Below are 115,343 nucleotides of genomic sequence, written 5' to 3' on the forward strand. Positions count from 1 at the left end.
AATGCCTGGTGCGCTGCTTCCTGCTCGGCCAGCTTCTTGTTCGGGCCTTCTCCCCGACCCATTTCTTCACCTTCCAGCGTCACGATGGCGGTGAACACTAGATCGTGATCCGGACCGACTGAGGTGGCGGAATATTCAGCCATGGGGCGCTTGCGCTGAGCAAGTTCCTCCTGCAGCGTGGTCTTCCAGTCCTGGTGAATGCCCCTGGCCGATGCGTTATCGATCTTGTAGGCAAACAGGCGCAAAATTACGTCGCGGGCGGTTTCAAAACCGTGCTGGCGGAAAATCGCGCCGAACAACGCCTCTGTGGTGTCCGCAAGAATGGAATCCTTACTGCGACCTTCGGTGAGCAATTCGCCTTTGCCCAGCAAAATGTGGTTGCCAAGATCAATTTCGCGAGCGATATCTGCCAGGCCGTAACGGCTGACAATTGAAGCGCGCATCTTGGAGACATCAGATTCAGGGCTGCTGGGGTACTGCTCATAGAGCTTGTTGGCCACGGAGAGACCCAAGACGGCGTCGCCGAGGAACTCCAAGCGCTCATTATTGGGCAGCATGCCGTTTTCGTTGGCGAAAGAGCGGTGAGTCAACGCAAGCACCAACAGATCGCGCTGGATGTCCACACCAAGGTGGTCAAGCAGCGGCTGATGATCTACTGCATCGAATGCTTCATTGAGTGCGTCTACCCCGGTGAGGCGATTCTTTTTCCTGCTCACAGGAACTTCTCCAAACCAGCCCAGCGCGGATCGACCTTTTCCTCGTCTTCTACTTCTTCAGAGACACCGTCAGGAGCTGGCGTTTCATCATCCTGGCATGCGCCGTACCCAAGTTCTTCGCAGACAGGGTTAAACGGCAAGGTCAGACCAGCTTCATCAATGACAGACTGAAGCAGATCAATCTGGTCTTGGTTAACCATTGGCAGCTCATCTTCGTCATCTGCTGCATCTTCACCAGTAACAAAGTCTGGATCGGCAGCAAAAACCTCAGAGACGTGCAGCGTCTTGGTTGGGGTGAGTTCGCGGAGGCAGCGGGAGCACTGTCCCAGAAGCTGCGCTTCGATATCTGCTTCGACGGCCAGGCCTCCACCGAGTGGAATGATCTGGGCTTCTACGATAACTTTTCCGCCCTCGGGGATCGCGATCATTTCCGGACCAATGCGGGTCGGGCTTGGACCTGATTGGGTGAGGTGTTCCGGAAGGGCACTTCCACGAAGGAGTGCGGCGACATCAAAAATAAATGGAGATTTCATGACCAGGAAGATCCTACTCGTACCTCATCGTGACTACATACATCAGATGAGGATCGCTAGACGGAAAGGTGAAAAAGCCTAAATGGTTTCTTGGAAACTAGTAGTCTCGATCGTCGCGTTCGTAGCCTCGTTCATAATCACGCTCGTAGTCCCGCTCATATTCACCACGCGCTGCCGGTTGCTCATCGCGCAGCTCGCGGCCAGTAGCTCCAGCTCCTCGGCGTAGTGCGGAACGATCAGCAGTGACAGAACGCAACGTGGTGGACAGCGAGGTTTCAAACTCTGCCAACTTGGTATCCACGTAGTCATCGCATTCATTGCGCAGCTTGTTGGAGTCAGCGTGCGCTGCATCCACAATGCGGTGTGCTTCTTCCGTGGAGCGACGCACCACTTCTGCCTCGCTGACCAGGCGATCCTGCTCGGCCTGGCCTTCAGCAACCGCGCGGCGATACGCATCATTGCCGGAGTTGACCAGGCGCTCAGATTCAGCCTGGGCGCGCTCGGTGACGCTGTTTGCTTCTCGACGAGCGTCACTCACGATGCGATCCGCTGTGTCATTAGCCTTAGCAACGACAGAATGCGCATGCTTGGTGGCGTCTTCCACCATGGCATCTGACTCCTCAGTTGCGCGTGCAAGGAGGTTTCGGGCCTCGTTTTCTGCATCGTCGACCAAGGCAATGGCCTTTTCTTCAGCTTCACGGATCACACCATCACGGTGGTCCAGCACATCTTGTGCATCATCAAGTTCTACAGGAAGCGCATCACGTAAATCATCGAGAAGCGCAAGCACTTCCTGACGGGGAACCACGCAATTTCCGGTCATGGGAACGCCGTATGCGCGTTGAACGGCTTGAACTAAATCATCCAGTGCTTCGAAGACCTTGTACATGGGGTTAATCGTACTGAAATCCTGTGAACCATGCGTATGGCGCGCCTAGGTCTCGGTGCGTATTTTCCGCAAAGCTCCACGTAGACGGTATTCGAAAACTTTTCCGATCAGCCCCGGGGGAAGGCCGTGTCGCATGCTCGGGCTAGCCTTGGATCTCAAGAAGAATTCGACTGGTTTAAAGTCTGGGCTTTAAGTGCAGAAAGGTTGTGGATTGATGCGCTCCCTGCTTCGTGATATCCCTGCGGTGGGTTGGCTAATCACCGCGACGATTGTTGTGCGCACGCTCGTTGTTGCGCTGGTCATCGTTGGGATCGGCTTGCTTATCGACGTCCCCTCGCCCGCTCATTCAGCCATGTTGTGGTGGGTTCTGGCAGGTGCCACGGCAGCAGCTGCGCTGCTGTGCGCGGAAGCGGTGCTCCCCCAACGTATTCGTGCACGAGTTGAACGATCCTGGCGGCGGCAGTTGGCTGCTAAAAATCTGGAGCTGAATTCCAGTTCGTCAGATGATGCCCAGTTGATCACACTGGCAACTGAAGCCACCTCAAAAGCATCCACTTACACAGTGATGTTTCTGGGGCCTTACTTTGCAGTATTTTTGGCCCCACTGACAGTTATTGCCGTTGTCGGCGCGGCTATTTCCTGGCCGATTGCGGGGATACTGTGCCTCGGGTTGTGCGTGATACCTTTCGTTATTTCTTGGGCACAGCGCATGTTGAAAGGCGCTGGCGCGGGATACGGGCGAGCATCTGGGCAGTTGGCAGGCGTGTTTTTGGAATCGGTGCGCACACTAGGCACCACGATGATGCTGAATGCCGCTGGGCAGCGCAGGCAGATCATCACACAGCGCGCAGAGAATATGCGCTCCCAAGTGATGTCATTGCTGTACCGAAATCAGTTGATGATTCTGGTGACCGACGGCGTGTTTGGAGTTGCCACCACAATGGTTGCTGCGGTGTTTGCCATTGGAGGATTCTTTTCAGGCTCTCTTACTCTCGGCCAAGCTGTAGCACTCGTATTGCTGGCCAGGCTGCTTATTGATCCCATCAACCGCATGGGTCGCACGTTTTACACCGGCATGGCAGGCAAACCCTCGCTGATCGCCATTGAAAAAGCCCTCGCGACAACCTTTACTGATCAGCCAACTCAACAGGGACAGCGCCACGATGGGGATCTGGTGGTCAACAACTTGAAGATCGCCCGCGATCACAGGGACATTGTGCACGGTATCTCTTTCAGCATTCCCCGCGGTTCCCACATCGCGGTGGTAGGTCCCAGTGGCGCTGGTAAATCCTCTGTGGCTCTAGCGTTGTCCGGACTTTTAGAGTTTGATGGTGCGATTTCCCTCGGCGGCCACAACTGTGAGATGTTAGATCTTCGCGCCTCAGTCAGTTTCGTGCCCCAATCCCCCACGCTGTTTAGCGGAAGCATCAAAAGCAATATCGATCTGGCGCGCACGGGTGTTGATTCTGATCACATCCACGCAGCACTTTTAGGCGAAGAACTCCCCGCGGACCTCAAAGTCGGTGAAACCGGCAAAGGTGTCTCCGGCGGCCAAGCAGCACGCATTTCCATTGCCCGAGGTTTAGTAAAGAATGCTGCCGTGATTGTTCTCGACGAGGCGACCGCACAACTCGACTACACCAACGCCCGCCAGGTTCGACATCTTGCCAAATCCCTTGAGTGCACGTTGGTTGAGATCACCCACCGCCCATCAGAAGCCCTCGATGCAGACTTCATCATTGTTTTAGAGGATGGCCAATTGACCATGATGGATACACCCAGCAACGTTTCCCAGCACAATGCGTTTTTCCGCACCGCTGTGATGGAGGAAGAACAATGATTTCCCGACTTCTCCAATTGGCTAAGAAAGTATGGCCGGAACTTGGAGCCTCCACGCTCCTGCGACTGCTCAATCAGCTACTCACCGCAGCACTCATTGTGTTCCCCGCCTGGGTGCTAAGCCGCAAACCAGACATCTCCCTGCTCGCCGTCGCCATCATCATGGCGCTCATCGCGCTGACAGCAGCTGTCTGTCGCTGGGGTGAGCAGGTATGCGGCCACCGCGCTGCCTTTGGGCTGCTTGCCCACATGCGCGTTATGCTTTACGACGCCCTCGTCCACAAAGGTTCCCCCTCGCCGATCCACGGCAGCGGTTCGATCATGTCTGTTGCCACCCGTGACATTAACTCCATCGAAGTATTCTTCGCGCACACCATTGGGCCTACAGTCACCGCAGTGCTGCTCAGTGCGGGAGGCGTGATCACGCTGGCAACGCTCGATCCCGTTGCTGGTCTAATTGGTTTACTCGGTGTCCTCATCGCGTGGTTGATCCCCTTGATTGGAAAACAATCCTCAAGCAGTGAAGCCACATCACGTGGACACATCGCCCAGCACCTCACCGAAGATGCCGCCGGCAGGCTTGAAATCAACTCACATGGAGCGCAAGCCACACGGTTAAATGCGCTCGAGGTGAAAGAGCAACAACTGGAACAAGTTGTGACCCGACAGGGCTTGATCGTCGGTATCCGTCAGGGCGCAGCACTTTTATGGCCGTGGATATCAGCTGTGTTGTTGGTTGCTCTGGTTCCTCATGTGGGCATTGTTGCAGCCGCGATTATCCTGGGCATCTCCCCTGCGTTGGATGCAGTTGAGGGATTTGCTCGCACCATGCCTACCGCGTTAAACAGTGCGCAGCGGTATTTCCAGATCATCGATGCCCCTGTTGCTATCGCTGAACCTGACGAGCCGAAGCCTTTGCCCAAAGGCCCGCTTAAGCTGCGAATTTCTAGAGTTCCAGTCAGCGCAAAGGGCACCGTGTCTTTAGAGGTTGCAGCTGGTGAACACATCGGCATCATCGGATCCAGCGGTAGTGGAAAATCCACTTTGGCCAAACTCATCCTCAAGCTGGCGCAACTACGGTCTGGAACCATCACCATCGGTGGTGTTGATATCGCAGAGGTTTCATCGGCGGAGCTTCGCAAATCCGTCACGCTGGTTGAGCAGAAATCTGTGCTGTTTAGAGCAAGCGTGCTGGAGAATTTACGGATGGGCAATCCAGAGCTGTCTGAAGATGAAGCAAGGGAAGCCTTGAGGTTGGCGTCGATAAGCGAACTGCCTTTAGATGCTGACGCCCTGCGCCTATCTGGCGGACAGCAACAACGGCTCTGCCTGGCGCGTGCTTTGGCACGCACCCCTCAGGTACTGATTGTCGATGAAGCCACCAGCCACCAAGATGCGCTCAATCAAGCGGATCTTTCCCAGACTCTGGCCACGCTTAAAGACACCACGGTGATCATCATTGCGCACCGCACAGCTGCATTAACCCATGTGGATCGGATAATTGACCTGGAAGAAATCAAAAATCCCTGATCCTTAACGCGGATCAGGGGTTTAAGTAAAGCGCAGGGGTCTTAGATGACGCCCTGTGCCAGCATCGCGTCAGCTACCTTCTTGAAGCCAGCAATGTTAGCGCCGACAACGTAATCGTTCTCGTGTCCATACTCTGCTGCGGTCTCTGCACAGGTCTTGAAGATGTTCTTCATGATCACCTGGAGGCGCTCGTCGGTGTACTCGAAGCTCCAGGAATCGCGCGAAGCGTTCTGCTGCATCTCCAGAGCGGAGGTTGCAACGCCACCAGCGTTAGCTGCCTTGCCTGGTCCGAAGCGGATGTCGCGCTCACGGAAGACCTCAACAGCCTCAGGGGTGGAAGGCATGTTCGCGCCTTCAGCAACGAAACGGCAGCCGTTGTCTGCAAGAGTCTTAGCGTTCTCGCCGTTGAGCTCGTTCTGAGTTGCACAAGGAAGAGCGATATCGCACTTGAGATCCCAGATGGAACCGTCGGTGTGGTAGGTTGCGCCTTCAACTTCGTCGGCGTACACGGATACGCGTGCGCGACGAACTTCCTTGATTTCGCGGAGCTTAGCCACGTCAACGCCGTTAGGGGTATGAACCCAACCGCTGGAATCGGAGAAACCAATAACGGTTGCGCCGAGTTCCTGAGCCTTTTCAATCGCGTAGGTTGCTACGTTGCCGGAACCGGAAACGATGATCTTCTGGCCGCTGATGCTCTCGCCCTTAGCCTTGATCATTTCACTCACGAAGTAAACGCAGCCGTAGCCAGTTGCCTCGGTGCGGACCAGGGATCCACCCCAGGTCAGGCCCTTACCGGTCAAAACGCCGGACTCGTGCTGGTTAGCCATGCGACGGTAGTGGCCAAACAGGTAACCGATCTCGCGGCCACCAACTCCGATGTCACCTGCAGGAACGTCGCGGTACTCACCGATGTGGCGGTGTAGCTCGGTCATGAAGGACTGGCAGAAACGCATGATTTCCAGATCGGACTTGCCCTTAGGGTCGAAGTCGGATCCACCCTTGCCACCACCGATTGGCAGGCCGGTTAGGGAGTTTTTAAAGATCTGCTCAAAGCCCAGGAACTTCACAATGCCCAGGTTTACAGATGGGTGGAAGCGCAGGCCGCCCTTGTATGGTCCAAGTGCAGAGTTGAACTGCACGCGGAAACCACGGTTGACGTGGACCTGGCCCTGGTCATCAACCCAAGGCACACGGAAGATGAGCTGACGCTCAGGCTCGCACAGGCGCTGGATGAGACCGTAATCAGCGTAATGAGGGTCCTTTTCCAGGACGATCTTCAAAGATTCCAAAACCTCTGCCACTGCCTGGTGAAATTCAGGCTCGCCAGCATTGCGCTTCAGAAGCATGTCGTAATAGTTAGAGACCTGCTCATCAACTGTCATGATTTCCTCGTTCCCATCTCGGCTGCATGCGCGCACGATTTTAAAGTGTGTACCTGGGCCATTTAGTGATGTTGGTGGTTCCCATTGAGGGCACCATGTACATCCTAGGCGTTTGCTGGAGCAAAATGCCTGTGAAAAATCTGATCCTGAAACTTTTAAAAACTGCGTTCACATCAACCGGCTTGTCATACCTAACGGTTAATAGTTTTAAACTACGGATGCCCTAAAGAGCAACTTCTTGCTTTGAGACTTAACTCACTGCGGGCATTTAGGCTGGTAAATGCTCACGTTCAATTATGGCAGTGTCGCACAGATATGACCACAAAGAATTAAAATTGTTTGAAAATTTCTTTAGGTTTATCAATTTTGTATCGCCAAAACGCGCGGTAACTGCATGAAGTCTCTTCTTTAATTAAATTCATCCGACCAGCGAATGAGACCAGTTGACTGACTGGTTATATAACCTGGCCACAATTGAGCGCCCTCAAATGGAATTGGTACGACTTTTATAGGCGCTACATCGGAGAAATTTGACCCGTTTTTCACGATCTCCTAGAGCTCCCGAGGCTAGCTAGAACAACGCACATTCGGGCACTTTCCGACCTTTTCGATAGCCGTATATGCCATGGACCCACTCCTCAATTGGGCGACCGTTAGACTTGAAACACTAAGGCTAGAGATTTTAACTAAAGAGTCTCCTCATGGATTCCCATTTGGAGCCTTATTTACACAGGCCACCTGGCTTGTTTCCCACCGCGATGTGCCACAATAACGCCATAACAGAAAGGCATACTGACACAATGTCCAACTCCCCCACCGACGTTTCAACGAGCGCACCTCGAATTATGATCGCGCCAGATTCCTACAAAGGAACCGCTACCGCATCAGAAGCTGCGCAATACTTAGGCGAAGGCGTGTTGGAAATTTTGCCCAACGCCTCCATTACGTTGGCACCCATGGCCGACGGTGGCGAAGGAACATCCTCAGTTTTCGGCGGGCAGGTCATAACATTACCCACGACAAATGCCGCGGGACGCCTCACCGAAGCCAGCTACACCTTAGATTCCGAAACAAACACTGCCTACATTGACATCGCCGCAGCCTCCGGTTTGCCCGCCGTTGCAGACGATCTAGTCCCCACCACCGGCGATACCTACGGCACCGGCGTTTTGATCGCAGACGCGGTCACCCGTGGCGCAACTCGCATTGCTTTAGGCCTTGGCGGATCAGCCACAACTGACGCCGGCTCAGGAATTCTCATCGCCCTCGGCGCCGTCCCACGCAACAAAGAGGGCTACGCACTACGAACCGGTGGCGCCGACCTCATCAACCTCGATTACATCGATACCGCCGAACTCAACATCCCCGCAGCCGCCGTCGAATGGATCCTGCTCACCGATGTCGACGCCCCCGCCACCGGCCCGCAGGGCGCGGCCACCGTATTCGGGCCCCAAAAAGGTGCCACCGAAAAAGACATTTCGCTTCTCGACGCCGCCCTCCACCACGCCTGCGCCCAACTGGAAGTTGATGGCACAAAGCCAGGTATGGGCGCAGCCGGGGGCATTGCAATCGGACTGACGTGGCTGTCCACCCTCATGCACGGCAACGACCAACAGATCCATATCCTCCCCGGCGCGCCACTGATTGCCCGCTCCAACGGAATCGAGGATGCGCTGCCAGAAACTGACTTGTTGATCACCGGTGAAGGCCGACTAGATTCCCAATCGTTCACCGGAAAGGTTGTGGGCACCCTCCACGGTTTAGCTAAAGCCCACGATGTGGATCTCGCTGTTGCGGCCGGCATCGTGGAAGGCGGTATTCCCGATGATTTCCTAGCGGTAGAAATGATTAAATCCTCCGACGTTGCAGCACAATTACGTGATGCAGGCCGAAGGATCGCTCAAGAATACGTAGCTCAAAACTAGCGAAGGATCTCCACAGTCCATGGGTAGACTGCAGGAACTTCATAGGCAAGTTCCTGCTCCAGGAGGAAAGCGTCCTTTGGCAACTCTGCTGGCGGGGTGAGCAAACGGGCAAAAATCATGGTCACTTGGTTAACGGAGCCTTTAACTCCATCAACTTCAATGAGGTAACGGTTGACCGAGGATTCTTCCAAGTCTGCATCTTCATGCTCGTCGCGGTAAGTCTGGCGAAGCTGCTCTTCCACAGCTTCTGCGATTTTCGCTGCTGGATCATGGACAACAACGCCATGATCCATGAGGCCTTTTTCGATCAAAAGGTTGGCGACTACGGTAAAACGTCCCGCTAGTGCGATGGAATCTGTGTCGGGGACTAAAACATCAAACTGAATCTTCGGCATAACACCACAGTAGACAATAGCCTTGGTGTTATGACTAGCCCCCATTCTTTTTCTGTCACCCCCATTCGCACCATGGCTGACGGCACGATCAAACAGATTCACCCTTTCACAGGCACCGAAGTGTGGACGGTCCCTGGGCGTGGAAATCGACCTCTGTCACATCCCGCTTCTACGATCGTCGAACTATCTGCACACGATCACACCTCTTACTGTGCATTTTGTTCCGACAATATGCTCTCCACTCCGCCTGAGAAATCGCGCATCATCATTGATAGCTCCGGCGACTTTGACATCCTTCCCGGAGCATTGCCTGGTGAGCTTTCAGAAACCACTCCGGAATTTCGACGAGTCCCCAATCTGTTTGAGATTGTCTCTTTTGACTACTGGCACCAGAATTTTGGTTTCGATATGGATTCAGAAACCGCCATGCGCATGGCGCAATACTTGGCGATTCCAGAAGGTCGCGAACATGTTTTAGCCATTGTGCGCACCCGACTTTCTGCCGCTGGTGAAGATCCCGCGCACATGACCGATGGCGAGTTGTTAGAAAAAGCTCCCAGCTACTTTGCTGGTGGTCATGACGTCATCATCGGACGCCGACACTTTGTCGATGACGCAACCACCAGTGATCAATTGGCCTCATCTGGAACACTGACCGTTAAAGAGCATGAGGCGTTCATCCGCCTGACTGTCGATGGCATCAGGGATTTGTACCACCGCAACCGTTACGCACCGTATGTAGTGGCGTTTCAAAACTGGTTGAAACCCGCCGGCGCGTCTTTTGACCATCTTCATAAACAGCTCGTCGCCATTGATGAACGCGGCCGACTTATTGCCGATGAACTGCATCATCTACGTGGCAATCCCAATATGTACAACGAACTTGCTGTTGATTACGCCGGATACCACAACCTGATCATCGCGGAAAACGATCACGCCGTGGCCTTCGCAGGTTTCGGTCACCGCTACCCCACCATTGAGATTTACTCTAAGTCCGCTATTCCTGAACCCTGGCTTCAAAGCGACGAGGAAATCCAAGCGATGAGCAACCTCATCCATGCATGCCATGCTGCAACCGGCGCAGATGTACCCTGCAATGAGGAATGGGTACACAAACCAATCGATGTTGATATGCCAATGCCCTGGCATGTGATGATCAAATGGCGTGTTTCTACCCTGGCAGGTTTTGAAGGTGGCACCAAGGTGTATCTCAATACGCTGTCTCCACACAAGGTCCGAGACCGTGTGGTGAAAGAAATGTACCGACTACGCGATGAAGAACTCATCGCATCTGATCTGCGCATCGCCATGGAATGCTCCGTTGAACGCAACAGCCTTAAATACAATCCCCTCCTATAAGCCAAGAGTTTTAGTGTCGCTGCGCAGGTACTCTACTATCTAATCCATGAGCCGCATTTCAGAACTTCTAAACAATCATGGTGTTGATCTGTCGTGGCAAGAGGCCGCATATCAGGATTTCCACGAACATCCTGAGCTCTCCGGCTTCGAATCAGAGACCGCAGATCGCATTCAGAAATACCTCGAGCGTTTTGATTGTGAGGTGATTCCAAATGTTGGCGGTTACGGCATTCTGGCCGTGTTCCGAAATGGGTCGACAGATCCTGGTGCCCCTGTTGCGTTAATGCGCGCAGATTTCGATGGCCTTCCCGTCAAGGAAATCACCGGAGTTCCGTTTGCTTCCACTCGTATGCGTCCGCATGATGGGGCAAATGTCCATGTCATGCACGCATGCGGCCACGATGTCCACGTCACCGCGCTGCTTGGTGCGTGTGCCATTTTAGATGAGCGTCGCGATGCATGGGAAGGCACGTTCATCGCGTTGTTCCAGCCATCGGAGGAAAACTCCCAAGGCGCTAACAAGATGGTCGCCGGCGGTTTAGTTGATCTGATCCCACGCCCTGATGTGTGCTTTGGCCAGCATGTAGTCCCCGGTGCTGCAGGAACCGTGATGAGCATGCCTGGCGGTGCTCTCGCTGCCTGCGATTCCATTGAAATCCGCATTCAGGGTCGCAGCGCCCATGGTTCCATGCCTCATAATTCCATCGATCCCACTTATGTTGCAGCGATGATTGTCGTGCGACTCCAAGGAATCGTGGGCCGCGAGGTTTCTCCAGAGGATTTCGCCGTTATTTCTGTGGGCACCCTCCAGTCGGGCAACACCAACAACACCATTCCAGCAAGTGCTCGTTTGGTGTTGAACTGCCGTTTCTACAACGACAAAGTCAAGCACAAGGTCTACCGAGCCATCGAACGTGTTGTCCGTGGTGAATGCCTTGCTTCCGGTATTGAGGAAGAACCTGTCATTGAGTACTTCGCCCACGGTGATCTCACCAACAACACCCCTGTTGTCTTCGATACTGTGCGCCCTGTCTTCGACGATGTTTTCGGCGAGGATTCTATTGACGCTTACCGGTGGACTGCGTCGGAGGATTTCCCCTCCATTCCTAAGGCATTCAACAGCCCTTACCTGTACTGGACGATTGGTGTCACGCCGCGCGATCAGTGGACAGAAGCCGTAGAAAGAGACCGCGTGGCATCGGATGTGCCAGCCAATCACATGGGAGATTTCCTCCCTGATTATGCGCCGACGATGTCCGCTGCCACCCGCGCAGCCGCAGCCGCGCTGCTGACCTACTTGGGAACTAACTAATCATCTAGTTTTCTGCGACGACGGATTCGAAAAGAGACAACGGCAATGGTCAGCGCCACTCCAATGGCGATGAGGGCGAAATTAACTAGACCATAAAGCCACAGATCAAGGTCATTGAATTTCAGTGGAAGGCCCGATGGCGTCAGCCCGAAAGCCCCTTGATCTGTGGCCCCGCCGAAACCGCCGTCTCCTGCCATCCACGCCAGAAACACGGCTAGTGTCTGGAACGTGAAGAAGATTGATTCGATCGCGAGGAAGAGCACTACAGCGCTCAACCGAGACCGAACAAAATAACCGATGAGCGCTGCCAGAATAGGGATGAACAAGATATTCACGAGTTTCTCCTCAGCAACGGCTGGTTTTTAACGTCCTTTTACAGCGTGCTCCACAGACAAACTGCGAACATTCCAAACCATCCAAGCGCGCCGATGATGGCGTGAAGTGCGGGAATGGGTCGTGAAAAACTAAGCACGTCTTTTGCGACAGCCACGTAACTTCCCGCTTTGGACACGCGGTGTCATGCACGGTAACTGGAAAACATCAGCAGATCTCCAAATACCTGACCTACCGTGATGGTTGCGAACGTCAGCCACGCAATCCACGGTTGCATGAAAACCATAAAAACCACCCACATCACGATGCTGGTACTTTGCAGCACAATGTGAGTGGTGACTTTCTTTTCTGGAAAATCCTGTGATCGGTGTTGCCACCACTTGGCTAGCGATGCAATTCCAAGTCCTGCTGTTGCGCCAAGGAAGATGAGCACCACTCCCGCGAAGAACCCAATCGGGAACATAGCACTAATTCTACTTTTGCCCCTTGCCCTCTGTCACCATCTAAGTCAGACAGGTGCTTAAACGCCGAAAGGCCGAGACACACGTAGTGTCCCGGCCTTTTGGTAAAGCTAGTTTCGCCCTAGTTCTCCAAGTAGGTGATCAGGCGGGTTTCCGCTGGGCTGACCAGCATCCTGTTGTTTGGAACAACGCGGGCAGTGATGCCGTAGTTGCCTGGCAGGTCAGTGCTGACCTTTGCCGCGTAGGCGCCATCGCCGCGTGGGGTCAAAACGGTGATTTCTGGATCTTCGATGTCACCGTTGTGTCCGAGCGCACCAAAGAGTGCCTGAGCTTGGAACTCGTCGTCGTTAAGCGAACCGGAATCAACGCGAACGCTGACTTCAAGCTCCTGCGCCGTGATGGCGCTCTCGCTGATCTTCAGGTCTGAGACCTTGACGCCAGCCCACTCTGCTTTGATGTGCTCAAGCCATGCCGCGTAATCCGCTGCTTCTGCAGGCTGCGCAATGAGCTCTGCCTGGTGTTTGGTTGGGCGGTAGTACTGGGTGGTGTAGTCGCGCACCATGCGGGTGGAGGTGACCATTGGTGACAGGGTGGTCCAGGATTCGCGAACCAGGTCCAGCCAGTCCTGTGGGATGCCGTTCTTGTCGCGCTTGTAAAACAGCGGTGCAACTTCGTTTTCCAGCAGGTCGTACAGCGCCTGGGATTCCAGGTGGTCGCGGCATTCCAAGTCCTGGGACTCAACGGTTGGGATGGTCCAGCCGGTGGTCTCCTTAGGCATTTCATCCCACCAACCATCAGAGATGGACAGGGTCAGGCCACCATTCATGACGGCCTTCATACCGGAGGTTCCCGATGCTTCCTGAGGGCGCACTGGGTTGTTCAGCCACACGTCAGCACCAGAGATCAGGTAGCTGGCCAGGTTGATGTCGTAATCAGGCAGGAAGAGGAAACGGTCACGGACACCAGCTTGATCAGCGAAGTGGACGATTTCCTGCATGAGCTTCTTGCCACCCATGTCATGTGGGTGTGCCTTACCAGCAATAACGAACTGAACTGGGCGTTCCTCATTAAGCAAGATGGAACGCAGGCGTTCAGGGTTGCGCAGCATCAAGGTCAAGCGCTTGTAGGTGGATACGCGACGTGCGAAACCAATGGTCAGCACGTTTGGATCCAGAACGCGGGAGGTCCACGCAAGTTCTGCTTCGGTGTGTCCACGGTGAGACCAGGACTTTGCAGTTGCAGCGCGAGCAACCTCCACTAGGTCAGCACGGAACTTGTTGCGCACCTTCCAGATCTTCTCAGACTCGACAGCCTGTGGGTTTGACCAAGAATCAGCAACCGCAAGATCAGCGCCGCCAGTGACGCGATCGATGAGTTCCTTCATCTCTGGCTTGACCCACGTCGGCAGGTGAACACCGTTGGTGACGTGCCCGATGGGCACTTCACGAGGCTCATATCCGGGGTACAGGCCGGCGAACATGTCACGGCTTACTTCACCATGAAGCTTTGCGACGCCATTAGCATGTTGGCTCGCGCGAAGGCCCATATGAGCCATGTTGAAGCGGTGTGGATCGGACTCTTGACCAAGCTCAAGTGCCTTCTCAATTGGAACACCAACGCACAGCTGCTGATCTTCTGGCTGACCGCCACCGAGATAACGACGCACCATCTCCATGTCGAAGCGGTCGATGCCTGCTGGGACTGGGGTGTGGGTGGTGAAGATGTTGGACGCACGAACCTGCTCGAATGCTGCTGGGTACTCCATGCCCTCTGCGATGCGCTCGCGGATACGCTCCAGGGTCAGGAAACCTGCGTGGCCTTCGTTGAGGTGTGCAACAGATGAGCGCTTCAGACCACGAGCTTCGCAGAATGCGTTGACAGCGCGGACGCCACCAACACCGAGAACGAGTTCCTGCTTGATGCGGTGCTCATTGTCGCCACCGTACAGGCGGTCAGTAACGTTGCGGAGCTCTTCTGGGTTTGCCTCGATGTTGGTATCAAGCAGCAGCAATGGGATGCGGCCAACGTTTGCTACCCACAGTGCAATCTTTACTTCCTGCGCACCTGGGTAGGTGACAGAAACAGTGACCTGCTCGCCGTTCTTATCTTTAACTGCCTCAATCGGCAGTTCTGCTGGATCGTGGTACTTGTACTCTTCCTGCTGCCAACCGTCACCGGACAGTGACTGGGTGAAGTAGCCGTGGGTGTAGAGCAAACCAACACCGATCAGTGGCACACCCAAGTCAGATGCAGACTTCATGTTCTCGCCCGCAAGCACACCAAGTCCGCCAGAGTAGATTGGCAGGCTTGGGTGAATGCCAAACTCCATGGAGAAGTACGCAACGAGTGGATCTCCGACAGCATCGGTTGCATCTGCGGTGTCCTGGTACCACAGCTTGTCGCTGAGGTATTCGCTGAGGTTTTGCTCCTCGGCGTTGACTCGACCTAGGTACTCATCATCGCCTGCGAGGAACTGCAAACGAGTTGCTGGTGCCTGGAGAAGCATCTGCTTAGGATCTTCGTCGAGCTGTTCCCACAATTCTGGGTCGATGTCGCGGAAAAGCTGCTTTGCTTCCTCACGCCATGACCAGCGCAGATTATGCGCCAGCTTCACGAGTGGCTGGAGTTGAGTTGGGAGCTGATTCTTGAACTGTACTGTGCCTACTGGTTTCAAAGCCCTAAACTAAGCCTAAGATTGGGGTTCCTGCTACCAGAATGAGTTATCGGTTCAGAAGTTCATCTGTTGAGACACCCGGAAGTGAAACGGTGATGTGCGTTCCCCATGGATCACGGGTCACAACAGAGGTGCCGTTGTCAAAGAATTCCTCCCCCTTTAGGCGTGAGACCAGCATGTCCAGATCCTCACGGACTGGAACGATCACTGCTACATCAGCAAGACCCAAGGTTGCTGCGCGTGGACCTGCACCTGCTGAGTTCCAGGTGTTCATGGCCACATGGTGGTGATATCCACCTGCGGAGGCAAACAGTGCATTGGGGATTGATGTGGTGGCATCAAAACCAATCTTGTCCACATAGAATTGACGGGCTCGCTCGACGTTGCCTACCTGAAGGTGAACGTGTCCGATGCTCGCAGGGAGAATAGCGGTGTTGTTCAAAACGGTTTCGCTGAGATGACTCTGAAGGTACTGGTTTGGATCCAAGTAGATGGTGTCCATGCGGACATCGCCGTTGTCTGCATACTTCCATGCACTTCGAGGGCGGTCAACATAGAGCTCAATGCCGTTTCCCTCAGGATCGGTGAAGTAAAAAGCTTCAGAGACTAGGTGATCTGAAGAACCCACAAAACGTGAGCGTGATTCTTGCGCTGCGCGGTAAACGGTGGCAGCCAAGCTCTCTTGGGTATCGAAGAGGAAAGCGGTGTGATAAAGGCCAGCTTGACGAGGATCTACCGCAGGAAGACCTGGGGTAGAAATCAGGCGAAGCAGTGGGGTGCCATTGCGACCGAGTACACGGTGAACTTCTTTTCCGTGAACTTTTTCTTCCATTGGTTCAACGCTAAGGATTGAAGAGTAGTAACTAGTCATACCCTCTAGGTCGCCGACGCGAAGGCTAACTGCATCCATGAAGGTGTCGCTATTGATGCTCTGCTCAAGAAGTGCCATGGTGTTTCATCCTTTAAGTGTTGGTGGCTGTTTTGCTGTTGAACACCATTGTTCACCAATTTACTTTCCGTGTCAAGTAAATTCTTAAATGAGGCGGATTTCCCCTGCCCTAGCCACGAAAAATGCGCTGACACCACGTACAGTGTCAACGCATTTTTTGAAAGATTTAAGCGATTAGAGCTTTGCAATCCTTGTGTCGTCACCAAGAAGGTGGACGTGAATCATGTTGGTGTTACCGGTAACACCAGGAGGGGAACCTGCAACAACAACCATCATGTCACCCTTGTTGTACTCAGGCATTGCTAAAAGAGCACGGTCGACTTCGCGCATCATGTCATCGGTATCGCTGACAGGTGGACACAGGAAGGTGGTTGCACCCCAGGTCAGCGCCAGCTCAGAGCGAACTGCCTCATTTGGAGTGAACACGAGCAGTGGCAGGTGGCTGTGCAGACGAGCCACACGCTTTGCGGTATCACCAGAGGTGGTGAACGCAACCAATGCACGAGCGTTGAGGCGCTCGGCGATATCACGTGCAGAGTAGGAAATAACGCCACGCTTAGTGCGAGGGATGTGGGTCAGGTCTGGGACGCGACCGTCGGTTTCAGCGAAGCGAACAATGCGAGACATGGTGCGCACAACGTTGTGCGGATCTTTGCCCACTGAAGTTTCACCAGAAAGCATGACAGCATCTGCGCCATCGAGCACAGCGTTTGCCACGTCAGAAGCTTCCGCACGGGTTGGGCGGGAGTTCTCAATCATGGAATCCAGCATCTGGGTTGCCACGATAACTGGCTTTGCGTTCTCACGGGCAATCTGGATTGCGCGCTTCTGAACCAGTGGAACCTCCTCCAGAGGAACCTCAACGCCGAGGTCACCACGAGCAACCATGACGGCGTCGAATGCCAACACGATTGGCTCGAGGGAGGTGACAGCCTCTGGCTTTTCCAGCTTGGCGATCACAGGAACACGACGACCTTCTTCGTCCATGATCTTGTGAACGAGTTCAGCATCTGCTGGGGAACGTACGAAGGACAGTGCAATAAAGTCCACGCCGAGCTTCAGGGCGAAGCGCAGGTCACGGATATCCTTTTCGGACAGTGCAGGTACGGAAATATCCATACCTGGCAGGGAAACACCCTTGTTGTTGGAGACTGGTCCGCCCTCAACAACCTCACAGATGACGTCGTTACCTTCGACGGAAACGCAGACGAGGCCAACCTTGCCGTCATCAACGAGCAGGCGGTCGCCTGGCTTCGCGTCTTTTGCCAGATTCTTGTAGGTGGTGGACACACGATCGTGCGTTCCCTCTACATCGTCAACGGTGATCCGAATGGTCTCGCCGTTTTCCCACACGGTTGCGCCGTCAGTGAAACGGCCAAGACGGATCTTCGGTCCTTGGAGGTCTGCGAGAATACCGACTGCACGGCCAGTCTTCTCCGCCGCCTCGCGGACCCACTTGTAGTTTTGCTCATGATCTGGGTGGTCACCATGGGAGAAGTTGAGGCGAGCAACATCCATGCCGTCTTCTACCAAACGCAGAATTCCATCTGCACTAGCCACCGCTGGGCCTAGGGTACATACAATCTTAGTTCGTCTATCCACGCCCATAAGCCTAGTACGTCATTCCCCCTCAAGCCACAGGTACTACCATTAATTCTCGATGAATCTTGCGACCCAGAGTGTGAACAGACAATGTTCTACGCCTCTGACGTGCTTAAATCAGAAAAAACCGGGCACCCACAAAACAATTCGGGCACTCGGTTTTTCTACCAAAAACATCTCAGCCAGGTCAGGCCTATGGTTGAAACCTATCGCGTTGAGGGCGTTTCTCCATCAATGCCCTCCCCTGCTTTCGGCAAGGGTTTTCCATCCGGCGAAGCTACAGCATCTGCTGCAACAGACGCTGCGAAAGTCGGATCTACCTCTTCGGGAGTTTCCCTACCCTTCTTCAACAGGAAGAACACGATGATCGCGCCGGCAAACACTACTGCGGAGACGATGGTGTTGATTCGGATGCCGCCAATAAGCGTGGCTTCATCAACGCGCATTTGTTCAATCCAGAAACGGCCCAAGGTATAACCAGCTACGTAGAGTGCAAATACTCGGCCATGTCCCAGCTTGAATCGCTTGTCAGCCCACATCAACAAAGCGAAGATCAGTAGGTTCCACAACAGTTCATAGAGGAATGTTGGATGAACAGTAGCCATTACTTCACCGGTGGATGTTCCTGTCACCGGTGCGAATTTTCCATTTTCATCTACCCGATAGTAGATTTCCAAAGCCCATGGAACGGTAGTTTCTGCACCGTAGAGCTCCTGGTTAAACCAGTTGCCCAGACGACCAATTCCCTGCGCCAGGATAACTGCAGGTGCCACGGCATCTGCGAAAGGTGCAAGAGGAAGCTTTTTGTACCGGAAGAATACGGCCACTGCCAGGCCACCGAGGATCACTGCACCCCAGATGCCCAGACCACCGTTGGTGATTTTGAAGGCGTCGACGGGGTTACAGGTATCGCAGAAGTACTTTTGGTTGTCGGTAATGACGTGATAAATGCGTCCACCGATGATTCCGGCAGGAACTGCCACGATCGCTGCATCAAGGACGATTTCAGGGTTTCCACCGCGGGCGGCGTAGCGCTTTCTCGTCAGCCAAATGGCAACAATAATGCCAGCGATGATGCACATCGCATAGGCCCTAATCGGAATGGGACCCAAGTACCACACACCCTGCGGTGGTGAGGGAATCGTGGCCAAAGTCATGACATCCACAACAACGTAAACCTAACAGTCAGGCGACAAGTAATGCACTTCAATCTAGCAAGACTTGTCCGCCCACCGCCCGCTACCCCGGTCAGCTGACCACAGAGCACCTCTTCAACGCGATGGGCACGCTGGATGCATACCTGCTGTCACAAGAGATTTTGTGGTGGCGAGGTCTGCATGTGGAACAAAGATGGCGTCTGCAGAATGTCGTGCAAACCGCATGAGTTCTTTAGGGCTGCTGCAACCTCCGAGCACAATGCGGGCTACCTCTTTGGGCATGAATTGGGTGATACCCGAAAACGCTTCAGGCAAAGTGAGTGAGCCGGTATAACCAGTAATATCAATTGCTACCACTGTCGCTCCTGCGTCCACTGCACGATGCGCTTCTTCGTGGTTTCGCACAGACACGATGGCTGTCATGCCCAATGATTCGGTGCGGTCCACCAAAGATTCCAGTCGAGCTTGTTCCATCGCCCATACGGGGAATTGAAGAGCGTCGATGCCCATGACGCGGGCTTCGTGGATTTGATACGGATCGATGATGGGATCATGAAGCAGAATGGGAATGTCTACTTCAGATTTGATGTCCCTGATATCGCGTACTGCGGTATCAAACTGTCCCCTGCGCACCGTATATGCAAGCATTGATGCGCCAAAACCCGCAACCTGTGCAGCGTAGTCCACATGATCCGAATGATCAGACCAATTGGATGCAAAACGATCAAAGGCGACTACGACATTACATCCAGACGAAAAAAAGACTGAAGCAATATCGAAAGCCGCCGTGAGACCTGCTGATCGAGATTTAGTTTTGACTTCTTGAAAACCAAGCGTTGCTTCCCGAGCCGATATTTCCGCAGCGATTTCCATCAACATGCGGTTCTCTGTTGCAACCATGCCCCAACCTCCTTCCAACCAATGCTGTGTTTAAGGTTATCCCGAACACACATGGCGAAAGAAATCAGGGTGCCACACCCTAGCTTTGACCTGGGGTTTCTTTGGATTTCTGAGTCTTCTCGGTGAAGTCAATGTCTTCATCGAGTGCGTCCCACATCACACGACCGGAGTCTGGATCTTGGGCCAAATCGGTGTGGATTTTCTCAGCGCGAGCCTGTTTACGCTCATACTGATTGCTTTTCGCTGTGTCCTCGCCAGGGCGCATGGCAAGGACAACGCCACCGACTAGGGCTAGCGCGCAGCCAATCATGGCTACCACTGCCGCCAGTGGATGGGTGGTGGTATTGATGATCTCCGCCCAATCAGACAGCAGGGTTCCGGAATTAGCCTTCTGTGAGGCCACACCGGAGGTCAGCAGGGTTCGGGCCCGTTCTGCGTCTGGGTCTTGGGTGAGAAGCGCGAGTGGAGACAGGCTGGCACCCACCGCGATCAGCGCCGAAATACCACCAATGATGCGCCGACCCATGCGCTTGAGCACCAACGCGGCGGCGAAGGCAGCGAGCAAAGCAAGTGCAAGCGCCATGATTTCTGTAGACCAGGTTGCACCCACAATAGATTGGGTGACACTACCTGATTTATCGTCGAAAGCCTCGATGGTTACCCAGTTCATGCGTGAGCTGATCCAGACAACCAGGGCGCCAGCTCCAATGCCTAATGCTGACAGCACGCGTGGCTTCATAAGATTTCTTCCTTAATCGTTGTTGCTTTTACAGCAAAACGTCATTGTCGAAACATGTGTGGGCACCAGTGTGGCACGCACCGCCGGTTTGTTTCACGGTCAGAAGGACGGTGTCGCCGTCGCAGTCGAGGGCAAGTCCGGTGACTTCTTGGACGTTTCCAGAGGTCAGGCCCTTGATCCAGTACTCGTTGCGGGACCTAGAAAAATAGGTTCCACGGCGGGTCGCCAAAGTATAGGCTAGCGCGTGGGTATCCATCCAGGCCATCATGAGGACCTCGTTGGTCCCGTCGGCCTGGACGATTGCCGGCACCAGGCCGGCGTCGTTAAGCTTTAATCGCTTTTCGACGTCCCAATCCAGCTCATACTCTTGTGGATTGTCACTCATTTCCGCACCTCAAATCCTGCATCTTTAATGGCTCCCTTTACTTCGGCGATGGTTACTTCGCGGAAGTGGAAAATGGTCGCGGCAAGCACTGCGTTGGCGCCAGCTGCAACAGCTGGTGGGAAATGCTCCGCCTTGCCAGCGCCGCCGGAGGCGATTACAGGAATGGATACGGCTGCGCGAACTTTTTCCAGCAGCTCTAGGTCAAAGCCGTTTTTGGTGCCGTCGCCGTCCATGGAGTTGAGCAGAATTTCGCCAACGCCCAGCTCTTCGCCGCGCTTTGCCCACTCGATTGCATCAAGTTCTGCGGACTTGGAACCGCCGTGGGTGGTGACTTCAAAACCAGATGGCTGAGGAGTTCCACCTTCAGGAACGCGCCTGGCATCCACAGACAACACGATGCACTGAGCACCAAAACGCTTGGACAGCTCTGACAGCAGTTCTGGACGGGCAATCGCAGACGTGTTCACCGAAACCTTGTCGGCGCCAGCGCGCAGCAATTGATCAACATCTTCTTCGCTGCGCACGCCGCCACCGACAGTCAGAGGGATGAACACCTGATCAGCGGTGCGTCGAACAACATCCAGCATGGTGCCGCGACCATGCTTCGAGGCGGTGACATCCAGGAAGGTCAGCTCATCTGCCCCTTCCTCGTCATAGCGCTTTGCCAACTCCACAGGATCGCCAGCATCGCGGAGGTTTTCAAAGTTCACGCCTTTAACAACCCGGCCGTTGTCCACGTCCAGGCAAGGAATAACTCGAATTGCCACGCCCATTTTACTTGTACTCCTCATTTAACGACTGGTCATTACCTGCATCTGCATGCATCAACCGAACTTTTTCAATCTTACTTAACAGCACATCGTGAGCCCTTTTTGTTCCGGCCACGACTCCCCTACCTGGTGCCCACGGATGGCCTTCGGTGTCAGTAACTTGTGCACCAGCAGCGCGCATCAACATCACGCCTGCGGAATTGTCCCAAACATGAGGACTAAACGATACGCATGCTCCAAAAATGCCCTGCGCAGTGAACGCGAGATCAACACCCACCGAACCTGTAATGCGGGGACGAAGATACGATTCCGTGAGCTCGGTCAGAAGATCCCGACGCAACTCCACAGGAAACGCTGTATTGCGCGGGGAGGCCATGGAACTAAAACCAATGTGGGATACCAAACTGGATTGTTCTTGCAATGGTTCCTGAGGTTCACCGTTGATCATCAGCGGTGAACCTTCAAAAGCGGTGAGGCGTTTACCCAGCATGGGCATGGAGGTAATACCCAGGACGGGCTGGTCGTCGACAAGCAAAGACACCAGGATCGCGCTCATCGGGTTGGACGCCGCGAAGTTGGCGGTGCCGTCGATGGGATCAATCACCCAGCGCGTGCCGGAGGTCGCACCGCCACCTTCTTCACCGATGACAGCAATGCCTGTCATCATGTTCAGCATCGAACGCATATGGGATTCGATGGCCATATCCACTTCCGTGGCAAAATCCCCCGGGGATTTCATATGGGCAGGTGCAGCTCCGAAGCCCTGCATGAAGAGGGCTTCGGCATCATCTACAACGGCCTCCGCAATGGCCAACATCCCACGAGCATCCATGTATTAACCGAGCTTTTCTACTGCAGCCAAAGCCTCTTCGAGGGTGAACTTGTGCTCATAAAGTGCCTTGCCAATGATGACGGAATCAATGCCCTCATCCTGGTACTTGGCTAGTTCCAAAACATCTTCCAAAACAGAAATTCCACCAGATGCCACGATAGGTGCGTCTGTAGCTGCAGCAACCTCACGCAGCAGCTCAACATTTGGACCACTCAAGGTGCCGTCCTTGGACACATCGGTAACCACGAAACGTGCACAACCTTGGGAATCCAAACGCTCGAGAACTTCCCACAGATCGCCACCATCGGAGACCCAACCGTTTCCACGGGTGCGCCATTCACCATCTTCCAAACGCACAGCGATATCGACAGCAATCTTCTCGCCATAGCGTTGAATCGCAGAAGCAATCCACTCTGGCTTCTCCAGAGCAGCGGTACCAATGTTTACACGACGTGCACCGGTTGCCAGCGCGCGCTCCAGAGACTCATCATCACGGATACCGCCAGTGAGCTCCACATCAACATCGAGCTTGCCGACAATTTCCGCCATCATCTCATGGTTGGAACCACGGTTGAACGCTGCGTCCAGGTCCACAAAGTGCAACCACTTTGCACCCTGCTCCTGCCACTTCAGTGCGGATTCCAAAGGGGTGCCATAAGACTTTTCAGTGCCGGCCTCGCCCTGATCTAGGCGAACTGCTTGTCCGTTAACTACATCGACTGCAGGAAGAATAGTGAAGGTCATGAATATTGATCCTATCTGTTAGATGTAGTTGATCCAGTTTCGCAGTAGCTGTGCGCCTGCGTCACCTGATTTTTCTGGGTGGAATTGAGTAGCCCACAGCGTGCCGTTTTCCACAGCTGCCACAAAACGATCATTTTCGTGCTTCGCCCACACAACCTCTGGAGGCGTGGTCAGATCGTCGGTTTCCAACGTCCACTTGCGCACACCATAGGAGTGCACGAAGTAGAAACGCTCATCAGGTGAAATTCCCTCAAACATTGGTGAGTTGGTAGGCATTTCAAGTGTGTTCCACCCCATGTGAGGCAGGATCTCCGCTTGGAGGCGTTCCACTTTGCCAGGCCACTCGCCGCAACCAGCTGACTTAATGCCGTGCTCATCGCCTTCATCGAACAGGATCTGCATGCCCACACAAATACCCATCACTGGACGTCCACCAGCAAGACGCTGTCCGATAATGCGATGTCCGAAGACGTTTTTCAAACCCTTCATGCAGGCATCAAATGCGCCCACTCCAGGAACTAGGAGGCCATCAGCGTTGGTGCAAACTTCTGGATCGGAGCTCACGATAACTTCTGCACCGGCACGCTCTAGTGCGCGTTGAGCAGAACGAAGGTTTCCAGATCCGTAGTCGAGAAGGGCGACAGTTTTGGTCATGCCGATAGTTTATGTCACGTGCTTTCAGGATCAAGAACCGCAGTCGAGTTTCTTTCTCCCCAAAAGGGTTTTATATCCACCACACTGGCCTAGCTGCGATAAAAGGCGATAAGCATCTCTCAAGTGGGTTCCTTTAGATTTAAAACCCGCGGTACGCAAAACCCCAATGGCGTTACAAAGAAAACTAACCGCCTTCCCTTCCTGAGAATGACGGCTAGTCGTGATTCTAAAATTCTATCCCAGTAGAAACAAAGCCTCTAATCTAAGACAAGATATACGCCTTACAACGGTATTTTGGCGAGACTCCTGCGCTCGTCAAGTTTTTGAGACAGCTTGATTGATTTTTCTTCTTACGCTGCTGCTAATCCATACTGCTGCTGATATGCGGTCAAAGCACTAGCCGGTGAGAGCCCCTGGTTATTGCTATGCGGGCGGCGCCGGTTGTGACCTGCCCCTCGATGTACTCCATCACCGCGGTTCGGGCGCATCTAAACTTGGTTGCTCTTCATAGTCCAGCCCCTCTTTTAATACCTGAGACCTTAGTTAGCGATGAAGGTATAAATCCGTAGATAGGTTAGCAATTTTCATCTCACCAGACTGAGATCACTTCTTTATTGGTTTCAAGAAACGACTTAAGGCCGGGAAAGAGTCCAGATGGTTTCTCGATGGTCATTATTTCATTGCCTAGACAGATTTCTGGGCGCGAGGAAAACACACTCTCCAGATCTTTAGAAACAGACCAAGGACCTCATTTCACTCCGCAAATAGGGGTTTGCATTTCAAAATGCCAGATCACATTCCCCCACCTAACACATCTACACCTAACTCAATTCAGTATGGATTAAGGGAAGTAGACGGAATATTTCACCTTGGCGAACTACCGCCGGGATACCTTGGTGGACGCATTCCTAAAGTCCACATCAGCAATTTTCGCATTTCCGAGTTTAATGAGGCTCTGAGTTCAGTGTCGCCATAAGTTCATCAATTCGCGGGTTTATGCCAGCGGGTTGGTGGGCCAAGTAAGGGGTGGCGTCGAAAAGCGTTTTAGCGATCTTTGCGCCTGTTGCGCAGCCCTTGCACTGCACGCCGAGCGACTGGCACCTGGCGCAAACGCGCGCGGGTGTTGTTGTATTCAGTAATGCGGTGCCGCCCAATGATTCGATCGGCGGTGGTCAAAACGATTCCAAACAAAATCACCACGGCTCCGGAACCAAAAGCACCACTGTAAGCAAGCGATGCGGCAACTATGCCAAGGAGGAAGCTTCCGATTCCTGTTCCCGAATCAAAGGCGATATTCCAGATGGCGGAGGCTTCGGAGACTCTAGTGCGAGGAAGCCGGAAAAACATTGAAAGCAACGCTTCGTTTTGCACCATGCCAAAAGCACCACCAAACATCACTGCACCTATAATCAAAAGCCACACGGACCAGCCTTGGAAGATTGTGACGGTGATTAAAACGACACCTAAGAACCCAATGATCTGAGCAGGAATCATCGTGGTACCAGGCACACCGCGGCGGTCAGCGATAACGCCGGACAGGTAGCGGAACACCATTGAAGAACCACCGGTAATGGATAAAATAATACCCGCTAATGCAGCACCTAATCCTGGATCTAACTCAATGACTGCAGCTGGAAGGAATGAAGACACTGCGCCAAAAGTCATTGACAAACTGGTAACAGCCAAGGAGGGAACCAGCACCAACTTCCAGGTGGAAACAGAACGCTCCTGTTCGCTCACCTGTGGTTGCTGCTTTGCCGCTGCCTTAACCTGCGGAATACGCAGACACATCACCGCTGCAACTAGTGCGATAACGGCACCTAAAACATAGACCACGTTGTAGCCAAATTGGTCACCTAACGCCAACCCGGCAGGCAGGAAAAGCATTTGGGAAAGGCCAATAAATACGCCCAACATTCCAGAAGCTTTGCCCAAGAAGCGTACGGGAACGAGTTCAGCCACCAACGCAGATTCTGCGACGGTGAGCGCACCGAACCCAATTCCTCGAAGTGCGGACACTACCAGCACTGGAATTGGCTCGACGCTGAAGATGTACCCGATGGCTGGCACACCCAGCATGAATGCGGCGAAAGCCATCACTGGGGTGTAGCCAATTTTCCGCAGCGCAGCGGGAGTGAAAATCTGAGTGATCACTGTAGCTGCCATGAAGATGCCAGTGGTGGCACCGGCGACAGCGCTTGATCCGCCGTTGTTGAGGACCGCTAGCGGTACGACGGGAAGAAGGAGTGACCAACTGCCGAACGCTGCTGCAACCGCCACGAGGACAGCCACGAAACCTGGGCTTTTCCACATGCTGGGAAGTTGCTCAATGTCAGCGCGTGTTAAAGCCCGTGATTCCAAATTAAGTCATCTCTCCCAACAACCATAGAATTCCTCCAGCCACTGCCAGCACTGCGATGAGGCCGGCTGCAACCATGAGGATTTTGTTTTCTGATTTATATGCAGACCAGGCACCGCCAAAGAAAAGCCCGGCGATGAGGAACAAACCATAAATAAACCATCGGTCGCCCGCATCTGGTTCGTTCTGCACAGCCGCAGTGACCATATCAGAGATGGGAGAAGAGTTCATGTCTAGAGCGCTCCCTTAGTGGATGGGATTCCTGTTTGACGAGGATCCATCTCTACGGCACCGCGCAGCGCACGGGCAACAGCCTTGTACTCTGCTTCGGTGATGTGGTGAGGGTCGCGGCCGTAGTGGCAGATCACGTGGAGGGTGATTCGGGAGTTGAGCGCGAGGGTTTCAAAGAAGTGCTCGTTGATCACGGTTGCGTAGTGTCCACCGATCACGGAGGTGATCATGTGGTCTGGTTCGCCGGAGATCACGAAGTATGGGCGACCGGAGATATCCACCACGGACTCCACTAATGCCTCATCCATGGGCAGCTGGCAGGATGCGAAACGGCGGATGCCTTTCTTGTCGCCAATAGCGTCAAGGAGTGCTTGGCCGAGCACGATGGCGGTATCTTCCACGGTGTGGTGTGCGTCGATCTCGATGTCGCCCTTGGCATGGACTTTCAGATCAAAACTGCCGTGCACGCCGAATGCAGTGAGCATGTGGTCGAAAAATGGCAGGCCGGTATCGATATCTACTTTGCCGGTGCCGTCCAGGTTGATCTCGACGGTGATGTCGGATTCGCTGGTGGTGCGGGTTGCGGTACCAATTCTTGGTGCGACAGTCATGAAAAATTCTTCTCTCTTACAGGTTCAGCTTGATGATCTCTGCAGCTGCGTCCAAAAACGCATCATTTTCCTCAGGCACACCAATGGTAGTGCGCAAGTGCCCAGCGATTCCCACATCGCGGATGAGCACTCCCCTATCCAAAAATGCCTGCCATGCCGCGTGCTGATCGGAGAAATCTCCAAAGAACACAAAGTTGGACTCACTTGGAACCACAGCGTAGCCCAGTTCCTCCAAGCGTGCTGCCACGCGAACACGCTCTACAGAGAGCTTTTCGACGGTTCCCAGCGTGTCAGCGGAGTGACGCAGCGCTACGATTGCGGCTGCTTGGCTCAGCGCTGAAAGATGATACGGAAGGCGGACTAGCATCACGGCGTCGATAAACGCTGGGTTGGCCACGAAGTAGCCGAGGCGTCCACCTGCGAAATCAAAAGCCTTACTCATGGTGCGGGACACCACCAGCTTGGTTGGGTACTTCTCCAGAAGAGTGGTTGCTGAAGGTGATGGGGAGAATTCCGCATAAGCTTCATCCACGATCACGATGCCTGGGGCAACGTTGATGATGCGCTCAACATCGTCCAGCGAGGTCACATCACCGGTCGGGTTGTTCGGGGTGGTGACAAAAACAATGTCAGGCTGCTTTGCACGAATTTCTTCCAGCGCCACATCCATATCGATGCGGAAATCAGCACCTCGGGACACCGCAATGAATTCAGTGTGGGTGCCTTTAGCCAAAATTGGGTGCATGGAATAGCTGGGTTGGAATCCCAACGCGGTGCGTCCAGGTCCACCAAAAGCCTGCAGCAGCTGCTGCAGAATTTCATTGGAACCATTGGCAGCCCACAGGTTATCCCTGGTGACAGCCACGCCGGTTTGCTTGGTGATGTACGCAGCCAACTCATCACGCAGTTCCACAGCATCGCGCTCTGGGTAGCGGTTCAGCTCGGTGGCGATCTTATCCACGGTGGCAACCAAGTCAGCGACCAATGCCTCTGACGGTGGGTAAGGGTTTTCGTTGGTGTTGAGGCGAATATCAACGTTGAGCTGGGGTGCGCCGTAAGCGTGCTCACCGCGCAGTTCTTCACGCAATGGCAAATCGCTCAAAGTAATTTTGGTCATTTTTCTTAGGCCTCGTCGGTGGTGGGGAGGTTTTCAAAGCGTGCACGGATTGCTTCGCCGTGCGCTGGAAGATCTTCGGCGTTGGCAAAGTTGATGACAACCTGCGAGACGTCCTTCAGAGCAGCCTCATCGTATTCAATGAGGTTGACTGGGCGAAGGAACGTGTGCGTGGATAGACCTGCGGAGAAACGAGCGGATCCAGAGGTTGGCAGCACGTGGTTGGATCCTGCGGAGTAATCACCCAGTGGTACTGGTGAGAAATCGCCCACGAAGATCGCACCCGCGTTGGTGATCTGCTCTGCTACGGCGCGCGCGTTCTCAGTGTGGATTTCCAGGTGTTCCGCTGCGTATTGATCGGCTACTTGGATACCCACGGAAATGTCGTCGACAAGCACGATGCCACTCTGGGCCCCGCGCAAAGCTTCTGCGACGCGCTCGGCGTTGCGCGTGATTGAGTAACGCGCCTCGATTTCCCTGTTTACGTCCTTGGCAAGCTGCTCGGAGTCAGTGATGAGCACGGACGCAGCCATGACATCGTGTTCTGCTTGGCTGATCAGATCGTAGGCAACGTTGACGGCGTTGGCAGAGGCATCAGCAAGCACAGCGATTTCTGTAGGGCCAGCCTCAGAATCAGTACCTACCACTCCCCTGACCAGGCGCTTCGCAGCGGTGACAAAGATATTGCCAGGTCCAGTGATCATATCCACAGGCTCGAGACCTGCAGCGTCATCACCATAAGCCAGCAACGCCACGGCCTGACCGCCGCCGACAGCCCACACCTCATCAACACCCAAGATGGAACACGCCGCCAAAATGGTGGGGTGAGGCCAGCCACCGTGCTCAGCCTGAGGAGGCGACGCAACCACAAGGGAGTTCACACCAGCCTCTTGAGCTGGGACAGTATTCATAATCACGCTTGATGGGTACACCGCATTGCCGCCTGGAACGTACAGTCCCACGCGATCAATCGGCATGAAACGCTCAGTGACGGTGCCACCTGGTGAAAGTTCAGTGGTGTGCTCGGATGGCTTTTGCTCAGCGTGAACCTTGCGGACGCGACGAATCGACTCTTCAATCGATTCACGCACCAACGGATCTAAGGTGTTTTCTGCTGCAGCAATAACCTCAGCTGGCACCCGCACCGAGGCGGGGCGAATATGGTCGAACTTCTCGCCGTAATCCAAAGCAGCTTCAGCGCCGCGGTTTTGGACATCTTCTACAACAGGCTGCACTATGGGAAGCACAGACCACACGTCAGTGCCACCACGTGGCAAAGCACGTCGGATGTCGCTCTTGGATGGTGTTTGACCTCGCAGGTCAGTGACATTCAACATGGCGAAAAGTTCTCCCTTAAAAGGTTGAATCGAAATTCTTCGAGCTCGGTGCCCGAATCCAAGCGGCCTCAACACAAGTTCTTAAGCCCGCATGTTTACCTATTGTATTCCCCACGTAACAAGTTTCTGATTTGGGTACATCAGAGTTCATTTGAATTAGACTTAAAACTTAAAATGACCACCCCAGATTTACCTGAATTAAACCCGCTTTCACCTTTGAGATACTGGAAGGAATGGATTTCACCTCTGTGAATGATCGAAACGTCCCTGCACCCAACACCTCCATTCCTTTCCCAGTTGACCTGAATCGAGTGACGGAGGCTGTTGATTCCTTGGGCTACCACTATTTGAGCTCAGAAGATCGCATCATCGTGCCGTGGCAAGATCACCGCATTTCGATGTACTTCAGCCACGAATCAGGGCAAATGCTCACCATCCTTGGTCGCACGCGCCTTAATTTGGACATGTTTGCCATCAACGATGCGGCGCGAGCTGTCACCGAATGGAATGCCGAACGCATCGGGCCAACAGCCCTCGTCCATCTGGGCAACGACGGCGAAGTGGAATTGAAATTCCGCACGACCATCTGCATCGATGAAGGGTTAAGCACCCAACAGCTACGCCAATTCATCAACCTGTCCTTGGACACCACCGCCATGGCTGTGACCTATATTCTGGAGCGTTTTTCAGAACTTAACTTCAGCGACACCGGAAGCCCTGACGACACGAACAATGCCGATGAACTCAGCGACGAACAAGACCAAGCAGATCTCGTAGAGAAAATCCGGGGGCTGTACGTTCCCACTCCAGTTGAAGAGCTCATCGAATCCCTAGAAGACGCAGAGTGGGAAGAATCAGACATGGCAGACGAGGATGCAGAAGACGACTACCTAGACGATGACTCAGAAATCGAATGGGAAACAGACGATGACTACTTCGAACCTGAAGAAGTCGACATGGACGAACTCCTCAACGGTTTCCTCGAAGATTCTGACATCCCCCAGGAAGTCACCTTGGAACGCATTCGGGCACAACTGCATGCCATCGGCGTGGTAAAAACCAGCGGCGAAGACGATTTCATCATCGCGTGGATCAACGAAGTGTTTTTAGGCTTCTTCGTTGATAATGGCCCCACTTTCCTGGTGAAAGGTCACTGGGATCCCAGCATGGACCCCACACGCGACTTCATGAAACTGTTCATGATGTGCAATCAGTGGAACGAAAACTCTCTGACTACCAAAGCTTTTTGCCATACTGATGACAAGGGTCTCCAGGTCCGGGTAGAGTTCGCGGTCTCTGTCGCTGAAGGCCTCAACGACGATCAACTACAGCACAACATCGCACTGTCAATTCATCATATTTTGCAAGCGATTGATTCCATCAGCACAGAAGCCACTGGATCATCAACGGTGGAATGGCCGGAGAAAAACCGCTGATCATTAAGGTCTTCCAAGAATGGTCGCTTAGCTTTAGTGCCCACACACCTGATCATGAGGTGTGTGGGTACTTTTGTTTGCGCACATCTAGCCCCTAGCCACTAGCCCCAGTCATCTCAGACCCCGATGCTTTCGAAGTCCCCTGGCCTGCGTCGTCCTGGTCTATCTCTTCTTCAGGTGTCACAAATGCCGCGCACCAATACATGCACACACTCAAAAATGGAGCGACCCCAAACGCAACACCAGGGGTAATAGTGGGTGCTACCTGGAAAGACGCACCGATCGCTGAGGCGTAATCAGATGGTGAACCATGAAGCATCGTCGAGGCCACGTTTCCAAACACCAGGAATGCCACGGAACCTGCGATAGATACAATTCCCAGCCATAGGAGCATAACTGGGCCTCGATGTTGAGGGGTGCGCAGGAAAACGAATAATGCGATTGCTGCTGCAAGCACACCGGTGGCGATCGCAAACCAGGCATAGCCGGCAAAAGAAGTGTTGGTTTCCACCGCTATGGAGGCTGTTTCAGCGTCTTCAACATAAGCGGTATAAGTGGGTCGGAGCAGTCCCCATGCGGCTCCCCCAATGGCGTATAAAGCCAATGTTAGGGCAAACACACCAGCGTAAACTCCCACCGATTTGTTTATTTTCTTTCGGTTTGGGAGGTTGCGCTTGTTTCCGGCCCCGTCATCGCCTGTGTATCCATCATAAGGATTGTGGTCAGAGGTGATGCCGGGGTATGTCATGGCTCTAAAGAATACAGCCGTTGACTGTTAACTTTGCAACCTGAACTGACAACCGGAGTTTTAAGCTCTGTGGATTAGTCGCAGAACTTCCACTGGCCACCTTCGTTGAAGAAGCGCTGGGTTGCAGAGTCGGTGGTTCCACCGGCGGTTGCTACGACCCATGCGGATGCTTCCTGGCCGTTGACCACAACATCGGTGATGGAATCAACAGTTCCGGTGCCTTCGCCACCCAGTGGGATATCAGGGATGGTGTTGAGATCAAGCTGGGTAGCGTCAGCGCCGCTGGCTTCAAGAACGCGGGTGCAGGTGTTGTTGATGGTGTACGCAAGGGAGCTACGCAAGGTGTTGGTGTCAGTGTATCCGCGAACCAGAGCCTCGATGGCAGCTGTGTCTTCTGGGGAAGCGGTCTCGCCGTTTTCAACTGGCGCAGCTTCAGCGAAGGTAATTGGGTTCTCAGACAGCTCTTGAGACAGTACATCAAGCTGTGCTTGCTGCTCTTCGTTGATGGTTGTTGCTTCGGAAGATTCAGATTCGGACGAGGTGGTTTCTGCTGCTTCCGCCGAGGTCGCTGCGCTGGATGAGGAAGAATTTGTCGTCGTCGCTGCGCTGGATGAGGCTGCTTCAGTATCAGATGAATCACTGCCACATGCGGTCAAGAGAAGTGGGGTGACCATGAGTGCTGCGAAAGCAACCTTCTTTGAGGAAAGGCTAATAGACAAAGTTCTGCTCCTGATAAATCATCGACATGCTCCGGAAAACTTAAAAATTCCCGGACGGTTCACGCAGATTACCCTAGCAAAGCAATCTAGCTGACGACCCAATATAGTCCTGTCATTATGCTGGCAATTGTGCAGCTATCAAAAGAATCTATTATTGGCGCAGCCGTTTCGATCTTGAGCGAATTCGGTTTGTCGGATATGACCATGCGCCGCGTCGCAAAGCAGTTAAATGTCGCGCCGGGCGCGCTGTATTGGCATTTTAAAAATAAGCAGGAGCTTATCGACGCCACCTCGCGCTATCTCCTCGCGCCTGTCTTGGGGCGCAACGACGAGCAGCGAGCAAGCATTTCCGCGCAGGAAACCTGCGCGGAAATGCGTTCGCTGATGATGCAAACCAAAGATGGTGCGGAAGTCATCAGTGCCGCACTGAGTAATCAGCAATTGCGCCAAGAATTGGAATCACTCATTTCTGACTCTTTAAAGGAACCTAATGAGGTTGGCGCTTTTACGCTGCTACATTTTGTGGTGGGTGCAGTATTAACAGAACAAACTCAGCTGCAGATGCACGAGTTCACGGCTGGCGCGGGAGATGACACGCAAGAAAACCCTGCCGATGCAAACTTTGAGGAGAGATTCAATCAAGGAATAGAAATCATTCTGGTGGGTCTAGACGCGCTTGGGCATATAAGATGACGTTCCATGACATCAACGATTGAGCACTCGTACCAAGTTTGGCCTGGACATGCTTATCCTCTGGGTTCAACCTATGACGGTGCTGGAACGAACTTCGCACTCTTCTCCGACGTTGCAGAGCGTGTTGAGCTGTGTCTATTAGATGCAGATAACAACGAGACTCGAATTCCACTCGAAGAGCGCGATGCCCACATTTGGCATTGCTACCTTCCTGGCGTTCAACCTGGACAGCGCTACGGATTCCGAGTTCATGGCCCGTGGAACCCAGATGAGGGTAAGCGGTGCGACGCGAACAAACTTCTAGTTGATCCCTATGCTCGTGCTTTCGATGGAGATTTTGATGGACATCCGTCACTATTTTCTTACGACATCACCAATCCAAATGACCCCAACGGTCGCAATACCGAAGACAGCATTGATCACACAATGAAGTCTGTCGTGGTGAACCCATTCTTCGACTGGGGCAACGATCGTGCACCGCGTATTCCTTACAACGAAACAGTCATTTACGAAGCCCACGTCAAGGGCATGACGATGACCCACCCGGATGTTCCTGAAGAACTCCGTGGCACCTACGCGGGCCTTGCCCACCCAACCATCATTCAATACTTGAGTGATCTGGGAGTGACTGCCATTGAATTGATGCCGGTCCACCAGTTCCTGCAGGATGATCGTCTCCGCGACCTAGGAATGCGCAACTACTGGGGCTACAACTCTTTCGGCTTCTTTGCGCCCTACAACGATTACGCTGCCAACAAGAACCCCGGTGGCGCCGTGGCCGAGTTCAAAGGCTTGGTGCGCAGCTACCACGAAGCGGGCCTCGAAGTAATTTTGGATGTGGTCTACAACCACACCGCCGAGGGCAACCACATGGGCCCCACCATCGCGTTCCGAGGCATTGACAACGAGGCGTACTACCGACTGGTTGAGGGCGATCGCCGTCATTACATGGACTACACCGGTACTGGTAACTCCCTCAATGTCCGCGACCCGCACTCACTGCAGCTGATTATGGATTCGCTGCGCTACTGGGTCACCGAGATGCATGTCGACGGCTTCCGCTTCGACCTTGCCTCTACCCTTGCTCGTGAATTTGATGATGTTGACCGCCTGGCAACCTTCTTCGACCTGGTCCAACAAGACCCGGTGGTCTCCCAGGTCAAGCTCATTGCTGAGCCGTGGGATGTTGGCGAAGGCGGATACCAAGTGGGTAACTTCCCACCACTGTGGACTGAGTGGAACGGTAAATACCGCGACACTGTCCGTGATTTCTGGCGTGGTGAGCCAGCAACCTTGGGTGAATTCGCTTCCCGACTAACTGGTTCCTCTGATTTGTATGCAAACAACGGCCGTCGCCCCACTGCATCGATCAACTTTGTGACTGCTCACGACGGCTTCACCCTCAATGACTTGGTCAGTTACAACGAGAAGCACAACATGGCCAACGGTGAAGACGGTCGGGACGGTGAATCACACAACCGTTCCTGGAACTGTGGCGTCGAAGGACCAACTGACGATCCTGAGATTATGCAGCTGCGTGCTCAGCAACGACGCAACTTCCTCACCACCTTGTTGCTGTCCCAGGGCACCCCTATGTTGTCCCACGGTGATGAAATGGCCCGTACCCAAAACGGCAACAACAACGTCTACTGCCAAGACAATGAACTGGCGTGGGTGAATTGGGATCAGGCTGAAGAAAACGCTGACTTGGTGAGCTTCACCAGGCGTTTGCTGCGTATCCGAGCAAACCACCCAGTATTTAGGCGCAGGCAGTTCCTTGCCGGTGGCCCTTTGGGCGCCGATGTTCGTGACCGCGATATCGCATGGCTGGTACCAAATGGAACCTTGATGACTCAAGATGACTGGGACTTCGCTTTCGGTAAATCACTGCAGGTGTTCTTCAACGGCGATGCCATCGAAGAGCCTGATTATCGAGGACAGAAAATCCACGATGACTCCTTCATCTTGATGTTCAACGCTCACTTCGAACCTATCGATTTCAATCTCCCTCCTGAGCATTTCGGTATGAAGTGGAAGCTTTTGGTCGATACCACCGAAGCGGTGGGCCACCCGCTGGAGGATCTCACCATCGAAGCTGGCGGAACCATCACTGTTCCTGCCCGTTCCACGATGCTGCTGCGCCAGGTGGAGGCTCCGGACTACACCAAGCTTGAGGAAAAGATCGCTGCTGAAAAGCGTGAGCAAGAACTTGCGGCAGAGAAGGAAGCTGCTGAGAAGCGCGAATTGGAACTGGCGGCAGCAAAGGAAGCTGAAGATGCTGCTGAGGCTCTCCACCTTGCGGCAGAACGTGCTTCGACTCAGGAAGCTGAATTGGCCCATCAACACGGTGCTGATGCGATTGCCGATGAGGTAGCGGAAGAACCACAAGAGCTGCCACAAGATGAAGTAGCGGCAGAGGTCGAGACTGAGCCCGACACCGAGCCTGACACTGAATCTGACTCCGAGCAGGCTGAGGTAGCTTCAGAGGAGCCTGAAGCGGACGAAGAAGAGAAGTAGTACACCGAAAGTGGCGTCGCAGGGATGTTCCTGCGGCACCATTTTTGCTGAGGTGGAACTCACGGATTAAACACGGATTTTTCTAAGGTTAATCAAGTAAGGTTTACCTTATGACTACGAAACCTATCATCCCAGAATCAACCCACTCCGCAGAACGTGCTGGTGGACATTGGATCCTTGCCAGGCTTGGAAAGAAAGTGCTGCGCCCTGGAGGTCGTGAAACAACGCAGTTCCTGCTGGAGAACCTTTCTTTGACCGGTGCTACCGTGGTGGAATTTGCTCCAGGACTTGGCGTGACTGCACGTGACATCCTTGGCAAGGGTCCGGCTCGCTACATCGGAGTGGATAGCGACGCGGATGCATGCGCGAATGTACGTGCGATCTTACCTGCGGGTCCTCACGAGGTGCGCAATACAAATGCCACCGATACTGGCCTTGAAAGCGACTCGTTTGATGTTGTCATCGGCGAAGCGATGTTGACCATGCAGACCGATAAGCACAAGTTGGAGCTGATGCGCGAGGCAGCTCGAATTCTGAAACCAGGCGGGCTGTACGGCATTCACGAGCTGTCGCTGGTGCCTGACAATGTCTCCACTGCGGTGAAAGAGGATATTGCTAAGGCGCTGGCTCGTTCCATCAAAGTCAATGCCCGCCCCATCACGGTGCCGGAATGGGCTGCGTTGGCGCGTGAGGCAGGGTTCGATGTGATTAATATTCGCCAAGCCGACATGGCCCTTCTATCCCTCAAGCGGAACCTGAAGGATGAAGGGCTAAAAGGTGTCTTCACGATTGTGAGGAACGTGATTAGCCAACCGGATCTGCGCAAGCGAGTGCTCGGAATGCGAAAGACTTTCACCGAGCATAAAGATCACTTAGGTGCGGTTGGCATCATTTTGCAGAAGAGAGCCCAATAGGGATCTGAAATGGAGGGGTGCGTCGATAAGCAATTTAGACCGTGAACGCTGACTTCAACGCCTGCAGCGCGTCGCTGGAGTCGCCCGATGCCCACGCCTCCATGCCGATGACGCCGTCGTAGCCCATCGCGGCGAGAGCTTTCGCGACGCCCTGGTAGTTGATCTCGCCGGTGCCGGGTTCCATGCGGCCGGGGACATCGGCAACCTGGATTTCGCCGATGAATGGCTGCGCCTCACGGAGCAGCTCAATGAGGTTTCCTTCGCCAATCTGGGCGTGGTACAAATCCAGGTTGAGGCGCAGATTCGGGTGATTGACAGCCTTGACCAGCGCCAAAGTGTCAGTGGCCTTGGCAAAAGGAGTGCCGGGGTGATCGACTGCGAGGTTGAGGTTTTCCAGCACGAAAACCTTGCCTGCGCGCTCCCCCAGCTCAGCGATCTGGCGGAGCGTTTCAGCAGCGTAGAGCCACATTTCTGGGGTAACCACTTCAATGGGAGTAACAGGTAGTCCCTGCGGTCCAAGGCCAGTTCCATGCAGATTCAGCCGGGGGCAGTTGAGCTTTTCCGCCACCGCCAAGGACTCCGAAGCGGTTGCCAAGAGCTCCGCGCGGCCCTGTTCAGTAATCAGATCCCCGCGCAGGTAGCCCGTCATGGAGGAAAATTCCGCGCCTGTTGCCACGAGCGCATCGATGTCTTTTGTGGACCAGTCCCAAATTTCCACGAGGAATCCCTGATCAGAGATCGTCTTGACCCTCTCCTCGAAAGGCAGGTCCTGGTAGATCATCTCTGCGCATGCTGCGAGTTTAAAAGTCATGGTTAAACCTCGATGCTTTCAGCAAGGTTGATGGTTGCGCCGGTTTCTACGCTTCGGATGGCGCCGAGTGCGATGAGTAGTGCGGTGCGTGCAGCTTCGCCTGGAACCTTGGAAGGGGTGTTGGTACGGATGGAGTCGACGAAAGCTTGGAATTCAGCTCGGTAAGCATCGGAGAGCAGATCGGTATCCGCGCGTGAGGTGGCAGCCGCGATGCCCTCAGCGCCGTAGAAAGTCATGTTGGTTGCGCGCGCGTCGCCTGCGGTCATCATGCCCTTGGATCCGAAGACTTCACCGCGAACGTCATAACCATAGGCTGCGCTGAAGCTTGCTTCTGCAGTACCAATTGCTCCGTTATCAAAACGGACAGTCACCACTGCGGTGTCGAGGAAGCCAGTGCCAGCAGCTTCTGGAACGACGAGGCAATCAGCGTGAGCGGTTACTTCCACTGGGGTTGCGCCTGGGTTGAGGTAGCACAGCGCATCGAAATCGTGGATGAGGGTTTCCAGGAAGATGGTCCACTGAGGGATCTTGTTGGGGTCAGCGGTGAATGGTCCTGGATCGCGGGTCACGGAACGAAGCAGCTGTGGGGTGCCGATATCGCCTGCGTCAATGCGTGCGCGTGCTGCAGCGAAACCTGCCGCGAAACGACGATTGAAGCCCACCTGCAGGACAGTGTTTGCTTCGCGTGCTGCGTTGATGGCACGATCTGCGTCCTCGAGGGTGACGGCCATGGGCTTTTCCACAAACACGTGCTTGCCCGCTGCCGCTGCTTTGACCACGAGATCCGCGTGGGTTCGTGCTGGTGTAGCAATCAAAACCGCGTCAATGTCATCGCGGGTCAGGACGTCATCTGGGTTAGAGAACGCAACGGCGCCCAATTCATCAGCGAGGGTTTCTGCGTTGGGAGTTGGGTCAACGACGGCGACCAGTTCAGAGCCGATCACGTGGTTTGTGATCAGGCGTGCGTGATTTGATCCGATGCGTCCAGCACCGATGAGGGCAAGTTTGACTGACATTTTTCATCCTTCCAAGTTTTACTAGAACGTTCTACTATAACGTTCTAGTAGATACTAGATACCACCCATTGATGCCGTCAAGGGGTTTCCTGTAAAGATGTAAGAGATTAAGAAAAAGAGGTAGATATGGCGTCAAAGCGACCGACAATGGCTGATGTGGCAAAAGCTGCTGGAGTATCCACTGCGCTGGTCTCCATCGTGTTTCGCGATGCCCCCGGAGCAAGTGAATCCACCCGCAACCATGTGAAAGAAAAAGCCGCCGAACTCGGATACATTCCTGATCGACGAGCCCAAAAACTTCGCCAAAACCGCTCCGGACTCATCGGTGTGGCATTCGAAATGCACCAAGCATTCCACGGCGATATCGTCGAACACCTCTATCCCACCGCCCGAAAACATGGCTTCGACCTGTACCTTAGCGCGATCACACCGACTCGCACTGAAAAAGATGCCGTCAACGCCCTGATCAGGGAACGATGCGAAGCAGTAATTCTTCTAGGATCTCGCATGTCACCTAGTGATTTGGAAACAATCGCACAGCAACTTCCCGTCCAAGTAATTGCCCGCGGTTCCGGAACCCCCAAAGTCAGTTCCGTCCATGTCGACGACGCAGTTGGCGCCCAATTAGCCCTCAACCACCTCATCGAATTAGGCCACGAACACATCATCTACATCGATGGTGGCGACGCCCCTGGCACCCAGGAACGATCAGAAGTGTTCAAAGCGCACATTGATTCCTTCGCCGGCACCACCCGCATAGTCCCTGGTGGCAGCAGCGAAGCAGCAGGAGCCCAAGCAATCTCAGAGATTCTGGATTCCGGAACTGACGCCACCGCCATCCTCGCATTCAATGACCGAGTAGCCCTCGGCGTGCTCGACATCTTATGGCAGCGCGGCATCCACGTCCCCGAAGAAATCTCCGTGGTGGGATACGACAACTCAAGCCTTGCCAGCCTCGACCACATCGGCTTGACCACCATCGCGCAGGACTCCGAAGCAATCGCGGCGAAAGCCATTGATGTCACGATCAATCAGATCAACAATCACACCGAAACTTCTGCGGTGCTGACCCCAACATTGATCACACGGCGCACCACAGGCCCTCGGCCACAGAAGGCGATTTAAGAGGTCGAAAATACCGAAGGTGCACACCGTCTGGAGTTGCCAGTTCCAATCCTTTAGACGCGCATGGAGGCCTATGTATTTTTAGCGCAATTGGAGCTGGAATCGCTGAGTTTTCAGCTCGACCACACCAGGTGACCGAAAATCCTCCGGCGCATCGAATTCGGTCAAATAGTCTGGTCTGCCACAACAGGTCAGTGCGACCGCTGCGGAATCACCACGGGACGCCCATCAATAACCTCAACAATCACAGTGGCATCATAAATCTCCGAAATCCGCTGCGCGGTGAGCACTTCGGCTGCAGTGCCCTCGAAAACTTTGCGGCCACCATTCATCATGAGCACCCGATCGCCGTATTGCGCAGTCAGGGTGAGGTCATGCATCGCCGCGATCACGGTGAGGCCGAGTCGGTGCCGGATGGCGTCGATAAGCTCAAGCGTTTCCTGCGCATGGCCGATGTCAAGCGCGGAGGTCGGCTCGTCGAGAAGCACGATGCGCGGTTCTTGGGCGAGCGCGCGGGCAAGGCTGACGCGTTGACGCTCGCCGCCGGACAATTCGTCTAAGCCGCGGTCGCTGAAATGCTCCAATTTCAGATCAGCGAGGCACCGCTTCACGATCTCATCATCAGCACGCCCCGGCGCGTAACTGTGCGGATGACGCCCCAGCAGCACATAATCAAAAACGCTCAGACCTGCAGGAATAGTAGGATTCTGTGGCATGAGGGCCACGGTACGCGCGAAAAAGCGACGCTGCTTCGCAGCTTTAAGACCAAAAGCAAAATGCTTTTCGACGTCCCCCTCCCCCATTTTCAGCCTTCCCGATTCCAGTGACAGTACCTGAGCAAAAGCGTGCAGCAACGTACTCTTTCCGCAGCCGTTGGGACCTACGATATTAAGCCATTCCCCTTGTTCTACAAAGGTGCTCAACCCAGAAACCGCAGGTGTGGGCGCATGTGGGTGGCGAACCGTGATGTCTTCGCATTCAATGATCGCCACTTAAGCACTCCTTTTTGGAACTCGTTGTCTGCTGGTTCTGCGCAAAATAAATAAGAAGAACGGTGCGCCGAGTGCAGCTGTCACCACACCCACGGGAAGTTCCTGAGGAGCCATCAATGTTCGCCCTGCGGTATCTGCCAACACGAGGAAAATGGCACCCCATACGAAAGACAGTGGCAGTAAAATCCGATGCCCCGGGCCAACAATTAGGCGCAGGGCGTGCGGAACAATGATGCCCACAAACCCGATGAGACCGGAAATGGATACCACTGCAGCTGTACCAAGGGTTGCCACGATGACAATGCCAATGCGTACGAGGCCTGGATCGACGCCCAATGTGCGGGCTTCCACATCACCAACAGCCATCACGTCTAACAACCTGGCGCAGGACATGATCACGGCCGCGCATAGTCCCGCCACCACAGCCACGATGAAGATCGACATCCAGTTGGTGACATTGAGGTTGCCCAACATCCACACATATACGCGCGCCACCGTATCGATGTGTCGTTGCTGAATATAGGTCTGGATGGAACTGGCAAAAGCAGCAACCGCCACGCCCGCCAAAATAACCACGGTGGTTGATGATCCCTGTCCTACTCCCCGACTCACCATCAGCGTGGCAAGTACTGCGGCAACACCACCTACAAATGCTGCACCAATCACGCCGATGCTCGGTGCAGAAAATCCCAGCACGGTACCGCCAACAATCACTGCCGTGACACCAAGGCCAGAACCTGCGGACACACCCAACAAATAAGGATCAGCCAGCGGGTTTCTAAATACCGCTTGGTAAGAAGCACCAGAAATAGCCAGCGTTGCTCCGACAATGACACCAGCGATAATTCGAGGCAGCCGGATATCAAAGAAGATGGCCTGATCTCGAGGGGTGAGCGTGTCCTGCCCACTCAAATGTCTAATCACTGCTGTGGGGCTTAAATCAATAACACCGCTAAAACCTGAAAACAGCACCACAAACCCCAAAATGACTACCGACAACGCGGTAGCCACCCAGGGGTTGAGGAAAATTCTCTTCAGCACGAAAACTTAAGCAGCGGCCGGCACAGCTTCAGAAGAAGCAAGCTGATTCAACTGCGCTGCGATTTCTTCCACCAGCTGGGATACGCGAGGTCCCCACCTGGAAGCAATATCATCGTCCAAAATGTAGATACGTCCATTGGCTACTGCATCAATGGTGTCCCAGCCTGGACGCGCCGCAATATCTTCTGCAGTGAGGTTTTCGGCCTTGGCATCGCTGAGGAAAATCAGATCAGGGTTTGCCGCAATGATTGCTTCGTTGGATAGCTGCGAGTAAGCGTCGCCACCGTCAGCAATAGAGGTGAGACCAAACATGTCGTAAATCTGACCGATGTAGGTTTGCTCTGACACAGTGAACAAATCACTGCCCAGCTCGTGGAAGTAGGTTAAGCCCTGCTCTTTTACCTCTTCAGGAACTGTGGCAACTGCAGCATCAATGGCGGTTTTCATCTGATCAACAACCGTTGTTGCTTGATCTTCAAATCCGGTGGCTCGACCTACTTGTTCAATCTGGGAGTAGGTCTCATCCAAGTTCTCTGCTGCGGGGATCACTAAAGTATCCACTCCTGCAGCATCCAGGCCGGTCAAAATGGAATCATCTGCAGACATCAACACGACCAGGTCAGGATCGTAATCCAAGATGGACTCCACATTGGGAGTAAAACCAGACAGACCCTGCACCAGCGGTGCGTCCTCTGGGTAGTTTGAGTATTCATCCACTGCGACGACATGATCCCCTGCCCCGACAGCGAACAAGGTTTCTGTAATCGCTGGGGACAAACTGACGATGCGCTCTGGTTGATCCTCAATGGTCACAGGTGCTTCTGGGGCAAACGTGACGGTGACAGGAAAACCTTCCTTGCTTTGGGTTGTGGTGACCTCTGTGCTGCTCCCCGAGTCAACCGTCCCATCCTCTGCGGAACTACAGCCAGCGATTAGTGCTGTTGCCACAAGCACTGACAGTCCAGCGATTGAGCGAGATGTTGTGGTTGAAACCATGAGAATGCACAGCCCTTCTATGTTTGGATTTGTCTCACAACATCTTAACTGGTGGAAACCGTGAGGTTTGCCAAGTGTTCTTATGCTGAGCGGTAGGCCTCCACTTGCTTAATGTTCTCCACTGCCCAGGAATACATCGCACGGCAAGGCTCAATGACAGAAGCACCCAGATCGGTGAGCTGATAATCCACACGAGGCGGCACAACTGCGTGGGAGGTGCGAGTGACCAGTCCGTCTTCCACCAACACTCCAAGACGCTGGGTGAGCATCTTTGGGGTAATTCCTTGGACCTGATCTTTGATTTCACCATTGCGCTGTGGACCATTTTCCATGCTGAGCAGGATCAGCACCGCCCACTTGTCACTGATGGTGTCGAGCAAGGTGCGGCTCGGGCAATTCTTCTTAAACGGCGTTACTGAATCAAGCTGGGTTGTTTTACGCTTGGCATCACGAATGTCGGTGACGGTAGCTTCCATGGTGTTTCCTGGTTGGACGGCCATGTCTGATTCAAACTGTACGTTCATTGAAAAGCTCTTTCATCCTCAAAAATGAAACAATCCGAAGTTGTTGTTCGGAGTTCTTAATTTAAGTCTCTGTTACTTAATGCGTCGTGATTTTTGGTTTGAACGTTACACACCCACGTCCAGAATCTTCTTGAATTCCCCGGCGCGCTTAAATGATGTCCACCCCACCTAGTAGGGTGGTGTCCATTGATTCAGATCGAAAGGACCACACCTGTGATCGCGGCTTACGGCGCATCCATCTCTTTGGATGATTCCACCCTCACCATCTCTTATTCCCCTCTTCTTGCTGCTCTTTCTAAGTCCAGCGCACAATCGGAATCGGTTGATCTGACACAGGTCTCTGGAGTATCTGTGCAGGATCCCACTGCTTTTACTCACGGCTTTTTAAACCTGGAGGGCGTGGATAAATCCATCGCCTTTGCCCCAAATAGTTCGGCAGATTTAGCTGCGCTGGCAGCTGATATTGATGCTGTGTTGAAGGGTGAAAAGCCACAGCACCTGGGTGGCGGAGCCCCAGTAGTGCCTTCAGCTCCATCTACTGTTGCTGGTCTGAATTTCGTGGGCTTTGACGTAGAGACGGCCAATGATGATTGGGGTTCCATCTGCCAGATTGGTTTGGTCAAGTACGTCGATGGTGTGGAGGAATCTTCGGAGTCATGGTTGTGTACTCCTCCTGAGAGCCTGAATTTCTTCAATGAGATCAACATTGGTATTCACGGCATCACCCCAGAGATGGTTGCTGATCAGCCTCGTTTTGCAGACCTTGTGCCCAAGATGGTGGAGTTCGTTGGGGATTTGCCGTTGGTTGCTCACAATGCGCAGTTTGATTTCACCGCATTGTCGCGCGCGTGTGCTGCCTCAGGGATCGATGTCCCAGAGATGATTTATGGCTGCTCGTTGACGTTGGCACGCAATGAGAAGCTGCAGGTGGAAAACCATAAGCTTCCAACGGTGGCTAGTCATTTAGGGTTTGAGCTGAAAAACCACCACGATGCTGCTGAAGATGCTCGCGCGTGTGCTGCGATTACCATTGCGTTGGCAAAGCGCCACAGCTTTGAGGGCAGCTTTGTGGATTTCGTTCACAGCCGTGGTTTCACCATGGGAACCGTGGATAACGCCCGGGTGTATCCGGTGCTGAAGGATCGTTCTGGAGCTAACGTTGCGTTGCAGCGTCGAAACTTTGGTTTGGATGCAGGCAAGACCGAAGTCCCCGTGCAGCCAGCTGTTGATCCAGCGTGGGAAACCCCGAAGGCGGAGCCAAAAAAGCAATCTGGCCGCCGTGCACCGTGGGACAAGGTGGCTACCCCTGAGGTCATTCCAGATCCCAATCCCGATGCTGATCCGTCGAGCATTCTCTATGGCCAGAATGTGACCTTGACTGGTGATTTCGAGCCATATGAAAAGGGTGCGCTGTGGCAGCGGATCGCTGATCAAGGTGCGCTGATCGGTAAGAACGTGACTAAGAAGACCACCATTTTGGTTGCTGGCCCGTGGGCAACGATTACCAGTAAGCAAAAACGTGCTGAGGAGTTGAAAGAAAAAGGACAGGACATCCAGATCTGGGATGAAAAGCAGCTGTTTACGGCTCTGGGGTTAGATGAACAGCCCCCGTTTTAAAAGAATTTTCTAAAACTCGGGAACCTTTAGCCAACTTTTCAAGTCCAACCCTTTTAAGAACACATTTTTCTTAAAGGGGACGACATGAAAGTACCTATTCGAGCATCAAAGATTCAGCCTCGACTGCACAATCACCAATGGGCCCACACCGCACGTTTAAGCACAGATGGTTTCTGCGATAACCCAGCAATGCTGAACCTTTCCCACGATCTGTGTATGGGGTTGCACAGCGGGAAAGTCACACTCAGTTACCGGGCTCTCGCTGAAGTGGGGCTGACCACCAGGCAAGCGTGGGATCAATCAGCCACCAATTTATTAAAGTGTGCTACTACTCCTGAGGGTATTCGATTTGATCTTCGGGACGCAGAAACGACCACAACCATCGCCTCGTCTGCATTAGAAATCAGAGTTCCCGGCGCGCCAATTACTGCATGGTTGGCGCATCCTCAAACCTTTACAGTGTTGAATCGTCATCTTGAATTACGACTGGGACCAGCACCGCTGTATCTTGCTCCGAATTCACACACACTCATCGCTATTCCTGCTGGTGATCCAGGGATCTTTGAATTTGAACGGTGGGCGCGAAGCTTGCTGGAAGTGGGTGGTGTGGAGGGTATCGTCGATAAGCTTCTTGTTTATAGGCACGGCTTTCCTTGCCCTTACCAGCCAGCCTTTGTAGCACTTGCTGCGTAAATCTTTTTCCCACGCCGGGAATGCGTGAACACTAAGATCGAGGACGTACCGCACGATTTTGCCTAACTTTTAAGGGTGTTTCATCATGGCACGTCCAATTTCCGCAACGTACAGGCTTCAAATGCGAGGACCTCAAGCAGATAGCGCCGGGCGTTCATTTGGTTTTGCGCAGGCCAAAGCCCAGCTTCCCTATCTGAAGAAGCTAGGCATCAGCCACCTGTACCTCTCCCCTATTTTTACGGCCATGCCAGATTCCAATCATGGCTACGATGTCATTGATCCCACCACCATCAATGAAGAGCTCGGTGGCATGGAGGGTCTTCGAGATCTTGCCGCAGCTACACACGAGTTGGGCATGGGCATCATCATTGATATTGTTCCCAACCATTTAGGTGTTGCCGTTCCACATTTGAATCCTTGGTGGTGGGATGTTCTAAAAAACGGCAAAGATTCCGCTTTTGAGTTCTATTTCGATATTGACTGGCACGAAGACAACGGTTCTGGTGGCAAGCTGGGCATGCCGATTCTGGGTGCTGAAGGCGATGAAGACAAGCTGGAATTCGCGGAGCTTGATGGAGAGAAAGTGCTCAAATATTTTGACCACCTCTTCCCAATCGCGCCTGGTACCGAAGAAGGGACACCGCAAGAAGTCTACAAGCGCCAGCATTACCGCCTGCAGTTCTGGCGCGATGGCGTGATCAACTTCCGTCGCTTCTTTTCCGTGAATACGTTGGCTGGCATCAGGCAAGAAGATCCCTTAGTGTTTGAACATACTCATCGTCTGCTGCGCGAATTGGTGGCGGAAGACCTCATTGACGGCGTGCGCGTCGATCACCCCGACGGGCTTTCCGATCCTTTTGGATATCTGCACAGACTCCGCGACCTCATTGGACCTGACCGCTGGCTGATCATCGAAAAGATCTTGAGCGTTGATGAACCACTCGATCCCCGCCTGGCCGTTGATGGCACCACTGGCTACGACGCCCTCCGTGAACTCGACGGCGTGTTTATCTCCCGAGAATCTGAGGACAAATTCTCCATGCTGGCGCTGACCCACAGTGGATCCACCTGGGATGAACGCGCCCTCAAATCCACGGAGGAAAGCCTCAAACGAGTCGTCGCCCAACAAGAACTCGCAGCCGAAATCTTAAGGCTCGCCCGCGCCATGCGCCGCGATAACTTCTCCACCGCAGGCACCAACGTCACCGAAGACAAACTTAGCGAAACCATCATCGAATTAGTCGCCGCCATGCCCGTCTACCGCGCCGACTACATCTCCCTCTCACGCACCACCGCCACCGTCATCGCGGAGATGTCCAAACGCTTCCCCTCCCGGCGTGACGCACTCGACCTCATCGCGGCCGCCCTACTTGGCAATGGCGAGGCCAAAATCCGCTTCGCTCAAGTCTGCGGCGCCGTCATGGCTAAAGGTGTGGAAGACACCACCTTCTACCGCGCATCTAGGCTCGTTGCATTGCAAGAAGTCGGTGGCGCGCCGGGGAGATTCGGCGTCTCCGCTGCAGAATTCCACTTGCTGCAGGAAGAACGCAGCCTGCTGTGGCCACGCACCATGACCACCTTGTCCACGCATGACACCAAACGTGGCGAAGATACCCGCGCCCGCATCATCTCCCTGTCTGAAGTCCCCGATATGTACTCCGAGCTGGTCAATCGTGTTTTCGCGGTGCTCCCCGCGCCAGACGGCGCAACGGGCAGTTTCCTCCTACAAAACCTGCTGGGCGTATGGCCCGCCGACGGCGTGATCACCGATGCGCTGCGCGATCGATTCAGGGAATACGCCCTAAAAGCTATCCGCGAAGCATCCACAAAAACCACGTGGGTGGACCCCAACGAGTCCTTCGAGGCTGCGGTCTGCGATTGGGTGGAAGCGCTTTTCGACGGACCCTCCACCTCACTAATCACCGAATTTGTCTCCCACATCAACCGTGGCTCTGTGCAAATCTCCTTAGGCAGGAAACTGCTGCAAATGGTGGGCGCTGGAATCCCCGACACTTACCAAGGAACTGAGTTTTTAGAAGACTCCCTGGTAGATCCCGATAACCGACGCTTTGTTGATTACACCGCCAGAGAACAAGTCCTGGAGCGCCTGCAAACCTGGGATTGGACGCAGGTTAATTCGGTAGAAGACTTGGTGGATAACGCCGACATCGCCAAAATGGCCGTGGTCCATAAATCCCTCGAGTTGCGTGCTGAATTTCGTGCAAGCTTTGTTGGTGGAGATCATCAGGCAGTATTTGGCGAAGGTCGCGCAGAATCCCACATCATGGGCATCGCCCGCGGTACAGACCGAAACCACCTCAACATCATTGCTCTTGCTACCCGTCGACCACTGATCTTGGAAGACCGTGGCGGATGGTATGACACCACCGTCACGCTTCCTGGTGGACAATGGGAAGACAGGCTCACCGGGCAACGCTTCAGTGGTGTTGTCCCAGCCACCGATTTGTTCTCACATCTACCCGTATCTTTGTTGGTTTTAGTACCCGATAGTGAGTTTTGATCCCTGCACAGGAAAGTTAGCGGCGCTACTATGAACGATCGATATGTCTGACAACACTCTCTCCCAATTTGGCAGTTACTACCACGAATTCCGACGTGCCCATCCCATGGCCGACGTCGAATTCCTCCTAGCAATTGAAGAATTACTTACGGACGGTGGTGTCACCTTCGATCGCGTCACCACACGCATCAAAGAATGGTCAAGCCTGAAAGCCAAGGCTCGCAAGCGTCGCAACGATGGCTCGTTGATCTACCCTGATCCGCGCAAAGACATCCACGACATGATCGGTGTTCGGATCACCACGTACCACTCCACGGAAATACCCGTGGCCCTAAAAGTGCTCCAAGACTCCTTCATCGTCCACAAATCCGTAGACAAAGCCGCTGAAACTCGCATCTCAGGCGGCTTTGGTTACGGCTCCCACCACCTGATTCTGGAAGTCGATGACACCTCCGATGACCTCCAGGACTACAAAGGCCTCGTCTTTGAAGTTCAGGTGCGCACCGTGCTGCAACACGCCTGGGCAGAGTTCGAACACGATATCCGCTATAAACGCGCCGATGTGTCCAACCCAGAAGACTTCAGCGCAGAAGTAGACCGCATGTTCACCCTCGCTGCCGGACTCATCGAATTAGCGGACCAACAATTCGACCAAATCGCCGCACTCAAAGAAACCAGCCGAGTTGCTGATGAATCCGTCGAACTCACCGCAGAGACACTTCCCGGCGTTCTTGCCATGCTCATTGGCAACCGCTTCCCCCGCCCACGCTCCACAAACTACCGCTTCCTCGAAGACATCCTGGTGGCCAACTCCATTACCTCTGTGGTGCAGCTGCGCGAGCTGCTCAACCCCACCGACATTGAAGTGCTGTTGAAAGTAATGAACTACCGCTTCCACCCAGGCCAGATCCGCATCATCGACGATTTACTACTCAAACGATTTGGCCAATCACACATCGATGCCACCGTCGCCACCGACTCCCAACCACTCAACGCCAAACGCCACAGGCAGCTAAAACGCAAGCTAGAGCTCATGACCCAAGCTCATCTTGTGGAACCACCAAACTAAAGTTCCCCCAAAGTTAGCCCCGGCTAAAACACGCGGAGTCCCACAACCTACAATGCACTAAAACACCTGTTACGCTAGTGCAGCAGATCATTTTTATATACCAAGCAAGGAGCCAAATACTATGGGGTCATCCATCACTGACTTCCCGATGCTCGCAGACTTCCTCCACGTGTGGGGCCTGACCGTCGCTGATTTCTTCCGTCCAATGGGCATCAATTTCCCACCAGCTGACTGGAGCCTGAGCTCTATCTAGGACACTCCTTGACTTAAAAAGTCTGCGAACTTAAACGCAGCGGCACCACCCATACTTTGTGGGGTGGTGCTTTTTCTTTTTCTACAACATGATCTGGGTGCTGGCATGGACAGTGCTTGGGAAACGATCCACTCGCACATAAGGGTCATCCATAATCAGATGCTCCATTGTTCGGTCATAAACCTCATCTGAATCATCTAGGTTCACCACGGTGACAACAAAGTACAAGTTGTGACCAGTGGGATACAGGCCTTCTTGCTCAATCTGATACTGCTCAGCAAGGCTTCCCCAAATATCCTGGTCTACTTCCATCCGTAGGCCATCTGCCACTGAAACTACGTCAGCGCCGTTCAATGCTGCCAAAGAGTTCATTCGGCTGCGATAAGTTTGGTACGCCTCGTCTTCATCCTCGGGTGCAGCGATGAAATAAGTGGTACATACGTATTGAGTCTTCATGAACTTCCACATTCCTATGCTTTTCAACGTTGAAGTGACCCGAATAAATGCACAGGAGCACTAAATCCTCGAAGCTCTCCAGTCTGCTCTTCTGGGTCTGGCTATTGTTTCTCCAAGTTACCGGCTTCTCTCGCTGGCCTGCATGAGATGGCCAATAGCGATTGAAGTGTGGGATTCGGCCTTAGATATTTCCGACGAATACAGACCACCACCGTATACTTAGAGCAGCGCGGGGCCGAAAGAGCTTAGTCGGTACCGCGCAATTACACCGACGAAATCTAGAATTCCAGCTGATCCGAAGCAATCTGGGCGACCCCTTGGACGCTGCGAGGAACTGGACAAACTGTTCGAAGTTTGTCACCATGGTTATCAAAAGCCCCGGAACGATCCCTGGTTTGGCTGGACTCAAAAGTCTGGAATACGAACTAAATCGCCGGGGTTAATGCATTTTTAGGGGTCTCCAGTCTTGATCTTCCTGGGTCTGGCTATGGTTTCTCCAGGTTACCGGCTCCCCTAGCTCAACTACATCAGTAAGCCAATAGGTTTGCCCAGGATCCCAGCCAGCCAGTATTCCGGCTCGATTGCCATCGGTAACAACCACTCGCCCAGCTGTAGCTAGATAGCCTTGAATGTTCAAATGCACGCCATCATAATGCTTGGCTACTTGTACATAGTCTGGGATAACCCATTTGTGAGGATAGCCAGTTGCCATCGTCCAATTTGGCGCGTTGGACATTGGTAAATCGAGTGGGAAGCGTCTGCATAAGGATGCCCAATCATCTGGTCCATTGATTGTAAATACCTGAGCTTCGGGCAATATTGTGGCTTGCCGTATCTGTCCTGTGTTCCATCCGAAGCCATCTTCCACGAATCGTAAACTCCCTGGAATCCTGTCTTCCAACTTCCCAGAGGTCCGGATCAGTGTCTGTGGTGGCGTTGACCACCATAAAGATGGATTCATTTCCTCCACCCGCCATGTGTTTAGAACCTCATGGACTGATGACGGTCGATGATTGGACCCCGTAGCCTTCCAACTCACGCTGGATTGCCCACCTGGACGAAACTGCTCTGCCCATGACTTCAAAAGTGGTGATCGCTGCAAGTGCAAAGCGATGCGACGAAGACCTGGTCTCATGGGCCGAGTAGCCAAGAGTAAATCTGTATTCGTCAGCGGTTGCCAATACGCAGCGTTAGTCACCGTAGAGTCAAGCGCGTCGTACATCAGCTTCGGAGTCAGCTCGATCAACGGAACCTGCTCTAATAACGGTGCAACCTTCTTAGCTCTAGCTAACACGGTGTATTGAGGTGCAATTCCGCGTCTCCGCGTGTTGTATTCAGCTTCCCTGTCTAACCACCACGAGGCATGTTCTAGCGGGCGAAGTCCTGATCCTTCAACGGAACCGTCGTCAAAAGCCACTGCAAGGTTCATCAGGAAGTTTCGTCCCCGTGGCCCCCAAACCATATCGTTTGCTGCTTTCACAGCCCCCACCTTAGGCACTTTCTTCCACCGCCAAATGAGAACACCTAAAAACCTTGCGGGAATACCACCAACCCCATATTGTTGATATATCTACAAACTCTTTTAATAAGTCTGATCAACAACGTGAGGAAAGCAATGAAAAACGTCTCCTTCGGCCTCGACACCTTCGGCGACAACGCCATCGACCTGCAGGGCAACCCGGTCTCCCCTGCACAAACACTTCGAAACATCATTGATGAAGCCAAGATGGCAGACAAAGTCGGGGTGGATATCATCGGCATCGGAGAGCACCACCGTGAGGAATACTCAGTTTCTGCACCTGACATCGTCATGACAGCTATCCTCGCATCCACTGAGCGACTCAAAGTCACCTCTTCCGTGACTGTGCTGTCCTCTGATGATCCTGTTCGCCTGTTTGAGCGTTATTCCACCATGAATGCACTGTCCAACGGTCGCGCCGAAATCACCTTGGGACGCGGTTCCTTCATTGAGTCTTTCCCATTGTTTGGTTTTGATCTTCAGGACTACGAGCAGCTGTTTAGTGAACGCCTTGATTTGTTCGCGAAGATTCTTGAGGCCGACAGCCGTGGTCAGGGCGTGACCTGGCATGGTGAGACCCGCTCGGCGTTGGAAAACCAGATGCTTTACCCACCAACTGAGAATGGCATTCACGCTTGGGTTGCAGTGGGTGGCAGCCCAGAATCAGTCGTGCGCGCTGCTAAGTATCGTTTCCCGTTGATGCTTGCCATCATCGGCGGTGCTCCTGAGCGTTTCCGCCCGTATGTGGATCTGTACAAGCGTGCCAACGAACAGTTCGGGCAGCCTCAAAAGCCCATTGGTGTGCACTCCCCTGGACTCATTGCGGCAACTGATGAGGAAGCCCGTGAGCTAGCACTTAATGATTGGTTGGAACTCCAACGCAAGATCGGTGCTGAACGCGGTTGGGCTCCTGCGGATGCAATGCAGTTTGAACGCGAAATCGATCACGGTTCCTTATACATCGGTTCCCCTGAGACGGTCGCAAAGAAGATCGCCAAAACCATTTCAGTGCTTGATCTTGATCGCTTTACCCTCAAATACGCCAGTGGCCAGACCCCTCATGAGTACTTGCTGAAGTCCATTGAGTTGTATGGCACTGAGGTTATTCCGCTGGTGAAGGACATCTTGACCAAGCAGGCTTAAGAAGGTCTTAGGACATTCCCCTGAACTGTTCCATTTCTCGCCGTTCCTTCTTGGTGGGCCGTCCGGCTCCACGGTCACGGCGAGGAATCGACGCCAGCACTTCCATCGGTGGTGGTGGCGGGGTGTGGTCAACGTAGCAGGTTCGGGCCACCGAGGCTCCGACTCGCTTCTTGATGGTGCGCAGCACCTCCACATCAAACTCGCGGTGGTTTACCCACACGCGCACGCGGTCACCTGGCACCACTTGTTGGGCAGGTTTGACCGCGTTGTTGTTTAGCTTGACGTGCCCTGCCCTGCAGGCTTCGGCAGCCTCTGACCGGGTTTTATATAAACGAACTGCCCACACCCACGCGTCGATGCGGACAGGTAATCCATCAGTGTCTGACATAGATTTCTAACTAGTAACGGTCTTTTTCGTTAATGATCTTTTGGACCTTGTTGTAGTAATAAAAACCGCCGACCACGGCGATGATCAATCCAAGTCCCATAAAGAATGCAGAGCCGAACACTAGCCACAGAGCCGCACCGCCTACGATGCCACCGCCAACACTGACAACTGCGTTGCGGGAGTTCTTGCGTACTTCTTGCTTACGTTTTTCGATTGGGTTGCGGGGGTATGGTTGCATGCTCATAGTTGAACAGTCTAGTGCTCTTACACCGCACTAGTCACTCGGGGATTCCACCCACATGTGCCCGGATTCTTTCAATTCAATTTCTGCACCCATCATGGATGACAATTGAGATTCCACCGCAGCCTGTTCACCAGGCAATAAAGCCAAGGTGTATGTGACTTCTGCACCATATTCAGTGTCAGTAATGATGATGCCCATGCCGCGCAGATTCGCTTCAATGCGCCCCGCATCAGAATGCGGAAGGTCAATCTTGAAAATCTCCCGAACAGAGCGGGTGACTTGCAAAACCTCAGGTAGAAGCTCCGTCACCGCGTTGGTGTAGGCATTAACTAATCCGCCAGTGCCCAGTTTTACGCCACCGAAATAACGCACCACCACAGCGGCAATATCTTTCATTCCCGAGCCACGCAACGCCTCTAGCATGGGTTTTCCCGCGGTACCGGAAGGTTCGCCATCATCAGAGGAACGCTCCACATCATTTGAGCCATCCACATGGAAAATAAAGGCACTGCAATGATGACGCGCATCCGGATACAGCTCCTTGATGGAGTGAATAAATTCGCGAGCCTGCTCCTGATCTTGCACACGCGTGATATAGGTCAGAAATCGCGAGCGCTTGATCTCTAGTTCATGCTCAAAGACTTGACCGGCCTGAGGGAGTTGGTATTGCGTGAGATGTGCCATAGCATCTCACATCTTAGCTCGCCAACCGGCAGCATTTTCACTAGCCTGGTGGCCATGTTGACCTCGCAAAGCTTTTCAGTGTGGGCTCCACTTCCCCACGATGTACATCTGATCCTCAACGGCGAAACCCTCCCCATGCACAAAACGGAGGGCAGCTGGTGGCGCGCCGAGATCGCGCCCAAGGCCGGCGATCGTTACGGTTTTTCGCTTTTCGACGGCTCCTCCTGGTCAAAAACCCTCCCCGATCCCCGCTCCACATCTCAACCAGACGGGGTTCATGGTTTAAGTGAAGTCTCCGATGATTCCTATCTGTGGGGTGACCAGCAGTGGACTGGCCGAATTCTCCCTGGCTCGGTGTTATATGAGCTGCATGTGGGCACCTTTAGTGAAGATGGAACGTTTGAGGGAGTCGTCGACAAGCTTCCTTATCTGCGCGACCTCGGCGTGACCGCCATCGAACTTTTACCCGTGCAGCCCTTTGGCGGCAACCGCAATTGGGGCTACGACGGGGTGCTGTGGCACGCCGTCCATGCAGGCTACGGCGGTCCGGCGGGCTTGAAAAAGCTTATCGACGCCTCCCACCAGGCCGGCATCGCCGTCTACTTAGACGTCGTGTACAACCACTTCGGCCCCGACGGCAACTACAACGGGCAATTTGGCCCCTACACCTCTGGCGGCAGCACCGGCTGGGGCGACGTGGTCAACATCAACGGCCATGATTCAGATGAAGTCCGCAATTATATTCTCGACGCCGCACGCCAGTGGTTCGAAGATTTTCACGTTGATGGGCTCCGCCTCGATGCGGTGCATTCTCTCGATGATCGCGGCGCCTATTCCCTACTTGCGCAGCTGACCATGGTGGCCGAGGATGTCTCCGCACAAACAGGCATCCCACGCTCATTGATTGCAGAATCTGAACTCAATGACCCCAAGTTCGTTACCTCCCGCGAGGCCGGCGGTTTTGGCCTGGATGCACAGTGGGTTGACGATATCCACCACGCCCTCCATGCCCTCGTTTCTGGCGAACGCAATGGTTATTACAGCGATTTCGGATCTGTCGACACATTAGCCAAAACCCTGCGTGAAGTATTTGAACACACCGGAAACTACTCCACGTACCGCGGACGCAACCACGGCCGCCCTGTGCACCCCGATATCACCCCTGCCTCGCGCTTTGTCACCTACACCACCACCCATGATCAGACCGGCAACCGCGCAATCGGCGACCGTCCTTCCACGACTCTCACCCCGGAACAGCAGGTGTTGAAGGCAGCCATTATCTACAGCTCGCCGTATACCCCGATGTTGTTTATGGGTGAAGAATTCGGAGCCACCACCCCATTCGCCTTCTTTTGCTCCCACACCGACCCCGAGCTCAACCGCCTAACCTCCGAGGGCCGCAAACGGGAATTCGCACGCCTTGGCTGGAACGCCGACGACATCCCCTCCCCCGAGCTGGAATCCACCTTCACCTCCTCCAAACTCGATTGGGAGTTCACTGCGGAGCAGCGCCGCATCAACGACGCTTACAAGCAGCTGTTGCACCTGCGGCACACCTTGGGCTTCTCCCAACCAAACTTGCTCACACTCGAGGTTGAGCACGGCGAGAACTGGCTATCGATGGCCAATGGTCGCGGCCGAATTCTGGCGAATTTCTCCGACGACACCATCACCGTCCCGCTTGGCGGCGAGCTGATTTACAGCTTCACTTCCCCCACCGTCACCGACACCTCCACAACCCTTCAGCCGTGGGGCTTTGCGATCCTGACCCGAAACTAGAAAAAGGCCACCTCGATTGAGGTGGCCTTCAGCTATGTTTAGGTCAAGTATTCGTACTCAGGGGTGCCCGGCTCGAGGCGACGGGAATCAATTGCCGATTCCTCCATACGTTCCAGCAAAGAATCCAATCCTGATGCTTCACTCAAGTGAATACCCACCAACGCAGTACCGGTCTCACGGTTGTTGCGCTTGAGGTACTCAAACAGCGTGATGTCATCATCCGGTCCCAGGATATCTTCCAGGAAGTGACGCAACTGACCAGGCTTTTGCGGGAAGTTCACCAAGAAGTAGTGCTTCAAACCGCGGTGCACCAAGGAGCGCTCAGCGATTTCCGCATAACGCAGCACATCGTTGTTGCCACCAGAGATGATGCACACCACGACAGAACCAGGTGCAAAGGACATTTCCTTCAACCCAGCGATAGACAGCGCGCCAGCAGGCTCCGCGATGATGCCTTCGTTTTGGTAAAGATCGAGCATCTCAGTACACACAGCGCCCTCGGTCGCGCTCATCATGTGCACGCGACCCTGGTTCTTCTCCACGATGGTGTAGTTGAGATCTCCGACACGTTTGACTGCTGCGCCGTCCACAAAGGGATCAACAGTCTCCAAAGTGATTGGTCCACCATTGTGCAATGCAGCCTGCATGGATGCTGCTCCCGCTGGTTCGATACCAACGATCGCAGTGCGAGGTGCCATATCAGCCATGTAGCTGACCACACCTGCAAGAAGTCCGCCACCGCCGACTGGAACCATCACGTGATCTGCACTCTTGCCCATGGAAGTCAGCTGCGACAAGATCTCAGCAGCCACGGTGCCCTGACCGATGACGGTGTTGCGAGCATCGAAAGGCTCGATCAGCGTTGCGCCGGTGCGCTCTGCATCTTCATGCGCTGCAGCCGATGCTTCGTCGAAGTTATTGCCAGTGACCACCAAGGAGACAAACTCTCCGCCGTGAACCATGATGCGGTCACGCTTTTGCTTTGGAGTCTGCACAGGAACATAGATGCGTCCCTGAACGCCCAAGGACTTGCACACATAGGCCACGCCCTGGGCATGGTTACCTGCAGATGCGGCAACGATACCTGCATCGCGCTGCTCTTGGGTGAGCTGCGCTCCAGAGTTCAGCGCACCGCGGATCTTGTAGGAACGAACATCCTGCAGATCCTCACGCTTAAGGTAGATTTCCGCTCCGGTTTCCTCAGAAAGACGAGGGCAATACTGCAATGGAGTTGGTGCAATGACGGAGGAAATTCGTGCCTGCGCCGTTTGAATGTCGGCGGCACGAATCAGCTCCGCTCCGCTAGCCATCACTCCTGGACTTTTCTCAGACACGTATGTTTCACTCATGGTTGACTAGTGTAATCTTCTCCTAGAATTGCACCTACTTTGGCATAGGTTTTATTTCCAACAAGCTCTTTGTAGAACAATGCTATAGATTGTTTTCTAGCCAATACTGTGGTTGTGGCACTACACTTTCCACGAGTTGAGGATAGCTTTCGCTATCCAATCTTCTATCTTGTTTCCATAGTAAATCCGCATATTTATTGCCAGGAGAAAAGTTTTGTCTTTGCGTCGAAGTACTTTGACCCTTGTTACAGCAAGCGCTGTGGCATTGTCCGTGTTCACTCCAGTTGCCCAGGCTCAGTCCTCTGACGCACTGACACAGCTCTCAGACAACATCACCTCATCACAGATCCTTGATGATGATGGAAATCCAGTCGATGGAAACGAAACCTGGCCAGGCAGCTCTGAAGGCAGCTCAATGCTCAGCAATGGCGACATTCCTGCGGCCCCAAGCTTGAGCTCCTCCGGCAAAGACACCAGCGATGATGACGATGAAATCAGCGAAGAGCAGCAAGCACTGATCGATCGGTTGTCCGAAATGCCAGTGATTGGTTCCATTGTCTCCCCACCAGAATGGCTTGCCATTCCTTTTGCGGTACTGCAGGGATTGCTCGCAATCACCACTCTTGCTTCCACCGCAGCATCCTTCATGGTGACCGTCGACCCATCGTTCAAGCAGACTCTGCGTGACATGCTCACCCAGTTTGGCATCAACGTCGACGCTTAAAAGCACACTGACATAAAATGAGCGGCTATTGTTCCTTCAGATAATTTTCCTGAAGGAACAACAGCCGCTCATTTTGCTGCTTAGACTAGCAACCCTCGTTGTCTAGCTTAGAACAGTTCCTTTGATGCAATGCGAGCGCCCTCTACTAGGGACTCCAGCTTTGCCCATGCGATCTGGGAATGCAGACGTCCGCCCAGACCACAGTCAGTGGACGCAATGACGTTCTCAGGGCCAACAAGCTTGGCGAACTGAACGATACGATCAGCAACCAGGCGTGGGTGCTCCACAGCGTTGATGGAGTGAGACACAACACCAGGGTAGATAACAGAGCCTTCAGGAAGCTTGTTTTCTTCCCATACACGCCACTCGTGTGCGTGACGAGGAGATGCGCCTTCGAAGGAGAAGCCACCGACCTCTGCGCGCAGGATCTCACCAATGATGTCACCGAATGGGATGTCAGTGACGTGTGGTCCGTGCCAAGAGCCCCAGCAGATGTGCAGGCGGGTCTGTTCCTTTGGAAGGCCCTTCACTGCACTGTTGATGGCATCGATGCGTGTACCGATCCAGTCCAAGTAATCCTTCACGCTTGGCTCTGGGTTGATCTGATCCCATGCTTCTGCCAAGTCCGGTGCGTCGAGCTGAACGGTCAGACCTGCATCGGTGATGATCTTGTATTCCTGGGAAAGCGCATCAGCACATGCTGCGACGACTTCTTCATCAGTGTCGTAGAACTTGTTGGTCAATCGAGCTGCAGATCCTGGGGATAGTGCTGCAACGAAGCCGTCGGTAGCTCCCGCTGCGTTCATGCCCTTCTTCAGCAGATCAACATCCGTCTGAGTTTCTTCCTGGCCAATGTAGGTAATAGGTCCGGTGAACTCTGGGTTGCCCACAGAAGCGCGACCGGTGAAGATGCCAGATACTGGATCCTCGTATGCTTCGCTGAACAATGCGCGGTCGCGACGATCAGAGAAGCTGGTCAGCTTGATGTTGCCAGGGGTGGAACGCACTGCTTCCTGGCTTGCCCAACGGTCGGTATCGGTCATGGTCAGTCCGCCCAGGCGGGTGAAGGAGTAGTTCCACCATGCACCGAAGTCAACTGCACCGGAGGTGACGTGGCCGTATTCGCCCTCGTTAAGGATGTCGATACCCAGGTCAACCTGGCGCTTGATCACGTCATCTACAGAAGACTGCAGAATCTGGAAGAATTCCTCCTCCCCAATCTCACCGTTAGAACGCTTGATGTTTGCATCAAGTAGCTCTGGGGTACGGGGCAAGGAACCAACGTGAGTGGTCCTGATGCGGTTCTGGCTCATTGAAAATCCAATCTAAAAGTCGAAAGAAAGTATCAAACTCTCATTCGACTCTAACCGCGTTTACCTCACCTACGGTCACTGCACCCGGAATTTTATTCATCATTCGGGTTTTCACCCCTACACGGGGTAATCCCAGTGTGATGTGATTAACCGAGGATGCCTGGCCCCATCGTTGCCTTGAGGTCGCCCATCAAACTTGCGGATCGGTTGACTCTTAAGTGATCACCCAAAATCATGACCGTGGAGTTATCCCCATCGATCAAATTGAGGTACACATCAGATTCACCCTTGTTGTCCACCAGCACCTGCTTGAGCTTGGCAATGTTGGACATGGTGCACTGATCAGTACGCATGGACAAACGAAGCGGAAGTCCTTGCCCGTTTCCTGGCCCAAGCTCTGGAACGCGGAGATCATCACAGAAAAGGCTCATACGATCATCTCGAATGGAGATGTGTGCCTTGGCCAAGATGATGTTGTCTTCCACAATCATGGATCCAACGATGGAATACACCTTGTTGAAGACCAACAATTCAACGGACGCGCCGTTGTGATCTTCAATGGTGACAATCGCCCAAGGGGAACCGTCCTTCTTGGAGAACCGTCGATCCACACCAGAGATAATGCCACCCACGGTCACTTCTGCGCCGTGCTTGAGTTCACCGGCAACAATGGTGGTCAGTGCTGTATCAACCTGGGCAGCAATGGCATCTTCATAGCCATCGAGTGGGTGTCCAGAAACATACAGACCCAGCATTTCTCGCTCGAGTGCGAGCTCATGCTTACGGTCCCATTCGTCATCAGGAACGGTGATCTGGAAGAAACTTGCCACATCGTCGTTGTTATCCGAGTCGAAAGCTGCAAAGAGATCAAATTGTCCCTTGTCAGCAGCTTTTTTGGTAGCGATGACGGAATCAACGGCATCTTCGAAGACCAGCATGAGGCCTTTTCGTGCGTGTCCAAGGGAGTCAAAAGCGCCACCCTTGATCAAAGACTCGGTGATGCGCTTGTTACACGGCAGGGTATCGATCTTGTCCAAGTAGTCTGAGAAGTCCTTAAATAGGCCCTTTTCCTTGCGGGTATCCAAAATGGAATCCACAACTTCAGCACCCACGTTTCTAATGGCTCCCAGGCCATAGCGAATATCGGTGCCAACAGGAAGGAAGTTCAACGAGGACTCGTTAATATCCGGCGAAAGCACTCGAATTCCAAGGTGTCGGCAATCAGAAAGGTAGATCGCCGATTTGTCCTTGTTATCACCCACAGAAGTCAGCAGTGCTGCCATGTATTCCGGCGCGTAGTGCGCCTTCAAATAGGCAGTCCAGAAGGATACAAGTCCATAACCTGCGGCGTGAGACTTGTTGAACGCGTAGCCGGCGAACGGCAGAATGGTATCCCACAAAGTCTTAATCGCGGCATCTGAATAGCCGTTCGCCTTCATTCCACCTTCGAAGTTTGCGAACTCCTTTTCCAGGACCTCGGGCTTCTTCTTACCCATGGCTTTACGGAAACCATCTGCTTGACCAGCGGTGTAGTTTGCGACCTTCTGGGAGATCCTCATGATCTGCTCCTGGTACACAATCAGACCATAGGTTTCACCAAGGATTTCTTCCAGAGCTTCCTCCAACTCTGGGTGAATTGGAGTAATGGGCTTGCGTCCGTTTTTACGGTCGGCGTAATCCCAGTGCGCGTTCACACCCATGGGGCCTGGGCGATACAGCGCAAGCGCTGCGACGATGTCATTGAAGCCGGTTGGCTGCATACGCTTCAGCAGCTCCTGCATGCCACCACCATCAAGCTGGAACACACCAAGGGTTTCTCCACGGCCTAGCAGCTTGTAGGTTTCTTCATCCTCGATCGCTAGGTTTTCTAGATCAAGCACTTCCCCATCGCGGTTGGCCTTAATGTTTTCAATCGCATCGCCAATAACGGTAAGGTTTCGAAGTCCCAGGAAGTCCATCTTCAACAGGCCAATGGCCTCACATGCTGGGTAATCCCAGCCTGTAATCAGTGCGCCGTCGGCTGGCCGCTTCCACATCGGAATGCAGTCCAGCAGCGGTACAGAAGACATAATCACGGCACACGCGTGCACGCCAGATTGGCGCACCACGCCTTCCAAACCACGAGCGGTGTCGTAAATGCGCTTCACATCAGGGTCGGTTTCGATCAGCTGGCGCACCGCACCTGCTTCATTAAAACGAGGGTGATCCGGATCGGTGATACCGGACAACGGAATATCCTTCGCCATAATGGCAGGTGGAAGCTCCTTGATCACGCGGTCAGCGATTTGATAGCCTGGCTGCCCCATTTGCACACGGGCGGAGTCTTTCAGTGCCTGCTTTGTTTTCACCGTACCGAAGGTGATCACCTGAGCAATCTTGTCCTCGCCCCAACGGTCAGCTGCGTAACGGATCATTTCACCGCGGCGGCGATCATCGAAGTCAATATCGATATCGGGTGCGGATGGTCGTTCTGGGTTGAGGAATCTCTCGAACAGCAATCCGTGTTCCATGGGGTCAATGTTGGTGATGGTCAACGCGTAGGCAACCAATGCACCTGCAGCCGAACCACGGCCAGGTCCTACACGGATGCCAATGGAACGAGCGTGCTTGATAATTTCAGCAACGATGAGGAAGTAGGAAGGGTAGCCCTTCATATCAATAACGGAGATCTCATACTCCGCGCGCTCAATATAATCCTCAGGAACTTGCTGTCCAGAGAAACGATCCTCCAAGCCAGCCATCACTTCATGGTGCAACCAAGTGGTTGGGGTGTAGCCTTCTGGAACATCAGCGATAGGCATGCGGTCGTGTGAGTGTTCTTCCCAGATTTCGTCATAGGACTGCACACGTTCAGCGATCCACAGGGTGTTGTCGCAGCCATCTGGAACCATGTCGTCCCAGAGTGCACGCATTTGTTCTGCAGATTTAACGTAATAGCCGGTTCCGCCGAATTTGAATCGGTCTTCATCATGAAGCGTCTTGCCTGTTTGCACGCAGAGCATTGCCTCGTGGGCTTGCGCCTGAGATTCCAGCACATAGTGGCAGTCGTTGGTGACCAGGGGTGGCAAATTGAGCTTGCGTCCGATTTCGAGCAGCTCACTGCGCACACGGGTTTCAATGTCGAGCCCGTGGTCCATCAACTCGAGGAAGTAGTTGTCGCGACCATAGATGTCCTGCCACATGGCGGCTGCTTCAAGGGCTTCGTCGAACTGGCCCAAGCGCAGGCGTGTTTGCACATCGCCGGAAGGGCAACCCGTGGTGGCGATGATGCCTTCGGCGTGCTCAGCGATGATATCGGCGTCCATGCGGGGCCACTTGCCTAGCTGGCCTTCGTACGATGCCATCGAAGATAGATAAAAGAGGTTTCTTAAACCTGTGGTGTTTTCTGCAAGCATCGTCTGGTGCAAATACGCACCGGAACCAGAAACATCATCTGATTTTTGGTGTGGTTCGCCCCAACGCACACGCTCTTTCTTAAAACGAGACTCAGGTGCCATATACGTTTCAATGCCAATGATGGGCTTAATGCCCATCTCTGTCATCTTGCGATAAAAGGGGTTGGAGCCATACATATTGCCGTGGTCGGTGATTCCGACCGCAGGCATTCCCTGGGCTTTAACCTCATCGGCCAACATATCGATCTTGGCCATTCCATCAAGCATGGAAAACTCGGTGTGGTTGTGAAGATGTACAAATGAGGATTGCTTGGCCATGTGGGACAGTCTAGCCATCTCCTTACACCCGTGAAACTCCTATTTCATTAACGCATTGATCTCGGCTTTTCTAACCTAGGTATAAGGTAACAGCTATGATTTTCGGCGTACTCGCATACTTGGGATGGGGCATGTTCCCGGCCTTTTTCCCACTACTTCTTCCGGCAGGACCGTTCGAAATTTTAGCGCATCGGATCCTATGGACTGCTGTATTAATGATGATTATCATTAGTTTCACGTCGGGATGGAAAGAGCTTAAGTCCGCTGATCGCGGTACATGGTTACGCATTATATTGTCATCGTTGTTTATTGCCGGGAACTGGCTGATCTATGTCATCGCTGTCAATTCTGGGCAAGTTACTGAAGCCGCTCTCGGATACTTTATTAACCCCCTGTTAAGTGTCGTGCTTGGCATTGTGTTCTTCAAAGAACAGTTACGAAAACTGCAAATTAGTGCGGTGGTTATTGCTGCTGCGGGGGTTTTGGTACTAACATTTCTAGGTGATAAGCCACCGTATTTAGCGATAACACTAGCATTTACATTCGGCATCTATGGAGCGTTGAAAAAACAAGTCAAGATGTCTGCTGCTAGTTCTTTGTGCGCTGAAACTTTAGTACTGCTGCCCATCGCAGTCATATACCTGATTGGGCTCGAAGCTTCCGGTCACAGTACCTTTTTCAACAATGGCAGTGGGCACATGGCGTTATTAATCTGCTCGGGTTTGGTCACAGCCGTCCCGCTGTTGATGTTTGCATTGGCCGCCAAGGCAATACCTCTTTCCACTGTCGGCATGCTGCAATATCTGACCCCAACGATGCAGATGCTGTGGGCATTGTTTGTGGTCAACGAATCAGTAGAACCAATGCGTTGGTTCGGATTCGTTTTCATTTGGATCGCAGTTACTATTTACATCACAGATAGCCTACTTAAGAAGTAGGTAATAGCAGTATTGATATGTATCCACGTTTATTAGGAATCTATTCGCATTTTGAAACCGCATCATAAAAAAATTGGAACCTTGTTTACACCTAAGAAGCTAAAGGGGCGTTCCCCTTAAAATCGAAAATCCACGACACCCGAATCTTGAATCTGTGCGAAAATTCCAGTGGGAGAGAAAACTGAACCACACCTCCGAGCGTGAAAATATTGTATTAGCCCCAAAAGCATATGCTAGGTTATAAGAGAATCGGCTTTCGACACACTTGAATTATACCGCTGAAATCCTTTTCAGTGACTTAGCTTGGCTTTTGAGATTTCGAGGATCCGACAATGAATAAGTCCAGCTTTCGTAGAGCCTTTTATATAATAATTTGCTCTATATCTCTCTACTCCTGTGCTTCCTTCCCTGTAGATTCGGAAGGCACTTTGGATCGTGCTCGCGGCGATGAACTCGTAGTTGGAATATCGGAAAACAAACCTTGGACGCAGACTAGCGGAACTGGTAGATATTCAGGCATAGAAGTCGATCTCATTGAAGGCTTCGCAGACACAATCGACGCAGATGTGCAATGGCTACATGCCCCAGAATCAGTACTGGCCGAGAAAATCAAAAATGGCCAACTTGATCTCATGATTGGGGGGTTATCTTCTTCATCTCCTTGGTCTTCTCATATGGCACTGTCTCGCCCATACCACCAATTCGATGGAGAAGAAAAAGTCATGGGGGTCAGGCTAGGAGAAAATGATCTCATGATGGCTTTGGAACGGTACCTCGCTCACGAGTTTGGTGAAATTAGATGAGTCCAGAAGCCAAAGAAGCCCAAGATTCTAGGCGCAACGAGATGCCCGAGAAAAAGCGAGCGGTGCTACGTAAAGCGATTAAGTTGGAATGGGCAACGATCGCATGGGTTCTTTTTTCGATCGTTTTGGTAGGTGTTGTCGCTGGTCAATCGCAGGCCATGCGTAGTGCATGGATTGAAGACATGCTTTCTTTGGTACCACCTATCGCTTTTCTTTTAGCCTCCCGAATCAGCAAAGCTGTGGCAACCAGAAAACATCCATACGGCAAGCACCGGTCGATTGCTATCGGGCACCAAGCTGCAGCACTGGCCCTGCTTATCATGGGAAGCCTTTTAATTTATGAAGCGGTATCTGCACTGATCAAGGGAGAAAGGCCTCCGATAGGTTTAGCTATTTTATTTGGCCATGACGTGTGGTCAGGTTGGTTAATGATCGGGGTTATGATTTCAGTGTCGATCCCGATGGTGATTGTAGGGCGAGTAAAAATAAACTTAGCTAAAGATCTCCACGATAAACTCCTCTATGCAGACGCGGATATGGCCAAGGCTGACTGGGGCACAGCAGTCGCTAGCACAGTAGGCGTGCTCGGAATAGGACTGGGTTTTTGGTGGGCGGATGCAGTTGCAGCTCTAGTAATATCAGCTTCAATTCTCAGAGATGGCGTGATAAATATGAAAGCTGCTATATCTGACTTAGGTGATGGACGAGCCATGACTTATGACAATTCCGCCCCTCACCCATTAAATGATGATGTGGAAAAGGCTGCCCTAGAGATGCATTGGGTCAAACACGCCCGCGCTAGGATACGCGACCAAGGCCGCTGTTTCCACACAGAGTTATTTGTCGAACCAGTAGAAGGATACACACCTGCTCCGGAAGAAATAACTTCTCTAGTTAAGCGAATCCAAAACCTTGACTGGAAGCTGCAAGATGTCGTAGCTTCCGTCGTCGAAAAAATCGACCGGTTTCAGGCCCCTTCGTAAAACTTAACTGAGAAAGTGATTCCGCTTGTACCGACTATGGGGTGGGCGTCCCACCTGTGACTCCCAGGGTTTCTCCTACCACATAGCTGGCTTCGTCAGAAGCGAGAAAAACGTACGCACCTGCCAACTCAACAGGGTGACCCGCTCTTCCAATCGGAGCGTGCTGGCCAAATCCTTCTATTTTCTCTTGTGGCTGACCATGGCTGGGTTGCAACGGCGTCCAGAAAGGACCTGGGGCTACAGAATTTACCCGAATGCCATCGCCTATCAGACTACTTGCCAAGCCCTTTGACAAATTGTTCAATGCCGCCTTAGTCATGGCGTAATCCAAGAGGGTTTCCGAAGGTTGGTACGCCTGAATGGACGATGTAAAGATTATCGATGATCCGGGCTTCAGATGAGGTATAGCTGCTTTGGTAACCCGAAAACTACCATAGAGGTTAACCTGCAAAGTCTGGTCGAAGTTTTCGTCGGTAATTTCGGTCAAACCAGGTGCCCACACCTGACGTGACGCGTTGTTGACCAAGATGTCTAGGCCACCTAAAGCGTTCACCGTCTCTTGGACCAGCGAGCGACAGTATTCTGGATCACGGAGATCACCAGGGAAAGAAAAAGCTTTTTGACCTGTTTCCTCGATTGCTTGGAGCACTCTGTCAGCATCGGCTTGTTCTTCGGGCAAGTAAGCGATCGCAACATCTGCCCCCTCGCGAGCATAAGCGATTGCTACGGCAGCTCCAATCCCAGAATCGCCACCAGTAATAAGAGCCTTGCGGCCCTTAAGCCTTCCACTTCCTTGATAGCTGGAGAGACCAATATCGGCTTGGGGGGAAAGTTTTATATCTAGGCCTGGTTCCGGCTGGCTTTGCTTTGGGGGATCGACTTTCGGGAATAGCGTACGTGGATCATTTAGCAATGAAATCATGCCTTTCTCGACGTTGTCCTCGAACGAACTACCGTACCTCTCCCACGATAAGGGATCTTTATTAGGATTTCGAGGATTGCTGTATAAATTTCCGAAAATAATTAAAGGGGATGAAAAGAAATCCCCACCTCAGAAGGGGCGTCGAAAGATTAGCGAATGGTTATGTCTTAATCCGCATCGATATCGTCTAACTGCCCCTCCGGCCACACTACATTTTTCGCCAACGGGATTTGGTGCGATGCACTTTCCAAGATATGCATGAAGTATCCTGCGGTGTTAGGAATTCCGATGATATCTCCTGGTTTGACTCCTCTCGGGAAGCGGATTCGCCGGCGTAAAATCAGCTCATCTTCGATGCAGTAGGCACCCACTAGATATGCTTCGATTTCCTCGCCTACATCACCGTCAGTGATATGCAGGGGATCAATGAGAAAATCATCGGATGTAGTCCGGCACTGCGTTCGGTTCATAGCCAGTCCCACTAGAGGCAACCCGTCACTTCGGGTTTTCACAAAAGCAACTTCGGCAAGAGTGACGCCACACCCATCTAGTAAACTTCGACCAGGCTCTAGGTGTAACCGCAATCCCCGGTCAATGAGCATCTGAGCTACCCCCTTAGAAAGCACGTCTTTCAACCAATTACCGCGCACTGGGGTCTGATAGAACGGGTACGTATTAGATAACGGATCGTCTTTCCACGTAAAGGATTCGGCATACCCGGCTGAAGTCGCAGATTTAGCGGATTGATAACGGATCCAATCTTCCTCAGATTCAATGTAGCTCATAGGCACCCCTCCTCCAAGGTCAATAAACTGTGGGGAATGCCCGCATTCTCTGAGAGAATCGACGAGTTGGCAACATTCCTGCAGAGCCAGAGCACGGTCTTTTGCAGCATAGCCATGGAGGTGAACGTGAAGACCCACAATATCCACGCCGGGTATCACCTCGGTAAGCCGATTACCCCAGTCTGCAGCACGCTCACCAAATCTAGTTGGAGGTAAGACTGCAGGATCTGGAGCTACTCTAGGCGCAACTCGTGCAACGCGGTCACCAACCAAAGCCGAAATGCGATCTAATTCATCACGCGAATCCACAGAGATGATCACGCCATTTTCGATCGCTAATGCCAATAGTCTGTCCGGTTTGATAGCTGCGGATAGAATGATCCGCTCTCCTGGGACTCCACGATTAAGCACCTGAGATAACTCTCGTTCACTGGCTACATCTACACCATGACCGGTGTCTTTAACGGCATCAACGAAGGTAAGACCCTTATTCGCTTTGCGGGCAAAAAATATTCGAGTATCCACCCCCATCTGAATGCCGGCGTCAACCAACTCATTTATATTACGAGGCATAGAACCTGAATGGAGTACATTCACAGGACTCCCGAATTCTTCAATCAGGTGGCGGCATGTGGCCGGATCTGAAGTGAGCTTTTCCGCCCAGGGTTCCAACCGTGCCGGAAGCGGTGGAGTACCATGTACCCTATCGGGATACGTGCTCGCGTCGCGGATAACTCGACGAGCCCACTTCGGGATTATGTCATGTAATGATCGCGACAATGTGTCATTACCCAAAACCACATCTTCCGTCATCCGTCCGACTGCAGCCAAATGTCGTTGCCCTTGAACGGTGCCGTCAGCCGCTACATCTAACCCCCGAGTCCCAGGACGCATTCTGGCATATCCCTCTTTTACCAAATTGTGCACCAATGTGCCTGGCACTACTCCCGGCGGGGGAAGAACAGCGTCTATCACCACAGTTATTTCAAGTTCACGAACTAAATCTGTCAGTGGTTCCCGGCCACGATGCAGGTGAGTGATGTCTACCACTCCGGATTTTACGAGTTCTTGGAGGTATTCAAAACTTTCGGATGGTGGGCCGAAGGCTAATCTTTCCATTTCCCGGGCTAAGTGATCAAATCCGATTAGGCTGTCACGCCCTTCGTAGGAAGCGCGTTCCACGATGCTGGGGTACAGCTCCCGCCAAGTGGCCCCCATTCCCCATTCTTCATCTTTTTTCCCAGCTCGTTCCTGAATTTGGGAGGAAACCTCTTTTAGAACTGTCCTAAGTTCGGAAAGATCCTTGGCGGACCGAATCTTTTCCGAACCCTCATTTAAGAGGTCCTCTAAATATAAGTCGGTCACGTCGGGCTTCGGTATCATTAGTTTCCCTGTGCGGGTTATTGGAATGAATACGGCCGGTGAGCATACTCGAGTGATGTCGATGAAAGTGAGAGCTGCCCCACGCACTAACACTCTGTCTGTGGACTTGATCCCGTCTAGATTATTAGCAGGATAAGGAGATGCGATCAGACGCACTGACCCGGGGAAATCTTCTTGCGATAAGGATCCAGGCCAATCGTGTGCATGTCCAGTAGCTAAAAGAATTTCATCAAACTCTTGTTCCTGCACTAACCAACGTTCACTCTTTTTACCGCAGGGTTTGATTGTGTCTACATGTTTAGTGTGCATCGTAAGAGAACACCCCTGAGGTACATATTCAAGAAGCGCATCCCAAGATTCTTCCAGGAACTCCCCTACTAATCGTCGAGGTGGGAAAGATGAATCTACATTGCGTTTTCGTAGCCATTGACTGAAGTCGCTGAACTGTGTATTAATCGTGGAAGATCGTACATTTATCAGCCATTCTTCAGGCTGATCAGGTTGATATGCCACACCGAGACCATCATTAAAAACATGAAGATCAATGCTGGCTCCTCTCTCCCTAGCAAGAGCTAGTAATTCTTCAGCAGCCCACAACCCGCGCGGTCCGCCACCAATGATAGCTACCTTGAACAAAGGTTTTCCTCCACCCATTCGTCGTTATAAATCGTATCTAAATACTTATTTCCGTCATCATGAAGAATTACTACTACATTGCTACCCGCAGGGATGTCGGGGCGTAATATCTCCATAGCAGCGAGGACGGCCCCACCAGACGCTCCGGGCAAGATGGCTTCTGTCTGAGCCATCTTTCGGGCTGCTTCTACTGAAGTCCTATCATCAATACGAAAAACCCTGTGGGGCGATAAGTGTTTCGATAATTCCGGGACCATGCCAGCACCGAAACCTGGTAAATGGCGTGGGCCAGCATTTCCATCAAACAGAACTGATCCCACCGCATCAACTGCTATAACTTGAGTGGACAACCCGTGTGCAGCTACGTACCCTAAACAACCCCCAATCGTTCCCGTGGTGCTTACCGCCACTAGAAGATAATCAGGGGCACCGCCAAGCTGTTCGACGATTTCAGTCATTGTTCCTTGTTCGTGTGCCTGAAAAGCCGCTGTGTTTGAATATTGGTCAAGACAGATCGCTTCAGACATCTGAGCACGTAGCTGCGCCACACGTTTTCTTCGTGCTACCAGCCAATCTCCAGTTTCGTAATCTGGTTCTGTAATCTCATGCACTATGGTTCCTAGTGCCTTCATGTGCGCTATTGTGTTGCGGTTAGCACGCGAATCTACAACGCAATGAAAAGTCCAGCCACCTAGGACCGCTTCTCGAGACAAGGCAATTCCTAGATTGCCAGAACTTGATTCCACTACGGTGTCACCCGGGCGGAGATCGCTGGCCAGTACCATTGCATGAGCCGTACGGTCTTTAGCACTCCCACCTGGGTTATAGGACTCCATCTTCGCCCACAAATTGATACTCGTGTTTGCATTGAATCGGCCCAACCTAACGAGAGGGGTTTTTCCGATCAACTCATCGATGCTTTGAAATGAGTCCCTGTTCATGAAGCGAGCCTAGCAATCTTCCAGTCTCCTCGCCCGACCGAAACACGCTCCTCTGTTCTACTAGTTTTAAGAAAAGATGGCCGCTGGGGCATCTGGAATTTTCTTCTAAAAATTAGTACCCGAAGTATCGACTGGTCGAATACCGAAACTGCCCCACGCCGCGTCAGGTGGCAGGGTTTCGACACTATAAACCAGCGAGCTCTCGGACAACACACGAACTTTCTGAGGAATATCCCAAACCACTACCCCGTTGAGTTCGCCCGGCGCGCGGACGTTGCCGATACCGGATAACTGGGCGTCGACAAGCTTTATTTGACGGTTAAAAACATCTTCACGGGTCTCGCCTGCGATGGGTTCGGGTAGATCCATGGCAGGAGCCGAGAGCATAACCATGGCATTGACGCGACCGACTCCTTTAAGAAGGTTAGAGGCCTCGGAAGGCGAAAGCGGCTGTGTGAACGTCACCAGTGAATAGGCTTCTTCGCCGACCGCGGCATTTTCCAATGATTCCGATGCCCGCTGACGGTACTCGACGGAAGTTTCCGTGTTGTCTTGGCCGAGCATGTCACCGTTGAGCTGCATGGGTTTCGCGGTGCGGTCGCTGAAACTCAAGATCGCAACCACGACAACCAATGCGAGAATTGCTAGGAGGGCGACGATGCGTCGCCCTTTATCGACACCATCCATTATTGCTCGCGGAGAACGTCTAAAGCGTGTTGGAGATCAGTTGGATATGGGGAGACGATTTCCATCCATCGGCCATCTGCTGGGTGGTTGAATCCAAGCGAGACGGCGTGCAGCCACTGACGGTTAAGGCCAAGGCGCTCGGACAACGCAGGATCAGAGCCGTACATGGGGTCGCCACAGCATGGGTGGTGCAGCGCGGAGAAATGCACGCGGATCTGGTGGGTGCGGCCAGTTTCCAGGTGGATTTTCAGCAGGGTTGCCTCTTGGAAGGCCTCCAGGGTTTCGTAGTGTGTGACGGCGTGTTTGCCTTCAGTTGTTACTGCGAAACGCCAACCTGCTGAGGGGTGGCGGCCGATCGGTGCTTCGATGGTTCCGGTCAGCGGATCAGGGTGGCCTTGCACCAACGCGTGGTAGGTCTTGTCCACGGTGCGGTCCCGGAAAGCGCGCTTGAGCACGGTGTATCCACGTTCAGAGGCAGCAACCACCATCACGCCAGACGTGCCAACGTCAAGGCGCTGCACAATACCCTTGCGCTCTGGTGGGCCGGAGGTGGAAATGCGGAAACCTGCAGCTGCAAGTCCGCCCACCACAGTTGGGCCTTCCCAACCCACGGTGGGATGTGCCGCCACGCCGACGGGTTTGTTGACTGCGATGACATCGTCATCAGAGTACAAAATATCCAGGCCGGGAACGATTTCTTCCTTGGGCATCAACGGAGCTGCTGGTTCAGGCAGCAAGACATCCAGCATGGAATCGGCAACGAGCCGCTCGCTTTTACCTACCACAGCCCCATCAACGCTGACATCGCCGGCGGTGGCGAGTTCTGCAGCTACGGTGCGTGAAATTCCCAGCAACTTGGACAGTGCTGCGTCCACACGCATGCCTGCCAGTCCTTCTGGTACGGGAAGGGTTCTGCTTTGTCGGTTGTTCATCAGGCCTCATCCTTCTCGTCAGTTGCTTTGGCATGCTGGGCGTTTTCACGGTCCTCAAGGAACATTCCGATCAGGAACACCACGACGCCGCAAGAAATCGAGGCATCGGCGATATTAAATACTGCAAAGTTTCCTACGGAGATGTAATCAACAACATGTCCGAAGAAGAAGGAAGGATCTCTGAACAACCGGTCCAACACGTTTCCCAAGGCTCCACCGGCAACAAGGGCAAGTCCTGCCGCGATCCACTTGTGTTTGATGCGTGGGGCATAAATTGCGATACCGATGACGAAGCTCAACTGGATGGTTGTAAAGATCCAGGTGCTGTTTTCCCCACCCATCGAAAATGCGGCTCCGGGGTTAAACAGGAGGTAGAAGCGGAACCAATCCCCAATGATGGGAACGGGAACGCCAGGTTCCAACCAACTAAGCATAATCTGCTTGACTATTTGGTCTAGGGACGCAATCACCACAACGATGGCGGCCATCAAGGCAACCACCTGTTTAACGGTTGTCCTCTTTTCTTTCTTACTCATGGGGGTCACGTTTGCCCCTGCATCCTTTGAGGTCACGTTGACCATCTTTCCCCATGAGCGGTAGAAACTTCCACCCAGGCTCAATTAAGGGTGAAAGGTGATCTTTAATTCAGCGCTGGTTTTTACACAGTTGCAGCAAAAATTCGGCCATTCCGATTGCTTTTGACAGCTAAACTTTGCATTTGTTCTTTTTGGCGCCGATGCCGATAGGTTTAAAGGCGTGCTAAAACGATTCTCTCACCACTCCAGCCCGCAAGTTCTTTCACGGAAAGTTGTCGCGTCCGCATTAGCTTTAACAACCGCGCTGGCTTTAGCCGCGTGTAGTTCCTCAGCCGAGCCGGACTCCCCTGAAGTTGAGCAGGCGGTGGGTCTTGCGGTGGATACGCCACGTGTGGTGGTTGTGGATCCAGGCACTGGCGATTTGCAGCGCTTGCAATACAAAGACATCGCCCCTGATGCCACACAGGAACAGACCATCAATATTGCTGAAGGTTTTGCCCAATCGGTGGTGAATGCGGACAGCGTGGATCCGCAGGCACCAGCCGGTGGCGATGTCACCACATTCCACCTTCCTGTTAAAGCCACCACCGAGGAAGCGGAGTTCAGCGATCAGGAAATGGTGAGCGCGACTCGCGATATCTCTCTACTTTTCGGTAAACCTACCTACACCGATCTTTCCCAAGTTGAAGATGTGAATTCCACCGAGGGATTCACGCTGGGAATCCGCGCAACAGATAGTGGACAGCACACCACCTTAAGTTTCGCAGCCCCTGTTGATTCCACTGAAACTGGTCGCATGCTCATGGAGCAATACTTACTCACGTTTACGTCCCTTCCCATTGTGTTCCCCTCTGACGATATTGGCGTGGGCGCGAAGTGGACTGTGGATAGCCGTGTGACAGGCGAATCAACGCTGCTACAAACCGTGACCTACACGATCACAGGGATCGACGGCGACAAAGTAAACCTCGATGTGGAAGTCTCTCAGCGCCCCAGCATGGGTGCGTTGGAGATCACCGATGAAGAATCGGACGAGACCACCGGGCAGCTCACTGTCCTTAATTCCAACACCACCTCCGTGGGCACCTTGGAAGTCGATCTGACTCAGCCTTTACCCACGTCAGGACAGGTTTCTTGGACCACTCGCGTGATTTACGGCGGTTCCAATGAGCAGGTGCGTGTGGTGCAGGATTCCACCTCTTCGGTGAGCTTCGGAGACCAGTAATTTACCAATTAGGGTTGCCAAAATCCCCAACTGTGGTTCATACTTGTCTGCATGGATCTTCAATAGTCAAAACCAGCAAACTAATTTTTTAAGTTTTACGTAACTGGCCCCACCGCTTGTGGCAGGCCTTGCGTTTTGACATTGAAGGACCCTTTTTATGCGCACTTTTGCCGCTTATATTGCCATTGATGGCCTCAGCTTTTCCTACCCCAACACCCACGTTTTAAGCGATATTTCGCTCACCGTTGCCAATGGCGATATCGCCGGACTGATTGGTGAAAACGGCGCAGGAAAATCCACCCTGCTCAGCCTCATCGCTGGCGTCATGGAACCCGACCAGGGCAGGATTTACCTCCCCGAACGCACCGGATTCATCGCCCAAGAAACAGACTTACCGTTTGAACAACCCGTGCAGTCGCTTATCGACGCCGCCGTCGCCCCAGTGCGCGCGGTCGATGCCGCGATTACAGATTTGTCCACCAAGCTTGGCGACGCCTCCCTCAGCGCCGAAGAGCAGGCGCAAGTCGCCACAGATTTCGATGCAGCGCTAGGCGCTGCAGAAGAACTCGGACTGTGGGAATTAGATGCACGTATTGAAACCATCGTCGCGGGTCTCGGCCTTGCCGAGGTGGATCGCAGCACTCCCATTGGTGAGCTTTCCGGCGGTCAGCGCCGCAGATTCGCATTGGCAGCGCTGCTGTTGGAACCACACGATGCTCTGATTTTCGATGAGCCCACCAACCACCTCGACGACACAGCCGTAGATTTCCTCATCTCGGAGATTTCCCGTTTCAAAGGTCCAGTGCTGATCGCCAGCCACGATCGCTTCTTCCTCGACTCCGTCTGTACCGAGTTAATCGACCTCGATCCTGCACTTGGACCTGAGGGCGGATCCGGCGAAGAAGTAAAACAAGCCGTGTCTTTTGGTGGTGGATTTTCTGAATACATCAAAGAACGCGAGACCCGCCGCACCCGCTGGGCTCAGTTGTACACCGCACAAGAAACCGAGCGGGAAAAACTCGAAGAAACCACCGGCACCACCGAATCGGATATTTTCCACAGCTCGGTTTCCAAATCGGAAGCTAAAATCACCGCGAAATTTTACGCAGACCGGGCAGCTAAAACTCAAGGCAACCGCGTCCGCTCCGCCAAAAACCGCCTGAAGGAATTGGAACGCTATGAAATCCCAGCACCTCCAAAGCCACTGGAATTCCAAGGCATCCCAGAAGCCTCCGGAAACGGTCACGGTGAAACACTAGAAGTGCGGGCTATTGCTGTGGAAAACAGGCTTCAACCCTTGACTTTCCACATCGATCCCGGCGACCACATCCTGGTCGAAGGCCCCAACGGTGTCGGTAAATCCACCCTGCTGAGCGTTCTGGAAGGCGTGCTTGAACCAACCGAAGGTGAATTGATCGTCCCCGAAGGGCTGAAAGTTGCGCGCCTGAAACAGGACGATCAGTGGACGGAAAAGCAGTTGAACACCCCCGTCGACGAACTGTTCGCCGCCCTATCGAAAGGTCCGGTCGGACTCAACCTCGTGGAGATGGGGCTGTTGAGGGAGACGTCGCAAAGCAGCCCGCTACGGGCCCTATCGCTCGGCCAACGCCGGCGCGTCTCGCTCGGGCTCATCCTGGCGAGCCCACCAGATCTTTTGCTTCTTGACGAGCCCACCAACCACCTCTCCCTCGCGCTGAGCGAAGAACTCGAGTCGGCGATAGAAAAATTCCCCGGTCGCGTTATTCTGGCCAGCCACGATAGGTGGATCAGAAAACGTTGGACGGGGAAGAAAATCAGCCTGAGCCGTTAAACCCTACTGAACAGGAACCTCTTCAACAGGGGCTTCCTCAACAACAGCACCCTCTTCAGCTGGGGCCTCTTCAATACCAGCGGAAGAAGCATCAGTTCCAACACACATTGCAGGAACCTGCTCAGGAGCAACAGTATTGGTGATCAAGATACAAGCCCAATCCTGGGACAGCTGCCAATTACCATCAGTGTTCACAAACTCCACGCCTTCAGCTTCCTGCTCAGCGCGGTCCGGAAGCTGGAACATGACGGTGGTCAGAACCTCAGAGGTTGGGTCATAGCCAGGAAGCACAGAACCAACAACCTGGAACTCAGCACCCGACTCCACCTTTGCCTGAGTCATGGTCTCAAACAGCTCAGGAGCGTTCTCAGAACCCTGAACAGTCTTCACCTTCTCCTCGATTGGTGCCTCAGGGTCGGTTGCCACAGCCAAAATTGCATTCAGTTCCTCAGCAGTTGGGTACTGAGTCGCAGCATCAGACGCAGCCGAAGAGGTGGAAGAAGAGGTGCTTGACTCCGAAGAGGAATCATCACTGCTGGAGCACGCGCTGAGCGCCAATGCTGCTGCAACAGTAAAAGTAACTGCGGTTGCCTTGAAAAGCTTCACGATGAAAATGATCCTTTGCTCTAATCTCTGGTCACCAAATATCTATCAGCATTCGACAGCTACCCATTCTATGGAACCGACGATGGATGATCTCGTGCCTCATCCCCACACTAAATGCACCCAGTTTAGGTTATCTGCACAATTTAGGCGTGCGCCTTCTGCATGCGACTTAGGTGTGCGACGTTTTCAATGACTTTCCCACCAAAGGGTACACGTGATTCATTTGTGACCAACAACCGAAACTGAGCCAGAAGACTGTCAATCCCCTGCTGTGCACATAACAACTGCAGCTAGTTGATACGCTAGAGCGCATGTCGAAGCAGCACTCCACACCATTAAACAATGATGAAGAACACACTTCCGCTCCTCAAAAGGTTGCGGTAATCACCACGGGCGGAACCATCGCCTGTACTTCCGACGCAAATGGGCATCTGCTTCCCACCGTCAGCGGTGCAGACCTGCTTGCGCCAATCGCACCACGGTTCAATGGAGCGCAGATCGCTTTCGAAATCCACGAAATCAACCGCCTTGATTCCTCCTCCATGACGTTTGAGGATCTCGATTCCATCATCGCCACGGTTCATAAGGTGTTGGAGGATCCGGATGTTGTTGGCGTAGTAGTTACCCACGGCACCGATTCCATGGAAGAGTCCGCCATCGCCGTAGACACCTTCCTTGATGATCCCCGCCCAGTCATTTTCACCGGCGCCCAAAAACCCTTCGATCATCCCGAAGCCGACGGCCCAAACAACCTTTTCGAAGCCTGCCTCATCGCATCCGACCCCTCCGCTCGCGGAATTGGTGCACTCATTGTCTTCGGTCACGCCGTCATCCCTGCTCGCGGCTGCGTTAAATGGCACACCTCTGATGAGCTGGCGTTTGCAACCAACGGCCCTGAAGAACCAGAGCGCCCCGATGCGCTGCCCGTAGCTAAATTGGCGGATGTCTCTGTCGAAATCATCCCCGCATACCCTGGTGCCACCGGCGCAATGGTGGAAGCTGCCATCGCTGCCGGTGCTCAAGGACTTGTAGTGGAAGCAATGGGATCAGGCAATGTTGGTTCCCGCATGGGTGATGCCCTAGGTAAAGCACTTGACGCTGGAATTCCCGTGGTGATGAGCACTAGGGTTCCTCGTGGTGAAGTATCCGGAGTGTATGGCGGTGCAGGTGGAGGTGCGACTTTGGCTGCGAAGGGCGCTGTGGGATCTCGCTACTTCAGAGCTGGTCAGGCACGTATTTTGCTCGCGATTGCCATTGCGACGGGCGCACATCCGGTGACGCTTTACTAATTTCGCCCTTGGTCTTGCATTAGGTTGGGCAGTGAAGACCCCTTTGGCTCGAGAAGGCGATTTAAAGGGTCGGATTTTCACATGGACCTTTGGTGTGGATGGGGTGCATTCAGGCGCTTAAAAGTGATTCTGAAAGGGCTCTATTTTGTTACCAGGATGACAGGTGTGATTCCTGTGGATGCGCTAATCAAGAACTCGTCACGGACCTGTGGCCAGACCATTAAATCGAACGAATTTTTGCATATCCCCCTCGAATTAGCGCAAATTTTCGATCAGAATTGGCCTCTCACGCCGGACTGAGGACGGATTTTTGCAACCCACCTCCCCTTAGGGCCCAACGGGGATTTCTGAATGTTTGCCGAGGTTCTATGGCAAGGATCCACCACAAACTGCCACCTTTCGGCAGCAATTTGTGGTGAATATTAGAACATTCTTTCCCTTTGCGTCTATTCATGGGCAACCACCGCCCAAAAGCACCCCGAAACCCGATGAAACCCTATTCGTCATCCCCCGTTTCACCATTTTCAGCAAACCAGTCAGCCCAATCCAAACTATCTAGAGGGTCTGCCGGGGTGAGGTCCGGGTCATCCATGGAAAAACTTTTAGTTCGCCCTTTTGTGGTGCTGCGGGTTTCAAAACGTACTGATACAACACCGTGACCGGCACCTTGTACCCAACCGTGGCCATATTCTGGGTGGTAGACATCTTGCGTTGCGCACCACATACTCAACGCGACATCTTGCGGCGCTTCAACTTGAGTACTTTCGGAACTAGAAGAGGATTGCACGCCTACCTCATAATCGGTGTCGGGTGCTGGTGGTACGATGATTTGTTGGTCAAGTTCCGGGAAGAGGATGTCTTGGCGGGATTCTTCCAAACCAGAAAAACTTACTCCGACAAGGCGGATGGGGCCTACTTCTCCGGGGTAGCGGGCAAGTCGGAATGCTGTTGCCTCAAGAGTTGCGTAATCATCGGTGGCATAGGACAAGGTGTAGGAACGAGACTCAATACGAAAGTCGGCCATCCGCAGTTTCACGCTGACAGTTCTGGCACCGCGTCCGTCTTTGAGGAGCCGTCGGTGTGCGCCTTCGGCTGATCGAATGATGGCAGCATCTACTTGTTGCCTGGTGAGGAGGTCTTTTTCATAGGTGTGCTCTTGGGAGATCTGTTTTGCTTCGGCGCGGGGTTCCACAGGGCGGTCGTCGATTCCTCGGGCAAGGTTCCACAGTGATATTCCGATGGTTGCACCGAGGCTGATTTCTACTTCTTTTTGGGTTAGCGCTGCTAGATCACCAATTGTTTCCACCCCCATTGAGGCAAGCTTGGAGCCTGTCACAGGACCCACTCCCCAAAGTGCGCCCACAGGAAGTGGATCAAGCAAGTCATGTTGCTTGTCTACTGGCACGACAAACACACCATCTGGCTTTGCTTCGCCTGAACCAATTTTGGCGATCTGCTTACCGGAGCCAGCACCAACCGAGGAGGGTAAGCCAGTAACTTCTTTAATTTCCGCGCGTAATTCTTCCGCCCACTGTTTCACCTCTTCTGGGGTGGCTCCAACGAGAGCCTCTGGTTCCATGAAGCCTTCATCGATGCTGAGGCGTTCGACAATTCCGGCGCGTTTTTCCACGATTTGGAACACCCGGCGCGAGGCTGCGGAGTAAACGATATGACGGGGTGTCACCACCACTGCCCCAAAACCTACTCGGGCTTTGGCTTGGTGCATGGGCATCGCTGAGCGGGCGCCAAATTTTCTGGCTTCATAGGATGCTCCGGCGACAACTCCCCTACCGGAGACTCCACCGACCAAGACGGGGCGGCCTCTTAAAGTGGGCCGGGTCAGTTGTTCGCAGGATGCGAAGAAGGCATCCATATCGATGTGAAGCACCCAGCGTTGCATGCTTTTTATGGTAGTTGACCAGCCGAAAATTAGGTTAATCGAACAGGTCAACGATTAGTTTGAGAAGACTGGCGGTGTGGGAAACCGCTAGGAGGGGCGTCGCAAAGCAACTGCGATGACAACCAGCACAATGCCGACAAGCTCAGCCACCGACAACATTTGGCCCAGCGCAAGCGCTCCCATGAGCGCGGCGCTGATCGGCAAAATAGCCAGGAGCAGCGCAAAGTAGGATCGCCCGGCCATGCGGAGCACAATCTGGTCAAGGCCATAAGGAATCACCGCCGACAGCACGCCCAAACCAAGTGCTAATCCGATGACCTCGATTAACGTAAGTTCCGTTGCTCCCAGACCCGGCCACCACCAGATCGCCAACGGCAAAGACAACACTGATGCCCACGTGAATCCCACCGCCATGCCGGTTCTACTTGAGGAGGCATCGCCTGCAATGCGGTTTCCCGCGATGATGTACGCAGCCCACAGTAATGCTGCTGCCAGTGCAAACATGACGCCCACGCTGTTGGCCGACCACTGCGCACCGCTAATAATTATCACTCCGATGCCAGCTAAAACCAACGCAGCCCAATCCCGCAGCGTCTTACTGCCCAACGCGGCCACTGCAATAGGTCCCAAGAACTCAATGGCCACCGCGGTACCCATCGGAATGCGGGCGATCGCCTCATAGAACGTGATGTTCATGGCAAGCGTGGAAACGCCATACACCGCCGCATAAAACCCGGTCTGCCCAATAAAATTTCGCACTGCAGGCCGATACAGCACAAGCAAAATCACCGCAGCCGCTGCTACTCGCATCCACGCAACCAACGCGGGTGGGAAACTCTCAAACAGCCCCACCGCCAACGCTGCTCCGGCATAAAGGGACACGCCGTTAACCACCATCAAAATGGGGGCAAGCACCGGGTTTCGCGTCTTCAAGCCAGCATCATTCACATCACGACACCTTACTTCAGCCCCTTGGCTTTGATAATCGCAGCCGCAGTAAAAGCAACCGTCGGATTGTCATCATCAACTAGCTGCTCAACCAAAAACGCCACAGGCGCAAGATTAAACTCCGCCAACGCTTGCGCAATCCGACCACGCGTCGGGGACATTGTTTCCTCATCATCCAGCGTCCGCGCAAATTTCTTGAACACATCTAACTGCACGGGCTCCCCAAATCCGGCAAGCAATTCGGCTGCCTCCACGTCCCGAAGACCGGTGAGAACCATGGACACGAGCTGCTCAACTGCACTCTCATCGCCTGATTTTCCCAACGCCAACGCAGTTTCAGCACGCACGAGAGCATCGGGATCGCGAATCATTGGCCGTAGCCACTCTACTCGATCCGCAACAGCACTCGGCGCGCTCGCCACAATCCTTACAGCCCGCAGCCGCACCGCCGCATCCCTTGAGCGCAAACCTCGTGCCGCCAATGCAACAGCTTCCTCACCACGCTGCACAACCGCCCACGACAGCGCCCCCTCCGCGTTCAAATGCGACTCACCGAGCGCCGATTCCACCAAGGTTTCTAGCGCAACTGCTTCTTTACCAGAGACAGAGTCATAGGCCACGGCTTGACGTTGCGCCGGATCCCCCGATCGCAGGCGACGTAAAATCTGCACCGCATCCAACGCCGATTCCCAATCCGAGGCCTGCGCATGACGCACCGCTTTCAGCCTGGCAAGCAACTCCCGTTCCATAGAAATCCGCGCAGAAGTCTCAGCAATCATCTCGGAAATGACTGCCTGAGGATCAAAGTCTGGATCCTCAAGCGCGTCTCCAACCTGCTTCAAACTAAGACCCAAGCTGCGCAAACCTTCGATATGGAAAATCCTGCGCACATCGCCTTCTGAGTATTCCCGATACCCCGCCGTCGACTGCTTCGGCTCGACCAAACCCAGCTTTTCGTAGTGCCGCAACATGCGCGCACTCACCCCACTGAGCTTGGACACCTCACCGATCAGCATGCACCCATATTATCCACGCGCCGCGCTTCCTCCAGATCAGCCATGAAATCGGAGTCCGGATCCGCAATGAGCTTGGCGGTGGCCACCGCGTGCGCGCTCGTTAAAGCGCCTAGAAGCACGCTTATCGACGCCTCCCTCCCCTCCAATTCCGCCATCGCCCGACTTAAACTCCGCTGAATTTCAGGCGTTCCTTTATCCAATTCTTGGAGCAATTGGTGCGCCAACCATGCGGTCTGATCATCTGGGACCAGTCCCACAAAGGTTCGCCACGCAGTTTGGGCGGTGTCCTCCCGGTGCAAAAGCCAAGGCCGTGCTTGCAATTCCTGCCACGACTGCGCGACCCTTAACTTGGAGAGTGTGTGGAGTGCTTGACTTGCACCGAATGGTCGATCAGGTACCTCAGAATCCAAATCAGCGACCAGTGAGGTAAACACGTCATCAACTGGCATGCGGGTGAGCGCCCACGTGATCATGTCGCGCACAAAGAAGTCTTCTTCTACCCCACTGCGGTACAAAAGAATATCGATCGCAGTGGTGTCCTCAGCAGTTCCTGCGGCCAACGCTGCTTGTAAACGGATAGATGCATTTGAATGTTCGAAGTTGTCCATGGCACTTATGTTCATGGCACTTATTCAATGCCTTGACACAGTGACAAGGTCAATATCTGGGCATGAGAAAACCCGCCACACCGATGTGCAGCGGGCTTTCTCAACAAAACAACTCTTAGTTCTTAGTAACCTTCGCGGTCACACCAGCGACAATGTCGTGGGTTTCGCCGTCGAGGGCATCAGTGACGATCTCAAAGGAGGTTGCCAAAACTTCCGCTGCGATGTGATCAGCGTGAGTGGTGATCCATTCCTTCTTGTCCTCAGGAACGCTGACGACAACAGAAATGCGGTCAGAAACCTCAAAGCCGGAGTTCTTTCGAGCATCCTGCAGGCCACGGATCGCGTCCGCTGCCCAGCCTTCTGCTTCAAGTTCTTCCGTGACTTCCATGTCCAGAACCACGAGTCCATCCACGCCGTCGATCTGCGCGGTGGAATCAGGGTTTGCTGCTACGAGACGCTCGGTGAATTCACCCTCGTTGAGCTCGATGCCATCGGCAACAACGACGTCGCCTTCGCGGGTGTAGTTGCCAGCCTTCACAGCCTTGATCACGCGCTGGACGTCCTTGCCCAAGCGAGGACCTGCAACCTTAGCGTTAACAACAACCTCGAAGGTTCCCACGGAATCCACGTCAGAGGTCAGATCCACGTTCTTCACGTTGACCTCATCGCGGATGATCGAAGCGAAGTCTGCCAGGCGAGCAGAGTCTGGAAGAGCAACAGTCAGGCCTGGAAGTGGCAGACGGTTACGCAGCTTGTGAGCCTTACGAACAGAGGAAGCCGCAGAGCACACGCCACGGATCTCATCCATGGTGCGAACCAAATCAGCATCTGCTGGGAAAGACTCAGCGGATGGGAAATCAGTCAGGTGCACAGAACGCTCGCCGGTCAGTCCACGCCAGATCACTTCGGTGGTCATTGGCAGCAGTGGAGCTGCCACGCGGGTGAGGGTTTCCAGCACGGTGTACAAGGTGTTGAAAGCCTCTGGGTGTGCTTCATCACCAGCCCAGAAACGGTCGCGGGAACGACGCACGTACCAGTTGGTCAACGCATCACAGAAGTTACGAACCAAGTCGCAAGCCTTTGCAATGTCAGTGCCGTCGAGTGCCGCCTGGGTCTCTGCCACCAAATCGTGCAGCTTCGCCAGGATGTAGCGGTCCAGCACGTCAGTGGAGTCGACTGACCAGGTTGCGTTCTTGGAGGTGTACAGCTGCAGGAAGGAGTATGCGTTCCACATTGGAAGCTGTGCTTGGCGCACACCTTCGCGGATGCCCTTTTCGGTGACAATCAAGTTGCCGCCGCGCAGGATTGGGGAACTCATGAGGAACCAACGCATGGCGTCGGAACCGTCGCGGTCGAAGACCTCGTTGACGTTCGGGTAGTTGCCCTTGGACTTGGACATCTTCAGTCCGTCATCACCCAAGACGATGCCGTGTGCGACAACCTTCTTGAAAGCTGGGCGGTCAAACAGTGCGGTGGACAGCACGTGCAGCAGGTAGAACCAACCGCGGGTCTGACCGATGTACTCCACGATGAAGTCTGCTGGTGCGTGGGTATCAAACCATTCTTTGTTCTCGAATGGGTAGTGCACCTGGGCAAACGGCATGGAACCGGAGTCGAACCACACGTCCAAAACATCGGTGACGCGTCGCATGGTGGACTTGCCGGTTGGATCGTCTGGGTTTGGACGAGTTAGTTCATCGATGTCTGGACGGTGCAGGGACTTTGGACGCACGCCAAAGTCAGCCTCAAGCTCATCGAGGGAACCATAAACATCAACGCGTGGGTATTCGTCGTTGTCGGAGACCCATGCTGGAATTGGTGAACCCCAGTAACGGGAACGGGAGATGTTCCAGTCGCGGGCACCTTCTAGCCACTTGCCGAACTGGCCGTCGCGGATGTGCGCTGGCATCCACTCGATGTCCTGGTTGACCTCAACCATGCGGTCGCGGATTTCGGTGACATTCACAAACCAAGATGGCAGAGCCATGTAGATCAGTGGCTCACCGGAACGCCAAGAGTGTGGGTAGGAGTGTTCGATGGTCTGGTGGCGAACCACGCGACCTGCAGCCTTCAAGTCCTTGATGATGTCCTTGTTGGCATCGAAAACAAGCTGACCTTGGTATTCAGGAACCAAACCGGTGAACTTGCCGTCGATGTCCACTGGGATGACTGGCTCAATGCCGGCAGCGTTACAGGTGTTCATATCGTCTTCACCGAAAGCTGGTGCCTGGTGGACGATACCGGTGCCGTCTTCGGTGGTGACGTACTCTGCACCGAGGATCTGGAATCCGTTCGCGTGATCGCGGAAATATCCAAAGATTGGCTCGTAGGTCAGTCCGACCAGTTCAGAGCCTGGGTGCTCAGAAACGATAACAGCCTCAGCACCGAGTTCCTTGGCGTAGGAACCAACGAGGTCCTTAGCCAAAAGCACACGCTTGCCGACGAATTCTGCCTCACCGTCTTCAGCAACCTCAACCAATGCGTAGGTCACCGCTGGGTTCACAGCCAACGCAAGGTTGGATGGAAGGGTCCACGGGGTAGTCGTCCACGCAAGAGCCAACGCTCCCACCAGGCCAGCGTTTGCAGAAGAACCTTCGACGACACCGGTGACTGGGAACGTGACGGTCAGGGTTGGATCCTGGCGCAGCTTGTAGGAGTCATCCAGTCGGGTTTCCTGGTTGGACAGTGGGGTGTGCTCTGCCCAGGAGTAAGGAAGAACGCGGAAACCCTGGTAGATCAGGCCCTTGTCGTAGAGTTCCTTGAACGCCCAGATCACGGACTCCATGAAAGAAAGGTCCATGGTCTTGTAGCCGTTTTCAAAGTCCACCCAACGAGCCTGGCGGGTGACGTACTCTTCCCATTCCTTGGTGTACTGCAACACGGAGGTTGCACAGTACTCGTTGAACTTGGCAAGACCCATGGCCTCGATCTCGCCCTTGTCCTTGATGCCGAGCTGCTTTTCAGCCTCAAGTTCAGCTGGCAGACCGTGGGTATCCCAACCGAAGACACGAGGAACGCGGTAGCCACGCATGGTCTGGTAGCGAGGAACAATGTCCTTGACGTAACCAGTCAGTAGGTGGCCGTAGTGTGGCAGACCGTTTGCAAAAGGAGGGCCATCGTAAAAGACGTAGTCTTCAGCACCATCGCGCTGATCGATGCTGGCCTGGAAGGTGTCATCCTTCTTCCAGTAGCTCAGTACATTCTCTTCCATCTCTGGAAATCTGGATGACCCACCAGATAAATCAACCTGTGGGTAAACTCCGCCAACGGCTTCAGACATGTGTGTTCGGTCCCATCCTTCACGCAAGTAACAATAATTATCGTTCTACCTGCGGGGACGCCCTAAAAAACGGACGCGGTACCACCCAGCTTGAGCTAAATTAACTAGCTCCACTTCGTTGACACAAAAGGTCTTTCACGGTCCCACCCGTTCGGTTCTACTAGGCATTTCCCACTAAGGGAAGGTGCCGTTCTTCCGAAAAGCTCCCCGGTGATTGCCGGATCATAACCTCCGCCACAACGAGTGAAAAGATTGCTACAACCGTTGCGCGACTGTGGACTATTATAGCGCACCTTAGAAAATCCAAAAGTCGTGCAGTCTCAGTGGGCTTTACGCTTGTTCCACATGTCTATGCCAAAACATATAAGTCCAGCTACCACGACGATAATCAGCAACACCGTCCACGTATGGGAGGGTTCGATCACGGTGATGACCAACAGAATAAAACCGACAAGAGACAAAATTATTGCGGCGAAGAACACCAGAGTCACAGTTCCTTGGAGTGCGATATGGACGATGTTGGAATGAAAGCCGAACAAAAAGCTCCCGGATCCGGATGCTTACGCATATAGTCCGGACCCGGGAGCCGGGTGAAAGATAACTAATCTTTCTTTTTACTCACCAGATGGCTTGTTGTTGGTTGGTGCAGAGGAGCCACGTGCGTTGAGTTCTTCCAGCTGGCCCTCGAGGAGGGACTTCAGACGGGTGCGGTACTCACGCTCGAAGGTCTGCAGTTCCGCGATGCGGGTCTCCAGAGCATTCTGCTGTTCCTTGACTGCAGCCATGGTTTCGGTGTGCTTGCGCTCTGCGTCTGCCTGGAGGGCGTTTGCCTTGTCCTCGGCTTGACGGATCTGAGCTTCTGCACGAGAGGTGGATGCGGCCAGGGTGGCTGCGGACTTCTTCTCGGCTTCGGAAACCAGGTTCTTAGCCTTAGCGTCAGCTTCGTTGACCAGAGTGTCAGCGCGGTTCTGCGCTTCAGCGATCTGCTTCTCAGCGTTTGCGCGAGCATCTTCCAGAGTGCGGTTGGAGGTGCTGTTTGCTTCCTCGATCTGCTTCTCTGCTGCTTCGCGAGCCTCGTCCAGCATGGACTTGGATTCGGAGCGAGCCTCTGAGGTCAGGCGGTCTGCCATTTCCTGTGCGAGTCCCAGAACCTTCGCTGCCTGCATGTGGGTGTCCACATTTGCAGCACCTGTAGCAACTGCTGCTCCGGTGCCAGCGCCGACAGCGCCAACCGCTGCTGCCTTAGTGGTGCTGGAGGATGCTGCTGACTTAGCTTCAGCCTTGGCCTTTTCAGCTTCGTCGCGAGCTGCCTTTGCGTCAGCTTGTGCACGCTGTAGCTGATCTTGAGCGGACTTCGCATCGTTTTGAGCCTTCTGAGCGGCCTTGGAGGCATCATCGAGCTTGGATGCGTATTCGGAGCGCAGCTTCTCTTCGATTTCCTTGCGCAGCGCTGCCTCGTCAACAGACTTGGAAGCTGCAGCTGTGGCTGCACCTGCAGTTGAGGAACTAGCAGCGGAAGAAGTACCACCGGCAACCTGCGCCTCTAGCTCTTCGACCTGCTGCTTTAGGTCTTCGTTTTCCTCTTGGAACTGAACGAGGGCGTCCTCAACGAGATCTAGGAACTGATCAACCTCGTCTTCGTTGTAGCCACGCTTGCCGATAGGCGGCTTATTAAAAGCGACGTTATGCACATCAGCTGGAGTCAACGGCATTTGCGGATTCCCTTCGATTTAACGGTGGCCCCAGGCAGGGCCGGGACTCAGCCACAAGAATCTCTCATGACTGGAATTTCCATTTATCATACTGTTCTTCACGTGCCATTGTAGCCAGCAGTTATTTTTTATCTGACATACGCGCCGAAAACTCCAAAGAGAATTCAAAAATCCTGCACACTTTCAAGGCCACAAGGACCCCAAAAGCTTCATGCCAATGACAGTGAAGGGAACGTGGCCAACCCTACCCGTCAGGGTTACAGATTTGTGATTTGAATTGCGTGTTTACAAAACTTTGCACCCCCAATGATGCAACTTAAACCACGCTCACCTATATCAATTCGTTACCGTTGTTATCCTTGTCACAATTCCAAAGAGCACGCTTTTCGACGCCCGGTTGCGGGTGTGCGCGAAGGGGGTAAAAGCCCGAAAATCCCGCATGCCTAACGGCATCCGGGATTTTTCTCCAGAGGTGTTTTTAGGGTCTTTTAAGCCAAAACCAGAACTACCGACCGCAGGATCGAAAGGATGAAAAAGAGCACAAGGACGGAAAGATCAAGGCGCACATTACCTAGCGGCAGCGGTGGAATGACCCGGCGAAGCAGTTTCACCGGTGGATCGGTGACCATGAAAACTGGCTCGGCAATGTAGTAGAACCACTTTGGTGGCGTGAACGATCTAGAAAATGACTGGATCATCTCGATCACGATGCGTGCCACAAGCACCCATGTGTAAATACCGATGAGCCAGGCGATCAATATTGCAATGTTACCCACGAGGAAACAGCCTAACTGAAGTGTTGAGAAGATGAAATTAACTGGAAACGATCACGAAGATCATCGACACCTTCATGATAGACGCAAAAACCCGCCCCAGACCTTGGAAAAGAGCCGTAGAGGTCTGTGACGGGCTGAGGGATTACCCCTTAAAGATTTCCGATCACGCTGCACATGTGGCGATGGTGTTAGACACTCATCGCTGTAGTGACCCGGTAAATCCACACCACGAGGGTGTGTTTAGCGGATGCGTGCGGCGCGCTCGAGCTCGGAAGTGCTGATGTTGGACAGCTCTGGAACGACAGCGAAGGTGACGCTGTCAATCTTCTGCATCTTGCCACGCAATGCGAAGCACAGGCCTGCAGCGAAGTCCACAATGCGGCGTGCTTCCTCACGGGAAAGCAAGCTCATGTCGAAAACAACTGCGTCGCCGTCGCGAAATGCTCCACCAATAACCTGAGCGTCTTCAAAGGAATGAAGCTCTACTGGAACGATGGTGGACTGGTAAGAGCGAGGTGCTGGCGATGGAGCAACAGGGGCTGGTGCCTCTGGTGCATAGCCGTAGTCACGCTCACGGTATTCAGGTGCGTACGCAGCGGTGCCCTCGTAACGTGGTTCATCTGCATAGTAAGCATCCTCGTGCTCCGCTTCGTATGGAGCGAGTCCGAAGAATTCTTTAGTCTTCTTGAGCATGGACATGGCAGTTTCCCTTCACCTGGAATGTCTTAAATTTCATGTGCAGCTGGGGTGCTCGTCACACCCTTAACTTGATTTTCTACGCTAGCGGTCGGTTCCCAAGAATTTCAGTTCCGACACGCACGATTGTTGAGCCGTGTTTAATCGCAGCAACTAGGTCTCCAGACATACCTGCCGAAAATTCCAAAGACCTGTCAAAGTGTTCCTCTAAACCTGAAAGTACGTCTCTTGCCTGGGAAAAAGCTTTTTCAGGGCCCCAACCAAGCGGTGGGACGCACATGAGGCCCTCAAAACGCAGATGTGTGGTGTCACTGATGCAATCGGCAAGTTGTGTGACCTGGCTCAATGGAGTTCCACCTCGGCTCGGGTCACCATCCAAACTCAGTTGAATAAAACACGGAAGCTCGTCACTGGTGCGGTCGCCTCTATCCAATGCAAGGGCTACTCCCCTGCCCAATGCTTCGGCGATTTTCTCGCTATCAACGGAGTGCACTGCAGCTGCCCACCTGGCGATCGAGTTGGCTTTCTTTGATTGGATTTGGCCAATCATATGAAAGTCCATGTCGGGAAGTTCGAGTGCTTTGGCGCGTGCTTCTTGTTCGCGGTTCTCTCCCACTGCGGTGACACCAAACTCTTGTAAGATCTTGATGTCTTCCACGGGGTGGAATTTGGTGACCGGCAACAGACGTACACTGCCCTCGGGGCGGTTGTGTTCGTTGAGGGTCGCGTCGATACGCGCTTGCACCTGCTGCAGTCGTACCTGCAGCTCTTCGCGGCGCTCCAATTTATGCCTCCTTTGGCAGCCACACCACGCCGGCCTGGCGGCCTGTCGTGCCTTCGCGGCGGTAAGAAAACAGATCTTCGTCTTCGATGGTGCAGCGTGGATCAGAATCAATCATTTGCACACCCAGGCTGAGCATTTGACGCAGCAGCCCTGCGCGGATGTCCAGTCCTGTGGTGCCTTTTGTCGTACGCGCAATGGAACCTGGAAGTTTGGCTTCCACATCGCGCGCCATGGCCTCTGGGACCTCGTAGTTCGCACCCGATGCCGCTGCACCCATGAGCGCATGAATGCGGCTGGGTTTCGCGCCGAGCTCCTCCATCTTCGCAATGGTTTTAGCTACGATGCCATTGCGGGCTCCCATGCGGCCTGCATGCACTGCCGCAATCACGCCAGCGTCGGTGTCTGACAGCAGCACTGGCACGCAATCAGCAACCAAAACGGCCAGCGCTAGCCCTCGTTGCGTGGTCACTAGCGCATCGGTGGCCTCTACAGCCTGGCCATCCGCTGGGGCTTCATCAATGACTGTGACGGTATTGGAATGAATTTGCTCCATGTACACCACCTTGTCTGGGGACAAACCGATGATGTCAGCCAAGCGATTGCGGTTGGATGCCACAGCTTGAGGATCGTCGCCGACGTGATCACCAAGGTTGAAGGAAGCATACGGGGACTGCGAAACCCCGCCGGCACGGGTCGTGAAGACCTTGCGGACGGGGCGGTTGCGGGGGTCAAGACTATCCATAGTGGATAAGTCTATTCTCCTTCTTAATTACTGGAGGAAGCTGGGTACATCCAGGTCGTCTCCGCGGTCATCGCGGCGATCGTCACGACGATCATCACGGCGGTCGTAGGAACGGTCATCGCGGCGCTCATCGCGGCGCTCGTCACGGTGATCTTCGCGGCGCTCATCACGACGGTAATCGCGATCATTGCCGGTGGTGAAGAGTCCACCGCCGGAGCGGGTCTCCTCAATGCGATGACGTGCACCAGCAGAGCGGGACAGGTAAGGATCGTTCTCCTCACGTGCACCACCGAAGATGCTTTCCTTCTCTGGTGGAAGGGTTGCGTTGGTGGTTGGGACCTGCTGCTGGACTGGCTCAGCTGCAGGTGCAGCTGAGATGCCTGCGCGGCGGTTCTCAGCGGCGCTTGCGCGAGCTGCGTCAAAACCGGTCGCGATGACGGTTACGCGGACTTCGTCGCCCAGGTTGTCGTCGATGATGGTACCGAAGATGAGGTTGACATCTTCATCGGAACGCTCACGGACCATGGATGCAGCTGCGTTGACTTCCATGAGGCCCAGGTCGGATCCACCAGCAAAGGACAGCAGGACGCCAGTTGCGCCGTCCATTGTTGCTTCGAGAAGTGGAGAGTTGATGGCCTGCTCGGTTGCAGAGACAACGCGGTTGTCCCCACGTGCAGAGCCCACACCCATGAGTGCGGAACCAGCTTCGGACATGACGGAGCGAACGTCCGCGAAGTCCACGTTGATCACACCAGGGATGGTGATCAGGTTGGTAATACCCTGAACACCATTGTGGAGAACTTCATCGGCTGCGCGGAACGCTTCCATGATGGACAGGTTCGCATCGCCCAGCTCAAGCAGGCGGTCGTTTGGAATAACGATGAGGGTGTCGCAGACCTCCTTCAGTGCTGCGATGCCTTCTTCTGCCTGGCGAGTACGGCGACGGCCTTCGAACTCGAAAGGCTTGGTCACAACACCAATGGTCAGTGCGCCCATCTTCTTGGCGATCCCTGCCACGACTGGTGCAGCACCAGTTCCGGTGCCACCACCTTCGCCGGCGGTAACGAAGACCATGTCGGCGCCCTTGATGGTTTCTTCGATTTCGTTCTTGTGATCCTCTGCCGAGGCACGTCCAACTTCTGGGTTCGCGCCGGCACCAAGACCACGGGTAGCTTCACGTCCGATATCGAGCTTTACGTCGGCATCAGAGAACATGAGAGCCTGCGAGTCGGTGTTCACCGCGATGAACTCCACGCCTTTGAGGCCTTCTTCAATCATGCGGTTGACGGCGTTGACTCCGCCGCCGCCCACGCCGACGACCTTAATCTTGGCGAGGTAGTTGTTCGGTGAGGTCATTGTCGATGTCTCGCCTTTCGAAGAGTTGATACTAAAAAAAATTTTGCTTTTATTTTCATCTCAGATAAGCAGTCAGCACTGTGAGAGCTTATCTAAAAGTGTTAATCCGGCTGACATATATCTTGTGCGAAAAACACGTCAATGTGTCGGACATTTACAGCGGCGTGTCGCTACCCTCAACCTTTACTTTAGGGTTGTTGAGGTGGGCAAACGCGTTGTGGAAACGGGTGAACCGGAACTACCCAGCCACTTTAGCGGACTGTCACCATTGAGGGTGAGCTAATGTTCCAACGTTGGCCTTCCCGCTTCAAAACAGTCGACATTGCCACCGCTTTATCGTGGTTGTTTTCCGAGGATCCCCAGTAGATTTCCCGGCCATCATTCATTTTCAGCAAGATATCAAATTGATCCGGAGCTTCCACTACCTGGATACTTTCTGTCATCTGCGCATCTTGCGCTTTAATTGCGTTGATTACAGCAATAACCGCAGGAAGCACTTCTGAGTTTCCTTCATCCGCGCCAGAAACTTCTACTGTTCCCACCGGGGGTGTTCCAATGATAATTTCTTTACCCTCGGTGTCAATGACATGGTCACCATCAGCACGCTTGATGAACACTGCAGGCTCACGCTCTGTCAGCTCCACGGTGATGGTGCTTGGCAGGGCACGGTTAACGGTCACCGATTTCACCCAGGGCAATTCCACAATGTTTTGCCCTGCTGCAGTCGCATCGACGCGGAAGAGGTTTTCGCCCTCAACAATCCCGGAGACTTCCAGTACTTGATCCGGATCTGTGCGCGTTGCACCGGTTACTTCAATGTTTCCCACCTTGAGGATGGGAACGAACCAGGCAACAACGCCCAGGATTGCCACGAGGACAACAACCACACCCACAACAATGGCGATGACTTTTTTGTTCACGCTAGTCCTGCCTTGTTCACTTACGTCCTAATTGTTTTGCAGCTGATCCAGGATTTCTGGAGCAAGCATGGTCACGGAACCTGCACCCATGGTGAGCACGATGTCATTAGGTCCTGCGATTTCTGCAATGCGTTCTGGGACTGCAGAGAAATTAGGTTCGTACACCACTGGAATGGTCATCGCATCGGTGATGATTTCCGAGGACACGCCATCCACCGGTTGTTCGCGCGCTCCGTAAATCTCAAGCACCACGGCAGCGTCTGCCAGTGACAGTGCCCCCGCGAACTCCTTTTGGAATTCTATGGTGCGTGAGTATAAATGTGGTTGGAACGCGACGATGACACGGCCCTTTCCAGCGGCCTTCACCCGGGTGCGCGCAGCGCTGAGCACTGCAGTTACTTCCGTTGGGTGGTGTGCGTAATCATCATAAATAGCAGCGCCATTAAATTTGCCGCCCTCGATAGCACCGTGGAACTCAAAGCGGCGTCGCACGCCGGAGAAATCCGACAAGCCTTCAACAAGCTTGTCGACGTCCCCACCCACCAGGTATCCGGCCAGCAGGGCGGCTGCACCGTTGAGTACCATGTGATCACCAGGGATTTGAAGAATCACAGATACTTCCTGTCCATCGATGTTGATGGTGGCGCGGGTGCCTTCTGCGACAACTTGGGAATCCACGATGGTAGCCATCGCTGGAACCTCAGGGTGTGCCTGTACGGCGTCAGCGGTACCGTAACCAACAGTCTTGATACCCTTGCGGACAGACCTCTCCCCCAGCTCCGCTGCGTGAGGATCGTTCAGGCACACAACCAGCTTGCCGTTCGGGGTGATGCGTCCTGCGAAATCGTCGAACACTTGGAAGTAGGCTTCAGGGGTTTTAAAGAAGTCCAGGTGGTCTGGTTCCACATTGGTGACCACTGCAACATTTGGCTTGTAGCGCAGCAGCGATGCGTCAGATTCATCTGCTTCAGCGATAAAGACCTCACCAGTTCCATGGTGCGCATTGGTGCCAGCCTTGTTGAGCTGTCCGCCGATAGCAAAGCTTGGATCCATGCCCGCTGCCTGCATAGCTACCACAGACATAGAGGTGGTGGAGGTCTTACCGTGGGTACCCGCGATCAAGACCTGGGTGGAGCCTTCCAGCAATTCGCCCAACAGATCGGAGCGACGAATAACCGGAATGCCTTCTTCACGTGCACGAACAAGTTCCGGGTTGTCTTGCGGAATGGCGGCAAAAGAGGTCACCACGACGGTGGGAAGTTCGCCGGAAAGCTCAAGGTTTTCCGCAGCGTGTCCCACTGCGATGGTGGCTCCCACGGCGCGGAGTGGAAGCAAGGTGCGGGAATCTTTGGCATCGGAACCAGTGACTGTCTTACCGCGGGCAAGCAGGATTCGGGCAACGCCAGACATTCCGGCTCCGCCAATACCGATGAGGTGGACGCGGGACAGATCAATATCTTGTGCAGAATCCAAGTGTGGAGTGGTCACCTTTAAACTATTCCTTTGCGTTGAGCTGGTCGTTTTAGTTGTGTTGGCTATTGATAGTTGCAGCAATCATGTCTGCAATCACCGTGGAGGCGTTACCTGCGGTGGAGGTTTTAGCTGCGTCCGACATCGATTGGTGTGTGGAGGGATGAAGGAGAATGTCAAGGGTGGCGTCGATAAGCGTCTGGGCGGTGAAGTCCGCGTCGTCGATCTGGCGTGCGGCACCAGCTTTAATGACAGCCTGGGCGTTGAGAGCCTGCTCACCGTTGCCGTGAGGCAGCGGGACATAAATCGCGGGGACGCCGGCGGCGGTGACCTCTGCAACCGTCATCGCGCCGGAGCGGCACACGATAAGATCAGCAACGGTGTAGGCAGCCTGCATATCGTCGATAAACGGAACGGGATGGTAGCCGGGTTTCGCTGCAGGCAACTCGTTTTTCTTACCCACGGCGTGGAGCACCTGGAAACCTGCCTCCACCAGCTGATCTACAGCTTGCTCGACGGCCTTGTTGATACTCACAGAGCCCTGCGAACCACCGGTGACAAAAATGGTTTGGCGGTCCTTGTCCAAACCCCAAGTGTCCCTGGCTCGGTCAGCTGCGGACTCATCCCGCGCGCCACTTAAAACAGCACGAATCGGAATGCCCACCACGTCGCCGTCCATGCCGGAACCAGCAACAGCATTAAGGCCAACGCCACCGAGCTTGACGCCCAATTTGTTGGCCATGCCTGCACGGGCGTTGGCTTCGTGGACAAAAAATGGCAAGCCCAAAGACTTCGCCGCCATATAAGCCGGAGCAGATACATAACCGCCAAAGCCGATGACCGCTTGAGCGTCTGTGTCCTTCAGTGCCTTGCGTGCTTGGCCTAATGCCTTAGCTACCCGGAATGGGAGCTTCAACAAATCCATATTGGGCTTGCGTGGGACTGGAACCGGCTCGATGAGATGAAGCTCAAACCCACGATCAGGCACCAGGGTTGTTTCCAAACCACGAGCAGTACCTAAAGCCGAAACTGTTGCACCGTGCTTATCGCGCAGCGCTTCAGCCACTGCCAACGCAGGCTCAATATGTCCTGCGGTACCGCCACCAGCAACGACAACCCGCATGGGTTTTGGGGAGTTAGCCATCTTTATTCGTAGTTCTCCTGATTTCACATTTATCTGCGGTTGCGGTTGTCACGCCAATCATCGCGCGACTCGGAACGGCGCTCGGTAGGCCTGCTTTGACGACTTCGATCAACGCTGCGATCGGCTGCGCGCCCACCAGTAGTTGATTGGCTACGCGCCGTACCTTCGTTGCTTCGACCGTTGTCCTGACCACTGCTTCGACCTTTGACGCTACCAGTCGAGCGTCGCGGAGCTTCCGATTGTACTCCAGCTCGCCCACTTCGTGGCGCCTGCGCTCGGCGTGCGGTCACAGGCTCGCCGAAGCGGTCCCGAGACTCTTTCTGAGGACTCGGCTTTTGTTTAGCGGCCTTGGTTTTGTTGGAACGCAAGGATGCATTACTGGTGGTCAAAGTACTTGAAGGCTCACGCAATCCCAGAAGTCGATCGATTGCGGGGCGTCCATAGGAAGCCATCGCAGAAACTGTCTCTGGTTCGTGGCGTGCACAGCTAATGAGCAAGCCCATGGAAGCCAAGGTAATGATCGCGGAGGTACCACCGGCGGAAATCATGGGCAGCTGAATACCGGTAACTGGCAGCAGACCAACCACGTAGCCAATGTTGATGAACGCCTGCGACACCACGGATGCCGTCAAGGTTGCAGCCATCAAGCCCAAGAATGGATCGTGGCTCTTCTTGGCTGTGCGCAGACCGAAGTACAGCAGCCCCGCGAAAAGTGCGATGACCAGAGCGCCACCCCACAGCCCCAGCTCCTCACCAATGATGGCAAAGATGAAGTCATTTTTAGCTTCGGGCAGGTAGAACCACTTCGCCCTTGATTGGCCCAAACCAACTCCCAAGCCGGAACCATCTGCAAGAGAGAGGAAGCCCTGATAGGACTGGAAGGCAATGCCTCGCACATCGTGGAAATTGCCAAACAGCGCATCGAAATACACCTCGAATCGGCTTGAACGGAAGCCTCCGCCCAATGCCAGGACTGCGAGGGCTGCGATAATCAGTACGCCGGCAATCGCGATCCAACCCATGGCGATGCCCGCAAAAAACAGCATGAACAATACAACCAGCACGAAAGACATCGCCATGCCGGCGTCGCCTTCCATGAAGATCAAAAACGCCATGAATGCACCGACGCCACCAAAACGCATCAAGTGATTATTGAACCAGTGCTGCACAGGGCCCTTGCCTGCGAGGTAGTGCGCTCCCCACACGGCAATGGCCACTTTGGCGATCTCCGAAGGCTGAAACTGAATAGGTCCAAGAGCAATCCACGACTGCGACCCGACCTCTTCTTTACCTGTACCAATGCCAGGAATCTGCACGGCAAGCAGCAAGACAATAGACACAATCAATATCAGGTTGGATAGGTTTCTAATGGTTTGCGGGCGCGTCATCAACGCCACCCACATGGCAAAGAAACCCAACACGATCATGATGCCCTGGCGCACGGCAGTACCCCACACGGAGCCACCTTCCCTCAACGACCATGTCATTGAGGAGGAATACACCATGACTACACCGAGGCACGACAAAATGACCACGATGCACAAGATCATGATGTAGTCAGTTAAAGGGCGCGCGAGAAGATCATTCCATGCACCGGAAATACGCTCCCTAATTCCCAGCCCCGTTCTGGTTTTAGCGCCAGTGTTCGGACGTGCGGGTTTTTTTGAGGCTCCGGTGGTCATGATCAGCCTTTCTCTTCCGTTAATCCTTTGATTGTGCCAATGATGTTGTGTGCAAAGAGGTCGCCACGCTGGCCCATGCCTTTGAACATGTCCAAAGACGCAGCGGCAGGGGCAAGCAACACGGTATCGCCGGGTTCGCTGATGCTAAATGCCTCAGTGACGATTTCTTCCATTGCCTCAAATGGCTCCGTCTTGTCAGTGACAAATACAGAGGCCTGCGACGCGTGTTCCTTCAACGCTGCCACGATTTCAGCACGATCTGCGCCCAACACCAATGCTGCCTTGATGCGCTGTTCGTGCTTTTTCACCAGTGGCGCAATGTCCGCGCCTTTGAGCTGTCCGCCGACAACCCAAATGACTGAATCATGCCCAGCTAGCGCAGAATCAGCAGCGTGGGGGTTGGTCGCCTTGGAGTTGTCAATGAAATGAACACCGTCATGCTCGGCGACGACCTGGCCACGGTGGCCTGCCACCTCAAAAGAATCCAACGCACGCGCGATCGCCTCAGGTGCCACGCCCTGCGAGCGCGCCACCGCAGCTGCAGCCAAAGCGTCCAAAACACCGGCAGGGCCGGCGGGATTAATGCCGTCAGCGGATGCAAGCACCACATTATTGCCGTAGGCATTATCGACGAGCTCCCCCGCTTTCACACCCAACTGGCCGGTTGCAGGCTCATTGACGGTAAATCCAATGAGACCACTCAAGTCTGCTTCAGAAGTCAGCTGCACCAAATAAGGATCGTCTGCCCCAATGATGGCGACCTTGCCCTTGAGCACTTCCATCTTGGCCAACGCATAATCACGCATGGAACCGTGCCAATCGATGTGATCCTCAGCCAAGTTGAGCACCACGCCAGCATCAGGGGTGAAGGTTGGAGACCAGTGCAATTGGAAACTAGACAGCTCTGCAACTAACACATCAATGCGGTTTTTCGCTACCAAAGCCTCAGACACCGGGATGCCGATATTGCCCACTGCCTTGGCAGTAAAACCGCCCTCATTCATCATCGCGGCGAGCATTGATGTGGTGGTGGTTTTACCGTTGGTGCCGGTGACTGCGAGCCACGTATGTGGCTCGCCGAAAACACCTGCCTGGTCCAGGCGCCAAGCAAGCTCGACGTCACCGATAACCTCAAGGCCCTGGCGGTGGGCGTCGACAAGCAAAGTGCTTGTTGGGCGCCAGCCCGGGGAGGTGACCACAATGGAGAAAGAATCCAGCTGTTCCTGAGCCTGCGCGGTGCTGATATCTGCAACGTCTACTACTTCAATGAGCATGTGACGTGCAGTTTCGTTATCGTCGGCGACCACAACATCGCAATGCAACTCACTGAGCATCTTTGCAATGGACAGGCCGGAAACACCAGCGCCGGCCACAAGAATACGGCCCTGCAGCGCCTGAGGTAAATGGGACAGAGAAACCATAATTATTTATACCTCCGCTAAGTGGAGCCAGTCGCTGTAAAACACACCGACACCCGCCAACACAGCCATGATCGCGATCAGCCAGAAACGGATGGTCACGGTAGTTTCAGCCCACCCAAGGGCCTCGAAGTGGTGGTGGATCGGAGCCATTTTGAACACACGCTTACCGCGGGTCTTAAACACGCCGATCTGGATCGCAACAGAAGCGATCTCAATGACAAACAGCGCGCCGATGATAACCATGAGCAGCTCGGTGCGACTAACCACAGAAATACCTGCAACCAAACCGCCCAGTGCCAAAGAACCAGTATCGCCCATGAAGATCTTTGCCGGCGCCGCATTCCACCACAGAAAGCCCAAGGTGGCGCCCAGACCAGCAGCACACAACACGGACAAATCCAGTGGATCACGCACCGTATAGCAACCCGCTTCCACTGCAGTATCGCAGGAGTTTCGGAACTGCCAGAACGTGATCAAGGTGTAAGCACCCATGACAAATGCTGTGGTACCTGCGGCCAAACCATCCAAACCGTCAGTGATGTTCACGGCATTCGACCACGCGCTGACCACAACGTAGATAAAGATGAGGAACACGATGATGCCAAAAACGCTGCCCCCGAAGCCAAGGTCAATGGTGTCGATATCGCGAATGAATGACAGGTGGGTTGATGCTGGGGTCAGACCGTTTTCATCGGGAAACTGCAGTACCAAAAAACCAAAGATCAACGCAATGGCCAGCTGAGACACCAGCTTAGCGGTCTTGTTCAAACCAAGGTTTCGGTTCATGTACAGCTTGATGAAGTCATCGGCGAAACCAGTGGCACCAAGGCCCAAGGTCAGACCCAACACGAGCAAGCCGGAGACTGTGAATCCACCAACGCCTTGGATCATGGCCAAGATATTGGTAAACACATAGGCCACAACAATGCCCGCGATAATCGCAATGCCACCCATGGTTGGAGTGCCACGCTTACGCAAGTGAGACTGCAGGCCTTCTTCACGGATTTCCTGGCCCAACTGGCGGTTAGTGAAATAACGGATCAACACCGGGGTGAGAAAGATTGAGACGAGGAACGCAACCGTTCCACTGACCATAATCTGTTGCATTGTTTTCTACTGTCCTTCCACGTTCCGACGAGAATCGTCGTTGACCGAGCCACCTGTGTTTTTGAGGCCCGGCACCATGCCATGTAGTGCTTCTGCGACCCTCCACAGGCGATCAGCATTTGAAGCCTTAACCAGCACTACATCATCCCGCTTAATATGGCCTGCGAGCAACTCGAGCGCTGCATCAACGTCTGAAACTACGTGAGTACTCACACCCAGGCTCGCTGCGGACTCTGCAAGTGCTGCACAGTTAGGGTTCTCCCCCACTGCGACAAGTTCTTGAACATTGTATTTAGCCAGCTCAGCACCAAGTTCGGCATGGGCTTCCGAGGCGTCATCGCCAAGCTCACCCATTTGGCCAAGCACTGCCCAGCTTGTTGCTTCAGAACGACCACTAGCTGTGTACGCAAGAGCCGCGATACCTGCACGCATAGAATCAGGATTCGCGTTGTAAGAATCGTTGATGATGGTCACGCCGTCGGCACGGGTCTTTACATCCATGCGGTGCGCGGAAGCAGCTGAATGTGCTTCCAATCCAGCAACCACCAATTCTGGGGCGACGCCAGCTTCCATGGCAATGGCAGCAGCAGCAAGTGCATTAGCAACCTGGTGCTCACCAAAAACCTGCAGGGTGACCGGCCAAGAGCCGTCCTTCGTGTTCAGCGTAAAGCTTGCCCGCGCAACAGCGTCCAGTGAAATACTCGTTGCCCAATAATCAGACTTTTTTGCTTGGCCTGCATCGGTGGTAAACCACACCACGCGCGCCTTAGTGCGTGGAGCCATCCGGGCGACAAAAGGATCGTCAGCGTTAAGGACTGCTACCCCACCCGTTTTCTTCGAGGGCAGCGCTTCAATGATCTCGCCTTTTGCCTGCGCGATATTCTCGCGGGATCCAAATTCACCCAGGTGCGCATGGCCGACGTTGAGCACAGCTGCAATCCGTGGCGGAGCAATCTCTGTCAGGTGCTTAATATGTCCAATGCCACGCGCGGACATCTCAGCCACCAAATACTTAGTATCGGTTGTGCAGCGGAGCGCGGTGTGTGGCAAACCAAGCTCATTGTTAAACGAGCCCGGAGGAGCCACAGTTGGCCCATCTTGGTCAAGAACCGTCGCGATGAAATCCTTCGTAGAAGTCTTTCCCGCAGAACCAGTAATAGCCACAACGTTCAATTGATGGCCAGCCACGCAGATATCCACCACGTGGCGAGCCAACCGAGACAACGCCTCCACTACCGCCGCGCCATGCCCATCTGGATCATGAGCATAAATGTCAGCATTGGATTCCTGGATTTTTACTGGAGGCACGACGATCGCAGGTACGTCAACCTCACGGGCTGCCAATACTGCAACCGCACCTTTCTCAATTGCAGTTGCAGCAAAATCATGGCCGTCTACACGAGCACCCGGAAGTGCTAAAAACAAGCCACCCGGTGTGAGGGATCGAGAATCAAACTCCACGCTGGAGCTCACAAGCGTATCTTCTTGAGCACCGCCAGTAAGCCTGCCTCCAACGATGTCAGCGATTTCCCCAAGGGTCATTGTGATCATGACTGTGGCCTATCCTTCTTCCGTAGTAAGGGGAAGTTTATTGTTGAGCTTTTCTGTCAAAGCAGCGCGAACTTCTTCGCGGTCATCAAAATGGTGGGTGACACCAGCAACTAGTTGTCCAACTTCATGGCCTTTTCCAGCTACTACAATGCCATCTCCAGGCTGTGCCCACTCGACCAAAACGCGAATTGCTTCTGCACGGTCACCAATTTCTAGGACTTCCACCGGTCGTTCGGACTCTGAAGCACCCTGCTGTGCTCCTGCAGTGACTGCTGCGCGAATCGTGGCAGGCACCTCTGAACGAGGGTTGTCATCAGTGACAATAACTAGATCAGCACGCTGTGCGGACAACTGCCCCATGGGGCCACGCTTGGTGGAATCGCGGTCTCCACCAGCACCGATAACCACTCCGAGGCGCCCGTCAATCTGGGTCCTCAACGTATCCAACACAGCAGCCACTGCAGCAGGCTTGTGGGCATAATCCACCACTGCAAGGAAGTCTTGTCCCTCATCAATGCGTTCCATACGGCCTGGAACCGCGACCTTGGACATGCCTCGAGCAAACGCTTCGCCATCAACACCCACGCGTGCCGCAGCGGCAAATGCCAACGTGGCGTTAGCAACGTTGAACGCACCTGGAAGAGCTAGCTCGACCTGGTAGGACTGGTTTGAGGGGGCGTTGATCTTAAAACTCTGGGCGCCAGAGTCGCTGACATTGATGTCTGTAGCGCTGAAGTCTGCTTCTTGCCCAAGGGTGGATACTGTTTGCACATCCGCTGCCACGCTGGCCATGCGCTGACCCCAAGAATCATCCACGCACACGACCTGTTTGTCAGCCACAAGTGGAGAATCTGCGCGGAAGAACAATGCCTTCGCGTCAAAGTAATCATCCATGGTGGGGTGGAAATCAAGGTGATCCTGCGACAGGTTGGTAAACGCAGCTACATCAAAGTGGGAACCCGCAACTCTGCCCAATGACAATGCATGGCTGGATACTTCCATCACCACGTGGGTGACACCGTGATCGCGCATTCGAGCAAACAATGCCTGCAGAGTCGGCGCTTCTGGAGTGGTGAGCTTTGTGGGTACTTCTTCCCCGTCAATACGTGTACCTGTGGTGCCGATCAAACCAACTTTGTGGCCTGCCTCCATGAGTCCTTTTTCCAAGAGGTAGCTGGTGGTGGTTTTACCTGAGGTTCCAGTGACTCCAATGAGCGTGAAATCTTTTGAAGGATCGCCATAAATGCTTGATGATGCTGCGCCAAGTACTGCGCGGACATCATCAACAACGATGACTGGGCGGGTCTCTCCTGCTTCGTTGAGCACCTCAAGTCCAGCTGCGTCAGTCAAAATGGCCACAGCTTTCGCAGCGTTATCCGTACCTGCAAACTGTGCGCCGTGAGTGCGGGTTCCTGGAACTGCAGCAAAAATAGCGTCCGAGGTAGGTAAGCTGGAGGAGTCAAGACCAATAGCCGCGATTGCTTGTTCCCCTACTGCGTGAGCGGGAACGCCCTGGGCAGAGCCCTTGAGGATGCCATCGATAAGTTTGGTGAGGTCCAGCAACGTGGTTGCCATGGTTTTCTCTCCTCCACAGGTTTCTAGGTGTTAATAATTCGGACGCGGCACGTGGGTGATGCCGAAAAGAGTTCAAACAAAAGTTCAGATTATGAAATTCTACAAAAGACACTTCTGTTTGAGTTATTGAGCTTGAAGGATGATCGGTTCGGTGGCTGCAGACAGTGGGATGTTGTCGCGGTTGAGCAACCAGGTGGCGATGTCTTTGAACAAAGGTGCTGCGGTTTGGCCGCCACCACCGTGGACTCCGCGTTCTGGCTCATCAAGCATGATGGCTACAACAAATCGAGGATCATCAGCGGGTGCAATACCCGCGAAGGTAATCCAGTATTGCGAGTTAGAGTACGCGCCCGTGTTGGGGTCAACTTTCTGCGCCGTACCTGTCTTACCTGAGATTTGATAACCCTCAATGGAGGCGTCTGGAGCGGTACCTTGTTGCACTCCAGTTGGATCAACCTGGGTGACAGACCTAAACATATCCACCGTGGTGCGGGCAGCTTCAGCGCTGACAACCTGGATTTTATCGGGTTCTGGCTGCTCTAGGACTGTTCCGTCAGAATCAGTCACGCTCTTGATGATCCGCGGTTGAATGCGTTCACCATCGTTGGCCAAGGCTTGGTAGATTCCAGCCATTTGCAACGTGGTGATCGACATACCCTGACCGATGGGCAGGTTAGCAAAAGTACCGCCAGACCACTGCTCACGTGCGGGCAGCAGGCCTTGGGATTCGCTCGGAAGCTCAATACCCGTTGGCTGTCCCACACCGAATCGTTCCAGGTAATCAGCAAATTTATCTTCACCAAGACGCTGCGCAAGCATCAGAGTGCCTACATTCGAGGACTTACCAAAAATTCCTGCAGTGGTGTAGGGAACGACACCGTGGTCCCACGCATCACCGACAGAAACACCGGCCATTTCAATACTGCCCGGTACCTGCAACACTTCATCTGGAGTAGTCAAGCCCTCTTGAATTACGCCTGCTGCAGTAATCACCTTGGCTACAGAACCAGGCTCGAAGGGGTGGGTGACAGAAGGATTGTCAAAGCTCTTGCCCTGCTCAATCTGCTTTCCCGTGTCTTCGTTGGGGTTGATGGTATCGGTGTTTGCCATCGCCAAAACCTCAGCGGTCTTGGCATCAAGAACCACAGCGGAGGCGTTTTCTGCACCGGAGTTAGCTTTCGCCTGCTCCAATGCCTGCTGCACATAGGTTTGCAGATCCAGATCAACGGTGAGTTCAACGCTGGCACCATCAATGGCTGGAATTTGATCCCTCAACGTGCCCGGGATTGCTTGTCCCAAAATGGACATGTCCTGGGTTGAGCGACCGTTGTTTCCTGCCAACAGGGAATCGTTGGAAGCCTCAAAGCCGAACTGGCCTTCGCCGTCCATGCTGATTCGACCGATGATGTTTTCACCAATCGCGCCGTTTGGGTATTGGCGGATGTCTTGATGATCAGCTGCGACGCTGGGCATCTCATCGGTGATTTCTGACGCTACATCGGGATCAACATTGCGGACGAGCACCTCATACTGGCTATCAGCATTGAGCTTGTCCAGGATCTCCTCAGAGGAAATTCCAGTGACATCTTGGTCATGGGATTTGATGATCTCAGGGATCCGATCCGCAATGCTTTGAATGCGCTCTTCTACCTTGTCGGACAGAATGGTTTCGCGCTGTTCTTCAGACGCAAAAACATACGCGTTGCCTTCTTCGATGGTCACATAGCTGGCCACGTTTTCCGGATCGGTTTCTTCAGCCGCCAAACGCAAGGCCAAATCAGTTCCGGTCTTTAATTCCTCACGCATGATGTTCGGAGAAACCGTCAGCGAACGTGCCTGCATCGTGTACGCCATCTGGTTTCCTTCGCGGTCCACGATGCTTCCACGACGTGCAGGATCTACGTACACGCGGGTGCGCTGTTCCGAAGCATTGAGGGACAGTTCTGGTCCCCAGACAACTTGGACCCAGCCGAGGCGAATGATCAGTACGCCAGCGATGACCAATGCGATAGCGGTAACCATGTTCACACGTCGCTTGCGTGCGCCGCCCTGGGTTGAAGATTTAGGCCGGTAGGTCACTCCTTCTTCTTGGTTTACGCCTTTAGCTTTACCGCTGCGTCGCGTAAGTTCGCGCTCTCTAGCGGCTCTTCTGCTTTCGTCCTGATACGCCGAACGGCGGGACGTATCTTCACGTCCCGCACGCTCGCCCCGACTTCTGCCATTGCTGGGGAAAGTCACTGCCCTGCGCCACCTGCTTGTCCGGTGGTTGCAGCATAAGGAACAGTGTTGGTCTGATACGGCGGAGCTGCTGCTTCTTGTGGAATCGCCTGGAGGTTTTCAGTCACTGCGTTAGTCTCGTCAGGGTTGCTTGATGCCCGATTTGGTCGGGTCTGTTGTCCATTGATGTCAACTATAGGGCGTGTCTCTGGATTTGCTTCGCGCTCCTCCACAACATCACCGTTTTCCTGCACTGCGAGCACGCCAGGTTCCACTGGGGATACCAAGCCCATCTCCGTAGCATTCGCTGCCAAGGTTGCTGCTGAGCGAGCATCTTCCACATCTCGGTTGAGCGACTCAATGCGATTGCTCAAATCCGTTTCAGTTGCCTGAAGTTCCTGCAACTGGAAAGTCTGCTGTGTAGACGTTCCGGACAGACCCATGGTCGCGCCAACACCAACGCACAGCAGGATAACCACCAGCACAGACAGCTGGATCACCTTAGGATCAGCACGTTTTGCCTCAACGCGGCGACCACGCACCGACATAACCTGCTGAGAGCCCAGCTTGTGCTGCATCAAACGCTTACGCGTTGGTTGCACGCCAGGGTTCACTAGGGCCCGGGTTGTGTGGCGCCTTTCCGGCGCCATGTCACGACGAGGTTGCGTGCTTATCGACGCGCCCCTCCCCGAAGCTTCCGCTGTGGAGAAATCCCTACTCACCGAGACGCGACGGCCATACCGTGGATCAGCGTCAGCGACACGTCGATCGCGAATCTTTCCCGACTCTGTGCGGGAGCCATTTGTCATGGTCATGAGAGGTCTCCTGAGTTGTTGCCGATTCTTTCGATTGCGCGCACCTTCACAGGTGCGGCACGTGGGTTTTCTTCAATTTCAGCTTCCGAAGCCGTTTCAGCACCGCGAGTAACCTGCTTAAACTGTGGTGCAGTTCCAGGAAGATCAACAGGCAAGCCCGGAGGGGTCTTAGAGGTGGTCAGATCCGTGAAGAACTTCTTCACCAGCTTGTCCTCATGAGACTGGTAGCTCATAAACACTGCACGTCCCCCAACATTGAGGGCGTCAGTGATTTGAGGAAGCACATTCTTCAGGGAATCAAGCTCGTTGTTCACCTCAACGCGCAACGCCTGGAAAGTACGTTTCGCGGGGTGTCCACCGGTTCGGCGGGTCGCTGCAGGGATGGCGTCGTACAGAAGCTCCACCAAACGAGCAGAGGTAGTGAACGGCTCTTTTTCACGTTCTTTCAGCACCGCAGAAGCAATCTTGCCGGCGAAGCGTTCATCGCCGTAAGTCTTCAAGATTCGAGCGATGTCACCATGCGAATAAGTGTTGAGGATATCTGCAGCCGTAATACCCTGAGTTGCATCCATGCGCATGTCCAGAGGCGCGTCCGTGCGGTAGGCAAAGCCACGCTCCACCTGATCAAGCTGCATCGAGGAGACACCCAGATCAAACAGAGCGCCAGCGATACCGTGCTCGCGAGCTAAATCAATGATGTCGCCCTCGACAGATTCCAACACCTCGCGGAGTCCGTCGAAACGCGTCTGGACGCCAATGAACCGCTCCCCGAAAGGAGCAAGTCGCGCGCGAGCATCCCGCAACGCATTTTGGTCACGATCAAGGCCAATCAGGCGCGCTTTGGGGAACGTGTTCAGGAAGAACTCCGCATGCCCGCCTGCGCCAAGGGTTGCGTCAACAATGACAGCGTTTTCTCCCAATGCTTCCACGTGTTCGGCGATCAAAGCCGCCATACGATCACGCATTACGGGAACGTGTCCGTGGTTGCCATCCAAGGAAAAATCTTCCATGTGCGTGTTCCCCCCTTTTCCTGCCGGCCTAGATGTCCAATGTCTTGTACTTATGTTTGTGGATAAAAAAACTGCGCGACAATGTCATAGCCACATATCACGCAGTCCGTTTTCCACAAATCACGGAGTGCGTACAGGGCCCCACTCGAAAAGTCTCGATCTGATGTCGGGGAAGTACACCAGAGCCACTCCTCGAGCAGAGTCCATACACGCGCTCCCTGCCATTTCGAAGCATTGCCCAACTATCAGAGCAATCCTCCAAGGACGTCATCTTCAGCTGCTGAGAAGGCAGCCTCCGTCTCTTCCTGATACGCGGCCCAGGCTTGAGCGTCCCAAATCTCCAGAAAATCCACCGAACCGATAACGACACACTCTTTTGTCAGCCCCGCATATGTGCGGTGCGCTGCCGAAAGGGTGATGCGCCCCTGGCCGTCGGGTCGTTGTTCATCCGCGCTTGCTGCAAGGTTTCGGATAAACGCACGAGCCTCAGGGTTTGTCCTAGAAACTGCAGCTGCCTTGCGAGCCCTTGCTGCAAATTCTTCCTTCGGATAAACCGCGAGACTGTGGTCTTGACCTTTAGTGACCATCAATCCCCCCGCAAGGTCCTCACGGAACTTTGCTGGAAGAGTCAGCCTGCCTTTGTCATCGAGTTTCGGGGTATAGGTACCAAGGAACATCCTTGAAGTCCCCTTCCCAGCAACTCAGTGGCATAAACAGAACCAACCATTCAGTTTGTCTCTGAGGGTGCGTAGTGGCCTCTCATGCAAGACCACCGCGCACCGCTGCAGCCCACAATACCCCACTTTCCCCCACCTGAATCAAGTGTTAGGTTCACTTTCCCCCACTTTCCCAATATCCATGCAGGTCACCCACACAAAAACAAAGTGGGGCAAATTTCGTGTCGCCCCCTTATTTTTTCACGCCCCCCATGTCATACCCACTCAAATCGCGGTTTTGAGCAACTTCACCAACTTTCTCTTGTTACCCAAAACCATCGATCTTGCAGGGGAAATGGCAGGTAAAATCTGAAGAACTCTTAAGGTTCCCAACGAACTCTCAGGATTCCACATCGGCCAGAATCGGCGGCTCTTCAAGTGGGGGAAGGTGGGGAGTCTCGGTGGGAGAAAGTGGGGAGTGTGAATTGAAGGCTTTCAGCTCCGAGGGAACCCAGTCGCCACCTCTACTAGCCCGGTCCCCCAATAGCTAATTCCTAGCCCGCCGCGGAAGAAGAATTCCCACCCATCCCCGTACCCACTTCATACATGCCCAATTCATGCCAAAAAATAACGGCGAGGGGCGACAGCTTAGATAGCTGTTGCCCCTCGCACGTTTACTCCTGGGCGCTACCAGGAGTGAGAAGACTTATTCAGTTACTTCTTACTTATTGCCCTCGAATCGTCGACGGAAGTTTTCTTCCATTTTGTCCCCAATGGTGGAATTGCCCTGTTGGCGATTCTTCGCATTGGAAGTGCGGGATGTGACGGAGATTTTGTTGGAGCCGCCCCCCGCGCAGCATCCACACTCCCGATCCGAACATGACTAAGAATCCGATAATTCCGAGCGCAACGAACCACAATGTTTGCTGGCTTAATGCGACGCCGGCAACAAGAAGGACAAGTCCGAGTACGAAAAGTGCGATTCCCCGAAGGGTAAACCCACCGCCTGCTAGGCCATTGTTACTTGCAACCGCTTTTCCAAATTTCGGATCATCTGCCATGAGCGCTTGCTCAATTTCGCGCAGTGCGCGTTGCTCCTGCTCTGAAAGCGACACGATGTCCTCCCGGTGGTTAGTAGAGACATTTTTTCTTCTATGCCTTATTAACGCCCAGAATATCCAGAATGTTCCCCGTTATGCCAATAACGACAAAAACGAGGGGGATACCCCGGCCGATCATGGTGGATCTTTTTGACACACACTCCCCTCTAGGCGCCCGTCAGTTGAGACGAATTTGTTAAAACAGCAGGTTAAACAGCACTTTTTCACGATTGTTACGAATCCAAAACAGTCTGGTTAACTACCCCCGTTCTGCCGCAAACGAAGGTTTATAAGACAAAGATCACATGTCGGCGCGGGCGTTAAAAAATAGGATTACGCAGCACCTATGCAGCATCCACGCTTGGACTAAAGCCGTGTTGCGCCTCCTCCAGGAACAGGGCAACTCGAGCCATAAAGCGATCTAAGTCCGCCGCAGAAAGGGTGATATCCAGCCCACTGCTTGCTCTTGATCTAATGGTGGAGAATTGGGAAAGTTCAGCCGCCCACTCCGCTGCCTCATCTCCCACCAATTGGAGCTGATCCCAAGCACTCTTAGGCTTCCGCTTTCTGGCAGCTACGTCGCTTCCCGCCACCACCGCACCGGCCGTTCGGAGAGCGGATTGATAGGACATCTCTAGAGCCAGCAGAAGATCACCTTCGCCGCGGTAGGTATGTGCCTGCTCTAAAAGGATGTGCGCCTTGGAGAAAAACTGGGCCCTTTTTCCTCCCACTCTCTCAAACCTCGTTGTTGCTGAAATTACGTCACCCATTGTCTTCCTCTCCTTTCAATCCGCTCTAGCTTTGAAGGCCTAGAAACCTTCGTTTCTTTTGTTAGCCCTCACTATATGGACAGGGGTGGACATCAAAATCGATTATTCGAACACATATTTGAATAATGGATTTTGGGGTGTAAACTACTTCAGTTCGGCCGATTCCTGCATAGATTTCTGCGGAACACCCAACTCACATCACCACTTCTGGTTTGATGGGGAGCGTGTCACCGATCATTCGTAAATTGAGTATCCCCGAGTTCACCACCAACACCCCAGTGTTGGTGGATATCTACATCGCAGCGATGAACTATGACAAAGCAATCAGGGATACCCGGATCGAAGTCTGGCGGAGAAACTCCCAGAACCCCGGATTCACAGCAGTGGCAGCGCTGATGGATGATCAGGTCGTGGGCGTGGCCTATGGCTTCAATGGCAGCCCAGATCATTGGTGGCAACACCAATTACGCCGGGGACTCCGACAACAAGGAGGCCCGACGGAAGAGGAAATCCATATCATCCACAACTACTTTGAGGTTGCGGAAGTTCATGTTCAGCCTGGCTTCCAAGGTCACGGCATTGGCCGAAAGCTGATGCATGAACTGTTAAAAGACAAACAAAACACTTTTGCCATTTTGTCTACACCCGAGGTCGACGATGAGGCGAACCATGCGTTTAGCCTGTATCGCTCTCTCGGCTTCACTGACTTGCTCAGGCAGTTTAGGTTTGACGGGGATCAACGGCCGTTTGCCGTATTGATCACCGCCCTCCCCCTTCATGATTCCTAAGAGGGCTTAACGCACCGCGTCTTGGCCGTGCTCTGCTCCCCAAGCAGGCGCCATGCCAAGGTTGTACAACACTTCTTGGGTTGCACGGGTGAAGTTAAGCGTCATGAAGTGCAGATCTTCCGCACCTTCGGCAATGAGTCGCTCTGCCATATTGGTGGAATATTCAATGCCCACCTTGCGGATCTCGTCTTTGTTCGCTTCTTCATTGCCGTTTGCAGCTCGAACAAGTGATTCTTCTAGTTGGCTCGGCAATTGAGCACCAGAGAGTTCGACCTGTCGACGCACAGACCGCAGGCTCGTAATGGGCATGATGCCAGGAATGATTGGCTTCGCACCATGAATGGGGTCTGCAGCGACAAGGCGATCACGAAGTCGCAGGTAGTCTTCCACATCAAAGAACATCTGCGTGATGGAGTACTCTGCCCCTCCACGCAGCTTCGCCAGAGTGTATTTGGTGTCTTCTTCTAGAGTTTTCGCCCGGAAATGCCCTTCGGGGAAGGAGGCGATACCGAGGTCGAATTCCCGGAACTCAGGAGTGGACTTAATAAGATCGATGAGCTCAGAGGCATAGTTCAGTCCTCCATCGGTGCTCACCCAATCGCCTAATGGGTCTCCAGGCGGATCTCCTCGAAGCGCCAACAGGTTTGTTAATCCCAGCTCTAGGTATTCCCGAAGAATTGCCTTCATCTCTTCGCGAGTGTGGTTAACCAGGGTCAGGTGCACCAGAGTGGTCAACGGTTGTTTCGCTAATCGTCGAGCAATACGTGAGGTTCTCTCACGGGTTGATCCGCCAGCACCATAAGTCACGGAGACAAACGATGCACCGAGGTCATGGAAGACCTCTGCTGCGCGGTAAAGACGCTCTTCAGCTGCATCGTCGCGGGGTGGCATAAACTCGACAGAAAAAGGTACTCGGCCGGGTGAAGGACGCTTCAAAACGTCGCTAATTGCCCATTGAGATGAGGCTGGGATGTTCGTTAGGGACATGCCTGGGTATCTTAGTGTGATGAGAGTGTTTTGTTGGGACTGCCTCTGGCATTTATTCACCTCCACCAAAATTCAGCCCGCATCCCCCTATTCGATTGAAGGACGTCTCCTTGAGCAGTTTCGATGCCCATGACCTTGACCTCGACAAATTTCCGGAGGTCGTGCGAGATCGTTTGACGCAGTTCCTCGATGCTCAAGAGCTAACAATTGCTGATATCGGCGCTCCTGTCACAGATGCTGTGGCCCATCTTCGCAGTTTCGTGCTCAATGGAGGAAAGCGAATCCGTCCTCTTTATGCGTGGGCTGGTTTCCTGGCGGCGCAAGGCCATAAGAATTCTTCTGAAAAACTTGAGTCCGTCCTTGACGCCGCAGCGAGTCTCGAATTCATCCAGGCTTGTGCCTTGATTCATGACGATATTATCGATTCTTCTGATACCCGGCGCGGAGCCCCCACAGTTCACCGGGCTGTGGAAGCTGATCACCGCGCCAATAATTTCGAAGGCGATCCCGAGCACTTTGGCGTTTCAGTCTCGATTTTGGCTGGCGATATGGCATTGGTGTGGGCAGAAGACATGCTGCAGGATTCCGGTTTGAGTGCAGAGGCATTGGCCCGCACGAGGGATGCTTGGCGTGGCATGCGTACTGAGGTTATTGGCGGCCAGCTGCTTGATATTTATCTAGAGTCGCACGCCAACGAGTCGGTGGAGCTTGCGGATTCTGTCAACCGCTTCAAAACGGCCGCTTACACGATTGCGCGCCCATTGCACCTGGGCGCCTCCATTGCTGGCGGTTCGCCGCAGCTTATCGACGCGCTCCTCCACTACGGCCACGACATCGGCATTGCATTCCAGTTGAGGGATGATCTGCTTGGTGTGTTTGGGGATCCCGCTATCACCGGCAAACCAGCTGGAGACGATATCCGTGAAGGCAAGCGCACTGTTCTTCTTGCGCTCGCTCTACAACGCGCTGATAAGCAATCTCCTGAAGCTGCAACGGCCATTCGCGCAGGTGTTGGAAAGGTGACTTCACCAGAAGATATTGCTGTCATTACAGAGCATATTCGAGCTACTGGTGCTGAAGAAGAAGTTGAGCAGCGAATTTCCCAGCTGACTGAATCCGGTTTGGCTCACCTCGATGATGTAGACATCCCCGATGAGGTGCGCGCACAGTTGCGGGCACTGGCTATCCGCTCAACCGAACGTCGGATGTAGTAGACGCGTATGACACTTTTTCAACGTTTAACCAACCCTGTAGTGCTCGGCGGCCTAGCAGGTGTTTTGCTTCTGCTCGGCTCTTTCGGTGGCGGTGCCATTCGGTACCGTGGCGGAGTGCTCGATGCGTTGGGGCTTAACTTCCTTGCTTTTGGCCACGCGCAGGGTATTTCCAATACCGTGTTGTGGGTTGGGCAGCTGCTGCTGATTGGCGCGTGGGTTCACCTTGGACGTCGGTTGTTCAAGAAAAAAGTCGCTGATGACACCGCAGACGCTGCTGACTTAGGTCTTGTAAAGCGCACGTTGTATGCCATGGTGGTGCCCCTCATTTTTGCGGCACCAATGATGTCGCGTGATGTTTATTCCTATCTCATGCAGGGCGCGATGCTGCGTGATGGCTTCGATCCCTACACTGAGGGCGCTGCGGTAAACCCTGGCCCCATGTTGCTTGAGGTCTCTCATGATTGGCGCAACACCACGACGCCGTATGGTCCACTACACCTGTGGATTGGAGACATGATCACCACGGTTGTGGGCGATAATGTCACCTTGGGCGTCGTCGCTTACAAGATCTTGTCGATCATTGGCCTTGCTGTGACAGGCTGGAGCATTGTCCGCATTGCACAACATTTTGGAGCCAACCCAGCAATTGCATTGTGGATTGGTGTGGCCAATCCTGTGATGATCATCCACATGATCGGCGGCATGCACAATGAATCCCTCATGGTGGGATTGGTCAGCGTCGGCTTGTTGCTAGCACTGAAGAAGCGTTTCGTGGCAGGTGTGGCACTCATTGCAGTGGCTGTGTCGCTGAAAGCTACAGCGGCGATTGCACTTCCTTTTGTGGTGTGGATCGGCATGCATCATTTCGCAGGATTCTTAGCCACCAAAAAGGGCAAAGACTCCCCTACCCTTAAGCAACAGGTCCCCGCGTTCTTTGCCACTGGAGCTGCAGGTGTTGCTGTCACTGGTGTTGTTGTCAGTGCGATCACTTGGGCGTCTGGCGCTTCGTGGGGCTGGATCAGTGAGATCAGTGGCAACAGCAAGGTAATCAACCCGCTGGCTTTCCCTTCTTTGGTGGCCAGTGTGATCACCATGGTGGCTGAAGTGTTCGTTGACGATTTCGACTACAACGCAGTGGTTAATGTTGTGCGCTCAATCTCCATGCTGATCATGCTTGGCGGGTTGGTCGTATGTTGGTGGCTGTTCCGCCAGAACGAACGCAGGGCGGTCACTGGTACAGCAGCGGCTTATGCCGTGGCTTTTGTGTTCAATTCTGTGACCTTGCCGTGGTACTACGCCAGCTTGATCTCTTTGCTCGGCACATTTAAACCACCGATGTGGTTGATTCGCTTCGCAGCGGGTGCTTCGGTGTTTATCGCGCTGATGTTTACCGGAAGTGGAAACCACCAGCTGTACAACATCGTTACGGTGATCATCGCAGCAATTATCGCGTGGCTTGCCACCGTGGTGATCTTTGATGACACTGACCCTGCAACAACGGCCACGGAGAAACCCTCCCCGCATACCGTTTCCTAGTTGCATAAGGTAAACCGCCACCCCACTAACAAAATGGGATGGCGGTTTTTTAGATCTTTTAGAAAGCGCTTAGAACGCCATTGCTTGAGCGCGTCGCATAACTTCACGAGCCAACTGGCCATGAAGTGCATCGATGGGGCGACCAGGAAGGGTCTCGTCTTCGGTAAACAGGAACGCGAGGATTTCCTCGTCGCTGAAGCCACCGTCGGCAAGCAAGGCAATAACTCCAGGGATGAAACGGTTGGTGTTTTCCTTCTTGGTGCTCAGGAAAGCTTCTGGAATGTAGCGAATACCGTCGCGCCGGACCACGATCAATTTGTGTTCATTGACCAGATCCATCACCTTGGTGACAACAACGCCGAGGCGCTCGGCTGTCTCCGGAAGGGTCAGCAATGGTTCATTGTCGGGCAGGGCGAAGGAAGATTCATTGTTGGAACTCACAGTCTTAATTTAGCTGGTTCGAGCTCTAATGGAGAATCTTTAGGGTATTTCTGCGCGTGCCGGGAATGAAAGCACCTTCTTGACCTTTGAAAACAGGATGTCACTACCACTTTTTGTGTACCTTCCGACATACTGGAACGCATGGCAAACTTGAAGGTCGGTGACGTTTTAGAGGACAGGTATCGGATTGAAACTCCGATTGCCCGGGGTGGTATGTCTACCGTGTACAGGTGCCTTGATCTTCGTTTAGGACGTTCCATGGCGCTTAAAGTCATGGAAGAAGATTTCGTTGATGATCCCATTTTCCGGCAGCGTTTCCGTAGGGAAGCTCGGTCAATGGCGCAGCTAAATCATCCAAATTTGGTCAATGTGTATGATTTTTCCGCTACTGACGGTTTGGTGTATCTGGTGATGGAGTTAATCACTGGTGGCACCTTGCGTGAGTTGCTGGCTGAGCGGGGACCTATGCCCCCGCATGCTGCTGTGGGCGTTATGCGTGGGGTGCTCACGGGTCTCGCGGCTGCCCACCGGGCGGGCATGGTGCACCGGGATATCAAGCCTGACAACGTGTTGATCAATAGTGATCACCAGGTGAAACTGTCTGATTTCGGCTTGGTTCGAGCGGCTCACGCCGGCCAGTCTCAGGACAATCAGATTGTGGGCACGGTGGCTTATCTTTCCCCTGAGCAGGTTGAGGGCGGTGAGATCGGGCCGGCCAGCGACGTGTATTCGGCAGGCATTGTGCTCTTTGAGCTGCTCACAGGCACCACGCCTTTTTCGGGCGAGGATGATCTCGACCATGCATACGCCCGCCTTACGGAAGTCGTGCCGGCACCGAGTTCGCTTATCGACGGCGTCCCCTCCCTCATCGATGAGCTTGTCGCGACAGCTACCTCCATTAATCCTGAGGATCGTTTCGATGATTCTGGAGAGTTTTTGTCCGCACTGGAAGATGTCGCAACAGAGTTGAGCTTGCCGGCTTTCCGGGTCCCTGTGCCGGTTAATTCCGCAGCCAATAGGGCTAATGCCCAGGTCCCGGATGCTCAGCCAACTGATATGTTTACCACCCATATCCCCAAGACTCCTGAGCCTGATCACACTGCGATCATTCCGGTGGCCTCAGCAAATGAGACGTCGATTCTGCCTGCGCAAAACATGGCACAAAATATGGCGCAGAATCCGCTGCAACCTCCGGAACCTGATTTCGCCCCGGAGCCACCTCCGGACACAGCGCTGAATATTCAAGATCAAGAGCTTGCGCGCGCCGATGAGCCAGAAATTAATACCGTCAGCAATCGTTCCAAATTGAAGCTGACGTTGTGGTCAATTTTCGTGGTCGCAGTGATCGCTGCTGTTGCTGTTGGCGGTTGGTGGTTCGGTTCAGGCCGTTACGGTGAGATTCCGCAGGTGTTGGGCATGGATGAGGTCCAGGCAGTAGCTGTTGTAGAGGAAGCTGGTTTCGTGGCAGTGGCTGAACCTCAGTATGACAATGAGGTTCCCACTGGTTCGATTATTGGGACTGAACCTTCTTTTGGTGAGCGCCTTCCTCGCGGCGAGGATGTTTCTGTCCTCGTCTCTCAAGGGCGTCCCGTGGTGCCGGATCTTAGCGAGGATCGATCCTTAAGCACCGTTCGTGAAGAGTTGGAACAGCGCACGTTCGTCTGGGTTGATGGCCCAGGTGAATATTCTGACGATGTTCCAGAAGGACAAGTAGTTTCTTTTACACCGTCGTCAGGCACGCAGCTTGATGTTGGTGAAACCGTGCAGATCCATTTGAGCCGAGGCCCCGCCCCGGTTGAGATTCCTGATGTCTCTGGCATGGGAGTGGATCAGGCAACACGTGTGTTGGAGCGCGCAGGTTTGAGCGTCGAGCGTACTGAAGAAGGCTTTGATGCTGAGACACCAAATGGTGA

The 115,343-nt window shown here is 53.7% G+C and carries 101 protein-coding genes and 2 pseudogenes (2 of these 103 only partly in view); 28 read left to right on the forward strand and 75 right to left on the reverse strand.

The features are described 5' to 3' along the window. The 3 genes from rnc to CGL_RS10305 form a co-directional block, all read right to left on the reverse strand. Positions 1-716 carry the 5' portion of a ribonuclease III gene (gene rnc, locus CGL_RS10295; RefSeq protein WP_003861938.1) on the reverse strand. 28 nt of this gene lie to the left of the window's left edge, so only the first 716 of its 744 coding nucleotides appear in the window; its start codon is at positions 714-716; the stop codon falls past the left edge of the window. Then, on the reverse strand, positions 713-1,249 hold the full coding sequence (locus tag CGL_RS10300; protein WP_003861940.1) for a YceD family protein: 537 nt from the start codon (positions 1,247-1,249) through the stop codon (positions 713-715). Before CGL_RS10300 ends, rnc begins: the two co-directional genes overlap by 4 nt. Before the next feature lie 97 nt (positions 1,250-1,346). Continuing rightward, on the reverse strand, positions 1,347-2,138 hold the full coding sequence (locus CGL_RS10305; RefSeq protein WP_003861943.1) for a DivIVA domain-containing protein: 792 nt from the start codon (positions 2,136-2,138) through the stop codon (positions 1,347-1,349). Positions 2,139-2,352: 214 nt separating this feature from the next. Between CGL_RS10305 and CGL_RS10310 the strand changes: the two genes are divergently transcribed. After that, complete coding sequence (locus CGL_RS10310; RefSeq protein ID WP_011265869.1) at positions 2,353-3,978, forward strand: ATP-binding cassette domain-containing protein; 1,626 nt, start codon at positions 2,353-2,355, stop codon at positions 3,976-3,978. Beyond that, complete coding sequence (locus tag CGL_RS10315; RefSeq protein ID WP_011014865.1) at positions 3,975-5,507, forward strand: amino acid ABC transporter ATP-binding/permease protein; 1,533 nt, start codon at positions 3,975-3,977, stop codon at positions 5,505-5,507. The genes CGL_RS10310 and CGL_RS10315 overlap by 4 nt, the downstream gene beginning before the upstream one ends. Before the next feature lie 41 nt (positions 5,508-5,548). Here CGL_RS10315 and gdhA read toward each other — a convergent pair whose 3' ends face one another. Further along, complete coding sequence (gene gdhA / locus CGL_RS10320) at positions 5,549-6,892, reverse strand: NADP-specific glutamate dehydrogenase (RefSeq protein WP_003856385.1); 1,344 nt, start codon at positions 6,890-6,892, stop codon at positions 5,549-5,551. Positions 6,893-7,692: 800 nt separating this feature from the next. Between gdhA and CGL_RS10325 the strand changes: the two genes are divergently transcribed. Beyond that, entirely contained in the window at positions 7,693-8,817 is a 1,125-nt protein-coding gene (locus CGL_RS10325) for a glycerate kinase (RefSeq protein WP_011014866.1), read from the forward strand. Here the strand turns inward: CGL_RS10325 and CGL_RS10330 are convergent. Continuing rightward, positions 8,814-9,212 (reverse strand): hypothetical protein, encoded by a 399-nt coding sequence (locus CGL_RS10330; protein WP_003856390.1) that lies wholly within the window; start codon positions 9,210-9,212, stop codon positions 8,814-8,816. The two genes, CGL_RS10325 and CGL_RS10330, sit on opposite strands and share 4 nt — an antisense overlap. Before the next feature lie 30 nt (positions 9,213-9,242). Here CGL_RS10330 and CGL_RS10335 point away from each other — a divergent pair, with 30 nt between their 5' ends. After that, complete coding sequence (locus CGL_RS10335; RefSeq protein WP_011014867.1) at positions 9,243-10,571, forward strand: DUF4921 family protein; 1,329 nt, start codon at positions 9,243-9,245, stop codon at positions 10,569-10,571. A 46-nt stretch (positions 10,572-10,617) separates the two neighbouring features. After that, positions 10,618-11,883, forward strand: coding sequence for an amidohydrolase (locus tag CGL_RS10340; protein WP_011014868.1), 1,266 nt, complete (start codon positions 10,618-10,620; stop codon positions 11,881-11,883). On the opposite strand, the gene CGL_RS10345 is transcribed toward CGL_RS10340, so the two are convergent. The 19 genes and pseudogenes from CGL_RS10345 to hisD all read right to left on the reverse strand — a co-directional run bounded on the left by CGL_RS10345 (position 11,880) and on the right by hisD (position 29,735). Continuing rightward, a complete protein-coding gene (locus CGL_RS10345; RefSeq protein WP_011014869.1) occupies positions 11,880-12,218 on the reverse strand; it encodes a hypothetical protein in 339 nt (112 codons plus the stop codon). The two genes, CGL_RS10340 and CGL_RS10345, sit on opposite strands and share 4 nt — an antisense overlap. Before the next feature lie 182 nt (positions 12,219-12,400). Beyond that, positions 12,401-12,679: a hypothetical protein gene (locus tag CGL_RS10350; protein WP_011014870.1), complete on the reverse strand. Its 279-nt coding sequence runs from the start codon at positions 12,677-12,679 to the stop codon at positions 12,401-12,403. A gap of 119 nt (positions 12,680-12,798) precedes the next feature. Next, the gene (gene glgP, locus CGL_RS10355; RefSeq protein WP_231838273.1) at positions 12,799-15,291 is read right to left on the reverse strand and encodes an alpha-glucan family phosphorylase; all 2,493 of its coding nucleotides are present in this window, start codon (positions 15,289-15,291) and stop codon (positions 12,799-12,801) included. A 106-nt stretch (positions 15,292-15,397) separates the two neighbouring features. Beyond that, a complete protein-coding gene (locus tag CGL_RS10360) occupies positions 15,398-16,300 on the reverse strand; it encodes a VOC family protein (protein ID WP_011014872.1) in 903 nt (300 codons plus the stop codon). 174 nt (positions 16,301-16,474) lie between these two features. After that, positions 16,475-17,902, reverse strand: coding sequence for a pyruvate kinase (gene pyk / locus CGL_RS10365; RefSeq protein WP_011014873.1), 1,428 nt, complete (start codon positions 17,900-17,902; stop codon positions 16,475-16,477). A 206-nt stretch (positions 17,903-18,108) separates the two neighbouring features. Further along, positions 18,109-19,059, reverse strand: coding sequence for a prolipoprotein diacylglyceryl transferase (lgt, locus tag CGL_RS10370; RefSeq protein ID WP_011014874.1), 951 nt, complete (start codon positions 19,057-19,059; stop codon positions 18,109-18,111). A gap of 114 nt (positions 19,060-19,173) precedes the next feature. Then, entirely contained in the window at positions 19,174-19,959 is a 786-nt protein-coding gene (locus CGL_RS10375) for an indole-3-glycerol-phosphate synthase (protein WP_003856406.1), read from the reverse strand. Positions 19,960-20,038: 79 nt separating this feature from the next. Beyond that, positions 20,039-20,698 carry a TIGR02234 family membrane protein gene (locus CGL_RS10380; RefSeq protein WP_011014875.1) on the reverse strand — a complete coding sequence of 220 codons (660 nt, stop codon included), beginning with the start codon at positions 20,696-20,698 and terminating at the stop codon, positions 20,039-20,041. A 28-nt stretch (positions 20,699-20,726) separates the two neighbouring features. Further along, the gene (gene hisI / locus CGL_RS10385; protein WP_011014876.1) at positions 20,727-21,083 is read right to left on the reverse strand and encodes a phosphoribosyl-AMP cyclohydrolase; all 357 of its coding nucleotides are present in this window, start codon (positions 21,081-21,083) and stop codon (positions 20,727-20,729) included. After that, positions 21,080-21,856, reverse strand: coding sequence for an imidazole glycerol phosphate synthase subunit HisF (hisF, locus tag CGL_RS10390; protein WP_003856413.1), 777 nt, complete (start codon positions 21,854-21,856; stop codon positions 21,080-21,082). Before hisF ends, hisI begins: the two co-directional genes overlap by 4 nt. A 1-nt stretch (position 21,857) precedes the next feature. Next, positions 21,858-22,685, reverse strand: a complete 828-nt coding sequence (locus tag CGL_RS10395) for an inositol monophosphatase family protein (RefSeq protein ID WP_003861968.1) — start codon at positions 22,683-22,685, stop codon at positions 21,858-21,860. 3 nt (positions 22,686-22,688) lie between these two features. Beyond that, a complete protein-coding gene (gene priA, locus CGL_RS10400) occupies positions 22,689-23,429 on the reverse strand; it encodes a bifunctional 1-(5-phosphoribosyl)-5-((5-phosphoribosylamino)methylideneamino)imidazole-4-carboxamide isomerase/phosphoribosylanthranilate isomerase PriA (protein ID WP_003856418.1) in 741 nt (246 codons plus the stop codon). Between the two features lie 18 nt (positions 23,430-23,447). Then, a complete protein-coding gene (gene hisH / locus CGL_RS10405; protein ID WP_011014877.1) occupies positions 23,448-24,083 on the reverse strand; it encodes an imidazole glycerol phosphate synthase subunit HisH in 636 nt (211 codons plus the stop codon). 350 nt (positions 24,084-24,433) lie between these two features. Continuing rightward, positions 24,434-24,567: pseudogene (locus CGL_RS15690) on the reverse strand (IS3 family transposase); the annotation flags it as partial. 560 nt (positions 24,568-25,127) lie between these two features. Beyond that, positions 25,128-26,396 carry an MFS transporter gene (locus CGL_RS10410; RefSeq protein WP_040968195.1) on the reverse strand — a complete coding sequence of 423 codons (1,269 nt, stop codon included), beginning with the start codon at positions 26,394-26,396 and terminating at the stop codon, positions 25,128-25,130. A 49-nt stretch (positions 26,397-26,445) separates the two neighbouring features. Further along, entirely contained in the window at positions 26,446-26,673 is a 228-nt protein-coding gene (locus CGL_RS10415; protein ID WP_011014879.1) for a hypothetical protein, read from the reverse strand. Positions 26,674-26,675: 2 nt separating this feature from the next. Next, positions 26,676-27,284 (reverse strand): imidazoleglycerol-phosphate dehydratase HisB, encoded by a 609-nt coding sequence (gene hisB / locus CGL_RS10420; protein WP_003861983.1) that lies wholly within the window; start codon positions 27,282-27,284, stop codon positions 26,676-26,678. A 16-nt stretch (positions 27,285-27,300) separates the two neighbouring features. Beyond that, positions 27,301-28,401 carry a histidinol-phosphate transaminase gene (locus CGL_RS10425; RefSeq protein WP_011014880.1) on the reverse strand — a complete coding sequence of 367 codons (1,101 nt, stop codon included), beginning with the start codon at positions 28,399-28,401 and terminating at the stop codon, positions 27,301-27,303. A 5-nt stretch (positions 28,402-28,406) separates the two neighbouring features. After that, entirely contained in the window at positions 28,407-29,735 is a 1,329-nt protein-coding gene (hisD, locus tag CGL_RS10430) for a histidinol dehydrogenase (RefSeq protein ID WP_011014881.1), read from the reverse strand. 233 nt (positions 29,736-29,968) lie between these two features. On the opposite strand from hisD, the gene CGL_RS10435 reads away from it, so the two are divergent. Then, positions 29,969-31,171, forward strand: a complete 1,203-nt coding sequence (locus CGL_RS10435; RefSeq protein ID WP_011014882.1) for a YbjN domain-containing protein — start codon at positions 29,969-29,971, stop codon at positions 31,169-31,171. Positions 31,172-31,265: 94 nt separating this feature from the next. Here the strand turns inward: CGL_RS10435 and CGL_RS10440 are convergent, their stop codons facing one another. After that, positions 31,266-31,919: a hypothetical protein gene (locus CGL_RS10440; RefSeq protein WP_003861988.1), complete on the reverse strand. Its 654-nt coding sequence runs from the start codon at positions 31,917-31,919 to the stop codon at positions 31,266-31,268. A 74-nt stretch (positions 31,920-31,993) separates the two neighbouring features. Then, positions 31,994-32,638 (reverse strand): hypothetical protein, encoded by a 645-nt coding sequence (locus CGL_RS10445; RefSeq protein WP_011014883.1) that lies wholly within the window; start codon positions 32,636-32,638, stop codon positions 31,994-31,996. A gap of 117 nt (positions 32,639-32,755) precedes the next feature. Here CGL_RS10445 and CGL_RS10450 point away from each other — a divergent pair, with 117 nt between their 5' ends. The 3 genes from CGL_RS10450 (at position 32,756) to CGL_RS10460 (ending at position 36,762) form a co-directional block, all read left to right on the forward strand. Next, on the forward strand, positions 32,756-33,331 hold the full coding sequence (locus CGL_RS10450; RefSeq protein WP_011014884.1) for a TetR/AcrR family transcriptional regulator: 576 nt from the start codon (positions 32,756-32,758) through the stop codon (positions 33,329-33,331). Positions 33,332-33,337: 6 nt separating this feature from the next. After that, a complete protein-coding gene (glgX, locus tag CGL_RS10455; RefSeq protein WP_011014885.1) occupies positions 33,338-35,848 on the forward strand; it encodes a glycogen debranching protein GlgX in 2,511 nt (836 codons plus the stop codon). Positions 35,849-35,958: 110 nt separating this feature from the next. Continuing rightward, positions 35,959-36,762: a class I SAM-dependent methyltransferase gene (locus tag CGL_RS10460; RefSeq protein ID WP_011014886.1), complete on the forward strand. Its 804-nt coding sequence runs from the start codon at positions 35,959-35,961 to the stop codon at positions 36,760-36,762. 34 nt (positions 36,763-36,796) lie between these two features. Here CGL_RS10460 and CGL_RS10465 read toward each other — a convergent pair whose 3' ends face one another. Both CGL_RS10465 and CGL_RS10470 read right to left on the reverse strand, forming a co-directional pair. Beyond that, entirely contained in the window at positions 36,797-37,573 is a 777-nt protein-coding gene (locus CGL_RS10465) for a hydroxypyruvate isomerase family protein (protein WP_011014887.1), read from the reverse strand. Positions 37,574-37,575: 2 nt separating this feature from the next. Continuing rightward, positions 37,576-38,589, reverse strand: coding sequence for a Gfo/Idh/MocA family oxidoreductase (locus tag CGL_RS10470; protein WP_011014888.1), 1,014 nt, complete (start codon positions 38,587-38,589; stop codon positions 37,576-37,578). A gap of 126 nt (positions 38,590-38,715) precedes the next feature. Here CGL_RS10470 and CGL_RS10475 point away from each other — a divergent pair, with 126 nt between their 5' ends. Then, complete coding sequence (locus tag CGL_RS10475) at positions 38,716-39,714, forward strand: LacI family DNA-binding transcriptional regulator (RefSeq protein WP_011014889.1); 999 nt, start codon at positions 38,716-38,718, stop codon at positions 39,712-39,714. 191 nt (positions 39,715-39,905) lie between these two features. Here CGL_RS10475 and CGL_RS10480 read toward each other — a convergent pair whose 3' ends face one another. The 4 genes from CGL_RS10480 to CGL_RS10495 form a co-directional block, all read right to left on the reverse strand. Beyond that, entirely contained in the window at positions 39,906-40,706 is an 801-nt protein-coding gene (locus tag CGL_RS10480) for an ABC transporter ATP-binding protein (protein ID WP_003856445.1), read from the reverse strand. Continuing rightward, positions 40,707-41,717 (reverse strand): FecCD family ABC transporter permease, encoded by a 1,011-nt coding sequence (locus CGL_RS10485; RefSeq protein ID WP_172820752.1) that lies wholly within the window; start codon positions 41,715-41,717, stop codon positions 40,707-40,709. Between the two features lie 36 nt (positions 41,718-41,753). Continuing rightward, the gene (locus CGL_RS10490; protein ID WP_011265874.1) at positions 41,754-42,743 is read right to left on the reverse strand and encodes an ABC transporter substrate-binding protein; all 990 of its coding nucleotides are present in this window, start codon (positions 42,741-42,743) and stop codon (positions 41,754-41,756) included. 80 nt (positions 42,744-42,823) lie between these two features. Next, entirely contained in the window at positions 42,824-43,267 is a 444-nt protein-coding gene (locus tag CGL_RS10495; protein WP_003856451.1) for a winged helix-turn-helix transcriptional regulator, read from the reverse strand. Between the two features lie 213 nt (positions 43,268-43,480). On the opposite strand from CGL_RS10495, the gene CGL_RS10500 reads away from it, so the two are divergent. The 5 genes from CGL_RS10500 (at position 43,481) to CGL_RS15830 (ending at position 49,420) form a co-directional block, all read left to right on the forward strand. Further along, positions 43,481-44,884: an exonuclease domain-containing protein gene (locus CGL_RS10500; RefSeq protein WP_041625511.1), complete on the forward strand. Its 1,404-nt coding sequence runs from the start codon at positions 43,481-43,483 to the stop codon at positions 44,882-44,884. A gap of 84 nt (positions 44,885-44,968) precedes the next feature. Beyond that, a complete protein-coding gene (locus CGL_RS10505; protein WP_006284123.1) occupies positions 44,969-45,577 on the forward strand; it encodes a hypothetical protein in 609 nt (202 codons plus the stop codon). Between the two features lie 85 nt (positions 45,578-45,662). Continuing rightward, a complete protein-coding gene (gene treY, locus CGL_RS10510) occupies positions 45,663-48,098 on the forward strand; it encodes a malto-oligosyltrehalose synthase (RefSeq protein WP_011014893.1) in 2,436 nt (811 codons plus the stop codon). A 43-nt stretch (positions 48,099-48,141) separates the two neighbouring features. Further along, positions 48,142-49,167 (forward strand): GTP pyrophosphokinase, encoded by a 1,026-nt coding sequence (locus CGL_RS10515; RefSeq protein WP_003856459.1) that lies wholly within the window; start codon positions 48,142-48,144, stop codon positions 49,165-49,167. A 121-nt stretch (positions 49,168-49,288) separates the two neighbouring features. After that, positions 49,289-49,420 (forward strand): hypothetical protein, encoded by a 132-nt coding sequence (locus tag CGL_RS15830; RefSeq protein ID WP_003856460.1) that lies wholly within the window; start codon positions 49,289-49,291, stop codon positions 49,418-49,420. Between the two features lie 81 nt (positions 49,421-49,501). On the opposite strand, the gene CGL_RS10520 is transcribed toward CGL_RS15830, so the two are convergent. Continuing rightward, the gene (locus tag CGL_RS10520) at positions 49,502-49,876 is read right to left on the reverse strand and encodes a hypothetical protein (RefSeq protein WP_011265876.1); all 375 of its coding nucleotides are present in this window, start codon (positions 49,874-49,876) and stop codon (positions 49,502-49,504) included. Positions 49,877-50,315: 439 nt separating this feature from the next. Next, on the reverse strand, positions 50,316-51,356 hold the full coding sequence (locus CGL_RS10525) for a hypothetical protein (protein ID WP_020948609.1): 1,041 nt from the start codon (positions 51,354-51,356) through the stop codon (positions 50,316-50,318). Positions 51,357-51,491: 135 nt separating this feature from the next. Here CGL_RS10525 and CGL_RS10530 point away from each other — a divergent pair, with 135 nt between their 5' ends. Then, positions 51,492-52,538 (forward strand): LLM class flavin-dependent oxidoreductase, encoded by a 1,047-nt coding sequence (locus CGL_RS10530; protein ID WP_011014896.1) that lies wholly within the window; start codon positions 51,492-51,494, stop codon positions 52,536-52,538. Positions 52,539-52,545: 7 nt separating this feature from the next. Here CGL_RS10530 and CGL_RS10535 read toward each other — a convergent pair whose 3' ends face one another. From CGL_RS10535 to CGL_RS10545, 3 genes are read right to left on the reverse strand one after another with little or no spacing between them, the layout of a single operon-like run. After that, positions 52,546-52,926 carry an RNA-binding S4 domain-containing protein gene (locus tag CGL_RS10535; protein ID WP_011014897.1) on the reverse strand — a complete coding sequence of 127 codons (381 nt, stop codon included), beginning with the start codon at positions 52,924-52,926 and terminating at the stop codon, positions 52,546-52,548. Between the two features lie 10 nt (positions 52,927-52,936). Next, complete coding sequence (locus tag CGL_RS10540; RefSeq protein ID WP_003862025.1) at positions 52,937-53,170, reverse strand: hypothetical protein; 234 nt, start codon at positions 53,168-53,170, stop codon at positions 52,937-52,939. Between the two features lie 30 nt (positions 53,171-53,200). Further along, entirely contained in the window at positions 53,201-53,854 is a 654-nt protein-coding gene (locus CGL_RS10545; RefSeq protein WP_011014898.1) for a YigZ family protein, read from the reverse strand. 54 nt (positions 53,855-53,908) lie between these two features. On the opposite strand from CGL_RS10545, the gene treZ reads away from it, so the two are divergent. Beyond that, positions 53,909-55,633, forward strand: coding sequence for a malto-oligosyltrehalose trehalohydrolase (gene treZ / locus CGL_RS10550; protein ID WP_020948610.1), 1,725 nt, complete (start codon positions 53,909-53,911; stop codon positions 55,631-55,633). Between the two features lie 38 nt (positions 55,634-55,671). On the opposite strand, the gene ilvA is transcribed toward treZ, so the two are convergent. Then, positions 55,672-56,982 (reverse strand): threonine ammonia-lyase IlvA, encoded by a 1,311-nt coding sequence (ilvA, locus tag CGL_RS10555; protein ID WP_003862033.1) that lies wholly within the window; start codon positions 56,980-56,982, stop codon positions 55,672-55,674. Between the two features lie 214 nt (positions 56,983-57,196). Here ilvA and CGL_RS10560 point away from each other — a divergent pair, with 214 nt between their 5' ends. Further along, complete coding sequence (locus CGL_RS10560) at positions 57,197-57,706, forward strand: hypothetical protein (RefSeq protein ID WP_041625516.1); 510 nt, start codon at positions 57,197-57,199, stop codon at positions 57,704-57,706. A gap of 107 nt (positions 57,707-57,813) precedes the next feature. Here the strand turns inward: CGL_RS10560 and CGL_RS10565 are convergent, their stop codons facing one another. Both CGL_RS10565 and dnaE read right to left on the reverse strand, forming a co-directional pair. Further along, positions 57,814-59,019, reverse strand: a complete 1,206-nt coding sequence (locus tag CGL_RS10565; protein WP_003856473.1) for a cobalamin-independent methionine synthase II family protein — start codon at positions 59,017-59,019, stop codon at positions 57,814-57,816. 146 nt (positions 59,020-59,165) lie between these two features. After that, positions 59,166-62,732, reverse strand: coding sequence for a DNA polymerase III subunit alpha (gene dnaE, locus CGL_RS10570; protein ID WP_011265882.1), 3,567 nt, complete (start codon positions 62,730-62,732; stop codon positions 59,166-59,168). A 95-nt stretch (positions 62,733-62,827) separates the two neighbouring features. On the opposite strand from dnaE, the gene rarD reads away from it, so the two are divergent. From rarD to CGL_RS10585, 3 genes are all read left to right on the forward strand, one after another. Continuing rightward, on the forward strand, positions 62,828-63,670 hold the full coding sequence (gene rarD, locus CGL_RS10575) for an EamA family transporter RarD (protein ID WP_011014902.1): 843 nt from the start codon (positions 62,828-62,830) through the stop codon (positions 63,668-63,670). Between the two features lie 332 nt (positions 63,671-64,002). After that, positions 64,003-64,473, forward strand: coding sequence for a transporter substrate-binding domain-containing protein (locus CGL_RS10580; protein WP_011014903.1), 471 nt, complete (start codon positions 64,003-64,005; stop codon positions 64,471-64,473). After that, positions 64,470-65,456, forward strand: a complete 987-nt coding sequence (locus tag CGL_RS10585; protein ID WP_011014904.1) for a cation transporter — start codon at positions 64,470-64,472, stop codon at positions 65,454-65,456. The genes CGL_RS10580 and CGL_RS10585 overlap by 4 nt, the downstream gene beginning before the upstream one ends. A 34-nt stretch (positions 65,457-65,490) precedes the next feature. On the opposite strand, the gene CGL_RS10590 is transcribed toward CGL_RS10585, so the two are convergent. The 6 genes from CGL_RS10590 to lspA all read right to left on the reverse strand — a co-directional run bounded on the left by CGL_RS10590 (position 65,491) and on the right by lspA (position 72,323). Next, positions 65,491-66,378, reverse strand: a complete 888-nt coding sequence (locus tag CGL_RS10590) for an SDR family oxidoreductase (RefSeq protein WP_011014905.1) — start codon at positions 66,376-66,378, stop codon at positions 65,491-65,493. Between the two features lie 167 nt (positions 66,379-66,545). Then, positions 66,546-69,200 carry an FAD/NAD(P)-binding protein gene (locus CGL_RS10595; RefSeq protein ID WP_011265883.1) on the reverse strand — a complete coding sequence of 885 codons (2,655 nt, stop codon included), beginning with the start codon at positions 69,198-69,200 and terminating at the stop codon, positions 66,546-66,548. Further along, on the reverse strand, positions 69,170-70,123 hold the full coding sequence (locus CGL_RS10600) for a pyridoxal-phosphate dependent enzyme (RefSeq protein ID WP_011014907.1): 954 nt from the start codon (positions 70,121-70,123) through the stop codon (positions 69,170-69,172). Before CGL_RS10600 ends, CGL_RS10595 begins: the two co-directional genes overlap by 31 nt. A gap of 105 nt (positions 70,124-70,228) precedes the next feature. Further along, positions 70,229-70,810, reverse strand: coding sequence for a hypothetical protein (locus CGL_RS10605; protein ID WP_011014908.1), 582 nt, complete (start codon positions 70,808-70,810; stop codon positions 70,229-70,231). Further along, positions 70,810-71,742, reverse strand: coding sequence for an RluA family pseudouridine synthase (locus tag CGL_RS10610; protein ID WP_003856488.1), 933 nt, complete (start codon positions 71,740-71,742; stop codon positions 70,810-70,812). The genes CGL_RS10605 and CGL_RS10610 overlap by 1 nt, the downstream gene beginning before the upstream one ends. Then, complete coding sequence (lspA, locus tag CGL_RS10615; RefSeq protein ID WP_003860409.1) at positions 71,742-72,323, reverse strand: signal peptidase II; 582 nt, start codon at positions 72,321-72,323, stop codon at positions 71,742-71,744. The genes CGL_RS10610 and lspA overlap by 1 nt, the downstream gene beginning before the upstream one ends. A gap of 319 nt (positions 72,324-72,642) precedes the next feature. Here lspA and CGL_RS10620 point away from each other — a divergent pair, with 319 nt between their 5' ends. Then, positions 72,643-73,503, forward strand: a complete 861-nt coding sequence (locus CGL_RS10620; RefSeq protein WP_172820751.1) for a hypothetical protein — start codon at positions 72,643-72,645, stop codon at positions 73,501-73,503. Positions 73,504-73,660: 157 nt separating this feature from the next. Then, positions 73,661-75,313, forward strand: coding sequence for an ABC-F family ATP-binding cassette domain-containing protein (locus CGL_RS10625; protein WP_011014910.1), 1,653 nt, complete (start codon positions 73,661-73,663; stop codon positions 75,311-75,313). Between the two features lie 3 nt (positions 75,314-75,316). Here the strand turns inward: CGL_RS10625 and CGL_RS10630 are convergent, their stop codons facing one another. Continuing rightward, entirely contained in the window at positions 75,317-75,919 is a 603-nt protein-coding gene (locus CGL_RS10630) for a hypothetical protein (protein ID WP_003860404.1), read from the reverse strand. Between the two features lie 311 nt (positions 75,920-76,230). Between CGL_RS10630 and CGL_RS10635 the strand changes: the two genes are divergently transcribed. Continuing rightward, positions 76,231-77,208 (forward strand): asparaginase, encoded by a 978-nt coding sequence (locus tag CGL_RS10635; RefSeq protein WP_003860401.1) that lies wholly within the window; start codon positions 76,231-76,233, stop codon positions 77,206-77,208. 496 nt (positions 77,209-77,704) lie between these two features. On the opposite strand, the gene CGL_RS10645 is transcribed toward CGL_RS10635, so the two are convergent. From CGL_RS10645 to CGL_RS10770, 26 genes and pseudogenes are all read right to left on the reverse strand, one after another. Then, positions 77,705-79,108, reverse strand: a complete 1,404-nt coding sequence (locus tag CGL_RS10645) for a DNA polymerase IV (protein ID WP_011014912.1) — start codon at positions 79,106-79,108, stop codon at positions 77,705-77,707. A gap of 87 nt (positions 79,109-79,195) precedes the next feature. Continuing rightward, positions 79,196-80,056, reverse strand: coding sequence for an EamA family transporter (locus tag CGL_RS10650; protein WP_011014913.1), 861 nt, complete (start codon positions 80,054-80,056; stop codon positions 79,196-79,198). Between the two features lie 11 nt (positions 80,057-80,067). Then, positions 80,068-81,072 carry a MerR family transcriptional regulator gene (locus tag CGL_RS10655; protein ID WP_011014914.1) on the reverse strand — a complete coding sequence of 335 codons (1,005 nt, stop codon included), beginning with the start codon at positions 81,070-81,072 and terminating at the stop codon, positions 80,068-80,070. Continuing rightward, on the reverse strand, positions 81,066-81,680 hold the full coding sequence (locus CGL_RS10660) for a hypothetical protein (RefSeq protein WP_011014915.1): 615 nt from the start codon (positions 81,678-81,680) through the stop codon (positions 81,066-81,068). The genes CGL_RS10655 and CGL_RS10660 overlap by 7 nt, the downstream gene beginning before the upstream one ends. A 115-nt stretch (positions 81,681-81,795) precedes the next feature. Continuing rightward, the gene (ileS, locus tag CGL_RS10665; RefSeq protein ID WP_011014916.1) at positions 81,796-84,960 is read right to left on the reverse strand and encodes an isoleucine--tRNA ligase; all 3,165 of its coding nucleotides are present in this window, start codon (positions 84,958-84,960) and stop codon (positions 81,796-81,798) included. Between the two features lie 320 nt (positions 84,961-85,280). Beyond that, positions 85,281-85,499, reverse strand: coding sequence for a hypothetical protein (locus CGL_RS10670; RefSeq protein ID WP_011265889.1), 219 nt, complete (start codon positions 85,497-85,499; stop codon positions 85,281-85,283). A gap of 75 nt (positions 85,500-85,574) precedes the next feature. After that, positions 85,575-86,672 (reverse strand): DivIVA domain-containing protein, encoded by a 1,098-nt coding sequence (locus CGL_RS10675; protein ID WP_003860384.1) that lies wholly within the window; start codon positions 86,670-86,672, stop codon positions 85,575-85,577. Positions 86,673-87,160: 488 nt separating this feature from the next. Then, on the reverse strand, positions 87,161-87,448 hold the full coding sequence (locus CGL_RS10680; RefSeq protein ID WP_011014917.1) for a YggT family protein: 288 nt from the start codon (positions 87,446-87,448) through the stop codon (positions 87,161-87,163). A gap of 240 nt (positions 87,449-87,688) precedes the next feature. Further along, positions 87,689-88,147: a cell division protein SepF gene (locus CGL_RS10685; protein WP_003856516.1), complete on the reverse strand. Its 459-nt coding sequence runs from the start codon at positions 88,145-88,147 to the stop codon at positions 87,689-87,691. Between the two features lie 76 nt (positions 88,148-88,223). Next, positions 88,224-88,928 (reverse strand): YggS family pyridoxal phosphate-dependent enzyme, encoded by a 705-nt coding sequence (locus CGL_RS10690; protein WP_011014918.1) that lies wholly within the window; start codon positions 88,926-88,928, stop codon positions 88,224-88,226. Between the two features lies 1 nt (position 88,929). Continuing rightward, entirely contained in the window at positions 88,930-89,670 is a 741-nt protein-coding gene (pgeF, locus tag CGL_RS10695; protein WP_011014919.1) for a peptidoglycan editing factor PgeF, read from the reverse strand. A gap of 27 nt (positions 89,671-89,697) precedes the next feature. Further along, positions 89,698-91,026 (reverse strand): cell division protein FtsZ, encoded by a 1,329-nt coding sequence (ftsZ, locus tag CGL_RS10700; protein WP_011014920.1) that lies wholly within the window; start codon positions 91,024-91,026, stop codon positions 89,698-89,700. A gap of 251 nt (positions 91,027-91,277) precedes the next feature. Then, on the reverse strand, positions 91,278-91,946 hold the full coding sequence (gene ftsQ / locus CGL_RS10705) for a cell division protein FtsQ (RefSeq protein WP_003860375.1): 669 nt from the start codon (positions 91,944-91,946) through the stop codon (positions 91,278-91,280). A 27-nt stretch (positions 91,947-91,973) separates the two neighbouring features. Next, positions 91,974-93,356 carry a UDP-N-acetylmuramate--L-alanine ligase gene (murC, locus tag CGL_RS10710; RefSeq protein WP_231838297.1) on the reverse strand — a complete coding sequence of 461 codons (1,383 nt, stop codon included), beginning with the start codon at positions 93,354-93,356 and terminating at the stop codon, positions 91,974-91,976. A 112-nt stretch (positions 93,357-93,468) separates the two neighbouring features. After that, the gene (gene murG / locus CGL_RS10715; protein ID WP_003860372.1) at positions 93,469-94,560 is read right to left on the reverse strand and encodes an undecaprenyldiphospho-muramoylpentapeptide beta-N-acetylglucosaminyltransferase; all 1,092 of its coding nucleotides are present in this window, start codon (positions 94,558-94,560) and stop codon (positions 93,469-93,471) included. 29 nt (positions 94,561-94,589) lie between these two features. After that, the gene (locus CGL_RS10720; protein ID WP_011014922.1) at positions 94,590-96,242 is read right to left on the reverse strand and encodes a peptidoglycan glycosyltransferase FtsW; all 1,653 of its coding nucleotides are present in this window, start codon (positions 96,240-96,242) and stop codon (positions 94,590-94,592) included. A 2-nt stretch (positions 96,243-96,244) separates the two neighbouring features. After that, on the reverse strand, positions 96,245-97,663 hold the full coding sequence (gene murD, locus CGL_RS10725; RefSeq protein ID WP_011014923.1) for a UDP-N-acetylmuramoyl-L-alanine--D-glutamate ligase: 1,419 nt from the start codon (positions 97,661-97,663) through the stop codon (positions 96,245-96,247). A gap of 6 nt (positions 97,664-97,669) precedes the next feature. Continuing rightward, entirely contained in the window at positions 97,670-98,770 is a 1,101-nt protein-coding gene (mraY, locus tag CGL_RS10730; RefSeq protein ID WP_011014924.1) for a phospho-N-acetylmuramoyl-pentapeptide-transferase, read from the reverse strand. A gap of 6 nt (positions 98,771-98,776) precedes the next feature. Beyond that, a complete protein-coding gene (gene murF / locus CGL_RS10735; protein ID WP_011014925.1) occupies positions 98,777-100,321 on the reverse strand; it encodes a UDP-N-acetylmuramoyl-tripeptide--D-alanyl-D-alanine ligase in 1,545 nt (514 codons plus the stop codon). Positions 100,322-100,330: 9 nt separating this feature from the next. Continuing rightward, positions 100,331-101,896, reverse strand: a complete 1,566-nt coding sequence (locus CGL_RS10740; RefSeq protein ID WP_003856539.1) for a UDP-N-acetylmuramoyl-L-alanyl-D-glutamate--2,6-diaminopimelate ligase — start codon at positions 101,894-101,896, stop codon at positions 100,331-100,333. 123 nt (positions 101,897-102,019) lie between these two features. Further along, positions 102,020-103,975: a peptidoglycan D,D-transpeptidase FtsI family protein gene (locus tag CGL_RS10745; protein ID WP_011014926.1), complete on the reverse strand. Its 1,956-nt coding sequence runs from the start codon at positions 103,973-103,975 to the stop codon at positions 102,020-102,022. Positions 103,976-104,130: 155 nt separating this feature from the next. Next, a complete protein-coding gene (locus CGL_RS10750) occupies positions 104,131-104,928 on the reverse strand; it encodes a hypothetical protein (protein ID WP_011014927.1) in 798 nt (265 codons plus the stop codon). Then, entirely contained in the window at positions 104,925-105,938 is a 1,014-nt protein-coding gene (gene rsmH, locus CGL_RS10755; protein WP_003860361.1) for a 16S rRNA (cytosine(1402)-N(4))-methyltransferase RsmH, read from the reverse strand. The genes CGL_RS10750 and rsmH overlap by 4 nt, the downstream gene beginning before the upstream one ends. 245 nt (positions 105,939-106,183) lie before the next feature. Beyond that, on the reverse strand, positions 106,184-106,615 hold the full coding sequence (mraZ, locus tag CGL_RS10760; RefSeq protein WP_003856549.1) for a division/cell wall cluster transcriptional repressor MraZ: 432 nt from the start codon (positions 106,613-106,615) through the stop codon (positions 106,184-106,186). A gap of 700 nt (positions 106,616-107,315) precedes the next feature. Continuing rightward, a pseudogene (locus tag CGL_RS10765) lies at positions 107,316-107,709 on the reverse strand (DUF3040 domain-containing protein). A 329-nt stretch (positions 107,710-108,038) separates the two neighbouring features. Further along, a complete protein-coding gene (locus tag CGL_RS10770; protein WP_011014929.1) occupies positions 108,039-108,464 on the reverse strand; it encodes an SAV_6107 family HEPN domain-containing protein in 426 nt (141 codons plus the stop codon). Positions 108,465-108,688: 224 nt separating this feature from the next. Between CGL_RS10770 and CGL_RS10775 the strand changes: the two genes are divergently transcribed. After that, positions 108,689-109,252: a GNAT family N-acetyltransferase gene (locus CGL_RS10775; protein WP_003856553.1), complete on the forward strand. Its 564-nt coding sequence runs from the start codon at positions 108,689-108,691 to the stop codon at positions 109,250-109,252. 6 nt (positions 109,253-109,258) lie between these two features. On the opposite strand, the gene metF is transcribed toward CGL_RS10775, so the two are convergent. Then, complete coding sequence (gene metF / locus CGL_RS10780) at positions 109,259-110,239, reverse strand: methylenetetrahydrofolate reductase [NAD(P)H] (RefSeq protein ID WP_011014930.1); 981 nt, start codon at positions 110,237-110,239, stop codon at positions 109,259-109,261. 110 nt (positions 110,240-110,349) lie between these two features. On the opposite strand from metF, the gene idsA reads away from it, so the two are divergent. Together idsA and CGL_RS10790 are read left to right on the forward strand one after the other, a co-directional pair. Continuing rightward, entirely contained in the window at positions 110,350-111,450 is a 1,101-nt protein-coding gene (gene idsA, locus CGL_RS10785) for a geranylgeranyl pyrophosphate synthase IdsA (RefSeq protein ID WP_011265892.1), read from the forward strand. Positions 111,451-111,459: 9 nt separating this feature from the next. Beyond that, positions 111,460-112,989 (forward strand): alpha-(1->6)-mannopyranosyltransferase A, encoded by a 1,530-nt coding sequence (locus CGL_RS10790; protein WP_011014932.1) that lies wholly within the window; start codon positions 111,460-111,462, stop codon positions 112,987-112,989. Between the two features lie 69 nt (positions 112,990-113,058). Here CGL_RS10790 and CGL_RS10795 read toward each other — a convergent pair whose 3' ends face one another. After that, entirely contained in the window at positions 113,059-113,430 is a 372-nt protein-coding gene (locus CGL_RS10795) for an Rv2175c family DNA-binding protein (RefSeq protein WP_003856558.1), read from the reverse strand. Positions 113,431-113,571: 141 nt separating this feature from the next. Between CGL_RS10795 and pknB the strand changes: the two genes are divergently transcribed. Then, positions 113,572-115,343: the 5' portion of a Stk1 family PASTA domain-containing Ser/Thr kinase gene (pknB, locus tag CGL_RS10800; RefSeq protein ID WP_011014933.1), read on the forward strand. 451 nt of this gene lie beyond the right edge of the window; the window shows 1,772 of its 2,223 coding nt (coding positions 1-1,772); its start codon is at positions 113,572-113,574; its stop codon lies beyond the right edge, outside the window.

The sequence above is a fragment of the Corynebacterium glutamicum ATCC 13032 genome, from assembly GCF_000011325.1.
Lineage (GTDB): Bacteria > Actinomycetota > Actinomycetes > Mycobacteriales > Mycobacteriaceae > Corynebacterium > Corynebacterium glutamicum.

Coding starts and splice junctions, on each gene's coding strand:
- CGL_RS10300 (WP_003861940.1), bottom strand. CDS start 1,249: ATGAAATCTCCATTTATTTTTGATGTCGCCGCACTCCTTCGTGGAAGT.
- CGL_RS10305 (WP_003861943.1), bottom strand. CDS start 2,138: ATGTACAAGGTCTTCGAAGCACTGGATGATTTAGTTCAAGCCGTTCAA.
- CGL_RS10310 (WP_011265869.1), top strand. CDS start 2,353: ATGCGCTCCCTGCTTCGTGATATCCCTGCGGTGGGTTGGCTAATCACC.
- CGL_RS10315 (WP_011014865.1), top strand. CDS start 3,975: ATGATTTCCCGACTTCTCCAATTGGCTAAGAAAGTATGGCCGGAACTT.
- gdhA (WP_003856385.1), bottom strand. CDS start 6,892: ATGACAGTTGATGAGCAGGTCTCTAACTATTACGACATGCTTCTGAAG.
- CGL_RS10325 (WP_011014866.1), top strand. CDS start 7,693: ATGTCCAACTCCCCCACCGACGTTTCAACGAGCGCACCTCGAATTATG.
- CGL_RS10330 (WP_003856390.1), bottom strand. CDS start 9,212: ATGCCGAAGATTCAGTTTGATGTTTTAGTCCCCGACACAGATTCCATC.
- CGL_RS10335 (WP_011014867.1), top strand. CDS start 9,243: ATGACTAGCCCCCATTCTTTTTCTGTCACCCCCATTCGCACCATGGCT.
- CGL_RS10340 (WP_011014868.1), top strand. CDS start 10,618: ATGAGCCGCATTTCAGAACTTCTAAACAATCATGGTGTTGATCTGTCG.
- CGL_RS10350 (WP_011014870.1), bottom strand. CDS start 12,679: ATGTTCCCGATTGGGTTCTTCGCGGGAGTGGTGCTCATCTTCCTTGGC.
- CGL_RS10360 (WP_011014872.1), bottom strand. CDS start 16,300: ATGGCACTTCTTGAGCAGAGCATCAATAGCGACACCTTCATGGATGCA.
- lgt (WP_011014874.1), bottom strand. CDS start 19,059: ATGACTTTGGCCACGATTCCCTCACCACCGCAGGGTGTGTGGTACTTG.
- CGL_RS10375 (WP_003856406.1), bottom strand. CDS start 19,959: ATGGTTGCAACAGAGAACCGCATGTTGATGGAAATCGCTGCGGAAATA.
- CGL_RS10380 (WP_011014875.1), bottom strand. CDS start 20,698: ATGAAGCCACGCGTGCTGTCAGCATTAGGCATTGGAGCTGGCGCCCTG.
- hisI (WP_011014876.1), bottom strand. CDS start 21,083: ATGAGTGACAATCCACAAGAGTATGAGCTGGATTGGGACGTCGAAAAG.
- hisF (WP_003856413.1), bottom strand. CDS start 21,856: ATGGGCGTGGCAATTCGAGTTATTCCTTGCCTGGACGTGGACAACGGC.
- CGL_RS10395 (WP_003861968.1), bottom strand. CDS start 22,685: ATGGATGCTCGTGGGATGTTGGCCATTGCGGAGGCCGTTGTAGATGAT.
- priA (WP_003856418.1), bottom strand. CDS start 23,429: ATGACCTTCACTATTCTTCCTGCAGTCGATGTAGTTAACGGACAAGCA.
- hisH (WP_011014877.1), bottom strand. CDS start 24,083: ATGACCAAAACTGTCGCCCTTCTCGACTACGGATCTGGAAACCTTCGT.
- CGL_RS10410 (WP_040968195.1), bottom strand. CDS start 26,396: ATGTGGAAAAGCCCAGGTTTCGTGGCTGTCCTCGTGGCGGTTGCAGCA.
- CGL_RS10415 (WP_011014879.1), bottom strand. CDS start 26,673: ATGAACTCTTCTCCCATCTCTGATATGGTCACTGCGGCTGTGCAGAAC.
- hisB (WP_003861983.1), bottom strand. CDS start 27,284: ATGACTGTCGCACCAAGAATTGGTACCGCAACCCGCACCACCAGCGAA.
- CGL_RS10425 (WP_011014880.1), bottom strand. CDS start 28,401: ATGACCAAAATTACTTTGAGCGATTTGCCATTGCGTGAAGAACTGCGC.
- hisD (WP_011014881.1), bottom strand. CDS start 29,735: ATGTTGAATGTCACTGACCTGCGAGGTCAAACACCATCCAAGAGCGAC.
- CGL_RS10435 (WP_011014882.1), top strand. CDS start 29,969: ATGGATTTCACCTCTGTGAATGATCGAAACGTCCCTGCACCCAACACC.
- CGL_RS10440 (WP_003861988.1), bottom strand. CDS start 31,919: ATGACATACCCCGGCATCACCTCTGACCACAATCCTTATGATGGATAC.
- CGL_RS10450 (WP_011014884.1), top strand. CDS start 32,756: ATGCTGGCAATTGTGCAGCTATCAAAAGAATCTATTATTGGCGCAGCC.
- glgX (WP_011014885.1), top strand. CDS start 33,338: ATGACATCAACGATTGAGCACTCGTACCAAGTTTGGCCTGGACATGCT.
- CGL_RS10460 (WP_011014886.1), top strand. CDS start 35,959: ATGACTACGAAACCTATCATCCCAGAATCAACCCACTCCGCAGAACGT.
- CGL_RS10465 (WP_011014887.1), bottom strand. CDS start 37,573: ATGACTTTTAAACTCGCAGCATGCGCAGAGATGATCTACCAGGACCTG.
- CGL_RS10470 (WP_011014888.1), bottom strand. CDS start 38,589: ATGTCAGTCAAACTTGCCCTCATCGGTGCTGGACGCATCGGATCAAAT.
- CGL_RS10475 (WP_011014889.1), top strand. CDS start 38,716: ATGGCGTCAAAGCGACCGACAATGGCTGATGTGGCAAAAGCTGCTGGA.
- CGL_RS10490 (WP_011265874.1), bottom strand. CDS start 42,743: ATGGTTTCAACCACAACATCTCGCTCAATCGCTGGACTGTCAGTGCTT.
- CGL_RS10495 (WP_003856451.1), bottom strand. CDS start 43,267: ATGAACGTACAGTTTGAATCAGACATGGCCGTCCAACCAGGAAACACC.
- CGL_RS10505 (WP_006284123.1), top strand. CDS start 44,969: ATGAAAGTACCTATTCGAGCATCAAAGATTCAGCCTCGACTGCACAAT.
- treY (WP_011014893.1), top strand. CDS start 45,663: ATGGCACGTCCAATTTCCGCAACGTACAGGCTTCAAATGCGAGGACCT.
- CGL_RS10515 (WP_003856459.1), top strand. CDS start 48,142: ATGTCTGACAACACTCTCTCCCAATTTGGCAGTTACTACCACGAATTC.
- CGL_RS15830 (WP_003856460.1), top strand. CDS start 49,289: ATGGGGTCATCCATCACTGACTTCCCGATGCTCGCAGACTTCCTCCAC.
- CGL_RS10520 (WP_011265876.1), bottom strand. CDS start 49,876: ATGAAGACTCAATACGTATGTACCACTTATTTCATCGCTGCACCCGAG.
- CGL_RS10530 (WP_011014896.1), top strand. CDS start 51,492: ATGAAAAACGTCTCCTTCGGCCTCGACACCTTCGGCGACAACGCCATC.
- CGL_RS10535 (WP_011014897.1), bottom strand. CDS start 52,926: ATGTCAGACACTGATGGATTACCTGTCCGCATCGACGCGTGGGTGTGG.
- CGL_RS10540 (WP_003862025.1), bottom strand. CDS start 53,170: ATGAGCATGCAACCATACCCCCGCAACCCAATCGAAAAACGTAAGCAA.
- CGL_RS10545 (WP_011014898.1), bottom strand. CDS start 53,854: ATGGCACATCTCACGCAATACCAACTCCCTCAGGCCGGTCAAGTCTTT.
- treZ (WP_020948610.1), top strand. CDS start 53,909: ATGTTGACCTCGCAAAGCTTTTCAGTGTGGGCTCCACTTCCCCACGAT.
- ilvA (WP_003862033.1), bottom strand. CDS start 56,982: ATGAGTGAAACATACGTGTCTGAGAAAAGTCCAGGAGTGATGGCTAGC.
- CGL_RS10565 (WP_003856473.1), bottom strand. CDS start 59,019: ATGAGCCAGAACCGCATCAGGACCACTCACGTTGGTTCCTTGCCCCGT.
- dnaE (WP_011265882.1), bottom strand. CDS start 62,732: ATGGCCAAGCAATCCTCATTTGTACATCTTCACAACCACACCGAGTTT.
- rarD (WP_011014902.1), top strand. CDS start 62,828: ATGATTTTCGGCGTACTCGCATACTTGGGATGGGGCATGTTCCCGGCC.
- CGL_RS10580 (WP_011014903.1), top strand. CDS start 64,003: ATGAATAAGTCCAGCTTTCGTAGAGCCTTTTATATAATAATTTGCTCT.
- CGL_RS10585 (WP_011014904.1), top strand. CDS start 64,470: ATGAGTCCAGAAGCCAAAGAAGCCCAAGATTCTAGGCGCAACGAGATG.
- CGL_RS10590 (WP_011014905.1), bottom strand. CDS start 66,378: ATGATTTCATTGCTAAATGATCCACGTACGCTATTCCCGAAAGTCGAT.
- CGL_RS10595 (WP_011265883.1), bottom strand. CDS start 69,200: ATGGGTGGAGGAAAACCTTTGTTCAAGGTAGCTATCATTGGTGGCGGA.
- CGL_RS10600 (WP_011014907.1), bottom strand. CDS start 70,123: ATGAACAGGGACTCATTTCAAAGCATCGATGAGTTGATCGGAAAAACC.
- CGL_RS10605 (WP_011014908.1), bottom strand. CDS start 70,810: ATGGATGGTGTCGATAAAGGGCGACGCATCGTCGCCCTCCTAGCAATT.
- CGL_RS10610 (WP_003856488.1), bottom strand. CDS start 71,742: ATGAACAACCGACAAAGCAGAACCCTTCCCGTACCAGAAGGACTGGCA.
- lspA (WP_003860409.1), bottom strand. CDS start 72,323: ATGGTCAACGTGACCTCAAAGGATGCAGGGGCAAACGTGACCCCCATG.
- CGL_RS10625 (WP_011014910.1), top strand. CDS start 73,661: ATGCGCACTTTTGCCGCTTATATTGCCATTGATGGCCTCAGCTTTTCC.
- CGL_RS10635 (WP_003860401.1), top strand. CDS start 76,231: ATGTCGAAGCAGCACTCCACACCATTAAACAATGATGAAGAACACACT.
- CGL_RS10645 (WP_011014912.1), bottom strand. CDS start 79,108: ATGCAACGCTGGGTGCTTCACATCGATATGGATGCCTTCTTCGCATCC.
- CGL_RS10655 (WP_011014914.1), bottom strand. CDS start 81,072: ATGCTGATCGGTGAGGTGTCCAAGCTCAGTGGGGTGAGTGCGCGCATG.
- CGL_RS10660 (WP_011014915.1), bottom strand. CDS start 81,680: ATGGACAACTTCGAACATTCAAATGCATCTATCCGTTTACAAGCAGCG.
- ileS (WP_011014916.1), bottom strand. CDS start 84,960: ATGTCTGAAGCCGTTGGCGGAGTTTACCCACAGGTTGATTTATCTGGT.
- CGL_RS10675 (WP_003860384.1), bottom strand. CDS start 86,672: ATGCCGTTGACTCCAGCTGATGTGCATAACGTCGCTTTTAATAAGCCG.
- CGL_RS10685 (WP_003856516.1), bottom strand. CDS start 88,147: ATGTCCATGCTCAAGAAGACTAAAGAATTCTTCGGACTCGCTCCATAC.
- pgeF (WP_011014919.1), bottom strand. CDS start 89,670: ATGGATAGTCTTGACCCCCGCAACCGCCCCGTCCGCAAGGTCTTCACG.
- ftsZ (WP_011014920.1), bottom strand. CDS start 91,026: ATGACCTCACCGAACAACTACCTCGCCAAGATTAAGGTCGTCGGCGTG.
- murC (WP_231838297.1), bottom strand. CDS start 93,356: ATGTCTGGCGTTGCCCGAATCCTGCTTGCCCGCGGTAAGACAGTCACT.
- murG (WP_003860372.1), bottom strand. CDS start 94,560: ATGGCTAACTCCCCAAAACCCATGCGGGTTGTCGTTGCTGGTGGCGGT.
- CGL_RS10720 (WP_011014922.1), bottom strand. CDS start 96,242: ATGACCACCGGAGCCTCAAAAAAACCCGCACGTCCGAACACTGGCGCT.
- murD (WP_011014923.1), bottom strand. CDS start 97,663: ATGGTTTCTCTGTCCCATTTACCTCAGGCGCTGCAGGGCCGTATTCTT.
- mraY (WP_011014924.1), bottom strand. CDS start 98,770: ATGCAACAGATTATGGTCAGTGGAACGGTTGCGTTCCTCGTCTCAATC.
- murF (WP_011014925.1), bottom strand. CDS start 100,321: ATGATCACAATGACCCTTGGGGAAATCGCTGACATCGTTGGAGGCAGG.
- CGL_RS10740 (WP_003856539.1), bottom strand. CDS start 101,896: ATGGCAACCACGTTGCTGGACCTCACCAAACTTATCGATGGCATCCTC.
- CGL_RS10750 (WP_011014927.1), bottom strand. CDS start 104,928: ATGACCATGACAAATGGCTCCCGCACAGAGTCGGGAAAGATTCGCGAT.
- rsmH (WP_003860361.1), bottom strand. CDS start 105,938: ATGGAAGATTTTTCCTTGGATGGCAACCACGGACACGTTCCCGTAATG.
- mraZ (WP_003856549.1), bottom strand. CDS start 106,615: ATGTTCCTTGGTACCTATACCCCGAAACTCGATGACAAAGGCAGGCTG.
- CGL_RS10770 (WP_011014929.1), bottom strand. CDS start 108,464: ATGGGTGACGTAATTTCAGCAACAACGAGGTTTGAGAGAGTGGGAGGA.
- metF (WP_011014930.1), bottom strand. CDS start 110,239: ATGTCCCTAACGAACATCCCAGCCTCATCTCAATGGGCAATTAGCGAC.
- CGL_RS10790 (WP_011014932.1), top strand. CDS start 111,460: ATGACACTTTTTCAACGTTTAACCAACCCTGTAGTGCTCGGCGGCCTA.